This is a genomic window from Agrobacterium sp. 16-2014-1-2a, from assembly GCF_053522705.1.
Map to the genome: position 1 here is coordinate 115,343 of NZ_JBNWBX010000010.1, position 103,176 is coordinate 218,518.

The following is a 103,176-nucleotide window of genomic DNA, read 5'->3' on the forward strand; positions in this document are numbered from 1 at the left end:
CCGGAGCTGCCGATAATCGAAACCACATCGCCTTTATTGGCCGTGAGTGAAATGCCCTTCAGAACTTCAAGCGTTCCGAAGTTCTTATGGATATCTTCTGCCACCAGGGTGGGCTGCGTACCGTCCATTCGCGTTCCCTTGTTCTATCATTCCCTATCCCTTGCGATGCAGCGAAAAACCGTGCCGTTAGCACGGCCGAGAATGGCGCAGCCGGCACCTGTCCGGCTTTCATTCTCAAAGGTGAAACACGTGTTCACGTGGCCACCGCGGTACATTCTTCGAGAGTAGGACCCAGTTTTCTATTGTTACTAAAAGCTTGCCTTCCATATCGCAAGGGCAGTAATAGGCATGCGCCCATGTGTATTTGTTATGGAGAAAGCAATGATTCAATCGCGTCAGTTAGAAGCGTTCCGGGCAGTCATGCTGACAGGAGGTATGACGTCAGCAGCGAATCTGGTGAGGATCACGCAGCCCGCGATCAGCCGGCTGATCAGGGATCTCGAAGAGGAAATTGGGATCAGCCTCTTCGAAAGAACGGGCAACCGGTTACGTCCTACGCGGGAGGCCGGTATTCTGTTCAAGGAAGTGTCGCGACATTTCAACGGGATTCAGCACATCGACAAAGTCGCGGCTGAACTGAAGAAGTCTCACATGGGGTCTCTAAGGGTCGCCTGTTATACGGCGCCGGCTCTGAGTTTTATGTCCGGCGTCATCCAGACGTTCATCGCCGATCGGCCCGACGTGTCGGTCTACCTCGACACGGTTCCCTCCCAGACGGTCCTCGAATTGGTCTCGCTCCAGCACTACGATCTCGGAATATCGATATTGGCTGGCGACTATCCTGGTCTCACCATTGAACCTGTCCCTTCGTTTCGTGCCGTCTGCCTGCTGCCGCCGGGGCATCGTCTCGAAGACAAGGAAACTGTTCATGCGACGGACCTTGAAGGAGAGTCATTGATTTGCCTCTCTCCGGTGAGCCTTCTACGGATGCAGACAGACGCCGCACTGGACAGCTGCGGCGTCCACTGTAACCGCAGGATAGAAAGTAGTCTGGCACTGAATCTCTGCGATCTGGTAAGCAGGGGAATGGGGGTTGGCATTGTCGACCCCTTCACTGCCGACTACTACAGTGCAAATCAGGTTATTCAGCGCTCCTTTGATCCGGTTGTCCCCTACCATTTTGCTATAGTTCTTCCGACTGACAGCCCGCCGCCGCGCTTGGTTAGCGAATTCCGGGCAGCGTTGCTCGATGCTTTGAAAGCCTTACCCTATGAAACCATTTGATCGTCAGGTTCGCCGCAAGTTGTCAAAGAAATCGGGTTCAGCCCGGTGTCGTGGCCGGAAAGGCTGGCGATGATCGCGATGGCCGTGGATGGTATCGCTTTCCCGAAAGCAACGAAATTGTTTGGACTTGGCACATCTCTGGCTCCCGGGGTGTGATGCGATCGGTTGGGCACTTTTGTCACGGTGTTATTTCCCCGAACGCGGCAGGGTCGTTGAGACTGGGCACGCGTCTCATCGATATGTTCCGGGGAAAACAATGTCCTGATCGACAAGGACATTGAATTTGTAACCAGGCCGGATCTCGATCGTCGGCTGTACGTCCATGTTTCTCTCGATGGTCCGGTCAGCGACACGACCGAAGGTTTCGGCAAAGTTCCGACGCGCCGCATCGGAGGCCGTATCCTGCGTCGCCAGTGTCGAACTCTGCGGAACCGCCATGTCAATCCCCGTGCCGATCACGGCAATGAGGATGGCCGAACCAAACGTCTGGAGCCACTTCCGATCCACCTTATCGCGGAAACCGCTGTAGCCCTGCGCGTCCGTCCCGGACATGCCGCCGATCTGCAGCGTCGAGCCATTCGGGAAGATGATGTCGGTCCAGACGACCAGCACCCGGCTCTGGCCGAACGACACTTTGCTGTCGTAACGGCCGAACAGTTTCGTACCCTGCGGGATCAGGAGGCGGTGTCCCGTCGCTGAATCGTAGACGTTCTGGCTCACCTGGGCGGTGATGCGCCCGGGAAGGTCGGAATTGATCCCGGTGATCAATGTCGCGGGAATGACTGAGCCGCGCTTGAGTTCGTAGAGCGACTGTTGGGGGACGACACGGTTCGGCAGGTAGCCAAGTTCCTTGAGGTCGGCATTGAAGAAATCCTCCTTCGACTTCTGGCCGTTCGGATCAACATTTTGCCCGCCGAGACCGGCACGAAGAGCGGCCGCGTAGAGGTCGGGCGCTCCGGGTGTCACCGCAGTGGAAACCCCGTTCGTTGTCGCTGCTGCCGTGTCGTTTGTGTCCGCTCCTCGCCCAGCGAACTTGCCGCGGTCGACCGCGATCGGCGAATCATAGGCGGCGTCATTGGCCTGCAGCCGGGCCATTCTCTGGCGCTGCCGCTCACGAAGATATTGCTCTTCCTGCTCGCGCTGCAAGCGGGCGCGCCAGACCTGTTCCGATTCCAGTTGCGGTTCCGGCCGCGCGTCTTCCCGTTGACCGGGCTGCGGCGTGAATGGATTGACGGAGCGCTTCTCTTCCTGCGTCTCGACCGGCGTCGGCTGCAGCGTCGTCACCTGCTGCGGTTCGCCGATGATGCCGTCCGAGACCCCACGTTTGATCTGGTCGGCGAAGGTTGACGCCGGATTGCCGGAGCTTGTGTCCGGTCCGGTGTCGCGGAAATATAGCCCTCTCGATGTCAGACCGTAGAAGATGACACCAAGGAAGGCGACGACCAGCACGACCACGACGATGATCGGCAGACGGTTAATCCGGCGCATGCCAGAGCCTGTCTCGTCGTTGGCAGTGCCGCCGAGCTTGAGCGATTGAACCATGACCGCCCTCCCCTAACCGCGCTTCATGACTGAGAGTGCGCTCGCCGGCTGCGCACCCGTCGTTGTGACGGTGTAGGCGCGGCCAAGCTCGACGCTGTTCGTAGAAAGGCGGGCCAGGAGCTGCCCCTCGAACGGAATGACGACATAGGCGAGCGGCACGGTGCGCGCAGCACCATCCGTCTTCTGGTCGGTCACCACCGCATAACCCCAGCCCTTCAGGGCTGCCTCGAGCGCCTGCCCGAAAGGCGAGCTGTCCTGCTTTAGCGAGACAGTCGTGGTCCCGGGGCCGATCTGCTCGGCGAGCCTGCTCACCATATCGCCGGCGATCGCGCTCGCCGCCTGGCCTGAGATCTCGGCAGGGGCATTGCTGGAGGTCAATTCTTCCGTTCCGCGCGACTGGCATCCGGAAAGGAGAAGGGCGAGGGCGCAGGCGGCGGCAGGGCCGCGGAGGGTGTGCAAGGCGCGCGCGAGAAAGGGGAAGCTTCGCATCACCGCCCTCCCCGCCGGATCGTCACCTTCTCCTGTCTCCAGCCGACGCCGGAGACCAGGACCGCGCGGTCGACGTGGTAGTCGACCACCATCATGTCGCCCTTCATCCGATAGTTGACGATGCGGTTCTGACCACCGGAGACGACAAACAGCACGGGCGCATCCTGGCCGGAGATCGTGCGCGGGAACTGGACGTAAGTCTTCTCCCCGTCCGAATAGACGCGCGTCGGCCGCCACCCTGCATTGCCCGATACAGAATAGGCAAAATTCAGTTGCTCGGCGGGAACGCCGGCGCCGGGAATGGTGCTGGCTTCCATCCGCGCGTTGATGTCAGCGAGCTTGATGGACACGTCTTCCGGATATTCGAAGCCAACACGTGCCATGTATTGTGTCTGGTGCGACTTGAGCTGGATATGGTAGGTGCGACGCGAGGTGGTCACCACCATCGAGGTGACAAGGTTGGACTCCGATGGCTTGACGATCAGGTGGATCGCCTGCCCTCCTGCCGCTCCCGATGTTGCGGGCTCAACCTTCCACCTAACGGTGTCGCCGACGAGTACGTCGCGAACGACCTCGCCGCCCTGGAGCTCGATGTCGCAGACCTGCAAAGGTGAGCAGACGACGGAGGGCTGCACTTCGCCATAGAGGAAGATCACCTTCCCGTCCGGTCCTTTCGTGACAAGCCCGCGTGAGTCGCGCCACTGGGTGGAAATCCCCATCCCCTTCGCTTCATTGGCGGTGACGCCATCAGCTGCGAGCGCGCGGGAGGAAAGAGAAGTCGGCAACGGCACGATTGCGGCAACGATCGCGGCGGCAGCCAGCCTGGCCGGAAAACGTCTCAGTCGAATGTTCATGTTCGGGGCCATGCCTTTCAAAGCTGCGCGGTCCAGTCGAGATCCCTAAGATAGAGTCCGATCGGGTTAAGCCGGATGACGCCCTCGTCCTGCGGCGGTGTAAGCGTCACGGTGGCGATCCCGCGGAACCGGCGCGTGGCGGTCTCCTTGCCGCGGCGATCGCGCTCGAACTCGGTCCAGTCGATCTGGTAGGACTGGTTCGACAGCGCGACAATGTTGTTGACCTCGACGGCGACGGTGGCGTTCTTCGCCTTCTCGAAGGGTGAGGAGGAGCGGAACCAGGCATTGATTTTTTCTGTCGCAGGGTCCGAGGTCCGAAGCAGCGCATAGGTGCGGTCGATATATTGTTTCTGCACGACAGCATCCGGCGACACCGACCGGAAGTTCGAAACAAAACTGCCAAGCGTGGCGCGCACCACACGCGGATCGGCATACTCGATCTGCTGCGGGAAACCGGCGCTTGAGGCCGTGCCGAGCTTGTCGACCTCGACGATATAGGGCACCAGCTTGACCTGAGTGCTCTGGTAGAGAGCGTAGCTGAAGCCGACCACCGCCATGGTCATCCCGGTGACGCCGACCAGACGCCAGGCCGCGGCGGCCTTCACATAGGAGCCGTAGCGCTCGTTCCATTCCGTTCTCGCTGCGATATAGGGATTGTCGGGCGGGGTGCGTCCGGCCATGCGCGGTCAGCCTCTTACTTGTTTTCGTTGACGGGTGGAGGCGGAGGAGGCGCCGAGGGCCTGCCGGATTGCCGGGTCTGATCAAGCTTGGCATTGGCGAGGCCGAGCAGAGAGCCGGCATAGGCGCCGGGCGAAGCGATCGCCTTTTCTCGTGCCGCAGAGCTTGCCGCCCATCCGGCGTTGCCGATGCCGGACGCCATGCCGCGAAGGGCTGCTCCCGCCATCGACGATCCCCCTGCCCTCGCCGAGCTCGCTGATTCTGCCCCCTTCATCGCGGCGCCCGCGCCAAGGAAGGCGCCACCGGCGGCGAAGGCGGCCGTCTGACCACCATGGCGGATCGCCTCCATGCCGCCTGAGACCGATGCGCCCTGCACGACGCCCTGGATGATCGGCGGCACATACATAGCGATGATGAAAACCACAACGGAGATGCCGGCGATGCCGATCGTGGTGATGAACTGGTCGGAGGTCGCCGTCGGCGCCTCGGCCAGCCCTATCAGAATGTCGGATCCGATCTTCGCGATCATCACCAACGCCATCAGCTTCATGCCGACCGAGAAGGCATAGACAAGGTAACGGACCGCGAAATCCTTGGTATAGGAGCTGCCACCCAAGCCGAGCATGATCATGCCGGCGAGGAGGCCCACATACATCTCGACCATGACGGCGACAAAGATCGCGGCGACGAGGCTGAAAGCGACGACGACAACGATCATCGCGAAGACCGCGGCGATCGCCAGTGCGTTGTCCTCCCACAGCCCGAACTTCGCCTGTTCCGACATTTTGGAGGCTACGCGGATACCCGCATCGAAGATGTTGGCCGGCGACGCGGAGCCCCCGCCGGCGCCGATCTGGAACAGGCTGTCCACCACCGCCTTCGCGAGCGCCGGGCCGCGATCGAGGATGAAGGCGAAGAGACCGATGAACATGATCCGACGCACGAGCTCGGCGAACCACGCGTCGAGGCTTGCCGCATTGATAGCCAGCCACACGGCAGCAATACCGATCTCGATCCCCGCGAGGATCCAGAACAGGGACCGTGCCGCGTTCATGATCGTCGTCTCCCAGCCCTTGGCGGCGGTGACGACCTGGTTCTCCAACGTGGTGAGCACGGAACCTTGCTGTGCGAGCGTCGGCGCTGTCGCAAGAGCCAGGATCGCGATGACGATGAAAGCGGTTTCGAGCTTGCGGGACGGGCGGACGACTACCATCGCGGCTTCATTTCCTGCCCGCCGCGCACGTCGCGATCCGGGTCGCCGCCGAGGAAGCGCTCCCGGTGGTCGCGCTGCGCTGCGCCAGAACCGGACGTCCCGGCCGGTGTTTCAGTCGCAGCATCCGGTTGGACCACCACCCAGACGATCATGCCGGCTCCGAAGGCGACCAGACCCGCGACTGCGAGGACGATGAGGATGCGCGGGCTCACCAGCGCGGCTCCATCGTCTGGCCGCCGCGAATGTCATTGGTCGGCGCGTTGAAGAATTTTTCGCGTCGGGCCTGGGCGAGGTCTTGTCTCGCCTGTTCCGACTGAAACCATGTTCCCATCATCGTGGTCTGCTGCGACACCAACCCACGCAGCTTCTGCATCTGTGCCACCTGCTGGGTGGCGATTTGGTGCCCCACCTGCAGGGCCTTCATCTGGCCGTCGGCGCTCTCCGACATCGAGCGCAGCGAGGACATGGTGGATTCCTCGCTAGAAAACTGCTCGGCCGTGAGGTTAGCCGCCTTCAGTGTGCCCGCGATGGTGTCGCGATTGGTGTCGGACCAGTTCTGATAGGTCGTTGAGAAGCTCTGGCCGCCCGGCAGGTTGCTCTTCATGTCGGCAAAACTCTGGAAGCGCTGCTTCACGACGTCGTCGATGTTGCCCATCGAAAAGGCGACGCCCTGCCCCTGCGCGACGATGTTCTGGAGCTTGTTGAGGTCGTTCTCGACCTGGCCCCAGATATGGGCCGGCAGTTGCGCGGTGTTCTGCAGCAGATTCTTGTAGATGTTGATCTGGTTCTGAATCTGCTCGGCAAGCTGGCTGATCTGGGTAATCTGATTGTTCACCTGCTCGGCGGACTTGCCGACGAGACTAATGAGCTCCGCATTGTTGGCGAGTTGGGTCCATTCGGTGGCCTGTCCGGTAACGCCGCCGGCATATGCGGTAAACGGCAGAGCGACCGGGACGATGATGGCCGTGATCATGGCGGCGCGCGCCGCTTCAAGCGGCCTGGAAAAGTGTTTCGGCATGGGCGATCCCCCTTTGCTGGAGCCAGTGCTTGGGCCAATCCGCCCCGTGTTGGAAGTGAAGGGCGCGGATGCGCTTCAGGTCCTCCTTGCCGGACGCACCGACGAAGGAAAGCGCTACGGGACCGAGCGACATATCGAACAGCCGGCGGCCCTCCGGCGAGGCGACGTAATATTCGCGTTTCGGCAGTGCGGTGGCGACGATCTCGATCTGTCGCTCATTGAAACCGATGCGCTCATAGAACTCGCGCGTCCCTGGCTCGCGTGCCGCGCCGTTGGGCAGACATATCTTGGTCGGGCAGGATTCCTTCAGCACGTCGATGATACCGGAGCGCTCGGCGTCGGAGATCGACTGCGTGGCGAGCACGACTGCGCAGTTGGCCTTGCGCAGAACCTTCAGCCATTCACGTATCTTGTCGCGGAACGTCGGATGACCGAGCATCAGCCAGGCCTCATCGAGAATAATGAGGCTGGGCGCCCCCGTCAGCCGCTTCTCGACCCGCCGGAACATATAGAGCAGGACCGGGACGAGATTGCGCTCACCCATATTCATCAGCTCCTCGACCTCGAAGCACTGGAAAGCGCCGAGCGCCAGTCCGTCCTGTTCGGCATCAAGCAACTGGCCCATCGGTCCATCGACCGTGTAGTGGTGCAGCGCATCCTTGATCTCGCGCATCTGCACACCGGAGACGAAGTCCGAGAGCGAGCGGCCGCGCGATTCCGCCATCAGGCCCAACTGCCTGGAAATGGCGTTGCGATAGTCAGGCGTAACCGTGACGCCCTGCAGGGCGACGAGCGTCTCGATCCACTCCGCCGCCCAGGCGCGGTCGCCGTCCGACGCGAGTTCGGCGAGCGGGCAGAAGGCCAGTCGCGGCGAAGCCCCCTCCCCTTCTCCGGACGCGTCCCCGCCGATTTCGTAGTGATCGCCGCCGATGGCGAGTGTCAGCGGCAACATCGACCGCCCCTTGTCGAAAGCGAATATCTGCGCATCCGCATAGCGCCGAAACTGCGCGGCGATCAGCGACAGCAAAGTCGATTTGCCCGAGCCGGTCGGGCCGAAGACCAGCGCATGCCCGACATCATCGACATGCAGGTTCAGGCGGAACGGCGTCGAGCCGCTGGCGACCTGCATGAGCGGCGGCGATCCCGGCGGATAGAACGGGCACGGTGCGATGGGGCTTCCGGACCAGACCGAGTTCAGCGGAATGAGGTCAGCGAGATTGCGCGTATTGACGAGCGGCTCGCGGATATTGGCATAGGAGACACCCGGCAGACTGCCCAGAAAGGCGTCAGTCGCGTTCAGCGTCTCGATCCGGGCGCCGAATCCTTCGGCCTGGATCAATCGACGGATCGCCTCGCACTTTTCCTGAAGCCGTTCTTGCTGTTCATCGAACAACACGATGACCGGCGTGTAATATCCATAAGCGACGAGCTGCGACGATGCCTCGGCGATTGCGTCCTCCGTCTCGGCCACCATCATCATGGCGTCCTGATCCACCGAACGGCTCTGGGTCTGGAAAAGCTGATCGAAGAACGGCCGCACCTTCTGCTGCCATTTCTTGCGGGTGCGCTCCAGCTTCTGGCGTGCCTCCTGCTCGTCGAGAAAAACGAAGCGCGACGACCACCGATAGGTGAGCGGCATCAGGTCGAGGCTGTTGAGGATCCCCGGCCAGCTCTCCGCGGCTAAGCCGTCAATGGCGACGACGCCGAGGAAGCGGTTCTCGACCGTCGGCGTCAGACCGTGCTGCAGCTCGGCCGTGACCAGCCAGTCAAGATACATCGGGATATCCGGGAGCCGGACTGGATGGTTCTCACCGGTGATGCAGAAGCGGATGAACTGGAACAGCTCGTCATAGCGGGCTATCCGGAAACCCCCGCGCTCTTCGGTTTCGCGCGTCACCATGCGGCGGATGGAGACGACATTGGCAAGGTACTGCTCAACCTCGCGGATCGAGGTCCGGAAAGACTCTAGCGCCGTGTCGGCATAGGTGGCCGAACGGCTGGCAGTGTCGGAATAGACGTAGCGCGCCAAGCCGGAGCGCCGAGGCTCGGGCGGCCGCCAGGTCAGGATCAGCGCGTGTCGGCTCTCGAAATGCCCGCTCTCCCTCTCGAAATGCGACCTGCGCTCCTTATCGATGGCGCGGGTGACGGGATCGGGAAAGTGGCAGGCGCCCTCTGCCGGATAGTCGATCGTCGGGACCCGCAAAGCCTCGACCTGGATCATCCAGCCCGAGCCCAGACGTGAGAGGATCATATTGATCTGCCGCGACACCTCGTTGCGCTCTGAGTCTGTCGAGCTTTCGCTGTCCGGGCCGGCAAAATACCAGCCGGCCGTCAGTGAGCCGTCCTTCAGAAGGATCACGCCATTGTCGACCAGGCCCGCATAAGGAACCAGATCGGCGAATGACGGTCCGGAGTGTCGGAAGAGTTTCAGTGCCACCATGTCCGCCTCTTCAGAACTTGCGCCACGGCGTCGAGGTCGTCCTGTAGATGGATCGATAGGACACGTGCCGCAGATAGACGCGGCGCATCAGCGGATCGGCCTTCGCCATCATGCGGAGAGCAGCAACCGCAACCAGCCAGATAGCCAAGCCGAACAGCGCGGCGTACCAGGTCAGCACCACGAAGATCAGGATCACGGCGGCAAGGCCGGTGAGCAGAACCAGCTCGCGGTCGGCGCCCATTAGCAGGTTCGGGCGTGATAGCGCCCGATGTATTCGAGAGCGGGCAAGATTGGAGCCGGGTTCAGCCATGAGCCCCCTCCCCTTCCGTTCGAAGCTCCGAAGACAGTTCGACATTCCAAGATCCGGCTCGCCCCTCAAACTCGCCGATCGAAGCGCCCGTCGCACCGAAGAGAGCGACGATCTGGGTCGCGCCGAGTAACACGCCGCCAACAAGGGCGACGTAACAAAGCCTCCTGGCGAAGTCGTTCAGTTCTCCCCCGAAGATCAGCATGGCACCGGCGATCGCCACCGCTGCGAGTGCGATGAATCCAGCCACCGGTCCCGTGATCGACTGTTGGATCTGTTGCAGCGGAGATTCCCACGGCAACCCACCCCCGCCCGAAGAGGCGAACGCCGGATTGACAATGCTGATCCAGGAGAAGGCGGCTAGCGCTGCAAGCGCAAGGGTGATTTGGGTCTTACGCGACATGGCTATCCTCATCGATTTGGGCGTAGTGTTCGGTCTGGTAACGGGAGTTTGCGAAACCCTCGATGTGGATGACTTCGCGGACCCGCCTCCCCTTCCCCGTTCGTTCGATCGAGACGATCAGATCGACAGCCTCGCCAATCACCTCCTGCATGGGCTGCTGGCTCGCTTCCGCGGTCAGTTGCTCGAGCCGGCGAAGAGCCGACATCGCCGTATTCGAATGGATGGTGGTGACCCCGCCCGGGTGCCCGGTGTTCCATGCCTTGAGCAGCGTAAGCGCCGCGCCGTCGCGGACCTCGCCGACGATGATGCGATCGGGTCGCAAGCGCATCGTACTCTTGAGAAGCCGAGCCATATCGATTGTGTCGCTTGTGTGGAGCGCAACGGCGTTCTCAGCCGCGCACTGGATCTCGGCGGTGTCCTCCAGAATGACGATCCTGTCGTCCGGCGCATTGGCGACGATTTCGGCAATGACTGCATTGGCGAGCGTCGTCTTTCCCGAGCCCGTGCCACCGGAAATCACGATGTTCATGCGAGACGCAATCGCGCTGCGCAGAACCGAGGCCTGCGCCTCCGTCATGATCTTGTGCTTCACATAATCGTCGAGCGGGATCAGGCGCGACGCGCGACGCCGGATCGTGAAGCTCGGTCCGGAAACGATCGGCGGCAGCAAGCCCTCGAAGCGGTGGCCGCCGATTGGCAATTCGCCGGAGATGATCGGCTGCTCGTCGTCGGCTTCGGATTGCAGTGCGTGGGCGACGCTGCCAATGATCACTTCCGCCGCGGCGGGGCTGAGGTGGCCTGCGGGGGCAACCCCATGACCCAGGCGCTCGATGAAGAGCTTGCCATCGGGGTTCAGCATGATCTCGACCACTGTCGCATCATCGAGGGCGACGCAGAGCTGGTCGCCGAGGGCGTCCTGGAGTTTGCGTACCAGACGCGAATGGGAGCGCAGCTGGGTCACGCGGCACTCCTGATCGCTGCCACGTCGATCCGGGGGATGGAATAATAGCCTGGAGGGCAAACCTGCTCGAAGCTGGCACGATCGGCCCGCAGGCTTCCCGCAATGGCGATGGTGTTGCTGATTGCGGCCGGTTGGCCGAGCCGTTGCATAGGCCAGCCCGCCCGCTTCAGGATACGCTCGAAGCGAAGATCGGTCGCCGTGACGATCTCGTTGTAGCCATTGGCCATAGACCATTCGATGATGCCGGCGAACAGGGTGAGCGTAGCGACATGCAACTGGCTTGCATCCCTCCGCGAGACAAGCGCGGTATCGACACAGAAGCGCGAGCTCTCGACCATCCCGGAATGCGCGACGAGCGAACCCGTTTCGAGGAGCTGGGGGAAAGTCTGCTCCAGCATCGTAGGGCCGAAAGCCGGAAGAAGACGGGCGCAGCCTGCGACAAGTCCACTATCGGTAATCGCCAGAAGGTAGGTTGGCTTGTAACCATCGTACTGGTCGCGCTCTTCCCCTTCTGTAATGGAGACTTCCCATTCCAGGCGGCCGCCGAACACCGTCGCGCGAAGACGGTGCATTTGTTTGAGGAAGCTTCGATTACGTTCGTATTGGTCCGGCGAGACTGTCAGTATCCGCATCATGATCTCCGCATGAACAGGTCATGCGGACAGAAATCATCTCACGGCGCGTTTGCCTACGTGCAGATTTGCACCTCAGGTGATTCTACCGAGTCGGCGTTCCAGGGCGCGAAATGCGAGCGGGTGAGGCCGGCCAGACACCATCAAGGTTGTGCGAATCTGCACTTGGTGCCACGTCGCACAGAAGAAGAGAATCGGTCTAACTCACAGATAGCATTTGAAGAATCGGCATTTAGTGTGATTTCGATTGAAACGGGCGTAACCTTTCATTAACCAAAAACGTCTTGCAACCTCACCCGCATTAGGTAATCGTCACGGATAAATGGCAATACGCGCCAATTAACCGTGACAAGAGATTACACCGTGAGCAAAGCCGCTGCCATATCCCGAAATGATCGCCCGTCGGTAGATGTCACCATTGGTGAGCATGCTGAGCAGCTCAGCTCTCAGCTTCAAGCGATGAGCGAGGCTTTGTTTCCTCCGACATCACACAAGAGCTTGCGCAAATTTACCTCGGGTGAAGCCGCACGTTTGATGAAAATATCTGACTCGACGCTTCGCAAGATGACACTGGCTGGCGAAGGGCCGCAACCTGAACTCGCCAGCAACGGGCGGCGCTTTTACACCCTCGGTCAGATAAATGAAATCCGGCAGATGCTTGCCGGCTCGACTCGAGGACGTGAAAGCATTGATTTTGTGCCTCATCGCCGAGGTTCTGAGCATTTGCAAGTCATTGCCGTAACCAACTTCAAAGGTGGCTCTGGGAAGACGACGACGTCCGCTCATCTTGCACAGTATCTGGCGTTGCAAGGTTACAGGGTTCTCGCAGTCGATCTCGATCCGCAGGCTAGTCTTTCAGCACTCCTCGGCGTTCTGCCAGAAACTGATGTCGGTGCAAACGAAACGCTCTATGCGGCTATTCGGTATGACGAGACACGTCGTCCGTTGCGAGATGTGATCCGACCGACGTATTTTGATGGTCTTCACCTTGTTCCTGGAAATCTCGAGCTTATGGAGTTCGAGCATACCACCCCGAAAGCATTGACTGACAAAGGTACGCGCGACGGATTGTTCTTCACTCGCGTGGCCCAAGCCTTTGATGAGGTCGCCGACGATTACGATGTCGTGGTCATCGACTGCCCTCCTCAGCTTGGGTTTCTGACTCTCAGCGGGTTGTGTGCTGCAACATCAATGGTAATCACCGTACATCCTCAGATGCTGGATATCGCTTCCATGAGCCAGTTTCTCCTCATGACACGCGACCTTCTGGGTGTCGTGAAAGAGGCGGGGGGCAATCTCCAGTACGATTTCATACGCTATCTCTTGACGCGCTATGAACCCCAGGACGCGCCGCAGACGAAAGTGGCGGCACTGCTGCGCAACATGTTCGAGGATCACGTCCTTACAAATCCTATGGTCAAGTCGGCAGCGGTGTCTGATGCCGGTTTAACCAAGCAGACCCTCTATGAGATAGGGCGAGAGAACCTTACGCGCTCGACATACGACCGGGCGATGGAATCTTTGGATGCCGTGAACTCCGAGATCGAGGCTTTGATCAAGACTGCGTGGGGGCGAGCATGATGATGGGTGGCGCGCTTCCCGTGGGGCTGTTGGGAGCTCCCAACCGTGATGTGTTGAATCGCCCACTGGGAAACGGGAGCTGGAAATATCGCGTTGGTTTGAGACACCGACGTATGCCCCTAGCTAGTTGGCCAGGGCTCAGTCGCCTTTTCCTGTTGGGAGCTCCCAACCAGGCGCGTGTGCAATCAAAAATCCGACGGCACGCACCCAAAACCAAGAGGCCGACATTATGAGCCGTAAAGACGCAATCGACTCCTTGTTTCTCAAGAAGCAACCTGCGACCGATAGAACAGCAGTCGACAAGTCAGCCGTTCGTGTTCGTACCGGAGCGATTTCGGCCATGGGTTCGTCATTGCAAGAGATGGCCGAGGGAGCAAAAGCTGCAGCTCGGCTGCAGGATCAACTGGCTGCGGGCGAAGCCGTCGTGTTCCTGGATCCATCCATGATCGACGGGTCGCCGATCGCGGATCGGCTGCCCGCGGACGTCGATCCGAAGTTCGAGCAGCTTGAGGCGAGCATTTCGCAGGAGGGGCAGCAGGTGCCGATTCTTGTCAGACCGCATCCTGAGGCTGCCGGTCGATATCAAATCGTATATGGAAGGCGGCGACTGCGCGCGGCAGTAAATCTGCGCAGAGAGGTTTCTGCAATTGTCCGAAATCTCACGGACCGTGAACTGGTCGTGGCCCAGGGCCGCGAAAATCTTGACCGTGCTGACCTCTCGTTCATTGAGAAGGCTCTCTTCGCCCTGCGCCTCGAAGATGCGGGTTTTGATCGGGCCACCATCATTGCCGCGCTTTCCACTGACAAGGCCGACCTCAGCCGCTACATAACGGTAGCCAGGGGCATACCGCTGAACCTTGCCACGCAAATTGGTCCAGCGTCGAAAGCGGGTCGATCGCGTTGGGTCGCACTTGCCGAGGGGCTTGGGAAGGCCAAGGCAACGGACGCAATCGAAGCGGTGCTTGAGTCAGAGCAGTTCAAGCACTCCGATAGCGATGCCCGCTTTGCCCTCATTTTTAACGCCGTTTCAAAGCCGCCCGCTAAGGCTCCAAAAAAGGTAAGGGCCTGGAGCACGCCAAAGGGGAAAAAGGCTGCGACGATCCGACAAGAAACCGGACGAACAGCTCTGGTTTTCGACGAGAGACTGGTGCCAACTTTTGGCGAATATGTCGCTGACCAGTTGGATAGTCTGTACGCCCAATTTATTGAAACAACCGGAGGAGGCAAGCTCGACCAATAGCCAGGGTTTCATCCAATTCAAAGCTTCGCTCGATTGAGATGGACTGGCTCTCACCGCAAAAGAAAAAGGCCCCCGAAACGGCGTTCCGGAAGACCTTCTCTGTAGTCTCGCAGCTAAGAGAATCGCATTTCCAGAAATCGTAGTCAAGGGTCCCGTAAGGGAAAGCGTCATTTCGACGGGCGGATTTCTATTGCCTAACAAAAGGTAAAAGGAAATGCAGACGCATATCTCAACGACGTCCTTTGGGCGGCGGCCGATGACACTCGGCCATCTTGCAAGCCAGATGGTCGCAAAAGCGGTCGCATCAGACGCTGTCGCCAACAAATGGCAGGTCTTCCAGCACATCCGTGAATCCCGGGAACTGATCGGAGCCACGGACCGCTCGCTCTCGATCCTGAACGCGCTGTTGACGTTTTACCCGGAGACCACCTTGACTGGTGGCGCCGAACTGGTCGTATGGCCTTCTAACGAGCAGCTGATGGCTCGCGCCAACGGCATGCCCGCCACGACACTGCGCCGGCATCTTGCCGTACTGGTTGATTGCGGGCTCATCATTCGCCGCGACAGTCCCAACGGCAAGCGATTCGCTCGCAAGGGAAGGGGAGGGGAGATCGAGCAGGCCTACGGCTTCGATCTGTCGCCGATCGTAGCGCGGGCCGAAGAGTTCCGAGATTTGGCCCAGGCGGTGCAAGCTGAAAAGAAGGCCTTCCGGGTCTCCAAGGAACGGCTGACTCTGCTTCGCCGCGACATCGTCAAAATGATCGAGACTGGCGTCGAAGAAGGCGTTCCCGGAGACTGGGGAAGAGTTACACAGACCTATCAGGGGATCATCGGCCGCTTGCCGCGCTCTGCACCCCGTCAGCTTGTCGAGAGTATTGGTCACGAACTTCAGGATCTCTGCACCGAGATACGTGACGTATTGGAATCATTTGCAAAAACAATGAAACTGGACGGCAATGAGTCCCATTTCGGTCGCCACAAACAGAATTCAAAACCAGACTCTAAATCTGAATCTGAATACGGCTCTGGAAAAAATGTAGAAGCGGGCGGCAGCGTTGCGGAAACCGACAAGGTGCGGAGCTTGCCGAAACGCGAGCTGCCTTTGGGGATAGTGATGGATGCCTGCCCCGAAATTCAGGAACTGGCCCAGGGAGGGACAATCCGGCATTGGCGGGACTTGCTGGCGGCGGCTGAGCTTGCCCGGCCGATGCTGGGGATTAGTCCGAGCGCCTGGCGGGAGGCCCGCGAAACCATGGGCGAGCAACACGCTGCGATCACGCTGGCGTCAATCTATCAGCGGGCCGGTCAGATCAACAACGCCGGCGGTTATCTCCGAAGCCTGACCGACCGGGCCAAGGACGGGAAGTTTTCGACTTGGCCGATGGTTATGGCGTTGCTCCGGGCGAAGCTGGACGAGCAGAAGAATGCAGCCGGCGCTGGAAAGCCGCGAACTGATGAGGAGGTCGAGGATGACAGCCGCCTCCACGTATCGGAATCGCTGCTGAAAAACCTGCGAAAGCCGAGATCATGGTGATCCCCTCGCTATTCAGCCGCCGCGATGTCGACCTCGGTGATCAACCCGGAACGTCGGGCGCGATCGATCAGGTTCTTGACGGACGAGGGCGACCATTTGGATCCACCGCGCGGCGTACGTTCGTGCAATCTTTCAAGCTGGACAGCGATCTCACGAAGCTTGAGGTCCGGGTTCGAAGAATGAATGCCAGCCACAAGCGTCATCAGGCGGTCTTCGGGAAGACGGGGCAGAGATTTTTTCAGCAGCGCCGGATCCGCCATGCGTTCAGACACCATCCACTTCACAGCTCGGCGAAGACGTTCTGGCGTCCATTCGAGGCCGCGCTGCTTGAGCACTCGTGCGATGTCGTCCCATGTGTGATCCGGCCGCATGCGCCGAACGGTCGGAAGCCATTGGTTCGCCGAGGCCTGGATGCGATCGCCATATGCCGCTTTCTGGGCCGCGGTCATCCTGGCCAACACCTCGGGGCGTTTTTCCCGGATGCCGGGGTTGCCGGAAAGCTTTCCCTTGGACTTGGCTGCCCGGATACCCGCCTTCGTTCGTTCGGAAATGAGCGCGCGTTCGAGCTGCGCCACGGCGCCGAGAACCTGAAGGGAAAACATTCCCTGCGGCGTCGACGTGTCGATGGGATCGCGCAACGACCGGAAATGCGCGCCCTTCACCGTCAGATCCTCGATAACCTCAAGCAGATGGCTGACCGAGCGCGCCAAACGATCAAGCCGTACCACAACAAGCGTGTCGCCGGCGACGATCTCGCGAACGAGTTTGGAAAGGGCAGGCCGGGCACGGGAGGCGCCGGATCCGTGTTCTTGGACGATCATATCGCACCCCGCCGATCGCAAATCGATTTCCTGGGCTTCCGTCGCTTGCTCGTCCGTAGACACGCGTGCATAGCCGATCAGCCGGCCCTGTGGTCGACGGGAAGCCTTATTCTTGGTGTTAGCAGCCATTTGCAGTGCCTGAGGAGTGTTAAAGAGCATTTTTCCAAACGTAGAGGATAAGGATAAACGATCGTTTGTAAACGTCTCTTGGTCCTTTGGAGTCAAAGTAAACACGTCGCAAGTGGCTGGAAAACAGTGGTTTTCATCGATGTCACGTCCATCGGCGCTAATCCTGTACAGTTCGAACGCCTTGGCAGCTCTAAATAGTACGCGCGCGAGAAAAAGTATCTGCTATGATTGAAGTGTATGCTATTATAGCTTCAAGATGGTCTAAATAGATACGTTAAAACAATGAGATATGAAATTGGCGATTTGCCTTTGACAGTGCTGCTTCCGGCTATCGCAAGGGCAGAAGATCAAATCGCGCGTCTGGACGAAATTGTTCGTCGCAGCCCCGTCAGGCAGGGCTTTACCGAAAGGTCTCACTTCACCGAGGCGGCCGCAAGCATGTGGATCGCAGGCGAGCTTGTCCACATCGAGGATCTCGTTCTCCACGACGCAAATCGGGATGTGCGTACCCCGACCCACGAAATCACCATCGCACATTCGATCCTGAGAGCGCGGCGGCGCATCGAAAAAGCTGACCCTGACTGGGCGACGAGCAGGGCTGGGATCGTAAACCTGGTGGGGCGGTCAGAGGGCTCTGCGGAACGAGAGTCGGTAGGGAAGGGGAGATCGCCCTTGCCCGCCGAACTGACGCTGAACGAAGAGGACAACTGTTTCGCCGCGGAGATGGCCGAAATCGATGCAGTTCTTGATCGGTCGACCCGCGCACTCGAAGCGGTGGTAACGGTGGAGGGCAGCAAGGCGGATCCTCTGATGGTCGGTGAGCTCGTTGTCCGGGATCCGGGATGGGACGAGGAAGGGCGCCTTTCGGCTTGGAGAGCGGTTCTGGCTCAGGCTGACGCCTTGCCGACTACCTTGGCGGCCGCAGTGATATGGGACGCATGGGAAAGCATGGAGCCATTGCAGCGGCAGCATTGGCTTGGTACCCAACTCGTGAATTCATATTTCCGGGTGCGCGGAAAGGTGTCCTCGCACCTGTTTGGCATCTGCTCCGGTCTTAAAGCTGTGCCGCGGGAACGGCGGCGATCACACAATCGCGTATCACGAGTGCTTGCCGGGCTGGATGCAATGGCGAGCAGCGCTGAACTGGCCATGAAGGAAGTCATTCGGCTGGGACAGGCGAGGGAGCACCTCGAGCGAAAACTGAAGGGAAAGCGCTCGTCCAGCAGTTTGCCGCGCGTTGTGGACTTGCTGATGACGCGACCGATCGTGTCCTCGTCGATGATAGTCAAGGAATTGAAGGTTAGCCATCGTGCGGCGCTCGATCTCGTCGCCGAACTCGGCGTTCGGGAAGTGACGGGGAGAGGAAGCTTCCGTGCATGGGGTGTGATTTGATGTGAAGGCGGCAAACATGGTCGGTGCGAGAATTGAACGAATTGAGGCGGTCGCGTCCTCGCGCGTTTAGATGTTTCTGGTCATAGAATTCCTTTTGTTTCGCGGCTCATTCGTGGCGACGCATGTCGCAAACGACACGCATTCGCCGCCGTAAAAATCCGCAGGAGAGGGCGGCAACGTTCATTTGAACTCAGTTAAATAGATCGTCTTGATGCCGTCCGGCGTTAGGCCAGTACGACGCAATTCAGCCTCACAGCGCTCTTGAAGAGCCTCCCTGTCTCCGGGTTGCCCAATTAGATAGACATAGAGATTGCGGACCGCTCCGACGAGCTTTGTCACTTCCTCCAATTTGAGGGCGTACGTTCCCTGGGTGCTTGCTTTCCGATCGGCGATGGGCTCCGGAAGCGCCGAAACCCGCAAAGACTGCCTTCCGGGATAGCATCGCCTGAACCATTGCTCGGCTTCTAGGAGTTGAGCATGGTCGTTCTTGTAGAGCGGGTTGTCCTTCTCCTTGTCGCTTTTGGCTTCTATGACGAAATCGAACAAACCGCTCGTTCGCCACAAAACATCAGGCCCTGTTTTGTGCACTGCTTCCGGCCGCTCGGCGTCAAAACCAAGATATGCTCCAAGGTTCTTTAACGCTTCCTCATATTGGAAAGGGGAGGCGTCGGGCACTAAAGCCGAGACCGCTTCGTTATAAGCAGGAATGAGCGATCCACGACGTTGATATTCGAGGATTCGGCTAACAATCGCCATGGATTGTGGACCAGCCATTGGTCGCGGAATGTAGGCCGGTCGGATGCGAGGTGGGATATGGTTGTTGTTGGTTGCGAAAGCTGACGTCTGAAGTCGCTGACCTTTGTGATCATCATTCATATGGAAAGCGATGCGAGCTGCCAACGAGGAAAGCCATGCCCTTCTCTGACCATCCTGGGCAAGGTCTGGTGAGGAAATCAGGTGTTCGAGTTCTTGAATGGCGCTTTCATACTGTCCCACTCTTTCCAGCCGGAAAGCCCTGCGCTCAGCACCGGCGACCTTCAGCGACAGTTCGTCGATCCCCGGGGGCCGGGTGGCGGCTGCCAACTCTGACGCATGGTAGGCAACCCAATCCGGATCCCTGTTCAAACACTTGAGCATCGTTTCGCCAATTTCCTGATAGCTGGCGACAGCCTCACTCACTTCCTGTCCCACGTTGAGTTGTACCCGGCTGCTCGCGGTCAGATGCTCAAGGTTCTTCTTGCGTCCGATCCATGCAACCAAATCGCTTCCCGTCAGGACGACCACGCAGAAATCGCCGCCCCCCCTAGAGCCGCGCCCTAGGCCCTGCTCGATCCGCTGGGCCAACAACGAGTTGACCGCGGAATCTGCAAGAACACTCGTCCGAAACATATCGTAGTCGGTCGTACCCTGTGGCAGGCCATCCATAATCAGCAGGCGGCAAGACTGACCAGCCAAATCAATGCCGTCGTACCGGTTAGCAAGAACGATCGGACCCTTGAACGATCCGGCCTGCATATCTTTTATACGGTGGCTAACCGCTTCACTTGTCTCTGGATATTCCGCAGTATCCAACCATCCTTTGGCAACGGTCCCGGACGGCGCCAAAATCGCGACGCCGGCGTAACCGGCAATCCATTTCGCGATCTGTTTAACCATCGGTGTGATAGCGACATTGCCGAGCGGCATCAGCTCGGGCACCAAGATCATGCGCTCGCCTACACCCGCGAGCGATGAAGACTGAATCGGTCTGCCAACTGCAGCAGGGGAGGCACCGAATGTGCGAACAATCTCGCTGTCGTCCGAAATCGTAGCAGACATGTAGATCCGGCGTTTAGCGTCATCGAACGTCGGAAGAAGATCAACCGGCGGAAAGGTGGGGGTGATCGTCACCGATTTGCGGCTGAAGAGGCAGTGGCACATGGCCAGATTGTCACGTAGGAGAGGCCATATGTAGGGATCGACGCCCTCGACATGCTGTGAAAGAAATTCCCGAACTTCGGGGACCTTGGACAGCCAAGCCCAGCTGGGGACCTCGATCACGCCGAAGTCCTTCCCCCTCGTGATGTCAGCAAAGGCGCCGCCTCGTCCGACCTCGTCGAACGCGCCCCTGAAACGATCCGCCATCTCCTGATAGACCTCGAGGTGGTCTTTCGATGTGATCGTCAGGCTGAATGCTTTACGAACAGAGGAAAGCGCGACGTGCGCGTCGTCTAAGATGATGCCTCCGACTTTCACTGCCGGTTTGGCGGAACCTCGAACACCAAATTTGCTGCGACCACTGAAAAGGCTCTCGTAGGCCCCCACGAGAACGGCGTTACCATCAAGAAACTCGGAGGCTAAAGGCTGCCCCCTCGTGTAGGGCACCGCGCGGATTCCATATTCAGTCGCTTTGGCAATAACCTGTTCGACGAGCTGGGTAGTTGGTGCGAGATAAAGAACGGGTTCACCGAGTTCATTCATGGTTGATTGTGCCATGAGAAGCGCAACCAGGGTCTTTCCTCCCCCCGTATGCAGTTTTACAACGACATCCTTGTCGTTTCTCCGGGATGGATACCAAGCATCGAGAGCTTCGGCTTGGCTAACATAAAGGTCATTGATCCCGACGGCTTTCGGCAGGGAATGAAAGATATCTCGTGGGGCGACGGGCTTCGGCTTTGCCTTGTCCTCGCGAAGCTTTTTGAAATCGACCACCTCTTGCCCCCCATTTTACCGACAGTTCTGCTTTAACAGATGTATGCCCAAGAGAGAGGCATTGAAAATACCTACTACTTAGAAAGACGTGTTGCAGGTTATTTTTTCGGCGGGCGTTACTGACGCCTAACGATATGGCAGGAGCAGGATGACAAACCATGTTTTCTGCATCCACTAATTCACAGACGTCCAAGGTTGAAAGTCAGAAATCAATTCTGTCCTCTCGCATTTCACCACCAAGGCCAAATAAATACATGGAGCCATAAAATGACAACAGATCGCTCCGCGGCGCACCGTCGATTCGTTGTGTTAGCGCCTCGGCCACCACGCCGACGTGCTTTACGAGTGCGTCCAGATGTTGCTTTGTTGGTTGGTTCCTATCTCCAAGCGCTGCCTTCAGCGCATACAGCCGTTCAAGCGGCGCTGGATGGGTCTCGGATACCGAAAACCGAGGTATGTCGAGAAATCGGGAGCCCAAAAGTTCAATTAAGTGGAGGAAGAGAAATATGTGATAGGCGCCGTTGGAAAGGCGGAGTTTTGCATCTTTATCCGACCCGATGGCTGTAATCGCGTGGAGGTCAGCACTGAATTCTAGATCGTGGTTATAGGTTTTTAGATCCTCCAGATTTTCGGTCGAAGATGCTTCTTCCATATGACCTAGAAGCAAATGACTAAACTCATGCCCGAATGTGAATTCGAGCATGTCGTCTACATCGCGCTTGATAGCAGCGTCCACACTCGCTGGAAGTTTAGCTCGCGGATCGATGTCAAAGTCCTGGGCTTCTGACCCTATCATCGTCCGCAGGGCGATTAAGGCTGCATCAATCCGGTCGCCCATCGGAAATTCATAGTGTGCGCCATGAAAACATACAGTCATGAAATAGAGGAAGTAGCGCAACGCTTCGGAGACGATGATCACCTCGCCTACCAGGGATTTTAAGCAAGCCGCGTTCACTTCCAGGGTTGGGACGTAGCCATATGGGATTGAGCGAGCGGATTTTCGTAAGGCCTTCGGCAGTCGCTCAAGATAGCGTCTCGGAGCCAAATTGACGGTTTCGTAATAGGACGTCAGAGTCCAAGGGCGACCGTTCTGCTGGAATGCACGCTTCCGGTGGGCAAGCACCCTCGTAACTCGAGGAGAATCGGCAACGGAGTTAGCCCGAATTCGCAGCAAGTAGTCATGCGCGCTTCTCAACGACCTCAGCCGGAGAATCTCATTCTTAGAGCAGAAGGGCGCATAAACCAGTTCTTCGTTGCTGAGATCTGGATCGCGTGGTTCGATCCCTGTGACGTAGAACTCGCCACGTTCATCGCCGATGATGAAACCATTCGCGGCGCGGCGCGCTCCGGGAAATTCCTTCAGCCATTTCCGTATTTCGTGCTCTTCCATTGCGAAACGACAACCCTCGTGCCAAGTAGAAAAATACGCAAACTAAAAAGTCCGATAGTAATACGCGAATAAGCCTAACTGCCCGTCTGTAAATCAGGTCGATAAAAAGAGGGTAAGTTTGCCATCAAATCTCTAAGGGCCTCAGTGCTGGCCGCTCCCGAATCTGAGGGCAACAATCTGGACAAATCGGACAATCCGCATTATCTTGGCTGTAGTCAAGAAGGAAGACGAAGATGGTTGCTGTCACCCGTAAAACGCAGATGGGCGCAAAGCTAGAAGTCAATCCAGCTGCGGTAGCCGATGTTCTCAAGGTTCTGGCCCGACACAATCCAGGCCTTTCAAAGCCGGCTCTTGCAGCGACTGGCAGGGTCATGGCCGTGGTCTCTGCGGTAGCAGCGCGCCTTTCTGTCGAGCAACAGCGTCGGATTGCCGACGACGAAACGGAACTCGCCCATATTGTGGAAGCCGCCGTCGCCGAACTGGCTGCGAAGCCAGGTCATGTGCTCGCGGAGGTATCGGTCGAAAAACCTGTGGAGGTCAGCCGAGGTGGTGGTCTGGGGCAATCGGTAGACATTGAGGAAGGGCGCCGCAGGCTCGACGAATTTGCGACGCCAACCCGCATCGAAGACTGGGCCGGTCCGGTCGCCGGTCCGGGCGATATCGAGAAGAAGTTCGGCACGAAGCGATCGACCCTGCACGACTGGCACAAGCGCGGAGCTGTCGTCGGTCTGCTCAGGGGCGAGCGAAAGCATGTCTTTCCCCTGGCTCAGTTTGTGGATGGTCGGCCGGTCGAGGGCATGCCTCAGGTCACCAAAATCATCCGCAATCCGCGTGTAGCGTGGCAATGGTTGATCCAGCCGAAGCCAAGCATAGGCGGAACGCCGCTCGACAATCTCAAGATGGGCAATCTGGACGAGGTTCTGGATGCAGCTGAGCGCGATTTTGGTTGAGCTGAATCGTGAAACTTGATCCCCAAACGGTTCGGGAGCTCGCGCTTGCCTTTCTCCCGCAATCTTATGTCCGCATTATACCTGTAGCCCACATGTCGACCCCGCTTGGCATGGGTTTCGGCCAATCGCGATTCTCGAGCCCCAACCAGATGTTCCGACTGCTTTATGCCGCATATGATCTCGCGACCGCGATTGCGGAGACGATTGTGCGCGACCGCTTCGAGGGGACCCAGGAGCGAGTGCTGGATGAGAGCGAAATCGAGGACTGGTCGGTCACTGAGGTGACGGCCACGGATGCTCTCATTCTTCTCGACCTGCGCACGACCGGCCTCCTGAGGTTGGGCGTCAGCACGGACGCAGCCCGGGGCAAGGAACATCAGGAAGGGCAGAGACTGAGCGAGTCGATCTTTCGATCCTATGCTGTCGATGGATTGCTCTATTCCTCACGCCTCACGGCGGCAGATTGCGTGGCGGTCTACGATCGAGCTGTCGGTGAGAAACTTGTCGCCTCTCCGGCGGTCGAGTTGGTTCGTCAAGCCGACCTGATACCCGCCCTGCGGTCTATCGGGGTGTCGATCCGGGCTGGGCGTTAGGCATGCCCGTTACAGTCACTTCCGCAAACTTCTCGGGGCGATTTACGGCGTTGAATGGCACGAAAACGTTGCCAGCGACACATGCCGACATCATCCGCTCGTTGCTGACCGTCGGCTATCCCAGCCGTCGAGCCGCTGTCCGTACCGTTGGCCCCTGGCGGGAGAAAATGCTGGTCGCGATGGCGACGGGCTATCTGGATGCCTCCTTGAACACGACGGCCTATTTTCGGAGTTTGGAGCAGTCGGAGAAGGTGGGGGTTTCGTTCCTTTTCGGCGAGGCATTCACGCACTGGTATGCTCAGAGTCAGATGAGCGTCCAGTATCTCGTGCATGTCGCCGGTCTTGCCTCCTGCCGATGGGGATCCCCATCGGCTCCGGTCGTGCCGAAGGCTGGCGCAGCGCCTCCTCCTCCAAAATCGCGTCCCGACTTTATCGGCATCAAGCGAAGGGAACGCCACGTGTTCGAGAGTAAGGGTCGCATCCGAGCGCCAGCCGCAAGCACCGTTGCGAAGGCACTGGGGCAGGTTTCGGCGCTTCACACGGTCAACGGACGGGCGCCGACCACGCGCTGTGCAAGCTTCTTCATGTTCAAGGCCGGTGGTGCAGAGGGCAGAGTGCTGGATCCGCCGGCAAAGGGTGACGGCATCACCGTGACGTTTGATCTCTTCGAAGCGATTACACGAGCCTACTCCTTTATCCTCGATCAGCCGGTACTTGATCTATCCGATCAGGTTGGTGCGGGTTATGTCGGCCGCGAGATCGATGATGGTGTGTTCTTGGGTATCGACAAGGAAATCCTTGCCTTGGTACAAGAGCGGCCCCCGACTGAAGCAACGCGTCGCAGGCGTGTCGCCCAGGTCTTCTCTGCCCTTGAAGATCGGTCGCAGAACTATGCGGGTCGGCAGGATAGAAGTGTTTCGTCCGGCCTTGACGGGGTCCTGCTTCTTGACCGCCGTTCGCCGCGCGCCCTTCGACGCTTCCGGACGCAGGGTTAAATGGCCGACTTTATGTCGGGGTGTTGGTTTCACCTCCTGACCAGCAATTTCATGTGATTTACGACAACCCTATAATTCCATCAGAGATGCTCGCTCCATGACGACCCTTCTCGGCCTCACCTATATCTCAAATGAAAAAGTGCCGCTCGCGGACCTGGACGACTATGTAACCGTCCACGTGCCGAGTGCTGGGTTTGATCAGCACCTCGGAAATCATTCACCATGGTTTTGGTCGATCGATAGGAGAGGCGGCGGCGTGGATTTCAAGCAAGGGAAATATGACTATTGGGTGCGCCGGGTCGGTTCCAACCAACCAATAGGTTTTCCGGTGCTGACATCGACCTCAAAAGAGGAGGGCTGGATCTCAGTCATGGACGGCCGACATCGCATAATGGCAATTGTCGATAGCGGTCGGCAGGCCTTTGCAGCGAGACTTCCCAGACCAATGCTGGGAACGGCGCAAATGATAATTCCAGGCCTCGAAATCTTTGATCTGTAGACTACAGACGGCGCCGAGGCGCCCCCTGTCAGACTCCTCCGTCGACGACCATCGAAGTCGGGAAGCCACCATGAGGCTTCGCAATGAACGCTAGGCGCGCTTTGCGGAGTGGCCACGTCTTATCTCGCCACCAGTAAAACTCCAGATGCGATCTGCCCTGCGCGCGGATTTCCGACTCGATATCGCGGCTCTCACGTGAACCCGGGACAGCAAGAAAAGTTCCCGTCACGATGCAACGGGTGCTGCCCCTTACAGTGGCCTCGGTGTCGAAGACGGCGTCGCTGATGCAAACGCCCATGAAATCCCTGCTGCGCTGGCCTTTAGGGGTCTCAATGATGAGATCACCAGACGTGCGGTCAAAGTAGATTTTCACTCGGCTGCCGATCTCAGGTGGCTGACGAGAGACGTGCGGTATATCCATTTTCTACTCCTCTGGAGACTGCGTTGGCACCTGTGGGACGGTCGCAAACACACCCGGGGAGCTGTCTTGCACCGCCGGTAGGTCGAAACGCGGATCAGTGAGATCGAGCGCGCCAGACCGCATCAGAGGCTTCTCGAGCCGATCGAATATCCATTTATCTGCCTGTGACGTGAGCGCCATATGCGGTTTTCTCATGATGGCGCGCCGCGGATTGAGATTGCCGCCACTGCCGGCGTTCAGATTGCGTTGAGTTGGCGCAAAAGAATCCGGACCAAGTTCGATCATCATATCGACCATGGACACGTCTGCCGAAAGAGGTCCGTTAATGACACATTGGCCCGAGCGATGCCTGAAACCACTCCCTAAGTGCGACGATGTCAGCTCTTGTTTCTAACCCAATAGCGCAGGCAAAGTGATAGGCATCTCCGGCAAGCTCCCCGGAAAAAGGCGCTATCAGCAAGCCCGCAGCAAGCGCATCCGCTACCAGAACCCGGCTGGCTATGACCACGCCTTGTCCCGCGATAGCCGCCTGGACGGCTAGCATGCTATCGGGAAAGCGGGGTCCGACACTGGTGTCGACGTCGGCCACACCGGCCTGCGCGCACCAGCGCAACCAGTCTGGTTCCGGCGAGGGCCGGTTTCGTCCGTCGATATGAATCAGTATAGCGCGCCGCAGATCATCAGGGTGGGACAGACCGAGCCGTGCGCTACAAACGGGTGTCATCACGTCACGGCAAAGGTAGGTACTGACCACGCCGGGGAAGGGACCACGCCCGTAACGTATTGCAGTCTCGACACCACCCGCCCGCAAGTCCTCGACGGAGTTCGACGTATGCAGCCGGAGATCGATCATCGGAACAGCCTGGCGGAGCGTGTCCATCCGCGGCACCAGCCAGTGGCTGAGAAAAGCAGTGGTGGATGAGAGGGTGACTGTCGTCGGGGTCGTATCTGCCAGCAGTCGCGTGACTGCTCTTTCGATTTCGCCGAAACCAGAGGCCGTCGCCTCGTACAGGGTCTTGCCCTGCGGCGTTAACGTCACCGCTCTCGGCGACCGGTCCAGGACGCGCAGGCCCATATGGGCTTCGAGTTGCTTGATCTGATGGCTGATGGCCGTCGGCGTCACCGAGAGTTCTTCAGCCGCCGCCTTGAAACTCGCCCGCCGTGCAGCGGCTTCGAAAGCGCGAAGGGCGGACAATGGCGGCAAGCGAGAGCGACTCATGCTGAATCCAGTTCACCTTGAAGCTGAGTAATTTGACTTTTTCTATTTGTATAAGCGGCTGTACAGTGCTGATCGTCAAACCCTATCAAAATAAACTCATTCAAGGCAGCAGGGAAAATGGTCGAACTGGTCGCAGGTCTCATTGATGTCTTCGCAGACGCGCCATTGACCGGCAATCCGCTCGCGGTGGTGCAGGACGCCGACGACCTTACCGATGATGTGATGCGGCGGATCGCCGGTGAATTCAATCAGGCCGAGACCACCTTCATACTTCGGAGCGCACGTGCCGATTGGAAACTGCGGTCGTTCACCGCAAGCGGTGCGGAAGTGTTCGGTGCGGGCCACAACGCACTCGGTGCGTGGCTCTGGCTAGGAGAACATGGGAATCTCGGTTCGCTGACGACCGCCCGGACCTTTCAGCAGGAGATCGGTCAGGATGTTCTGCCGATCGAGCTCGAATTGATCGGCGGTCGCGTCCACGGCCGCATGCGCCAGGCGCCGCTGCGCTTGTCGGACCCGCTCAGTGATGTCGCGCCTCTCGCCGACGCCCTTGGCCTCGGTCTGGGCGACATTCTGTCAGAACCGCCGCCACGTCCCGCTGACACCGGCGCGGCTCATCTGATGGTGCGCGTTCGCAATGCCGGCACGGTTGACGAGGCGCGACCCGATGCCGGCAAGCTCCTCGCCGTTCTGAGAAAGACGGCGGCGGAAGGCTGCTATGTCTATGCGTTCGATGCCGAAGCACCGAACACTGCCTACGCCCGGTTCTTCAATCCAACCGTTGGCCTGTGGGAAGATTCTGCGACCGGAACCGCCGCTGGCCCTCTGGCGGCGTATCTTGCAGCCACGGGAAACCTCAGGAACAACGAATTGGTGATCGAACAAGGTACCAAGATGGGCCGCCGCAGCATTCTGCATATCCGGCTGAAGCCCGAACCGGAACTCTCCGGGACAGGCATTGTCGTGTTGAGAGGCGTGATCCGGCTTTAATGCTTGCACCCGGTCCTAGCGCCCGTACCGATCCTTCAAACTCCAGCAAGCCGGCGCTGTGACGTCTCCTGGTTCTGGGGCGACGACTTTATCGTGCTGCCGCCCTTTATGCGAGCCAACGGCGCTCTCTTCCTCGAACACGTGATGCCAATTCTTTAGGATCGCGGCATTTTCCATAACGACTGTACCGGCGGCGCCGACGCGAGACTTTTGCCCTGCCGCTCCCCAAAGCCAGTACGTGATGGCCCGCAGCAAAAAATCTGCATTTGAACAACTTAGAAAACTCACTTTGCTTCCTCGTGCCCATAAAAGAGAACAACATTTCATGACTTTATACATAGATTTTATAGACTGGCAGGCTCAGGCTCGTTTTAAGTCCATACCGTAAGGCACGCGGAAAACGAGGTTCACCCTACAATTGCGACGAGGAGGTTGGATGACAGCCAACGGTCTGTCCATTCTGGTGCGTTCAATTCGAGAGACGCCCTTCTCCTCGGCTCTCATTTCCTGGACGCCAAACGCAACGTCGTGGCAGCCGGGAGGGCGGAGGGATCGTGAGTAAGCAAGCTGTCTCTACCACCATTGGTCATTCAGTTCCGTCGTATCGCCCGTTCGCGCTCCTCTCCGCGTTCGCCGTTCGAGTGGGGCCGCTTGTGGTGCTCGTCACCGTTTGGCAGGTGGCATGTGATTTTGGAGCCGTGCGACCCGTGTTGCTGCCGGCCCCATCAACCATCGTTCGCACCATATGGAACATGACATTGAGTGGGGAGCTTGCCGAGCATGTGGCGGTAAGCAGCGCCCGTGTGCTCCAAGGATTCGGCATCGCCGCTGTGCTCGCCCTCGCGCTTGGCATCGTTATGGGGCTCATCGGGCCGTTGAACCGGCTGGCTGATCTAATGGTGCAGGTGTTAAAACCCATCCCGCCTATTGCCTGGATCCCGCTGTCCATCCTGTGGTTCGGTATTGGGGAGGAGGCCAAAATTTTCATCATCGTCCTCGGCGCCTTTTTTCCCATTTTAGTAAGCACTCTTGACGCTGTCCATCAGACTGATGTCCGCTATGTGGAACTAGCTCGGGTGCTGGAAGTGCCACGGCTCAACTTCATCCGTCAGGTGATGATCCCCGGCGCCCTGCCGCAGATCATGTCGGGGCTCAGGCTCGGCATCACCATGTCTTGGATGTGTGTTGTGGCAGCCGAGCTGATCGCAGCATCGAGTGGCATCGGATTCCTCATCATGGACGGCCGCGTAATGTCGAATGCCAGCGTTGTGCTTGCGGGAATGATTACCCTCGGCGTCCTTGGCAAGCTGACCGACGATGCCTTACGCTTCGCTGAGCGACGTCTGGTGCGCTGGCGCGCCGGCTTCAGCGGGTTATGAGGGGTGATATGACCGCTGCCGCATTCCCTACAACACCCCCCGCCGCTACCGATCATACGCTGCTGGTCCAGGGCGTCTCCAAAAGCTTCAGTCGGCCTGACGGGTCGGAAGTGCGTGCTCTGGACCATGTGGATCTCGTTGTACGGGACGGCAGCGTCACCTGCATCATCGGTGCAAGCGGCTGCGGCAAGAGTACCCTGTTGCGCATCGTCGCTGGCTTGGAACCACAGTTCGGCGGGACGGTGCTGCTGGGCGGTCGGCCGCTGAAGGGACCGGGCCTCGACCGAGGCATCGTGTTCCAGGACCACCGCCTCGTTCCCTGGATGACGGTGGAGGCGAACATCGCCTTCAGTCTCCACCGTTTGCCCAAGGCGGAGCAGCGGCGAGTCGTGACTGAGAAGTTGAAGCTGGTGGGCCTTGAAGGATTTGGGCGGTCCTATCCGCACCAACTGTCCGGTGGTATGGCGCAGCGCGTCGCCATCGCGCGCGCGCTTGCGCACCAGCCGGAGTTGCTGCTGCTGGACGAGCCCTTCGGTGCGCTCGATGCGCTGACCCGCCTCCAGATGCAGGACGAGGTGCTGCGCATCCGCCATACTGACAATCTGACCACCGTGCTCATCACACATGACATCGAGGAGGCCATCTATCTCGCAGACGAGATCGTGGTGTTCTCTGATCGTCCCGGCCGTGTACGTGCGCGGTTTACCGTGGAGCTGCCCCATCCGCGCGACCGCGGCGATCCCGCCTTCGCCCGTCTGCGCCATGAGTTGCATGCCCAGTTTTTCCACCACCGCAATTAGCTCATTTTGAAAGAAAGTCGTCCAAGATGCTAAAAAACATTGCCAAAACTGCCACTGCCTTGGTCGCCGCCGCACTTCTCTGGTCCGGTTCCGCTGCAGCGGAGACCGTAAACATTGGATTCATGCCGTTCGTGCCTTATTCCGCCATCCTGCTGGCCAAACAAAAAGGTTGGGTAGATGAGGAGTTTACCAAGGCCGGCTTGAAGGACGTGGAGGTAAAGTGGCACCAGTTCGCGGGCGGTCCGCCGGTGAACGAGGCCTTCGCCTCGGGCGCTCTCGACATTGCCGCGCTGGGCGACACGCCCTCCCTCATCGCCTTCGCCAATGGCATCGATACTCGCTTTGTAGGCCTCGCCTGCAAGGGGGCCAAGGCTGAGGCGCTGGTAGTGCTCAAGGACAGTTCGGTGAAGACAGTGAAAGACTTGAAGGGCAAGAAGGTCGCCACCCTGCGCGGCGGCAATGTACATGAGCTGCTGGTGCTGGTGCTGGCCGAGGCCGGCCTGAAGATTTCCGACGTGGAGTTTCTCAATCTTGGCCTGCAGGACATGGGCATCGCCCTTACCAAGGGCGACGTCGATGCCGTCCTGGTGTGGGAACCGCTACTTACCAAATTGGACAGCGAGGGTGTCTCGCGTACCCTGCGAGACGGCGCCGGCCTGAAGAGTAACCTCAACCCGATAGTCGCCTTAGGCAGCTTCGCCGCCAAGCATCCGGATGTGCTGAAGGCATATTTGCAGGCGGTAAAGCGCGGGGCCGAGGCATTGCGCTCTGATCCGGCCGGTTCAGCCCAGGTCCTCGCGCCGGTAGTGGGCCTGACGCCAAAGCAGACTGAGCTCGCCTTCTCCCGTTTCGAGTGGAAACCGACCGTAACCGAGGCGGATCAGGCAGAGCTGGCGGATTCCGTGAAGTTCCTCCTGGACAACCACTTCATCAGGCAAACCTTCGAAGTATCCAACTTCGCGGATCAGGCCTTTTTCAATTTCTAACGCGAGGCAGAGGATGCCCGAGAAAATCAGGTCAAATGCGTTTCTTATGAATACCACCGGTCACCTCGTTCCGAGGCTTTGGCGGCATCCGGAGGATCAGACCCGGAACTATTGCGATCTTGATTTTTCGACCAAAAACGCACGTTCACGCGACTTGGGTCTGGTCAGCAATACGAACACGCGTTCAGCGAAATGAGAAGGGTATGTTGATGGGCGTTCGCCAAGTATTCGGTCTTGGGCTGATGATATCAGACCCAATCACTACGGCAGATCTTGTTACGGTCGCCCGAACGGCTGAAAAGGCTGGGTTCACGACACTGACTATCGGGGGCAGGGAAACCATCCTGGATCCAACAACAATCCTGGCCGCGCTGGCGGCCAGGACCGAGCAGATCGGGCTGGTTGCGGCGGTGAACGTCGATACGGCTCTGCCTTATGATTTTGCACGCCGTCTGGCGTCTCTTGATCACCTCTCGAGTGGACGGGCAGGCTGGAAGCCATATTCGACTGCCGATGAGCCTGACGAAGCCCGGATCGCGGAGTTCGTGCATGCCGTCAGCCACCTCCTGGATAGCTGGGATGACGATGCCGCCGTTTACGACAAGGAGAGTGGAATTTATGTCGACATCAGCAAGGTTCATCGGCTCGATCACATCGGGGAATATTATAGGGTAGCTGGCCCGCTCGATATACCACGCGCCCCTCAAGGTCGACCGGTCCTGGTTCGAGAGGTCCTCGCTGCCGATCTTGCCGAAGGCGCATGGCCCACGGCGGACATCATTGAAATCGTTCCGGTCCCCGGTCAGAGCACGAACAAGCCCCTCGCACCTCGTGCCGAGGGAAATACCACCCTCCTAAGTATCGTTGCAGACACTGGCGATCTCGCGTCGATGCATGCACTGCTCAACGATGGGGACGTTGATGGAGCGACTGTCCGTGTAGCGCCACGGATCGATGCCGTCGCGCGGGCGGCGAGAGATATTGGGTTATGGTCAAAGCCGCGCGGAAGCAATTTGCGTGACACGCTTGGGTTATCCCGTCCGGAAAGCCTGTTTGCCCTTAGAAGAAATGGAGTTTCCGCATGACCAGCCGTCCTCTCGCTCTTCTGGTCAATCCCCTGCTGTGCGGCCACCACGAGGCAGCCTGGCGGACGGAACGCGCACAGCCCGAGCGGATTCACAGTCTCGATTACTTCCAGCAACTCGCCCGGACTGCCGAACGTGGACGATTCGACGCCGTGTTCATGGCCGACTTTTTCATCTTCAATCCTGCGGTCATGTACAGCCCGCGTTGGGAAGTCGAACCCGTCACGCTCTTGTCTGCGGTCGCTCAAGCAACCGAGAATCTCGGTTTCATCGCCACGGGCTCGGCGATCTTCTCCGATCCGGTTGAGGTCGCCCGGGTCTTTTCGACCTTCGACCATGCCACTGGAGGCCGCGCTGCCTGGAACATCGTGACCTCGGGCGAGCCGGCGGCCGGTGCCAACTACGGCCTCGATAAGCCGATCCCCCATGCCGAGCGCTATGAATTGGGCGCGCGCAACACAGAACAGGTGCTCGCATACTGGGACGGCGCACCGGTCCCCGACGATGTTGCACCGATTGCCCGTCCGGTCCAGGGCCGCCCGGTTCTGGTGCAGGCCGGGTCTTCCGCCACGGGGCGAGATTTCGCGGCCCGTTTCGCCGAACTGGTGTTTAGCGCCCAATGGAATTTCGAAGCTGGCAGGGACTTCAGAAATGACCTTAGGCGCCGCGCCGTGACGCATGGCCGAAACCCCGATGATGTGCGTCTTATCCTGGGCCTCAGCTTTGTCATCGGCTCCACCGAGGCAGAGGCCCGCAGCAAGAAGAAGGCGCTTGACGACTTGATCCTGCCCCACGCCTCACATGGCTGGTTACAGAGTTTCGGTATCGACCTGACCGCGTTCGATTTCGACGAGCCCCTGCCGCGGACACTCGGGAACATCGATCTGTATGAGGGCATCAAGAGCCGCTTTTCGGTCATTTCATCCCTGGTTGACAGCACATCGCCACTAACCATCCGGCAACTGGCCAGCGCCTTGGCCGGAAGCCGCGGCCATCATCTTGTTATCGGCACGCCGGAACAAATCGCTGATGCGGCAGAAACCTGGTTTGTGGGAGGGGCGACGGACGGATTTATGGTGATGCCCCATGAATTGCCTGCGGAATTCGAGTTGTTTGTGGACGAGGTCATCCCGATCCTGCGTCGTCGAGGCCTCGTGGATCGCGATTATCGTGGACATACGCTTCGCGAGAACCTTGGGCTGCCCATCAGCCCGCCCGCGCCGTCATGGGCATTCCAGACATGAATATCGAACAGGGTTCCACCGGACAGCGGCGGCACAATTCCGAGCATGTTCGGGATACGCACGTCTTTAAAGACCTGTCAGTCGATTACGGACTTGCAAGCGGCGTGCAGGGCTCGCGTTCGCATCCCATGATGGTGGGCCTGTCATGACATATCCTTCGCAAATCCCCAACATCTCGACGCTGTTTGACCTTTCCGGTCGGAGGGCCGTCATCACGGGCGGCGCTCGGGGGATCGGGCGCGCTATCGCTGACGGCTTCTTAGAAGTGGGAGCTGATGTCGTCTGCATCGACCGTGGATGGGAAAGCTCTGACCTCCCGGCCGATAACCGGCAGATTGTCACGGCCGATCTTAGCGACCGTAGCGACCTGAAGCGCGGATTCGATGAAGCTGTGGAGCGACTGGGGGGCCAGATCGATGTCCTTGTCAACAACGCAGGCATCTGGGACGACACGCCGTCGCTCGATATGGAGCTTGAGATGTGGGACAGGATCATCGAGGTCAATCTGACTGCGGCCTTCGCGCTGAGCAGGCATGCAGCCAGGCTGATGCTTCCCCGAGGCCGCGGACGAATAATAAACATTGGCTCCATCCGCAGTCTGAGGGGAGGCCACAATGCGGCTGCCTATGCAGCCAGCAAGGGAGGGATCGCCTTGCTCACTCAGACCTTGTCGAATGAATGGGCACCTTCAGGACTAAGGGTCAATGCCATAGCGCCCGGCGCTATGGTCACCGCCCTGACTGAAAAGCTGCGCCACGATCCTGAAGTGGTCACCCGCTTCATCGAGCGCATCCCTGCCAGAAGATGGGGATCGCCCGCCGATGTGGCGGGCCTGGCGATCTTCCTGGCCAGCGACGCCTCCGATTATGTCACTGGTGCAATCATCCCCTGCGACGGGGGGTTCCTTGCCGGTTAATCGAGCGAAACACGTTTTTCTGGAAAAGCAGAGACCGGACCAAAGGAAAACAGGAACTGATGAAGTGGTCTCAATCCACGCAGCGCTGGCTCGTTCGAGGCGAAACGGTTCAACAGGAACGCCGGTAAAGTTTCATTCTCAACACGTGGGAAGAAAATCTTGAAGCAAGTAGAAGCTGATGAATTCGATTTCATCGTCGTCGGAGGAGGATCCGCTGGCGCTGCCGTCGCTGCAAGATTGGCTGAGCGTGCGGACTTGCGGGTTCTGCTCCTGGAAGCTGGTCGACAGCAGTCCGGCATCCGGTTCCGGCTGCCGATATTGACTCCGTTCGCGCTTGCGAAAGAGGATGCAGTCTGGAACTTCACGACATTGCCTGAACCCGGCCTCAATGGCAGGGAACTTGTCTGGCCGCGCGGCAGGGGACTTGGGGGTTCCTCTCTCATCAATGGCATGCTCTGGGTACGGGGAGACCCGGTGGAGTATGACCTCTGGGCTGCCTCAGGCTGTACCGGCTGGTCTTATGGCGATCTGCTGGATTTCTTCAAGCGCAGCGAAACATACATTCCCGGTGATCCGGCGAGCAGAGGGCAGCGCGGGGCTGTGACGGTTACCAGGCACCGTCCAGCAGATCCTCTCTCTGATGCCTTCCTGAAGGCTTGCGGTAACATGCAGGTATCACAGCAGGATGATTACAATGCGGGTATTTCGGAAGGCGCAGGCTATCTCCAGTTCAACCAGCGCCGGGGATTGCGTCATGGCACAGACCGTGCCTATCTCTCGCCCGCCAGCAGGTGTGCTAACCTGACCATTCGCGAAGGCGCTGTTGCAAACCGCATCCTCTTCGAAGGGAAGAGAGCGATCGGGGTGGAGTATCGCGCGGCTGATGGCCTGAGATGTGCCATCGCACGGCGGGAGGTCGTTCTATCCTGCGGCACCGTCCAATCCCCGAAGCTGCTTGAGCTTTCGGGTATAGGGGACGGTGAGGTGCTTGGCCGGGCAGGTATCGTGCCACTGGTGCACCTCCCGGGCGTCGGAGAAAATCTGCGCGATCACCTTAATGTGCGCGTCGGATTTCGTACCCGTTTCCGCGGCACCCTGAATGATGTCCAACACAGCTACGTCTGGAAGGTACGCGCCATGCTTTGCTGGCTTGCGCGAGGCGGCGGTCCCCTATCTACCATAGGGGCGACAGCCCATGCATTTGTGAGAACCCGGTCGGACCTCGAACGGGCGGACGTGAAAATCCAGATGCTGCATTTCAGTGCACCCCACAATACCGGAAATATCAGCGGACGTCTGGATGAGTTTCCCGGCTTCAGCATCTCGACGTTCGTCCTGAGGCCGAATTCGACGGGTTCCAGCCACATCCGGTCGGGCGCCGCCGCGGAGCCGCCGGCGATCGTTGCGAACTACCTTTCACACGAGGAGGATCTCCGCTCGATGCTCGGTGCCTTTCGATTCATCAACAGAATTGCCTCGGATTCGGTCTTTGATGATCTTATGGTCTCACGGGACAACGACCTCGCGGGTCTGCAGAGCGATCAGGACATCCTGGAATGGGCAAAAACAACCGGTCTGACGTCCTACCATCCCATCGGAACGTGCAAGATGGGTACGGATTCCGCAAGCGTCGTCGATCCGAGACTGAGAGTGATCGGTGTTGACGGACTGAGAGTCGTTGATGCGTCCGTCATGCCGACAATGCCATCCTCCAACACGCACGGACCCACCGTCATGATTGGGGAGAAGGGGGCGGCAATGATCCTGGAGGATAGTTTGTCGTGATAGTCGTTCGACATTGACAGGTTCAGCGTCTGTGGGTGCCGCCCAAATTCAGAAGGAGAATATTTTGATCCGAGACCTGGACCTGGTTCGCAATGACTTTTCTGTTTGATTAGGGATGATTGGTAACGTTCTGCCTAATTTCCTGCAATGCGTGTTAGCCATGCATCCAGGAGGCGTGCGATCGTCTCGGGTTGCTCTTCTTGTACGAAATGGATCCCAGCGCCTGCTGCTTCTATTTCCAAATTACGGATGGTAACCTGACTCCACTTCAATATGGCATCGGTGAGTAGAAAACCAGGTTTGAATGTCAGCAGTAGCTTGGGAGTATCGCTCGTATTGAGCCAGTTTACCGCCTGTTCCAGGAATGCCACAGTGCTTGCTGGCTCGCCATCCACAGGAAGATTGCGTGGTCCTGCGAGTATCGCCTTGCGCGAGTGCGGCGTCGGAAACGGCGTTTGGTATTGCCTTAGGTCCTCCGGCGCCAAAGGGGTAAGGAAAAACCAGGGGAAAAGCTCAGTCAGGAAGCGGTTTTCCTGCTGAACGAAGATTTCACCTTCGCCCGGTTGGCGCAGCTTCGCCCGGCGGGTGACGAATTCCGGTGACAGATCCACCGAATCAATGTTCCGTAACACTGGCTCGAAAAAGGCCACGGCTCGGACGCGGTCTGGATTCCGGCTGGCCCAGTTTAGTCCAAACGCTGCGCCATAATCCTGCAGAACCAGCGTCACATTCCTTAGGTCGAGGGCGTCGAACCAAGCGTCAACGTAACGCTGCTGATTCTCCAATGTGTATTCGATATCAGGCTTGCTAGATTGGCCGTACCCGATCAGATCGACGGCCAATAGCCGACCGTGTCCATGGAGACGGCGGAATATGTGGCGCCACAGATAGGAACTCGTGGGATTGCCGTGGAGAAAGACGATTGGCGCACCTGAACCATGTTCAACCGTGTGGATTTGCAGGCCGAATGCCGGCACATCATACGCTTTCGCGCCGTCACCAAAGGCGGAATGTGGTGATTTCTCAGTCATGTGACGGTGTTCCTTCAAGCCGAAACGAAGAACTGAGGGTCGGGAAGCACGTTCAATGCTATGGTCAAACGATTGCCGTAGGAGAAGAAAGCAGAGACTTCCAGCACCTCCAGAATCGCGGGTTCGCTGAAGCCAATTGCTCGGAGCCGGGCGAAGTCGTCACTGCCCACACTATGGGGCGTAGTGGCCAGCTTCTGCGCCAAATCGGCCAGCGCTCGCTCGCGTGGTGCCAACGTCACATCATTATGGTTTCGAGCAATCCGGTCCGCCAACACACGATCTCCAAGGGCGGCTGCCAACGCCGGGCGGTGGTTGAACACGCAATAGCTGCAGCCTGTCGCTACAGACGTCACGACTGCGATCAACTCACGCTCGGATGCGCTGAGATGGCTGTTGCTCTGGTCGAACAGGTGCTCATAGAAGGCCATAATACGCAGAGCGGTACCCGGATTGGCAGACAGCGCCGTCAGGAAATTCGGGACAAAACCGAACTTCTTTCGAATCCTCATATGGATGTCGCGCAATTTCTGGGGCAGTTCGTCCTCTGTCGGAACGCGAAGACGCGAAATGGGCTCTTCCAACTGCCCGGTCGATACGGGAGATGAAGTGACGGAATGGGGCGCTGTTGCCTGGCTCATAATGGAAAGTCTCCCGATTGTGGGGTTGAAGTCGAGATCGCTGTTAAAATCCCTTTGCGGCGACTACGTCCCCGATCGCCACGATGCGTCGAGTAGCAATGAGTCCGCCACGCCAACGAATCTTGCAAAGATCGCCATGTCATTCGGCGGCTTGCGCTGCCGGAGGAAAGACGCCGAGATGGATCTGGCCAATGAGGTCGTGGGTCGCGTCGCTGTTCGGCGGATGGAAGGGGCCGGAACGGACGTCGCGCGTCAGCCGCTCCAGTTCGTTTCGACGGAGCAACGAGCTAGCGCCGGCAACCTTGCTGGCGCGATCAACGATCCGGAGTGCCCCATCGACAGCGTGCTGTTTGGCGCCAAGCAATTTGGTTGGCCAGAGTAGCCCGTGATCCACGCCCTCGGTCCATTCCGCCGCTACGCGGCTGAGAAAAGCCCAAATACTATCGAGTTCTATAGAAGCCTTGGCGATTTCGACCTGTGTTTGCGGATGATGGGCATAGGTCCGACCGGAGAGTGCCGGAGAAACGCGGGATTTAGCCGTTTCCACCGCGATGTCGAACGCGCGATTGGCAATGCCGTAGTACACAGCACCGATCGGAAGAACAGCCGAAGCAATGATGCCGTCAACAAAAGGATCGTTCGGCGGGCCGGCTGGAAGCACGCGCGTTACATAAGGTTTTGCCGCGATCACTCCCTCCAGGATTGTATCATCACTCCGCGTCGCGCGCACGCCATGCGAATCCCAGGTTTCTCGTGTGTGGTGCCCGGGATCCTGCCGGCGAATAAAAGCATGGACAATTTTTGGTGTGGCTGGATCGCTTGCATCGAGTGCATGGATTCCGAGCCAGTCCCAGACGGGTGAAAGAGAGGTAAAAATCTTCCGTCCGTGAAAGCGGTAGCCACCGTCGGCGAGTGGTTCGGCCACCACGTTGGAGCCTGCGAGGCCAAGATCGTTGCCTGGCTCGCCATGGCCGGCTGCAAAGATCCGACCCGCTGCCGCCTCTTCGAGGATCCAGTCGGTTGAGTGATCGCCACGGCGCCAGAGATAAGCAGCAGTACCGATCCAATAGAGGTGCATGTTGATTGCCAGTGCCGTGGCGGGTGCATGATAAGAAAGCCGCGCCTGTTCGGCCAGTACCTGTGACAGGGTCAGCCCCCGGCCCCCGAATTCCACCGGCAGTGCTGCCTGTAGGTACCCGACTGCTTTGAGATCGGCGAGATCCTCAAAAAAGAAGCGGTTTTCCCGGTCATAATCCGCAGCGCGACTTTGAAAAGTGTGAAGCAAGACTTCATCAAGGAGATGTTGGCCTGCCTCCAATTTTGTATCAAGGGAATAAGTGCCCATACTGATCCTTTAGTCCTCCTTGAGTCTTAAACGGACTATTGGAAAATCGGTTATTATGAGAAGAATTTATCATCCGGAAGGATCCCCAAAGATATAGTGACCCTGTTGGTGTGATTGAACCAGGAAGCTGTTTCAACAGCCTCCAATAATTCTTCATCGGAAAGCTCAAGATCCCTGAGCTTCTCGAAGTCGGCTTGCGAGATAGTTTTGGGGCTTAGAGTCACCTTGACCGCCAAATCAGCTAAAGCCCGCTGTCGCTTTGACAAGTCGGCGAGATGGTAGTCGAGCGCGACCCGACGAGCAAAACCCGGATCATTGAGCAGGTCGCCAAAGGCGCGCGTGTGATGAATCTCGCAAACGCCACATCCGTTCGTCGCTGAGACAACCACGGCGATTAACTCGCGATCCTGTAGCGGCAACCGCCTGCCCGTCGCCGCGAACAGATGCTCGAAATGACCGGTGAAGCGGCGAGCTGTGTCAGGATTGAGCGAAAGCGCCCGAACCCAGTTCTCATGGTGGTGACGATCAACTAAAGCCTGAATATCTTCAGGCAGTTCGGATTCGTCCGGAATGCGCAAACGGGAAATCCGCTGGCTCCGAGCCAGCCCGTCGATCGTTGTCATGCCATTCTCCGTCGATATTGAGGGGGCGACTGAATAAACGGAAGTCAGTTCTCTATTAATATTGTCTATTAAAAATATAGACGAACTAGACGAATCTAATTTCGCACGCGTGGGGAGAAAAACTTTCTCATCGCCGTTGCTTGGGGCACTGTGTCGTCATTTCACGATGTCTTGAAGGCTGACGCGGTCGATCGTCGTGAGCACGGCAATCACAATAACAACGCCCTTGACGATTTCCTGGGTGAACGTGCTGACGCCAGAAACGTTCAGGCCGTTGCTCAGGATAGTGATAAGCGCGACCCCGAGCAGGGTGCGCTGTGCGCCGCCGACCCCGCCTGTAAGTGCCGTGCCGCCAACGACGATTGCAGCGACTGTGTCGAGAAGATACCCGTCCCCGATTGAGGGGGTAGCGGAACCCAAACGCGACAACAGAAAGAACCCACCGATCGCAGCGAGTGTGCTTGAAAGCACAAACGCATAGGTCTTGTAGCGGTTGATAGCGATGCCGCTCAGTTTCGCGACACGCTCGCCAGCCCCTATCGCGACGATGTACCGGCCGAACCGGGTATGGGACGTTGTCAGGCTCAGCACGAGCCAAAGCAGCAGCGAAAGGAGAAGGACGTTGGGCACCCGCGGGATTATCTGCCCGTTGGCGAGCATCGAAAAGTCGTCGTCGTTGACGAACAGGGCAGTGCCATCAAGCACGTGCAGCATGATGCCCGTAAAGATGGAACTGGACGCAAGAGTTGCAATGAACGACGGCAGCCGCAGGACTGTCGAAAGAACGGAATTGAGCAGGCCGGCAGCGATGCCGAAACCGAGCACGGCGAGGAGGGCCGTTGTGTAACCCGTGCCAAATTTCTGCAGGAGAACGGCGCTGATCGCGGAGGCGAGCGCTGCGACAGCAGCAACGGAGAGGTCGATGCTGCCCATTAGCACGATGAAGGTCGCGCCGAGCGAGATCAAGAGCAGTGGCCCGGCCTGGGCTCCCATGACCGTCAGGTTGAGCGGCGACAAGAATGCGGGCTGCTGGAAAGCGAAGTAGCCAATAAGAATGAGAAGCGCCGATGCTGGCAGCCAGGTCGCCCGGTGTTCGCGCGAAACGATGGCCGTTGCAACACGCGCCTTCCAGGTTTCTATTTTGCCGGTTGCCTGCGGAACTTCAATTTCACTAATCTGCTTCGGGATCATAGGAATCTCTTCAAGGCGCAACAATCGGCGTCTTCTCGTTCGAGGCGGGACCAATCATATCGGCGACAAGGGCGTGCTCGGTCGTGAGCGTTTGGCGGTTGTCGATATCGCTGACGATCCGACCATCTCGCATGATCAGTATCCGGTCGCTGAGCGAGATCAGCTCCGGGAGATCATCTGTAACGTAAAGGATCGAGGTGCCATGAGCGGTAAGATCTCGCAAAAGCGCGTAGATTTCACGCTTGGCTCCCACATCCACGCCAGCGGTTGGATTCTCTATCAGAAGCAGCACCGGCTCGCGATGGATCCAGCGCGCCAATGATACCTTCTGCTGATTGCCACCGCTCAGTGTACGCAGGGGTTGACCTGAAACGGCCTTGATCCGCAGGGACACGATCATCTGTCTGGCGACATTTTGCTCACGAGCAGAACGCCAGATGCCGAATGCGTTGGAAAAACCGCGAGCGCCGGCATGACCGCTCGGCAGAGAAATGTTCGATGCGACATCCGCGGTCACGACTACCGCTTCGTTCGACCGATCACCGGGAATGAATGCGATGCCCCTTTGTTTCCGCTGGGCGATAGATCCTGCAAGCGGCATGCCCCCAAGCTCGACCGTGCCGTCCCGATGGGAGGTTACGCCCGCCAGAACGCGCAGAAGTTGCCCCTTGCCCGATCCCAGAAGACCGCCGATACCGACGATCTCGCCCTTTCCGACGTTGAAGGAAATGTCGGTGAGGTGCGTTAAGCGTTGCCCTGCCGACGGTCGGCTGGAACGTGAAAGCCCCTTGACGACAAGAAAGGGCTCTTCATTGAGCGTCGACCTCTTGCCCGGCGTCGTGCTTTCGAAAGCCCGGCCGACCATCAACCGGTGCAATCCGGCCTCATCGAACTGAGAAATCGGCCCTTCTCCGACGATCGCACCATCCTTCAGGACGATCAGCCGATCGCAGACGTCGAAAACTTCCTGCAGGCGATGCGAAACGAAGGCCACGCCCGCGCCTTGCCTGCGAAGCCTGCCCATGCTTTCCAGAAGCCGGACCACCTCGGCACGGCTAAGCCCGGTTGTCGGCTCGTCGAAGAGTACGAAACCGGAGGGCAACCCCAGCACTTTCGGTAACAGAATTGCCCGACAGACCTCCAGCGATTGCCGGGTGGCGAAGTCGTAGTTCAGCATCAGGTGCTTGACGTCGACCGCGATACCCATGGAACGCACGAGGTCGCGGGCAATATCAATCATCTTCGCCTTATTCAGCACCCCAAAGCGCGTGAAACGCTTTTCATGGCCGAGGAAAAGGCTCTCATAGACAGGCAGGGCCCCGATCAGCGCGGGATCCTGAAAGATCCGCCAGATCCCGCGCTGATTGGCCTCGTAATAATTTTCCAGGGCGACCGGCGTGCCGCCGATCGCTACGGTTCCTCTGGATGGTTTCAATGTACCGGAAAGCACGTTAAGAAGCGTCGACTTGCCAGCTCCATTTTCCCCAACGATACCGACAACCTCTCCCGACCGGATCGCGAGGTTTATATCGCGAAGGGCGGGCGAAGGACCAAAGGAATGGGTGAGGCTCTCGACGCTCAGAATGGACATTCTCAGGCCTTGATGCCCTTGAAGCTGAAGTCGTCCAGCTTGAGTTTGTAGGCGCTCTCGTAGCGCTTCGTGACAGCGTCGAACTCGCCCGTTTCGATAGACTTGGCATAGTCTGCCTGAGGTCGGTAATCTGCAGGCTTCTCGATGCCGGTGGCAGTGAAGTAGTCGTCGTACCTGATCGGGGCGAGCGGCGCCTGAGGGTCCCATTTGTCGCCGCTGATGACATGCGACAGCAGCTTCGGATCGAAGGGCAGGTTCGGATTGTCCACGTAGCGCGCCAGAACACCATCAACATTGTCTTTGGTGACGAGAAGCCCATTGAACCCCACGAACCTTTCCGGGGCGGACGCCTCATAGCCGTTCAGAGCATCGAAGAGCCGGGCGACAGCCTGGACACCGTAATAGGCCGGAGACTGGAACGCGGTGGCCGCGACTTTTCCGGCCTTGATTGCCCTGAAGATATCGGTTGCGCCATCCGCTCCAACCGTGAGCACTTCCTCACCGGCCTCGATCTTGAGACCGCGCAGCGCTGCCAGAACCCCGGTCAGCGATCCATCATTCTGGGCGATAATGCCGTTGGGCACGCCGTGGCGGGCGATGAGGTCCTCGGTCGCTTTCTGCCCTTCCTCGGCGCTCCAATTGCCTGGCAGACTTCCGGCGATCGTTACACCGGGAAATTCGGCAAGCGCACGCTTCACGGCCGCCGTGCGCAGATTGTCGTAGGATGAACCCTTCGAACCGGTGATATGCAGGAATTTGGCGTCCGGCCCGAACTTCTTCACCGCCAGGCCAATGGTGTATTTGACGGCTTCATACATATTACCGCCGCGATTTCCGTCCTCACGCGCAACGATTGCCTGCGCAAAGCCGGTTCCGGCGTCAATCGGAGATGTCCAGGGAATGTTGTTGCCGACATTGACCACATAGCCGCCGCCCTCTTGCGCTGTCCGGGCAATCCGCTTCAGACTGCTCCCGTCGGCGCTGACGATGAGGAAGAGTTTTGCACCTGCCGCAGCGGCGGACTGCGCCTGCGTAACGGCCGTGCCATCGTTGAGGTTGAACGTCGTCGAACTATAGGGAAGGCCGAGAACAGCTGCGGCCCGCTTTGCCGCATCGTTGATGATGGTGTTCCATTCATTGCTCAGCAGCAAAAGCTGATGCAGCGGAGCGGATTTAAAACTCTGAGCGCGTGCTTCCCAGCTGGGCAGAAATCCACTTCCCGCCACGGCAAGACCCGCCCCTGCCTGGAGCAGACGGCGGCGAGAAAGCGAGCTTGATAAGGGTGAAGAAGTTACTTTAGATGAAGTCATTTGAAGGATCCTTTCATAGGGTGAATTGGCTTATGCGGTTTGAGGTAGAGGCAATTGGGCAGTTCTACTGGGGTAGTTGCCTTGGCGTTTTCACAGCCGCGGCCGCCGCCAGTTGAAGTCCTGGCGAGCTCCTTATTCATAAAATCCGTCCGTGGATTTGATCAGGCTCGCAAACTGCTCCCGGTCGTGACCGAAGAGGACTTTGAGAGAACGGGATTCGGCGTATTTCCTGATATAGCTGACCGTCCGATCGTAACCGATCGTATCGTGGAGAACGCCGGCTCGGCGGGCCGGAGGACCATAATTTGTGGCGGTGTAACAAGCGTCTGAAACGAGCAGAAACCCGGGCCGCTTCTCAAGCTCCACGGCAATACCCAACATCCCGGCAGCATGGCCGCTTCCGAAGTTGAGCAGGGTCACTCCAGGCGCGAGTTCTCTTTCTCTCTCATCGCGACTGACAAGATCCCAGTTTCGTGGGGCCGCAAACCACGCCTCGATATCCTTGACGATGTAAGGCGACGAATGATCCCCCGTCGCGAAATACCGGACTGCGGTTGCGAATTCATCTTCATGTGCAATCAGCCTCGACTTTCCGAAATACTCGACGCAACCGGCGTGATCATTGTGAAGATGCGACAGGACCACCGTCGAAATATCGTCCGGTGAAAGGCCGAGCTGCCTCAGCCGTTCCGGCAGATTGCATTCCGACGCCCCGATATAGGGCGCGTTCAGTTGCGATTGCGCGGGCCACCGGCCATTCGTTCCCATGCATTCCGGGTGACATCCTGTGTCGTAGAGGACCGTGGCATCGGTGCATTGGATGAGGTAGGCGGAGACCGGAATGTCGATCAGACGACTACTCACCGTCGGCTTCTGCGGCGTGACAAAAGTGGAGTTGGCGATGATGAAGTTTTCGTCGACACGAATTTCACCCAGGTCGAGAACGAACAGCTTATTTCCCATAAGATCTCCTAATTAAGTCACGCGATCTGGTTCAGCGCCGGCTGAGGTGAGGTTGACCAGCCTCGACGCGAAACATCCGCTAGGCCTTTCCAATGCCGGTGGTCCAAAGATCCGGCGGCAGGCTGCGGTTAACCGCGAAATCACCGATCTGACGCTCCTTGTAGATGACCGGATTGTGGGAGGAGATGGCGCGGGCGTTTCGCCAATAGCGATCCAGCCCCAACTCGTTGCTGAGCGCAGACGCTCCCAGTCCGTCGAAGAGGACGGTCGTCGCATCGAGGATGAGTTGGTGGACGACGACCTGTGCCTGGTAAATCTGCACCTCGAGTTTGCCGATCTCCGTTCTTTCCCTGCAGCCTTTAGCAACAGCGCGGTGATAGGCGTCGGCGGCTGAAAGTACGATCGAGTTTGCCCCGTGCGCATTGGCAAACACCTTACCGACGAGCTGGAGCACCTGCGGATCGTCGCTCGCGGTGCTGGCAGCCGCGTGGGAATATGTCCGTTTGCGTGACCGCACATAGTCCGCAACGGCAGTGGACGCCCCCCGCCCGATTCCGACAAGCGTTGCCAGATGGGCCAATTGAGCGAAGGCCGTCAGGAACGGCCACCGCGATGCCGATGGCGCAATATCGTCATCGTGCAGAAGGACCTGATCGAATACGGCGGTCCCACTGGCGGTCAGTCTCTGTCCGAAACCGTTCCAGTCATCGACAATGGACGTTCCTGGCGCCGTCGTTTTTATAAGCGCTATGATCAGCTCGTCAGCATTGTTCAAGCCGCTGACAGTCATCCATTCCGAGAACAGAGCGCCGGTCGTATAGAATTTCTGGCCGTTGAGACGATGGCCCTCATTGGTTTTTATGATGGAAGTCGAAAATTTGCCAAGCGTGGCATTTCCAACCTCCGTCGCTGCAGCGGAGATGATCTCCCCGGATCCGATGATGTCGATGCAACGCCTCGTCCAGGCGTTGGATGGTTCGTCGAGAAGCTGTCCGAGCAATCCGAAATGGGCGCGGAAGATCTGCGCGACATTCGAGTCTGCCTCTGCAAGCTCGACGAGCAATGCAAGGAGTTCCAGCGGTGTCGCTCCCAAACCGCCTTTATCTTTGGGGAGAAGCAGCGCACCGAATTTGAGCGCTTTCAGCCTTGCGACTTCATCGCGCGGGAGTGTGCGTGTCGCATCTCTTTGGCGCGAGCCTTCGGCGATTTCGGCGAACACCGGCCGGAAAATTGCCACGAGTGTGCGGAATGCGGGTGTGTCGATTGTCGGCCAGGTATGAGGATGATGGGTCAAGGGCGTTCACTTACAATTTGGAAATAATGACGGTGTTGTCGCGCTACGTGGCAGGCGGCGCCTGTGGAGCCCGCCTGCCGGATAAAGCTCAGCTTCCCAGCCACGCAGCGGCGAAGTCGACCGAATGCCCGGACGAATCCTCGGTGTGGTTGTGCAGCGTCTTGCGATAGAGCGTCAGGTTCTGGAACTGAACGAGGTTTACCGCCGGCAGATCGCGGTGAAGGATGTGTTGGAACCTGACGAAGTATTCTTTGCGCTTCGCCGGATCGATTTCGATCGATCCTTTCTCGAAGATCTCATCGACCTCGGCATTGCTGTAGCCGGAGTGATTGGACCACGGCACGCCCTTCTTGATGTTCTTCGACCAGTAGCCGCGCTGGATGCCGTCCGTCGGATCATAACCGTTGGCAAGATGCTGGAGGTCGATATCGAAGGCCGCGTCGGTATAGACGCTCTTGATGTAGGTCGCGTAGTCGTAGCTCTGGATCGCCACGTCGACGCCGATGTCGCCGAAGGCGGATCGGAGGAATTCTGCGCCGACACGGGTTGGCCCGTAGACAGGATTGTAGGTAAGGCGCAGCGCGAACCGTTTCCCATCACCACCACGCTTGTGGCCGGCCTCATCAAGAAGCGCTTCCGCCTTGGCCTTGTCGAAGGCATAGAAGCCGATACTTGGATCGTGATATTCTGCCATCGACGGTGCAATCGCGGTCGGGGACGGCACAGCATATCCCTTCCAGACGAGACGGATGTAGTCGTCGATATTGATGGCGTGAGCGAAAGCCTGGCGAACACGCAGATCGCTGAGAATCGGATGATCCAGACGGAAAAACAACTGGTTCAGACTGCCTTCAAGCTCGTAACCGCGAGTCTCGACGCCGAAGCGCGGATCGTCGCCAAGGCGCTTGATCTCGTCGAGCGGCACGGGTGTGTGATAGCCTACATCGACGTCTCCCGCCTCGAAAGCCGCCCCGCGGGCGCTGACATCAACGATAAACCGTGTCACCACAGCATCGAGCAGGGGCAGATCCTTGATCCAGTAATCGGGATTGCGTTCGAGCAGGATATGGCTGCCGCGTTCCCACTCCTTGAACACGTAGGGGCCCGTGCCTATCGGTTTTGCGTTATAGGGGTTCGCCCGAATATCCGTCTCTTCGTAGAGGTGTTTCGGGATGATGGGCGAAGCGATGCCGGAAAGGGCCGGCAACAGGAATGGAACCGGTGTCTTGAACTGGGCGACGACCGTCAGTGGATCGGGCGTGTCGATCTTTTCGAGCGATGCAAACGTCACACGCCGGCGCGGATGGGTTTCCTTCAACGTCAGCAGCGAGAATGCAACGTCCGCGGAGGTGAACGGTTGACCGTCATGCCACTTGATGCCCGGGCGCAGGTGAAAAGTGTAGGTCTTTCCATCCGCGCTGATATCCCAGCTCTCCGCAAGATGTGGTTTGAAGGTCCGGTCGAAACTGACCTTCAACAACCCTTCGATGACACGGGAACCGACGCCGGCGTTGCCGGTGTTCTGGAACAATTCGATGAGCATGGCGGGTTCGCTGGCGGCGACGATGCGGGCGGTACCGCCACGCACCGGCGTAGTTTGAGCGAACGAAATACCGGGTATGGCGGTACCCAATGCGCCGATTCCGAGGGCGGCGTTGAACGTCCGGCGCGACAGTTTGATCATGAAATTCTCCTGGCTCGTGAAGTTTCGGGTTCTGTTGTTTTAGGGAGTCCGTTGCCGTTACGAAGCTGCTGCGATCAGCTTCCTCGTGTATTCATGGGAGGGATTGCTCCATAGATTTTGGTGGTTGCCGCGCTCGATGATGTGTCCATCCTTCATGACCATGATCCTGTCCGAGATGTATTTCACGACAGCCAGATCGTGGGAGATGAAGAGATAGGAAAGACCGGCTTCCTCCTTGAGATCGGCAAGCAAGTTGAGAATTTGCGCCTGAACGGACACGTCGAGTGCCGATACCGGTTCGTCGCAGATGACGAGCGAGGGCCGCACGATCAGGGCTCTGGCAATCGCGATCCGTTGACGCTGCCCACCGGAGAATTCATGGGGAAAGCGCTCCACCGCCGAACGTGGCAGGCGGACCTGGTCGAGAGCTTCGCTTATGCGCGATTGCCTGTCGGCGGAATTGCGATACTTGTGTGCATGCAGCACGCTATCGAGAATATCTCCAACGGTCCGGCGCGGGTTTAGGGAAGAATAAGGATCCTGGAAGATCATCTGCACGCGCCCGCGGAAGGCGCGCAGGTCGGCTCCACCTGCGTGGGTGATGTCCTGACCTTCGAACAGGATCTGTCCGCCGGCAACGGGTATCAGACGGCTGAGCGCCTTTGAAAGCGAAGACTTGCCGCTACCGGATTCTCCGACCAGCCCGAGCGTTTCGCCGCGCAGGAGTTCGAAGGTCACACGATCGACGGCAGGCGGTGTCTTGCTAGCGGGGTCATAGCGAACCGTGAGATCCTCGACTTCCAGAAGCGCATCTGCCGTTGCATTGGTGCGCGGTTCCGCTGCAACCGGCGGGCTACGGATCTCGAAGCTGGTTGTGCCGTTGCTGTTCCTGTGGGTCCGGATCTCGTTCAGCCGCTCCGATGAAGCGTGGCGCCCATCGCCGAGACGGATCGATGCGCCGATCAGCCCTTTCGTGTAGGGATGCTGGCTCTCCTGAAACAGATGCTCTGCCTTGAGCTCTTCCATCCTTTTGCCGTTGTGCATGACGACCACGCGGTCGGTCCAGCGCGACACCAGTGTCAGATCGTGGGAGATGAGAAGCAGGCCCATGGACAGATCGCGCCGAAGACGATCGATCAATTCGAGGATCTGGCTCTGGATCGTCGAGTCGAGAGCCGTGGTCGGTTCGTCTGCGATCAGCAGGAGCGGCGTGAGCGCGATCGCCTGGGCGATCATGGCACGCTGTCTCTGGCCCCCGGACAGTTCGTGTGGATAGGACGCGATACGACGGTGTGGTTCCGGCATTGACACCAGATCGAGTAATTCCAGAACCCGCGAACGTGCAGCCTTCCGGGACAGCCGTTCATGGGCGTGCAGTACCTCGGCGATCTGGTCTCCGACCGTATAGACCGGATTGAGAGCGCTCATCGGCTCCTGGAAGATCATGCCGATCCGGGGTCCGAGAATGGGCCGCCATGCCTTGGGTGGGAGGCGGAAGAGATCCAGGCCATCGAAGGTCACCTCGCCGCTGCTGGACGCTTCGTCCGGCAGGAGGTTGGACAGCGCAAGGGCAGTCGTGCTTTTCCCGCAACCGGATTCGCCGACCAGAGCGACAGCCTCGCCGGCGGCGATGTCGAAGGAAAGGTTCTCGACGGCAACCGCTTCACCGCTCCGGCTGTGATATCGGACTGAGAGGTCGCGGACACCAAGCAAAGGTATCGCCATCATTCCACTGCTTTCCGCGAGCGGACTTTGCGCCTGATCCGCGGGTTGAGCGCGTCGTTGAGGCCATCCCCGATGAGGTTGAGCGCCAGCACGGTGAGGACGATGCACCCACCGGGCATGAGCGTGAGGTACCAGTGGCTGCGGATCACCTCGCGGCTGGCGCCGATCATTGATCCCCAGGTGACGGTATTCGGATCGCTAAGCCCCATGAAGGACAGCGCAGATTCCATCAGGATCGCCGAGGCAACCATGATCGATGAGACCACGATGAGCGAGGGCAGGGCGTTGGGCAGGATTTCCTGCAGAATGATCCGTGGCGCCGAAATGCCAGACGCCCTGGCAGCCATGACGAAATCCTTCTCCCGGATCGAGCGGAACTCGGCGCGGGTGAGACGCGCGATCATCGCCCAGGACACAAGTGCGATGCCGACGATGACCGTACCGATTGTCGGTGTCGCGAAGGCGACGAGAACGACCAGCAGGACGAAGCTAGGAATGGTCTGGAATATCTCGATGAACCGGACGATGAGATCGTCGATCCAGCCGCCGCAATAGCCGGCGATGGCTCCAATAAGTCCACCGAACACCAGACCGAGAATTGTTGCGGAAATCCCCACCAGCAGCGAGACACGGGCGCCATGTACCAGTCCCGCCCAGACGCTTCGACCGAGTGAATCCGTGCCGAGTAGAAAGTCCGGATTTTCTCCGGGCCAAAGACGCTCAGGGCCGACAATCGACTGCGGATCGCCCGGAGCCAGCCACGGGGCCAACAGCGCCAGGAGCATTATAATGCTGAGTGTCATGAGACCGGCTGTCGCGCCCGGGTTCGAGAGAAAGTCGCGCAGGACCGAGCGCGCAATGACAGGATTGCCGATGTTGCTCCAGGGGGCTTCACCGGCTGCCATGCGTGCGGTTGAGGATTCGATATCGAAGCCGCTCATCAGCGCACCTCGATTCTGGGATCGAGGGCAGCCTGGATGATGTCGACGATAGCGTTGACGCAAATCACCAGGACAGACGAGACCAGCATGATGCCGAGCAACAGCGTATATTCACGCGCCATGACGGCATCAAAGGCAAGCCGACCCATGCCTGGCCAACTGAAGACCGTTTCGATGACGATGGCGCCGCCAAGAATGCCGGCCACGTGGATACCGGCCACCGTGGTGATCGGGATGAGCGCGTTGCGCAGCACGTGGCGAAGGACAACCTGTCGTGGCGCCAGACCCTTCGCCTTTGCGGTGCGGACATGATCCTGCCCGATGACCTCAAGGATAGAAGATCGGGTGAGACGTGCGTAGATCGCCATGTAATAGAGCGCCAGTGACGTCGCGGGGAGCAATGCATAAGAGGCGCGGTCGATAAGCCAGCCAAAGCCCCCCGAGGAAGCGCCGATGGTTTTCATGCCGCCAGCCGGTAGCCAGCCGAGCTTCACCGAGAAGACGATGATGAAGATCAATCCGATCCAGAATGTCGGGACTGAGTAGAACAGCAGCGATGCCACCGAAAGAATGCGATCGGCCGCGCGCGTTGCGTTCAGTGCCATGATCGTGCCAGCTGCGATCCCCACCAGCAGGGCGATGACGATCGCAAGAACCATGAGCGTCAGGGTACCCGGCAGACGCTCCATGATGAGATCGGCGACGGGGACACCGTAGCGGGGAGATATGCCGAGACTGAAATGCGCCAGACTTGTATAGTAGTTCGCAAGCTGATCGAGCAGCGGCAGATCGAGCCCGAAAGCCCGGCGAATGTCGGCCACCGTTTCCTGCGTGGCGGCACCGGATTCGGCCGCCATGTAATCGGCGGCATCCCCAGGCGCGAGCTGCAGCACGAAGAAACCGAGCGTGACGATGACGAACATCGTCGGGACCGCCTGAATGAGGTTGCGTAGCAGACTGCGGCCAACCCGCGTAAGCCTCTTCATGGAGCTGCCTCCCAAGGTCCGGAGACGGGTGAGGGAGCGACGCGGTCGACCGCGATGGACGGCCCGAGGCTCGCAAGCCGCTCGTAGTCCGCGCGAGCATGGATAAAGAGTGAGCGAGCGACTGCCGCGATCAGGCGGGGCAGTGCGATCGCGGCGCTGCCGATATCGCCAGCATGGATGCCGTGACTGATGATCGCCGCGAAGGTATAGACATGGATACGCTTAAGCCATGGCGCCGAACCAGGCTCTATCTCCTGCAATTCAAAACCTTTCCCAAGATAGGGATGCGAAGACCAGCCGCTTTCCCTCTCCGCCGCCGCAACGCGGTCTTGCCAGAGGAGAATGTGGGGAGCCGCGGCGGTCAGTTCCGGCCGGGCATAAACGTTTTGCCTATAGCCGGTCGCGGCAATGACCGTGTCCAGCATTATATCGCCCGTCGTCGTTCTCGCTACGATATCGTCGCCAAGAGCTACAATCTGTTCTGCCGCAACGTTGAAATGGAGATAGTGGTTCGGATGCTGGCAGGCCCGGGCGATGGCCGCATCCGGCGCGGAGCTGCGTCGCCGGCGCTCCAAAATCAAACGCCATCGCATTGCATCATCGAATTCCGGAAAGAACAGCTTGTCAGCCGAGGGTCTGGCGGCAGCCTGATCGTTGGCCTCTACGAGATCGCCGTGTCGGACGAATTGATGCACACTCGCTGCACCATGTTCCAGCGCGACAGCCGCTGCGTCGAACGCGGATGCGGCCGCTCCGACCACACCCACGCTCAAGCCGCGAAGGCTAGCGAAATTAATGAGGTCGTTCGTGTGGACAAGGCGGTCGGGAGGAAGAGTGTGGGAAAGAACCGACGGTATATAGGGTTCGCCCAAGCCGTCCAGGCCAGTTGCCAGTACGATCGTCTGTGTTGACAGATCTATCACGCCCTTGTCCTGCAGTTCAAAGCGCAGATTGAGCGGTGCGTTTTCGGCGTCCGAACGCGGATCGATCGAAATCAGGCGATGCTGCCATCGCACGTCGATCCCCGCCGTTTCGCGATACCAGTTGAGATAGTCGAGCCAGACGGTGCGGGGTATTTCCGCCATTGCGGCAAATGCGGCGTCACCATGAAGCGCAACGTACCAGTGCTCGAATGTCAGTTCAGGGATGCCCTGTTCGAGACCGGTAAATCCCTTGCCCGCGCGAAGCGTGTGCATCCTGGCTATGGTATTCCAGACGCCCGCTGTTTCCGGCGTGGCGGCATCGAAAACCTGCACCCGTCGGATGCCGGCACGGCGCAGTCCAAACGCAATGGCAACACCACTCTGACCACCGCCGATGACGGCAACGTCCATATCTGTGGCGACCGGAGCAACCCAATCCAGAGTGACCGGTTCGAGCTGCGCGATTGCGCGACGCGTCTGTTCACTGAGCTGGTTGAGACGCTCTTGCGACACCGTTCTCCCGCTTGATCGGCCCGACGCGATTTTTTGTTGAACTGTCATCTCATCACCCCTAGAGCCGCAAACCGGCTGCCCGCATCAGCGGGAGAACGGTTCGTCCGAAATGGGTGAGGTCGGGCAGGTAGTCGAAGAAGGAGATGTGGAAACCGTCCACTCCTTCGGCATGCAAAGCGGCAAGCTGTTCGACGATCCGTTGAGGCGAGCCGACGAGCCGGACATTCCCCCCGACAGCGATCGCATCGACCGAGTTTACATCGTTGCTCTTCGCCCACGCCTGCGCGTCGCTGACCAGCCGTTTGTCGAAATCCTTCGTGTCAGCAATGTTATGCAGCCCGCCGACATTCCTCTGCTCGACGGCGGCAACAATCGCGCCATAGTATTCCTGAGCTTCCTGATCCGTGTCGCGACAGACGATGATTGGATTGAGGATGACGCGGATTGTGCGCCCGTTTCGAGCCGCAGCTGCCTTGACGGTGGCGGTATGGGCGCCGAGCGACGCCCGCGCTGCCTCGAAACTGCCCCCGCCGGGGCTAGTGACAAAGACGATATCCGATTGCCGCGCAGCGAAGTCTATGCCGGCGGGCGAGCCTGTCGCGCTGATCAGAAGGGGTCGGCCGAAACGCGGCTTCGGCGTGATGAAGCCCTCTTTGATCCGCCATGGCGATTTACCGGAAAAGGTGACGGGCTCGTCCGAGCGCCACAATGCCTTCAGCGCATTGACGAATTCGTCGGCGAGCCTGTACCGCTGATCGTGCTCGATCTGCGAGCCGCCGAACATCTCGTGTTCAATCCGGCGATGACCGGTCACGACATTGAGGCCCCAGCGGCCATTTGTGATGTGATCGAGGGTGGCGCCGGCGCGCGCCAGATGAAGCGGGTGCCAAGGTCCATACAGGATATGCACGGTCGATGCGAGCAGGATATTCTTCGTCTCTGTCGCCAGCGCAGCCATGGTGACGAAGGGGTCGAGAGAGGTGCCGTTCAGTACTTCGCCGAACCCGCCTTTCGGAAGCCATTGCGACAGTCCAAAGACGATGTCGAAGCCGAGTTCGTCAGCGATTCGTACGAGGTTGCGGTTGTAGCCGAAATCCCATGACGTCGTGCGTGGCAGATGCGACGCACTCCAGCCACCGGCATTGAGTGGCAGAAAGAGGCCGAGCATCGTCGGCTGCCGGAAGATGCGCGCGACTGGGCTTTCGTCAAAATCAGCGGGTGACGGGACCGGATCGTTCTGCGTTAGTTCCGTGGATGTGAGCGTGTGGTGAGGGTCGCGCGTCATTCACCGAGCCCCAGGTTTCCGCGCAATGTGCTGTGCCGATATTCCGACCGGAAGATGCCACGTCGCTGCAGGATGGGGATGACGCTTTCCGTAAACGAACTGAAGCCATCGGGAAAATGCGTGGCGCTGACATTGAAGCCGTCAGCCGCACCGCTGCGGAACCACAACTCAATCTCATCGGCGACCTTCTCTGGCGTCCCGGCAATAAAGCGGTTGCGTCCCTGCGAACTGAGCAGGATTTCCCGCAGCGTCGCGCCGGGCCGCCGCTCGATCATCTGCCAGGTGGATTCCGAAATCCCGGTTGAAACCGCAGGTGTGAAGTCAGCCTGAGCGCGGGTCGGAGCCGGTTTGTCGAGGTCCTCGCCACCAAGAGGGACACCAAGACGAATCCCGAACCAGCGCGCATCGGCGGCGAGGTCGCGAAGCGCGTCGAGTCGTTCAACTTTTCTGAGCGCCTCTTCTTCGGTTGAGCCAACGACCGGATAGATTCCAGGCATGAACAGCGTCCGGTCGGGATCGCGCCCCGCCTTGCGCACCGCATCCTTCGTCCTTCTGTAACCCGCCTGGGCCGCCTCGAGGTTGGTCTGGAGGCTATAGATCAGGTCGGCGTGCCTTGCGCCGAAGCTAAGGCCGACCTCGGAGGATCCGGCTTGTACCAGGATGGGCTTTCCTTGCGGGCTGGTCGGCACCTGCAAGGGCCCACGGACTTTAAAATGCATTCCAACATGGTTGAGATGGCTGACCTTCTTCCAGTCGACGAACGTGCCGCCAGCCTGGTCGAGTAATAGCGCACCGTCTCCCCAGCTTGCCCAGAGAGCCTTTGCAACGCTCACGAACTCCTCCGCACGGTCGTAACGCTCGTCATGCGTCGGCAGGTCCATGCCGAAATTCCAGCCTGCTTCCGGAAGATAGCTTGTCACAATATTCCAGGCAGCACGGCCACCGCTGATATGATCGAGCGAAGAGAGCTTGCGGGCGAGTTCGTAGGGCTCGGAAAATGTCGTGGAAACAGTGGCGATCAGTCCCACGGATTCAGTTCTCGCCGCTATCGCCGAAAGTGCCAGCAATGGATCGAGTGCGTGCCACGGTTCGACTGGCGGCTCCATCGGAAGGCTTTGGAAGTCCGATAGAAAAACAGCGTCGAAACCTGCCTTCTCCGCGATCTGCGCGACCTCGATGTGAGCGTTCACATCGAGAAACTGCGCGGGGTTGTCGATGAGGCGCCATCGCGCTGGGTGCAAGCCGAGGCCAAGATTGTAATTTGCGGTGAAATGAAGTTCTCGTTGCATATCGTTCTTTGCTTCAGGAATAAGGAGGTGCCGCGCCCATGACAGACGGTTTCAAATTGCGGGCGGCGGGCCTATTTAGGAAGCAAAAGTCTACTAATTCTATAGACGTTGGTGCATATTCCTGTCGATTATATGTTTGTTTTCGATTTCACTATTCGAGAGGTTCGAAGAATGCGGGGCACCGACTTTGGCAATCTGCGTGCTTTTATGATGATCGTGGATTCCGGCAGTTTCGTTCGGGCCGCAGCAGCCCTGAAAATCGCGCCTTCCACTCTCAGCTACACAATCCAGGTTCTGGAAGGGCGGCTTGGGACGAAACTGCTGCAGCGTACGACGAGAACGGTCAGATTGACCGAAGCTGGAAGTCGATTGGCCCGGCGCCTCGGGCCAATGATGTCCGAATTCGACACCTTGATGGAGGACCTGACGGAGCCTCGGGAAAAGCCCTCCGGGACGCTGAAGCTTTGCGTCCCGCGTATGCCGATGCGGCTTTATATGGAACCGCTTCTTAATGGCTTCGAAGCCGCTTACACGGACATTACCATCGATCTCACGATTGGAGATGTGCTCGTCGACATCGCGGTGTCCGGGTTTGATGCTGCGGTCATCCCTAACCGGAGCATCCAGGACGATCTGGTCTCTATTCGGTTAGGACCGGAATTAAAGCGCATTGTCTACGCCTCACCAAGATATCTCGCCCGTTTCGGGGCGCCCTCTGAACCGGGAGACCTCGTTCATCATAATTGCATCAACTTTCGAGGCCCCCACACCGGAGCAATCTACCCCTGGGAGTTTCAGCGCGGTCAAGAACGCTTCGAGGTTGCTGTCAGCGGTTCGCTCATCGTGTCGGATTCGACCTACACACTTTCAGCCGCTCTCAGCGGCAAGGGCATAGGCTATGGCATAGAGCCAATTTCGAAGCCTTTTCTGGACGACGGCAGTCTGATTTCACTCCTGGAAGGCTGGGTCGCCCCCCATCCGGGGTTCATGCTGTGTTATCCAAAGAACCGGAATATCTCCGCCGCACTCAAGGCATTGCTTTCGTATGTAAGAAAGCAGAGCCGTGCCGGCAGTAGACTGAACGACGACCGTGTGAATGGTCGCCTTGGATCTACTCATATTGTTCGAACATGAAGCGCGCTCTTGAATGTCAGAAAAATATAGCCTAATTTCTGACGCATGAAACCCCTCGCGACATCAGTTCCAGACCTAATTATGAAGCGTGCCCGTGCCGGCGGGCGCGGCAGTGTCTTCACGCCCAGTGATTTCCTGGACGTGGCCGCGCGCGCGGCCGTCGACCAAGCGCTTTCTCGGTTGGCCAGGAATGGAAAGCTTCGGCGCCTGACGCGAGGCCTGTACGACTTCCCAAAGGTTCATCCGCAACTTGGGGCCCTTTCGCCTAGGCCTGACGATGTGGCGAAAGCGTTGGCGCGGGAGACCGGATCTCAGGTGCAGATCGCCGGTGCGCGCGCGGCGAATGCCCTTGGCCTGTCAACACAGGTCCCCGCACATAGCATCTATCTGACTGATGGCCCGTCGCGCCGTGTTGTGCTCGATAAGCGCGTCGTTGATCTGCGCCACGCTTCGCCCAAGCACCTTATTGCTCCGGACAGTGCTGCCGGCACAGTTGTTCAGGCCCTTCGTCACGTCGGGGCGGTGCGTGCCGCCGACGTTGCGCAGATCGCCTCGCGTCGACTGTCGGCCAGCGACAAGAAGACGCTAGCATCCAATGCGGTCCGGGCTCCCGCTTGGATGCGTTCGACGCTGGTCTCGATCGCTAACGCAATGCCGAGTGAGATAGATGGATAACCATGCGAATGTATCCATCAAGCTGATAGGAAAGAATTTGCTCTCGTTGCAGTCTCAAATGTTGGGAACTGTTGCTCCGTTCAAATTGCTTTTCGCTATGGCGATCATTAAACTGGATTTTAACCAGTTCTTTGGGAGAGGCGTCTATCTCTCGAAAGTGCCAAAAAGTCACCGCGAGAGGGACACGATGACGCAAATGTGGACCATTCAATCAGAAGGAGCTCGATCTATGAACCGAGCTCAGTCGTCATGACCACGGCGCAGCAGTTGATCTCGCTGCTGAAGAGCCACGTCGAAGGCGACGACGAGCAGTTCCTGACGATTGCATTGCAGGCTGCAGCAAGTGAGGCCCGCAGGGGTCATGGAAAGGTGGCTGTGCAACTCCGCGAGCTTGTCGATGCAGCGCGCGCCAACAAGGATCGTACCTCCGGGCGCAAGAAAGCCCCTGTTCCTATTGCGCAGCCACGCGGTGATCTCGCGAACCTGGTTGCGGTGCGCTACACTGACGTTCGGTTGTCGAGCATGATCCTTCCTGCGGAGCTCGAAGCTCGTTTGAAACGAGTCATTCTCGAGCAGCGACAACAGCATAAGCTTCGCAGCCATGGGCTGGCCCCACGGCGCAAACTGTTGCTCATCGGTCCCCCCGGATCCGGAAAGACAATGACCGCGGCTGCGCTCGCCGGTGAACTCCATACGCCGTTGTTCACCGTGCAGCTCGATGGCTTGATGACGAAGTTCATGGGGGAGACCGCCTCAAAGTTGCGGCTGGTGTTCTCGGCGATGGCTGAAACCAAAGGCGTCTACTTCTTCGACGAGTTCGATGCGATCGGCGCGAAGCGCGCGGAACGCAATGACGTGGGCGAGATCCGGCGTGTCCTCAATTCGTTCCTTCAATTCCTCGAGGAGGATGAGAGTGACGGTCTGGTGGTGGCGGCGACTAATCACCCGGAATTGCTCGATCCAGCGCTCTTTCGGCGGTTCGATGACGTCATCGAGTATGCATTGCCGAGCGTTGAAGTCGCGACCGGCATTTTGCAAGCGCGCCTTTCCAGCTTCGACACCCGGGATATCAACTGGACAAAAGCGGTTACAGATGCTGCCGGTTTGAGCCAGGCCGAGATTGCTCGCGCTGCGGCCGACGCCGCGAAACTCGTCGTCCTGTCCGACCGGGACCGCATCACCCAGAACGATCTGTCCCTCGCGATAGCCGAACGCAAAGGAGCGGCGTCGCAATAATCGATGGCAGAAGAACCACCGCGTCCACTCCCACACGTTTATTTGCCCGGTCACGGGAACATCCAGGACTACACCGCCAGAGGCGGAGGTGGCGGCACAACCGTGCCGGTGCGCGATAGGGCTCAGCATGCTGTAAAGCTGACAGAAGCCCTTACCCGGGCAGTGGCAGACGCGGAAGCGCAATTGAGAGCCCGCGAGCCCGACCTTGCGGGTGGAACGCCAGGTTTCTATCTTGAGTTCGAACTCCCTTCATCCCAGAGCGAGATCGTCGATAAGCTCGAAAACCGCCAGGGCAGGTTTCCGATCGAACTTGTTAGCGTTCGCCCGATAGGGGAGGGAGGGAACGCGATTGCCGCCACCGTCTTCGTCCCCGAGCGCCAGCGCGACTATTACCTCAAGAAGGTGGCCGAATATCGCGACCAGGACCGGATCCAACGGGTCGAGGTGGACGGTGAGATCGTCGAAAGAAACAACGGACCCAAGAATGAAGTGCTCGTGGCCTCACTTGAGACCGCGCGTCTTGCGGTGGCCAGATCCCTCTATACGGATGACGAGGCGTTCTTTCCGGTGCCCGGTACGGCCATCTGGTGGGAGGTCTGGCTGCGTCTCGGGACCAGAGATACCTTTGCGACGGCGGCTGAGCGACTGGAGCTTCCGGTGCGTGAACATGCCCTTCAGTTTCCGGAGCGCGAGGTGTTGATCGTCCACGCGAGCGCCGAAACCCTCGGGCGGATCATTGCGCACACCGACACGATCGCAGAGCTACGAACCGCCCGCGATACACCGGCCTTCTTTATGGAGATGGACGGCGCCGAGCAACGCGCCTGGGCTGCGGAGACGGCGGGCCGCATTGTGGCCCCCGATGGTGACCGTCCCGCCGTCTGCCTTCTCGATTCAGGCTCTACCCGACGTCACCCTTTGATCCTCCCGGCGCTCGCAGCAGTGGATCAGCAGGCATTCGATCCCGGCTGGAACGTCGAAGACACCAGTAATCAGGGGCACGGCGGACATGGCACCCAGCTTTCCGGCGTCGCCCTATACGGTGACCTGACCGATGTTCTCGCCGGAGCCGGGCAGATCATCCTGACGCACCGACTGGAGTCGGTAAAGATTCTGCCCGACCATGGCGCGAATGACCCCGATCTCTTCGGCGCCATCACCGCCCAATCAATCGCCCGTGCCGAGATCGTTGCGCCGAACCGGCCTCGCGCGATCTGCCTTGCCCTGACCAGTGACGGCGATCACTGGCGCGGCCGTCCGTCGTCATGGTCTGCGGCTCTCGACGCACTTGCCTATGGCGCCGACAATGCGCCGCGCCTGATTGCGGTTTCCGCCGGCAATATTCGTGAGGATATCCATCAGAACGATTATCTCGTCCGCAACGATATCATGCCGATCGAAAGCCCTGCTCAGGCGTGGAATGTGCTGACGGTCGGAGCATTTACCGAGAAGACGACAATCACCGACCCTGTCTTCAACGGGTGGGGTGTCATGGCCCAGGTCGGCGATCTTATGCCACGTAGCCGCACCTCCGTCACTTGGAACTACGATTGGCCCCTCAAACCCGATGTCGTCTTCGAGGGTGGCAATCTGGGCGTAGATCCGGCGACGCTCATTGGTGATCACCTTGACGATCTCGCGCTGCTGACGACCTATCGGACGCCTGAGAACCGGGCGTTCACGACGACCGGCGAGACCAGTGCAGCAACTGCGCTCGCGGCAAGGATGGGCGCGCAGATCCTGGGGCAGCGTCCTGATCTGTGGTCCGAGACGGTCAGGGCGCTGATCGTCCATTCGGCGGAATGGACACCGACGATGAAAGCCCATCTTGGCGGGATCAACAAGAATGCCTTGATGCGGCGTTACGGTTTCGGGGTTCCATCACTGGTGCGCGCCCTTGGAAGTCTCGATAACGATGTCACCATGGTCATTGAGAACGAGATGCAACCATTCAAGACCGTGGGCAGCAGGATCGAGACCAAGGACATGGTCCTGCACGCGCTTCCCTGGCCGACGGAGGAGCTCGAGGCTCTTGGAGAAACCCAGGTCCAGTTGCGGATCACGCTCAGCTATTTCATTGAGCCCAATCCTGGGGAGCGTGGCCAAACACGCCGTCACAGCTACGCTTCGCATGGATTGCGGTTTGCGTTGAAACCGGGCGACGAGCGCCCCGATGTCTTCTTGCGTCGCATCAATGCCGCGGCCGGGGCAAGGCCGCCGGCAAGGGCGGCGGGAGACACAGGCTGGACGCTTGGTCCCGTTCTTCGCAATCGAGGATCGCTGCATGGGGATATCTGGGAGGGAAACGCCGTCGAGCTCTCCCAGCGTGACGCTATCGCCATCTATCCGACTGGCGGATGGTGGCGGGAGAATACGGGTCAGAGAAGGGGTGATACAGCAGTTCGTTATGCACTTGTCGCAACGTTGCGAACTGCGGCTGATGTCGATCTCTACACCCCGATCAGCACCCCCATCCTTCCAGAGGTGGCGCCCGAAATTCTGATTGAGACTTAAACCCTCCCGCGTGGGGCATTGGACCGTGTACGTGCCAGACGAGGGGGCCTCCCAGTCAGTCATCCGACTCGGCAGCTCATATTGGCGGGTTCCCGCCCCACCGCCTTGAAGGAGGGATGTGTGGCTTTCCCCAACAGATCAGGACACGCGTGCGACAATTTCGACGTCATCGTGGTAGGCAGCTATTCGCGAAAACTGTTGCCTACGAGGAAACTGTTTCCGCAAACCTCAGACAATTAGACCCCTGAGGCTTTCTTTCGATACCAAGCATTATTCCATTATTTCTATATTGACGGTAGATTTTATATAAATAGTCTTTCTGAGAATGATTATCTCAGGAAGGCGTACGGATGCATCTCGCTCTTTATCTCGAGGCCGGCACACATCTCGGCGGTTGGCGGCTCCCGGAGTCGGCCACCTCAGGCGGCGTCGACTGGGCGCTCTACAAGACCGTCGCCCGCCGCGCAGAAGCCGCGAAGCTGGACATGCTTTTCGTCGCCGACAAGCTTTCGATCGACGACAACTATGGCCAGCACTTTGCCGACACTGTGAAGTATCGTCTCGTCACCAGGCCCGAGCCGTTGACCACACTGGCGGCGCTCGGAGCCGTCACCGATCATATCGGCATAGGCGGCACGATCTCATCATCATATGCCTCGCCTTATGCCGCCGCCCGTATGTTGGCGAACATCGACCATATCAGCGGCGGTCGCGCCGCCTGGAACCTCGTCACCTCCGTCAGCGATGGCGAGGCGCGCAATTTCGGCCGGGAGCAACATTTCGGACACGAGGAGCGCTACCTCCGCGCCATCGAATTTGCGGACGTCATGGGCAAGCTATGGGATAGCTGGGAAGCCGATGCGCTCGTCCTCGACAAGAAGTCCGGCGTCTTCGCGGATCCCACCAAATTCCATTACATTGACCATGAAGGCGACTTCTTCAAAATCCGCGGCCCTATCAACGTACCCCGCCCACCGCAGGGTCGTCCGGTCCTCATTCAGGCTGGCGTTTCGGACCGGTTCCAGGGGATCGCGGCGCAGAATGCCGAGGTGATCTTCGTCGTCCATGCTGAACTGGAGCGCGCACGAAGCTTCTACAAGAACTTCAAGGAAAAGGTAGTCGAAGGCGGCCGCTCGGAGAACGCCGTAAAGGTCCTCCCCGGCATCGTCCCCGTGGTCGGCCGCACCCGTAAGGAAGCACTGGACAAGGAACGAGAGCTCAAGGAACTCATTCTGCCCGAGGCAGGTCTCAGCTTCATGTCGGCGAGCATGAACTTCGACCTCGCCCAGTTCCCCCAGAATGCACCCTTCCCCGATATCACCGACAAGATCACCGGCAGCGTCGGCCGCTTCCAGTACGTCATCAAGCGCGCCATTGAACAGAAAATGACAGTTGCCGAGGTCGGAAAATGGTATGCGGAAAGCCTGTCATTCTTCGCGCCCGTCGGTACGCCGGAGGAAGTCGCCAGTCAGTTGGCCCATTGGTACTCCCAGCGTGCGTGTGACGGCTTCGTCATCCTGCCTCCCTACATCCGTCGCGACGAGGACCTCTTCCTCGAAGGCGTCGTCCCGGTTCTCCAGGAGCGCGGACTTTTCCGTCGGGAGTATCCGGGAACCACCCTGCGCGAGACCCTGGGTCTCGAACGGCCAGCCAATCAATTCGAAACACGCGAGACAACCGAGAAGCGGCGCGCTGCGCTCTGACCTCGCATCAAGGAGTATTGTGATGAAGACCAAGTCAATCATTCGCCTCGCACTGTCAGTGGCGATCTCCGTCGCCGCGACTGTCGCCTCCGCCCAGGAGGTTCTTCGCGTTGGCGACCAGCGCGGCAACGCGCGCGCTGTCATGGACGCTTCCGGCGTGCTTAAGGACGTCCCCTATCAAGTCGAGTGGAGCGAATTCGCCAACGCCGCCCCTCTGCTCGAAGCTCTCGCTGCCGGAGCTCTTGACGCTGGTTCGGTCGGCGACGCGCCACTGACCTTTGCCGCTGCGCGTGGTGTCAAGGCAAAGGCCATCTTCGCCACAAAGTACGAAGGAAACGCCATCATCGTAAAGAACGACGCACCTTATCAGGGCATCAAGGATCTCGTCGGCAAGAAGGTCGCTTTCGTGAAGGGTTCGGCGGGCCACGCCCTTATCCTTCAGTCGCTCAAAGAGGCTGGTCTCAAGGAAGACGCCATCACGCCGGTCTTCCTGCCGCCTGCGGAGGCGACGCTCGCCTTGACGAACGGATCGGTCGATGCCGTCTCGCTCTGGGAACCCTACATCTCCTTCACGACGCTCAAGTCCGGGGCTCGCATCATCGTCGATGGCAAGAACTACCCCAGCCTTTCCTATTTCATCGCCTCCGAGGCTGCTATCGAAGGCAAGCGCGATATCCTCAAGGACTTCGTCGCCCGCAGCGCCAAGGCTCGCGCCTGGGGGCTCGAGCATCCGCGGGAATACTCGAAGATTATCGCCCAGCTCGTCAAAATTCCCGATGACGTGGCGCTCGGCAAGCAGACCCGCGAAAGGCACGCTCCCCAGCTGATCAACGCAGACGTCGAGAAGCTCCAGCAAAGCACGATCGATCTCTATTATGGAGCCGGGATCATCGACAAGAAGCTGAACGCCAGCGACCTGTTGGACGACTCCTTCTCTCCCAAGCAGACGGACTGACGAACGCAGAGGCTGACGATGATGACGACCAGCGCGAAGACTCCAATCACAGCAGGACGGTATCTGGCCCAGGCATTTGCTCCGTGGGCGTTTCCTGTAATCGTCGTCATTCTCTGGCAGATCGCCTCATCGGGAGGACTGCTCTCCCAAGGCATTCTACCCTCGCCGCTCGCCGTCCTGGAGGCCGCCTGGTCTCTGGCGGCAAGCGGCGAGCTTGTGCAGCATATGGCAGCCAGTTTTTGGCGAGCGGCCGTCGGCTTCGGTATAGGTGCGGCTCTGGGGCTGTTCTTCGGTTTTGTGAACGGCCTTTGGCGAACCGGGGAAACGCTCTTCGACAGCTCGCTTCAGATGCTCCGCAACATTCCATCGCTCGCCATGGTGCCGCTCGTCATCATGTGGTTCGGAATCGGCGAGGAAGCCAAGATTTTCCTCGTAGCGTTCGCCACCATGTTTCCGATCTACCTCAACACCTTCCACGGCATCAAATCAGTCGATCAGGGTCTGATCGAGATGGGGCGGAACTACGGACTGACACGAACCGGTCTTCTACGTGACATCATACTGCCTGGAGCCATGTCGTCTATTCTCGTTGGTGTGCGGTACGCGCTCGGGGTGGCCTGGATCGTGCTGATCGTCGCCGAGACGATCGCAGCGAGTTCGGGTATCGGCCTTCTCGCTACGAACGCGCGCGAATTCCTTCAGGCCGATGTCGTGGTGCTCTCGATCATCCTGTACGCGCTTCTCGGCAAGCTGACAGACTGGCTGGCGCGGCTCGCGGAGAACCGTTGGCTACGCTGGCATCCATCCTATCAGAAGTAAGAGAGGTCTCTGGTGACTTTAGTCTCCTTGAAATCGACGCGGCCGAACGTGGCAAAAGAGGTTTCGTTAAGCAACACCTCCGCGGGCGGAGCCGCGCTGGACATCCTCGGCCTGTGGAAGGGCTTTGACGGGACGGAGGTTCTCAAGGGCCTTTCGCTCAACGTACCCGCCGGTCAGTTTCTTTCGATTGTCGGCCGCTCGGGCTGTGGGAAGTCCACTCTACTGCGGCTGATCGCGGACCTCGAAACTATCGATGGCGGGACAATCCAGATCGACGGAAATCCCCTGTCCGAAATCTCCGGTGAGGTGCGGATGATGTTCCAGGACGCGCGCCTCTTGCCCTGGAGAACCGTTCTCCAAAACATCGGGATCGGCCTGCCCAATCCATGGCAGAACCGCGCACGCAAGGCGCTTGCCGAGGTTGGTCTTTCCGAACACGCTGACAAATGGCCGTCCCAATTATCAGGTGGACAGAGGCAGCGCGTTGCCCTTGCCCGTGCCCTTATACACCGGCCGCGTCTCCTGCTGCTTGACGAACCGCTCGGCGCACTGGATGCACTGACGAGACTTGAAATGCAGAACCTCATCGAAAGCATCCGTGCGCGCCACGGATTCACTGTCCTTCTCGTCACACACGACGTCGAGGAGGCCATTGCTCTTGGCGATCGCGTCATCTTGATGGAGAAAGGCGAGATCGTTCTCGAGCTGGATATCGAGCTTGCGCATCCTCGTGTGCGCAGTTCGCAGGCGTTCACGTCAATTGAGGAGAAGGTTCTTTCCAGGGTACTGAACTCCAGAAATGCACCAAGCGGAGACGATTGCAAATGAACCTCGACGACATCGAAGCTTTCATCGCCGTGGTCGGAGCCAGGTCGCTCAGCCAAGCGGCGGCTATTCTTTCGTTGACCCAGTCGGCGATCTCGAAGCGCATCCAGAACCTCGAGAAGGACCTCGGTGTTACCCTGCTCGACAGAAGCGTCAAGCCACCCGTTCCAACCACCGTAGGTCTCGGCGTCCACGAGCAGTGCCTCAATATCCTCAAGGAAGTCGACAAGCTCCGCTTGACGTTGAGTGCCCGCTCGAACCTGACGGGTGGTGCGCGCTTGGGACTGACCCAGGCGGTCTGCGATGTGATTCTTGCCGACATAGTCCATCTGCAACGGGAGCGATGGCCGGAACTGTCTATACGTGCCACCACAGGCTGGGCGAACCAGATTGTTGAAAAGCTCGTCGACGGCCAGATCGATGCTGCGATCGTATTGATGCCCACACGGAAAATCTTTCCGCACAAAGTGACCGCCGTTTCGCTGGCGCAGGTCGAGATGGCGATCGTGGGGCCGCTCGGATCGGGCGGAGACCGTGCCCAACGCCTTGGCACCCTTCACAAATCCGGGTGGATTCTGAACCCCGACGGATGCGGTTTCCGGGCGGAACTGCAGCGGGCGCATGCGGCGCTCAATCTTCCGTTCAAAGTCAATCTCGACACCTTTGCTCGAGAGACGCAGTTGGAGATGGTTGCCGCAGGTCTCGGACTTGGACTCGTTCCCGTGCCCCTTCTGGAGATGAGCCCCCACCGTACCAAACTGGAGATCATCACGGTCAGCGACTTTTCGTTGCGCGCAGAACTCTGGCTCTGTCACGCGCCGACTCTCGGTGCTCTCGAACCACCCATCAGCGCTTTTGGAGCGAGAGCCGCAACGCTGTTTCAGGGGGCGGCAGCTCCGAGCAGGCTGGTCGACTTTGAAGCTGCCAACCAGACCATCACCTCGTGAATAGCTCACGAGATCGATAGCAGGAGAAAATATGTCAGCCCCGACAACGAAGCACAGCCTCAGGTACGACGAAGTGCGGCAGCATCTTCTGGCCCGCTCGGAAATCCTTCTCGCCGACGTCCGCGAAGAAGATCCTTTCGCGCAAGGGCATCCCCTCTGGGCAGCCAACTTTCCCATTGCCCGGCTTGAACTGGATGCATGGCGCAGGATCCCACAACGCGATACGCTGATCGTTCTGTATGGTCACGATGGCATACGAGACCTCGCTCCCATCGCCGTCGAGAAACTGAAATCGCTCGGCTACACGAATGTCCATATCCTCGAAGGGGGATTGGAAGCGTGGAAGGCCGACGGCGGCGAACTGTTCATTGACGTCAACGTGCCGAGCAAGTCATTCGGTGAACTGGTCGAAGCGAAAAGGCACACGCCGCTCTGGGACGCGACCAAGGTAAAGGCGCTTCTAGATGAAGGAGCCAACGCGGTCGTTTTCGATGCACGCCGTTTTGACGAATATCAAACGATGAGCATTCCAAAGGGTATCAACGTTCCCGGTGGTGAACTCGTCCTGCGCGCACGGGACCTTGCTCCCGATCCCGAGACCCTTGTGATCGTCAACTGTGCTGGCCGCACACGCAGCATCATCGGAACGCAGTCTCTCATCAATGCCGGGATACCGAACAAGGTCGTCGGTCTTCGCAACGGAACAATTGGATGGACTTTGGCAGGTCAGACACTGGAACATGGAGCGAGCAGGAGCTTCGCTGACGTCGAAGCCAGGGACCGCTCGGAGGCGCAAAAATCCGCTGCAGCCGTCGCCGCGCGCGCGGGTGTTCGGAGCATTGCTCTGTCGGACATCGGCAGCCTTCAAACCCCGGACCGAACGACTTATCTGATCGACGTCCGCACCGAACCAGAATACCTCGAAGGCCACCTGCCGGGCTTCATGCACGTGCCAGGCGGACAGCTTGTACAGGAGACTGATCACTACGCGCCTGTCCGTGGTGCGCGTATCGTACTAAGCGACGACGAGACAACGCGTGCCAATATGGCAGCGTCGTGGCTCGCGCAGATGGGTTGGGAAGTCTATGTCGTAGAACAGGCTCCGAGTGATGCCATCAGCGAACAAGGATCCTTCAAGAGCATATCGCCCGAAGTCGAGCCGACCCCGACGATCTGCGTCCGCGATCTTTCTTCCGCGATCTCCAATCCGAATTCCGATATCGTCGTGCTCGATTTCACGACCAGCGCGAACTACCTAAAGGGGCACATCCCGGGTGCGTGGTTCGCGCTACGCTCCCAGCTCCCGGAAGCGATCAAGCGCGCGCCTCCCGCAAAAACCTACGTCGTCACATGCGGCACAAGCGCGCTCGCCATTTATGCCGCCGTCGACCTTAAGAAACTGGTCGATGTTCCAGTCCTCGTTTTTGAGGGCGGCAACGCTGCCTGGAAGGCTGCCGGTCGAATCCTGGAAACCGATGAGTCCCACCTCGCATCACCCCGCATCGATCGCTATCGTCGGCCCTACGAAGGCACGGACGCCCCCGTGGAGGCTATGCAGGCCTATCTCGACTGGGAATACGGACTGGTCGCGCAGCTCGATCGCGACGGCACGCACTTCTTCAACGTCATCTGAGCAGGACCGCACCATGAGCGACGACCATCACCACGACCACCATCACTCGGACCATTGGAAGCACAACGGGATCCGTGTCATCAAGGGCGACCAGCTCGATTCCAACACGGCCCAGACGCCTGGCATGTTCCGGCAGGCAGCCGTCAATCATGCCCGCGTCGGCGCACAGAAAATCTGGGCAGGCACCGTCGCAATCGAGCCGAACGCCAAGACCGGGGTCCACCACCACGGTGCGCTCGAAAGCGTTATTTTCGTGATCCGTGGCAAGGCCCGTATGCGCTGGGGGGATCATTTGGAATATGTCGCGGAGGCGGGACCAGGCGACTTCATCTTCGTGCCGCCTTACGTACCGCACCAGGAAATCAATGCCGATCCTGACAACGTGCTCGAGTGCGTCCTGGTGCGATCGGACAACGAGGCAGTCGTCGTCAACATCACGGATGTCGATCCTGTAGAGAAGCCGGAAGAGGTTTATTGGGTTGATCCAATACACCGCCATCCGGATTGACAGAGAGAAACCGGCCCACCATGGGCTGCTCGCATGCCGGACCTCGTCCAGCGACGCTTCGGTGTTGACGGCCGTGAACAAGTCGACAGGGAAGGTTTCCTTGGCCGTAAACCGGCCGGCGATGATCAAAAGCGGACCGCCGATTGCTCCATCGGGCAGTCCGCCCCCATGTTGGACTGCGGCGCGTTGACTCTCCGTTCAATTTTTCCAGATGCGTCGCGATCATTCTAACTCTACGAGACTCCGGCTGCGGGCGACGGTTGGTGTCAGAAATTCGTTTGATTTTGTTGGATACCGTCCATCCGGCAAACCGACTCGGCGAACTGCTGCCGTGGAACTAGGGGCTCAATTATCGCGCCGCGGCCGACGTCCGGCGGGCGGAGCGAAGCATTGCCGTCGTCGCCTCGACGCCTTGATATAACGCAACCCGATCTTCAGCCAGACCTGATACAAGCCAGGAAGAACATAGCCATAGAGGGCATAGTTATGATTGACCATATGGGCATCAGCCCCCCGGACATCGAAAGCGCACGGCAATTTTACGATGCTGCACTCAAGCCGCTCGGCATTACGACCGTGATGGAAGTGAAGCCCGGACAGACCGGCGGCTATCACGGCATAGGCTATGGAACTGGTCGAAAGCCTTTCTTCTGGCTGTCCAGCGACAGCCGCCATGCCGTCCCGGATGGTCCGCGCGGGACGGGCATCCACATCGCGTTCGAAGCCGAAAGTAGAGCAACGGTCGATGCCTTTTACGCGGCGGTGATGGCGCAAGGCGGCCGTGACAATGGTGCGCCCGGCATCAGGCCCCACTATCATCCAGCCTATTATGCGGCGTTCGTGATCGATCCGGACGGGGTCAACGTCGAGGCCGTGTGTCAGAAGTCGGAGTGAGGTCACGACCGGATCGAAGTCGGTACCGATCCGGTCATGCTGGTCATCCACCAGGCCAATCCAATCGGCGGAATACAGAAGATATTGGCGCTCAGTCACAACGCTACGTCCGACGTGTGAGAACCGGACGGATACGTACTGCCAGACAGCCTTTCGCGGGTGCGTTTGAGAGTCGTGGCGGCGGGTGTAAAATTTCGCTTCAGCCGCTCTTGTGCTTGCGAGGGCACCCCGTCTGCTTCAGCGATGGGTCGGCCCAGCTAAAGCAGCAGTTTGTGCTCTAGTGGGTCGCCCGATTTCGAGACGATCGAAGATCCGTATGGTTCGCGCGACGAAATGATCAACGCATCATCTGGCAAAGGCCGTGCCAGATCTTTGGCTTCGTCCCATGGCGCCTGCATCCACACCTCGGTCTCCTCTTCGGTCAGGAGAAGAACAGGCATCGCCTTCTCATGGATAGGCTTCACGAGATTGTTGGGATCAGTGGTCAAAAACCCATAGAGGTCGTCGGTCGTCGGCCCATCCTTCACCTTGCGGACGCTCTGCCATTGCGGGACATGGATGCCGGCGAAGAACATCAGCGACTTTTCCTCGTCCCGTGCAAACCAGGCGTTCGGCACGTTCCCCCCGGATTGCTGGCTGGCGGGATCGGGTTCGGCGAAGCTGGTGACCGGGACGAGGCATCGGTGCTCAACACCAAACCATCGTTTCCAGTGTGGGAAGGTGAGCTTGCGGACGTTGGTCGTGCCGCGGTCCGCCTCCATGCGGATGAGCTCTTCAAGATCGGCGGGCTTCCCTTTGGCTTTCAGTTTTTCGGCCTTGGCTTTGGCGGCCTTTTCCAAGGTGAACCGCGGCGAGGGAAGACCCCATCGCGCATGTGCCAATTGTTTCCTCCCATCAGCGGTGTTGCGGACAATCGGTCCCATCTGATCGGGGTTCATTTGATAGGCTGGCATGAGGTTGATGAGGCTCTCGGCGTCCTGAGCCCATTTTGAAACCCAGTCCTTGTCCTCCATCCGATAGAGATTACACATGCGACCCCCTCCGCTCGACCAAATACGGCTACTCTAGCGCATGTCGCTTGTTTCGCTAGTCGAGCTGGTAAACGTCGGCATTGTCTTGCCGTTCCCGCAGGCCCTTGTACGACGGATGACGGAGTTTCCCGTCCGATGTCCAGGCGCGAAACTCGATCTCGGCGATCAGGGTAGGCTGGACCCAGACAATGTCGGCAGTTCCGGAATGGGGCAGGGGCGGCTGCTTTCGCTTCCATCGCAGCGTGTCCAGTATCTTCCGCAACCGGATGATCTCGGCTCCCTTGAAGCCCGTGCCGACGCTTCCGACGTGGACGAGATCGCCATCGCGGTAGGCGGCGAGCGCTAACGAGCCGAAGCCGGCTGGGTACGATGCGGACCTCTCATAGCCGACGATGAAGAAAGCCTCGCTCTGGATGCATTTGACTTTTACCCAATCCCCGGTCCGGCCCGAACGATAGGGCTGATCGAGGCGCTTGCCGACGATGCCTTCCAGGCCGAGGCGGCAGACATGCTCAAGCAGGACAGCTGGCTCGGCATCGAATGTTTCTGATATCCGAATGGCGCTGGCTTCATTCGTTGGGCCGTTTATCGTGTCCTCGAGAAGGTGTCGGCGCGAACGGTATTCAACACCGCGCAGATCGTGCCCATCCAGATAAACAAGATCGAAAGCGTAAAGAACGGCGTGGGAGGCGCGCCTGCCAGCTTGTTTGCCGAATGCACCCAGCGATTGCTGCAGCAGCCCGAAATCCGGCCGCCCCTCATCGTCGAGCACGACGGCTTCCCCATCGATAATCATCGTCGCCGGCCCCAGCGCTCGGGCGGCCTGCTCTATGGCCGGAAACCGATGTGTCCAGTCGTGGCCGCCGCGAGTAAGGATCCGGATCCGCTGGGGCTCGATATGGACCGCAAGGCGATAGCCATCCCATTTCAGCTCCCAACTCCATTCGTTTCCGGTGGGAGGCTTAGCCTTCAATAGGGCCAGCGCCGGCTCGACGCGATCAGGTATGGGATCGAAGAGGAGCTGTGGTTGAGCTGGATTACGCTTCCTGCGCGGCTTTGAGCGGATCGGCGGCTCGGTGTCGCGAAGGAGGGGTTTTGATCTCGGAGGCCTCGTCATCCGGCCAGTTCATCAGAAAAACCTTAATAATACTGTGACTATCCCTATATTGTCCCCGCTATTCACCGATCAGGAGATAAGACTGCAGAAGCCAGCGAAATTTCTTGGTCGCAGCTATTCACCTGATTCTCATGAAGAATCTCGAACTTCTAATGTTCGGAACAATACTCGTACGTTTTTGCCGCCTTGACTCCTTTCTCATATGGGAACAAAAACAGAACATTGACATTTGCACGACATGAAGTCGCCCTGCCAACACGACCTTGAAGGGAGCCGTGAACAATGACTGCTGCCCGCGAAAGGGTAATCTGCGATCTGCGGGAGCGTATTGCATTGCTCGAAACCAGCACGGCGAAAAAAGCCGGTTGGTTGCCATTTGGCGTGCCGGAGATGGATGGGGTTCTGCCTGGCGGCGGCCTTGCTCATGGCGCGCTTCACGAATTTGCCGGTGGTGGATCGGGCACCGTCGATGGTGCGGCCGCTGCTCTTTTTGCAGCCGGCATAGCGGCACGGACGAAGGGGCCGATCGTGTGGTGTCTGACGCGACCAGATCTGTTTTTCCCCGCGCTTGCGCAGGTCGGACTGCATCACGACCGGATAATCTTCGTCGAGTCCGACAAGGAGGAAGACGTGCTCGCCAATATGGAGGAGGGGCTGTCCTTTGGTGGGCTCGGCGCCGTCGTCGGTGAACTCGTTCGCCTGCCGATGGTCAGCTCGCGCCGCCTGCAGCTGGCGGCCGAGCGCACGGGGACAATGGCATTGGCTGTGCGTCGTTGGAGGCGGCAGACAGAGGCCAATGATTTCGGGCAGCCGACGGCGTCGACCACGCGGTGGCGGGTGAGCGTGATGCCATCGGAGGATTTGCCAGTGCCGGGTGTGGGGAGGGCCCAATGGTTGCTGGAATTGATGCGCGTGAAAGCGGGTGAATGTGCTGAGTTTCTCGTGAGGGCGTGCGATGACAAGGGTTGTCTCGATCTATCTTCCGGATCTGCCGACGGATCGCATTCGTCGCGCCGATCCATCCATTCCGCCTGAACAGGCGATCGCGGTGATCGCCAGGAGCGGCTCGAAACGCTGGGTATCGGCGGCCGACGCAGCCGCCAGACAAGCCGGCGTTCATGTCGGCATGCCGGCTGCGAAAGCACAGGCGCTGTTTCGCGGCCTGATGCTGGTCGATGCGGATCCTGCTATGGATGCCGCAGCGCTCGAACGCATCACCCTCTGGGCGCTGACGCTTTATTCCCCGATCGTCGCGGTCGATGGGATCGATGGGATCGTCATGGACACAGAGGGTGCCGATCACTTGCAGGGCGGAGAGCTGCCGATGGTGACGAAGATCGCCAATCAGTTCCTAGCAAGGAAACTCACTCCCCGGGTCGCGATCGCCGACACCTGGGGTGCAGCACACGCCTGCGCCCGTGCCATCAGCCGCGAAACGGTCATAGTGCCTTCAGGTGAGACCGTCCGCGCCGTCGAGAAGCTGCCGATATCGTTGCTGCGCCTTCCCGGGAAAGTCATCAGCGATCTGCGCACGCTTGGCTTCCAGACCGTCGGCGAATTGGCCAACACGCCGCGCGCGCCGCTGACCCTTCGTTTCGGCCCCGAGATTGGCCGGCGGCTGGACCAGATGTTTGGCCGCGCCTGCGAACCGATCGATCCGATCCGCACCGCCGAGCTGATCGAGGTGAGCCGCGCCTTCGCCGAACCGATCGGTGCTGCCGAAACCATCAACAAATATGTCGGCCGGCTGGTCGTGCAACTGATCGAGGAGCTGCAAAGGCGCGGCCTTGGTGTCCGGCGCGCCGACCTGATCGTCGACAAGGTCGATGGCACACGGCAGGCGATCCGCGCTGGCACCGTGAAGCCGGTGCGCGACGTCGCCTGGCTGACGAAGCTGTTTCGCGACCGGACGGAGAAGATCGAGCCGGGCTTCGGGATCGAAAAGCTCACTCTGGTCGCGGTGATGGCTGAGCCCCTGGAGGAGCGCCAGAAATCCTCCTCGCTGGTCGAGGAGGAAGTGAAGGACGTGACGCCGCTGATCGATATCTACGGCAACCGCGGGCAGCGCGTCTATCGGGTGGCACCGGTTGCCTCCGACGTTCCAGAGCGCTCCGTCCAGCGCATCAGTCCTGCTGCCGATCCGGTCGAGGTTACCTGGGTCAGCCATTGGCGCCGGCCGGTCCGGCTGCTGGCCCGTCCGGAGCTGATCGAGGCAATCGCCTTGCTACCGGACCGCCCGCCGGTTTCGATCACCTGGCGCGGCAAGCGGCGGAAGGTCAAGCGGGCCGACGGGCCCGAGCGGATCTTTGGCGAGTGGTGGCAGCGCGACGCGGAGATGGAGGCGGTGCGGGACTATTTCGTCATCGAAGACGAGGCCGGCGAGCGCCTCTGGGTGTTTCGCTCCGGTGATGGCATCGATCCTGAAACCGGAAGTCACCGCTGGTTCGTGCACGGGATCTTCGCATGAGCTATGCCGAGCTGCAGGTCACGACCCATTTTTCGTTCTTGCGCGGTGCAAGCTCGGCGCAGGAACTGTTCGAGACCGCGAAGGCTCTCGGCATCGAAGTCCTCGGCGTTGTCGATCGCAATTCGCTTGCCGGAATCGTCCGGGCGCTTGAAGCATCGCGCGCCACCGGCTTACGCCTCGTTGTCGGTTGCCGGCTTGATCTGGCCGACGGCATGTCGGTGCTGGTCTACCCGACCGACCGGGCTGCCTATTCCCGGCTGACCCGCCTCATCACGCTCGGCAAGTCGCGCGGCGGCAAGAACAACTGTATCCTGCACTGGGACGACGTCGTCGCATACAATGACGGCATGATCGGCATTCTTGTGCCGGACCTACCGGATGACACCTGCGGGATCCAGCTGCGCAAGATGGCCGAGGTGTTTGGTGATCGCGCCTATGTGTCGCTTTGTCTGCGCCGTCGGCAGAACGACCAGTTGCGCCTGCATGAGATTTCCAATCTTGCGGCGCGGTTCAAGGTGCGGCCGGTCGTCACCAATGATGTCCTCTTCCATGAGCCGGGCCGCCGGCAGTTGCAGGACATTGTCACCTGCATCCGAACCCGCACGACGATCGACGAAGTCGGCTTCGAACGCGAGCGCCACGCCGATCGCTACCTGAAGCCGCCCGAAGAAATGCAGCGGTTGTTTCCGCGATACCGGCAAGCCCTCGCGCGAACCATGGAGATCGTCCGTCGCTGCACGTTCTCGCTCGAGGAACTCACCTACCAATATCCGGAGGAGGCGATCGTGCCGGGCAAGGATGCTCAGGCCTCACTGGAACATTATGTCTGGCAATGCGTGCCCGACCGCTATCCGGAGGGACTACCGCCCGACGTGTTGAAGGTCGTGCGGCACGAGCTCGATCTCATCCGTACCATGAAATACGCCCCGTATTTTCTGACCGTCTTTTCGATCGTGCGTTATGCTCGGTCTCAAGGCATTCTCTGCCAGGGGAGGGGCTCCGCCGCCAACAGTGCCGTCTGCTACATCCTCGGCATTACCAGCATCGATCCCTCGACCAACGACCTTCTGTTCGAGCGTTTTGTATCCCAGGAGCGCGACGAGCCGCCGGACATCGATGTCGATTTCGAGCACGAGCGGCGCGAGGAGGTGATCCAGTGGATCTATCGAACCTATACCAGAGAAAAGGCAGCGCTCTGCGCCACCGTGACGCGCTACCGGGCGCGCGGCGCGATCCGCGATGTCGGCAAGGCGCTCGGCCTGCCGGAGGACGTGATCAAGGCGCTGTCATCCGGCATGTGGTCCTGGTCGGAAGAGGTCTGCGATCGCAATGTCCGCGAGCTCAATCTCAATCCAGACGACCGGCGTCTTGTGCTGACTTTGAAGCTCGCACAGCAACTGATGGGCGCCCCGCGCCATCTCGGCCAACACCCCGGCGGTTTTGTCCTCACTCATGATCGGCTCGACGATCTCGTGCCGATCGAACCGGCGACGATGAAGGACCGCCAGATCATCGAGTGGGACAAGGACGACGTCGAAGCCCTCAAATTCATGAAGGTGGACATCCTGGCGCTTGGAATGCTGACCTGCATGGCCAAGGCCTTCGATCTGATCCGCGAGCACAAGGACCGCGATCTTAATCTCTCGAAAATCGAGCAGGAGGATTCTGCGACCTATGCGATGATCCGCAAGGCCGATACGCTCGGCACGTTCCAGATAGAAAGCCGCGCGCAGATGGCGATGCTGCCGCGGTTGAAACCCCGGACCTTCTACGACCTTGTGGTACAAGTCGCAATTGTCCGGCCCGGTCCGATCCAGGGGGACATGGTGCATCCCTATCTGCGCCGGCGAGAAGGCAAGGAGGCAGTCGAATATCCGACGCCGGAGCTGGAAGCGGTGCTCGGCAAGACGCTCGGCGTGCCGCTGTTTCAGGAGTCGGCGATGCGCGTCGCGATGGTCTGCGCCGGCTTTACCGGTGGCGAAGCCGACCAGCTGCGCAAGTCGATGGCGACTTTCAAGTTCACCGGCGGCGTCTCGCAGTTCAAGGACAAACTCGTCTCCGGCATGGTGAGGAACGGCTACGCGCCGGAATTCGCCGAAAAGACCTTCTCCCAGCTCGAAGGCTTTGGCTCCTATGGTTTTCCGGAGAGCCACGCGGCTTCGTTCGCGCTGATCGCCTATGCCTCGAGCTACATCAAATGCCATTATCCGGAAGCCTTTTGCGCGGCGCTCATCAATTCGCAGCCGATGGGTTTTTACGCGCCGGCGCAGATTGTCGGCGACGCGAGAGCCCACGGCGTCGAGGTGCGGCCGGTTTGCATCAACCGGTCGCGGTGGGACTGTACGCTGGAGCGGATCGGCAATTCCGATCGGCATGCTGTCCGGCTCGGTTTCCGGCAGGTGAAAGGACTGGCGGTCGCTGATGCGGCGCGCGTCGTCGCGGCACGCATGAACAATGCCTTTGTCTCGGTCGACGACATGTGGCGTCGAACCGGCGTGCCATCGGAGGCGCTTGTCCAGCTTGCCAAGGCCGATGCCTTTCTGCCGTCCCTGAAGCTTGCGCGCCGCGACGCGCTGTGGGCGATCAAGGCGCTGCGCGACCAACCCTTGCCACTATTTGCGGCCGCCGCCGAGCGGGAGATGGCTGCGATCGCCGAGCAGCAGGAGCCGGAGGTGGCACTTCGGCAGATGACGGACGGGCATAACGTCATCGAGGATTACAGCCATACCGGACTGACATTGCGGCAGCATCCAATCGCCTTCCTGCGCAAGGATTTATCAGTGCGCAACATCATCACCTGTGCCGAGGCGATGAATTCGCGGGACGGGCGTTGGGTTTATACCGCCGGACTTGTCCTGGTGCGGCAAAAGCCCGGATCGGCCAATGGCGTGATGTTCATCACCATTGAGGACGAGACCGGGCCGGCCAATCTCGTTGTCTGGCCGACGCTGTTTGAAAAACGCCGGCGGGTCGTGCTCGGATCCTCGATGATGGCCATCAATGGTCGGATCCAGCGGGAAGGGGAGGTCGTGCATCTTGTCGCCCAGCAGCTGTTCGACCTGTCAGGCGATCTGACCGGTCTGGCTGATCGCGATGAAGAGTTCAAGCTGCCGGCCGGCAGGGGTGATGAGTTCGCCCACGGATCGCCGGGAAGTTCGGATACGCGGGACAAGTCGAAGCCTGTTGTAGCCCCGCGCGACATTTTCACGCCCGATCTTCACATTGATACGCTGAAAATCAAAAGCCGGAACTTCCATTGATTTTCCCCATCCTGAGGCGCGGTGGCGCCCAGGGAGTTGTCAGTCCGCTCGCAGCAATTTTAAAGCAAAATAAAGCTTGAGCGCAATTTCCAGAACAAAATCGCTGTCTGCGCCCGAGGTTAAGTTTAGAGCATCAGATTATTATACAGGAGAGGCCAGTGGAAGCTTGGTATCGACAAGAAGACCCAGATTTCGGGACCGAGAATTCACGCAGAGCATAAAACAGAGAACCTCATGATACGCGCTTTCAAATCGTCGTCGAACTCAACCGAAATTATCAACCTCGACAGGGATGCCATCCGAGAAAACCATCGGAATGGTCGACAAACCAATATTATGTTCGACACCAATATCCTGATTGCAATCGAAAGCGCCTATAAGACTGGCCAGCGACACCAGGAACTTAAGAATGCTGGTGTTCTGGAACTGGCGAGACTCATCGAGAAAACCTCCAGGTATGGCGTATTCATCTCGCCTGCAGCGGCTTACCAAGAACTGCCCCCAGCGCGTCGAGGCGACGTTGAAGCAGCGTTCGACAGGTTTCTTGCAGACTATCTGCCAAATTTCCGTGAGGACCCAAACTCGATAAAGGTTCCGTATGCTGGTGCAAAGATGGACCCTGAGCATTTTAGCGCGCTGTCGCTGGAGCGTCAGAAGGCAATCTCGTGCTCATATGCTTCGCTGCTCGCTATGAACGTCATACATCGATTAGAGGCGTTGAATGGCCTGGAAAAATTCGCCCTCTACATCGATTATTGCGCCGAGGTACTGGATCTCATCAGTCTCAAGGAACTGACGATCGCTCGATATGTCTTCGCCCCCGAAAATGGCTTAACTGACCAACTCAGGACGCGGAAAGTAGCTATCACAAACAACTTCGTGAAACTGAAAAAGGGTGGCGGCAAAGGCTTGACACCCGTCAAAGTACTGGAGCGCATCGCTTTGAATGGAGCCAACGACCTGAAGCTGATTGCTGCTGCAGATATCGTGAACAATTCGCGCGAGCAGTTCAACTTCGGGATCATCGAGCATGATGTCTGGATCGCAACGAGCGACGATAAGCTCTACGAGTTTTGCTGCGCCTGCCCGGGCTACATGGGTCGGGAACGTGGCGGTCCCTTGGCTAGATATGTCGAGACACATACTGACGTAAAGGGAACCCGCTACTGGCGGGATTCCATCGAAATACAGCAGCGCAGACTTGAGGAGCGCTATTTCACAGTAGATCGCGAAAAGGAAATGGACTCAATTGTGCAGTCAGCCTTTGATATCGAGGCTGACCTGCTGAACGGTAAAGCTGACGATTATTTCAGACTAAGGTCATGGCGATCTGCGCGAGTGATGCATGACTAATACGGGTCCTCGCCCCGGGCCTCTAGACGCAAGCGTTCGAACCCATGCTTTCGCTCCTGCCCCTTTAGCTGTTGAGGCAGTACGGCAATGTCCTCGCTTTTCATCACGCGTTCCAATTTCTTCCTCTGTCCTGGGACCAAGAACACCAGTGCGTGCGATGGCCCTGTTACCAACACCCCAACGCGCGCACGCTGTTCTCACCAGCTCAATCTTACCGCGCCTCTGAATTGATACCAAAACCGGCCTCTGAGGAGAGCAGATCTCGGCGAGATCCGCATTCGCTATAAGGTTTGCTCCCGCATGATCATTGTCGGTTGAACGAGGTCCATAGGAGACGTCCCACCGCTCTTGATGGATGGCTTCCTGGTCCGGCCCCGGATCTCCGACGATCAACCCGCTGCGGGGTCGGCTAGCAAGCTGCCGCCGCTCGGCTACGCCCTCGCGGTGATCGCGACCGGTTCCGGACACTGACGGGAGCCATCGAGCGGGAATGGCCCGCTCCAAAGATGGAGCCTTCAGATGAACACCGATCTTTCCCTTGCGCAGAACCATGCCTTCCAGCTTTCCCGCACCCTGATGGTTCCGGTCACGCTCTTTAGGTCCGGTAACGAGTTCGGCGTTCTGCCGAGCGACGAACTCGACGACGAAGACGATCTGGAGATCGTGCATGAATACGTTCCGGGCGGGTCTCATTGAGACCCTTCTCGCCTTTTTGGTGCCGCTTGCGAGCCGCAGGCGGCAAGGGAAGCTGCGCCGCTGCTGGCACCCCGGCGGCGGCGCAAGGTGCAGATTGTCATCTTGCCAGCCGCGCCCTTGCCTCCTTTGCTCTTCGCGGCGTCCGGAGCAGGCCCCGCAAGGTGTGGGGAAAAGAAACAGAAGGAAAGGCGGGCGCAAGGGTGCGTCGGGAAGAAAAATGGAAAAGAACGAACTGGAAAAACTGCGGGACCGCGTGCAATGCGCCGCGGTGCTGGAGCAGGCAGGGTTTGCCATCGACCTGAAGGAGAGCACCCGCAGGGCGGTCAAATTCCGCGGCGGCGGGGCCATAATCATCGTGATTCACGAGGGCAGGGGCTGGTTCGATCCGCTGTCCGATGCCAAGGGTGACGTGTTCGGTCTTGTCGAGCATCTCGACCGAGTGCCCTTTGTCGAAGCCCTCGACCATGTCGCATCGCTGGTCGACTTCGTCCCGAAGGAGCCGGTCTGGACCCACGCTGCGCGCGAGATCGATCTGCCGGCCGGAGTTTCAGAACGATGGACGAAGCGCCGCAAGCCGTGGCCGGGTTCGATGACCTGGCGCTATCTCTGCGAAGAACGCTGCGTTCCTGAAGCAACCATCCGCGCAGCGATCCGGCATGATCTCGTGCGCGAAGGTCCGCGCGGCAGTATGTGGGCCGCGCACCGTGACAGCGAGGGCGCCGTCACCGGCTGGGAGGAACGCGGGCCGGAATGGCGCGGCTTTTCGACCGGAGGCGCGAAAGTGTTGTTCAGGTTCGGCGCGATCCTTGCGCCGCGCGTTTGCGTGACGGAAGCTGCGATCGACGCCATGAGCCTTGCCGCGCTGGAGAGTAATCGTCGCGATAGCCTCTATGTCAGTACCGGCGGCGGCTGGGCTCCCGCCACCGATGCGGCGATCCGTTTGTTGGCGGCGCGGACGGGTATGTCGGTGGTCGCCGCCACTGACAATAACGCGCAGGGCGATATCTACGCTGATCGGTTGGAAGCAATTACCCGGGACGCTGACTGCGGCTTTGAGCGCCTTCGTCCCCACCACGAAGACTGGAACGAGGACCTTTGCGCTCAGCTGCGCGCGAATTCGAGGAGAGGCGCGATGTCGTGATTATCCGCGGCCTGCAGTGCCGCGACGTACCGCGTGCGCAGATCTCCCACGTCGCCCAGGCTCCCGCTACCCCAGCTGAAGGGCTCGGCGCCCAGTTTTTCCACGAGCAGATCGGCGGCCAGCCGCGCGTGACGTCCGTTGCCGTTCGGAAACGGATGGATGGCGACCAGGCGATGGTGGAAACGTATTGCGATCTCGTCCGGCGCGAATGTCTCATGCTCGACCCAATACCGAACGTCATCGAGCAGCGCCGTGAGTTCGACCGGAATTCGGTAGGCCTGGATGCCGATATTGCGCTCCGTCGTTCGGAAGCTGCCTGCCCATTGCCAGACCTCGCCGAACATGCGTCGGTGCAATGTACGCATGAAGTCTTCGGTCAGCATCCTGCCGACCGGCATGCGCCGTCGTCCGCGAGCCCAGGCTGCGCCCTCGACGATGTTTTCCTGTTCTGCCTCGTTGAGATCCTGCCTGTGGGTGATCCAGCTTTGAAGCAGGCCCTCGCGCTCCTGCGGCTCGAGAGGTGTTGCGTCCTCTGGTTCCTGGAAAAGGTCAGTCATTTTTCTGACCAGAGATCGCGCTCGGAAAGCTGGTCGCGAATATAGGTCTGGACGCGGGCCTCGAGATCGCCATCGTCCGTTCCCTGTGCCTCCAGACGCATCGTATGCGCGACCCGCTGGAGTTCGCGCATTGCGATCTTGCGCGCTCGCTCATCGACGGTGGCCTCGAGCGACGTATTCGGGACCAATGCGTAGACCAGCGTGCAGTCGAGCGCCTCTGCCGCACGCCGCAAGGTGTTGAGCTGGATCGTTCCGGATGCCTCCGACTTCTCGATCGCTTCGACGGTCTGGGGCCGGATTCCCATCCGCGAGCCGAGCTGCGACCCCGTCATGCCAAGCGCGTCGCGCAACGCCCGGACCCATCCTTTCGGAGGTGCCCTGAAGCCTTCCGCCGGCTGCAGTCCGCAAAGACGCTCGTCAAGCCTCTTGCGTGCTCGTTTCCTTGCATCGTCCTTCATCGTTTATCTTTCCTCCGCCGCTCGTCATCAGACAACAGGCTGATTGCTGCGCTCAATCTATCAGGTTACAACCTGATAATCAATTCCGTTTGATCAGCCCAAAGTATGATAGGACAAGCGATTGAACCAGCCTGTAAGCTGATTTCATCTGAATGAAATAGCAAGGAGGGGAAGGAAGGAGGGGAAGGGGAAGGGGAAGGGGAAGGGGAACGCCGGTTGCCGCATGCCCGCCAGCCGCGTCAAGGGTAAAGCTTCGCCCGCTGCGCGGCCCTTGACCCGTCCGGACGGAGAGGCGGCGCCAAGGAGGGGTCAGGAAGGGCTGAAGAGGATGGCGACATCGCGAGGATGAGCCGCGTGTCTTTCCCGACGAGGCTGAAAGGAGCCCGCCCATGACTGTCTCTCCGATCCGAAAAGTCCTTGAAGGCATTGCCGATCGCCGGCAGATGTTCCGCATGTTCGACCGCCACGCGCAACGCCCGAACCGTTGGGAGGGTGACGACAGCGCACTTTATCGAGGCGAATGGTTCGAAGTTGCCCAGGCGCAACACGATTACATGTTCGAGATCCTGCCACCGCTGTTCATGCGGGGCGACATGTTCGCCATGCGCGAGTTCCTTACCGACAGCATCACCAGCATCTTTTTCACGCTGAAGATCGACGACCGGATGCGGTATTTCCATGCCTATTGCGACCTCGCTGGCAAGGGTTCGCCCGAACGGATGCGCGATGCGATCATCGAGCGCGAAACCCGGCCCGTTCGGGCAATGACGCGCGAGGAACGCCTGGACCACATCTGGTCGAGCACCCATGATGACTATCGCGGCTATGCCGGCGAGCGCTGGCCGGAACACGACCACGGCAAGCGGACCGTGCTGTTCTACGGCGGACGCCAGGGCACCGTCCTGAAGCTGCTCGACGACCTCACGGATGCGCAGATCGCATCGAAGCTGCCGGTGCACCTGCGCTACCTCCCTGACGCGATCGCGGCGTAACGGGAGGCGGCGATGTTCACCTTTTCCGTGACGGACATCCACGTCGTCATGATGCGCGGACGCCTAGACGCGCACCTCAATGGCGGCTTCCGCAATCCCCACTACGGCATGTTTCCGGGCCGCGATGAGAAGCCCGGTCTTTGGCTGGTCGGCGACGAGAGCGTGTACCTCATGTCCAACGGCAAGCTCGCAGAGGGGCAACGTCCGTTTGTCGTCTATGCCGAAGAGTGCGATCCGAAGTCGAACCCCGACTACTGGCACTACAAGCGCCAGCATTTCGGCGGCGATGACGGGATCGAGTTTCTCGACGGTGCCATGCTCGTGAAGCTAATCGCTGCCAGCCCCGCCTGCACGCATCTGAGGATCGCCTTCCACGGGGATTCGATGCAACTCACCGTGATCGCGCGAGACTAGCGATCCGCAGACGCTCGCCGTCCCGCGGCCGTCCAGCCCACCCAGTTCTCTTCATCCCCGCACGTCGTCAGCCGACTGGAACCTTCCAGGGGGGTGGCGACGCGCGCCTTCACCCAAGGAGATTCCAGCATGTCACATGACGATCCCTTCACCATCGATCTTTTCGGCAACACCGGGCTTTCGTCGGGCCTTGGCCTTGGCGTGACGGCCTTCGCCAGCAACTTCGAGCCCGACGATGATCCCGATCCTACAACTCCAGCGCCGGCCTTGCCGATCGCCGCGGTCGTGCGGCCGTCGTCCCCGGCGGGCCGTGCCCGTGGTCTGAACTTCCATCTCGCCGATGACCGTGGTCTCGCCCGCAGCTGGAAGGACCGTGCGCGCGACAATATTGCCGCGATCCGGCTCGCGGCCGAGATCGAGGCGGACGAACGTCCTGCGACGCGCGAGGAACAGGAGATGCTGATCCGCTTCACCGGCTTCGGCGCGTCCGATCTTGCCAACGGCGTCTTCCGCCGTCCCGGCGAGCTCGAATTCCGCAAGGGCTGGGACGACATCGGTTCCGATCTCGAGGATGCGGTCGGCGAGACCGACTATGCCTCGCTTGCCCGCTGCACCCAGTATGCCCATTTCACCCCGGAGTTCATCGTCCGGGCGATCTGGTCTGGCCTTCAGCGTCTCGGATGGCGCGGCGGCCGGGTGCTGGAGCCGGGGATCGGCACGGGCCTGTTTCCGGCGCTGATGCCGGAAGCGCTTCGTGATCTGTCGCACGTCACCGGCGTCGAGCTCGATCCCGTAACGGCACGCATCGTACGGCTTTTGCAGCCGCGAGCGCGGATCCTCACCGGAGATTTTGCGCGCACGGAGTTGCCGGCGAGCTTTGACCTTGCCATCGGCAATCCGCCTTTCTCGGACCGGACCGTCCGTTCCGACCGCGCCTATCGCTCGCTCGGGCTGCGATTGCACGACTATTTCATTGCCCGGTCGATCGACCTGTTGAAGCCCGGGGCTTTCGCAGCCTTTGTTACCAGCTCCGGCACGATGGACAAGGCGGATTCCTCGGCGCGCGAGCATATTGCCAAGACGGCGGACCTGATTGCCGCCATCCGCCTGCCGGAAGGCAGCTTCCGGGCCGACGCGGGAACCGACGTCGTCGTGGACATCCTCTTCTTCCGTAAACGCAAGGTCGCCGAGCCCGAGGGCGATCTTTCTTGGCTCGACACGGACGAAATCCGGCCCGCCACGGAGGATGAGGGCGCCATACGTGTCAACAGGTGGTTCGCCCAGCATCCGGAATTCGTGCTCGGTACCCACGCGTTGACCGCCGGTCCTTTCGGCGAGACCTATACATGCCTTCCGCGTGACAGCGAGGATCTCGCCGCGGCGCTGTCGGCCGCCGTCCATCTTCTTCCGGAAGGCCGCTATGACGGCGAGCCCACCGCGATCGATCTCGATCTTGAGGGCGCGACCGAAGATATTCCTGCCGATCTTCCGTCCGGCCAGCATGTCCGCGAAGGCAGCTTCTTCTTCCACAACGCCCGAGGCCTCATGCAGGTGATCGATGGCCAGCCGGTCACTATTACGGTCCGAAAGGGCCGCAGCGCGGACGGTATCCCGGAGAAGCACGTCCGGATCATCAGGAAGCTGATCCCGGTCCGTGACGCGGTACGTCAGGTGCTGAAGGCCCAGGAGCTGGACCAACCCTGGAAGGATCTGCAGGTCAAGCTGCGCATTGCCTGGTCGAGCTTCGTGCGCGACTTCGGCCCGATCAACCACACCACGGTCTCGATCAACGAGGATCCGGAGACAGGCGAGACGCGCGAGAGCCATCGCCGGCCTAATCTCCAGCCGTTCGCAGACGATCCCGATTGCTGGCTGGTCGCCTCGATCGAGGACTATGACCTCGAAAACGATACGGCAAGGCCCGGGCCGATCTTCACCGACCGTGTCATCTCGCCGCCCGCGCCGCCGGTGATCACCAGTGCGGCGGATGCGCTCGCCGTGGTGCTCAACGAACGTGGGCACGTCGATCTCGACCATATCGCGGAACTTCTGCACCGTAATCCCGAAGACGTCGTCACTGAGCTTGGCAGCGCGATCTTCCGCGACCCCGCCGACGGGTCCTGGCAGATGGCCGACGCCTATCTGTCCGGTCATGTCCGCGAGAAGCTCAAGGTCGCGGAAGCTGCGGCCGCGCTCGAGCCCGCCTATGAGCGCAACGTCTCGGCGCTCACTGCCGTCCAGCCGGTCGATCTGCGCCCGTCGGACATCACCGCGCGCCTCGGCGCTCCGTGGATACCGGCTGGAGATGTCGTCGCCTTCGTCAAGGAGACGATGGGAACCGATATCCGGATCCATCACATGCCCGAACTGGCGTCATGGACCGTCGAGGCCCGCCAGCTTTCCTACCTCGCCGCCGGAACATCCGAATGGGGAACGGACCGCCGCCATGCCGGCGAACTGCTGTCCGATGCCCTGAACAGCCGGGTGCCGCAGATCTTCGATACGATCAGGGACGGCGACAGCGAAAAGCGGGTTCTCAACGTCGTCGATACCGAAGCGGCCAAGGAAAAGCTTCACAAGATCAAGCAGGCCTTCCAGCGCTGGATATGGTCCGATCCCGATCGCACCGACCGGCTGGCACGCGTCTATAACGACCGCTTCAACAACATCGCGCCGCGAAAGTTCAACGGCGATCATCTCAAACTTCCAGGCGCCTCAGGCGCCTTTGTTCTCTACGGGCATCAGAAACGCGGGATCTGGAGGATCATCTCGGCCGGCTCGACCTATCTCGCCCATGCCGTCGGCGCCGGCAAGACCATGACGATGGCAGCAAGCATCATGGAGCAGCGGCGTCTCGGCCTGGTCGCCAAGGCGATGCAGGTCGTGCCGGGGCATTGCCTTGCGCAGGCCGCGCGCGAGTTCCTGGCGCTCTATCCCACGGCTCGCATCCTCGTTGCGGACGAGACAAATTTTTCGAAGGACAAGCGCGCCCGGTTCCTGTCGCGCGCGGCGACGGCAACCTGGGATGCGATCATCATCACGCATTCCGCCTTCAGGTTCATCGGTGTGCCGGCGGTGTTTGAACAACAGATGATCCACGACGAACTGGAGCTCTACGAAACCCTACTCCTAAAGGTCGAGGATGAGGACCGCGTCTCTCGCAAGCGCCTCGAGCGCCTGAAGGAAGGGCTGCAGGAGCGGCTCGAAGCGCTTTCCACCCGCAAGGACGATCTCCTCACCATCGCCGAGATCGGCGTCGACCAGATCATCGTCGACGAGGCGCAGGAGTTCAGAAAGCTCAGCTTCGCAACCAATATGTCGACGTTGAAGGGCGTCGATCCGAACGGCTCGCAGCGGGCCTGGGATCTCTATGTGAAATCCCGTTTCATCGAGACGATCAATCCCGGCCGGGCGCTTGTCCTCGCTTCGGGCACGCCGATCACAAATACGCTCGGCGAAATGTTCTCTGTCCAGCGGTTGATGGGCCACCCGGCGCTGATGGAGCGCGGCCTGCACGAGTTCGACGCCTGGGCGTCAACCTTCGGCGACACCACCACCGAGCTGGAGCTTCAGCCTTCCGGCAAGTACAAGCCGGTCTCCCGCTTCGCGAGCTTCGTCAACGTGCCAGAACTGATCGCGATGTTCCGCAGCTTCGCGGATGTCGTGATGCCGGCGGACTTGCGCGAGTATGTAAAGGTGCCGGCGGTCTCGACCGGCAGGCGCCAGATCGTCACGTCGAAGCCAACACAGGCGTTCAAGCACTACCAGATGGTGCTGGCCGAGCGCATCAAGGCGATCGAGGAGCGCGACCGGCCGCCCGAACCCGGCGACGACATCCTGCTTTCCGTCATCACCGATGGCCGGCATGCGGCGATCGACCTGCGCCTCGTGGATGCCGACAATGACAATGAGGCGGACAACAAGCTCAACAGTCTCATCTCGAATGCCTTCAATATCTGGAAGGCGACCGAGGGCAGCACCTATCTCCGCCATGATGGCAAGCCGTTCGAACTGCCAGGTGCTGCGCAGATGATCTTTTCCGATCTGGGCACCATCAGCGTCGAGAAGACCAGAGGCTTTTCCGCCTATCGCTGGATTCGTGACGAACTGATCCGCTTAGGCGTGCCGGCATCGGAGATCGCCTTCATGCAGGACTTCAAGAAATCGGAGGCGAAGCAGCGGCTGTTTGGCGACGTCCGGGCAGGCAGGGTCCGGTTCCTGATCGGCTCGTCGGAGACGATGGGGACCGGCGTCAATGCGCAACTGCGGCTAAAGGCACTCCATCATCTCGACGTGCCCTGGCTCCCTTCCCAGATCGAGCAGCGCGAGGGCCGCATCGTGCGCCAGGGTAACCAGCATGACGAGGTCGATATCTTCGCCTACGCCACCGAAGGCAGCCTCGATGCCACGATGTGGCAGAATAATGAGCGCAAGGCCCGGTTCATCGCGGCGGCCCTTTCCGGTGATACCTCCATCCGGCGTCTCGAAGATCTCGGCGAGGGGCAGGCGAACCAGTTCGCCATGGCCAAGGCGATCGCCTCGGGCGACCAGCGCCTGATGCAGAAGGCGGGGTTGGAGGCCGACATCGCGCGGCTGGAACGCCTGCGCGCGGCACACATTGACGACCAGCACGCCGTTCGCCGCCAGCTTCGCGACGCCGAACGCGATATCGAGTATGCCACGCGGCGGATCGCAGAGGTTGGCCAGGATATCGAGCGTCTGCTTTCGACCGCTGGCGCCGCCTTCTCGATGACGGTCATGGGCAAGGTCTATGCCGAGCGCAAGGAGGCCGGTCGTGCCTTGATGAAGGAGATCCTGACCCAGGTACAACTCCAGCAGGACGACGAGACGGTGATCGCGTCGATCGGCGGCTTCGATTTGGAATATCGCGGCGAACGCTTCGGCCATGACAATTATCGCTACACCACCATGCTGATGCGCACCGGCGCGGATTTCGAGATCGATCTGCCCGTGACGGTCACGCCGCTCGGTGCCGTCTCCCGCCTCGAGCACGCGCTTGATGATTTCGAGGGTGAACGCGAGCGCAATCGCCAGCGCCTTGCTGACGCCCGCCGCAGGCTCGCGTCATACCAGACGCGCGACGATGGCGGCGACTTTGCCTTCGCCGGCGAGCTGGCCGAGAAACGCTTGCAGCTTGCGGAGGTGGAGGCTTCACTGGCCGCGGATGTTGAGGGCGCGGCACCGCCAATGGCGGCGTAAAATTTTAACAGTGAGACAAAATCGCCGGCGTTGAATTTTCATGGGAGTTTCTATCGCGCAAGTGAAAGTCTCGCGACAGTCCGACCTTGATCGCCCTATGCGTTTTCCTCGTTTCTTTGAAGTCGCTCTCCCCAATCCCGCATCGCTATCAGGACGGGAGCAAGGGAAATGCCCGACGCGGTGAGTTCATATTCCACCTTCGGCGGCACCTCCGGGTAAACAATCCGGTTGATGACCCCATCCGCTTCCAGCTCGCGCAATTGTAAGGTCATCATGCGGGGGGTAGCGGCCGGTACGAGGCGACAAAGCGCATTGAAGCGCAGCTTTCCTTCCAGGAGGTGAAACAGGATAACCGGCTTCCAGATGCCGCCGATGACCGACAGGGTTGCCTCGACCGCGCACCCCGTCTTGTCGGCGCGGCGGCGTGTGCGCTTAATGGGGATACTATCATTCATGATACTACATGCGTAATTTGTGTGTACTTCATAGATATGACTTGTATCCCTATGGTGGATCTCTCAAAAGGAGATATCTCACATGCACCGATACATTCTGACCGGAAACGAAACCCGCCGTCTCAAGCTCACGCAAGGCGACGTGCGCCAGCCCGAAAAAGGCGAGGTTGCCGTAGACGTGCGATCTGCTTCGCTGAACTACCGGGACCTGGTTATTGCCAGGAACTTCAAGGACGTTGTTCCGCTCTCGGACGGCGCGGGCGTCGTAGCAGCTGTTGGCGAAGGCGTGGAAGACTGGAAGGTCGGCGATCGCGTCGTAATCGGCTTCATGCCCGGATGGGTGGAAGGCCCGATCACCCCCGCGAAGAAGGCCACAAGTCTCGGCGGCCAGACGATGGACGGCGTGCTGACGGAACGTATCGTTGTTCCATCGAACAGTATCGTGCGCATTCCCGATGCCATGACGTTCGAGGAGGCCGCGACCTTACCATGCGCCGGGGTGACCGCATTTTCGGCCCTGTTCGAGCGTCGGCCCTTGCAGCCAGGTGAAACGGTCCTCCTGCTCGGAACTGGTGGCGTTTCGATCTTCGCCCTTCAACTCGCAAAACTGGCGGGCGCCCGTGTCATCATCACCTCCAGTTCCGACGAAAAGCTTGAGCGTGCCCGCGCGCTCGGGGCGGATGAAATGATCAACTATCGCCGCACAACGGCCTGGGAGGACGAAGTGCTGCGTCTGACGGACGGTGTCGGTGCTGACCTGGCGGTGGATGTGGCAGGCCCCGCGACGCTCAGTCAAACGCTCAAGGCCACCCGGTTCGATGGGCGTATTTCACTCATGGGCGTGCTGACCGGCTTTGACGGTCATATCGATACAGGGGCGATTCTGGAAAAGAGGATCACGCTGCAAGGGATCTATGTCGGTCCGGTCGCGACACTCGCCGCCTTGGTGAGAACCGGCATCAAGCCGCAAGTCGATCAGGTCTTCCCGTTCGCCGAAGCCGAAGCTGCCTATAATGCACTTCGTGATGCAGGACACTTCGGCAAACTGGTCGTGAACATCGCGTAAAAACACCAGCACCCGCAGAAGGCTCAAAGCGCCTACCGCATATCTCAGGTCGATTTTCTGTATCCGGTCTTCGCAAATCGCGACCGATTATTTTGAATTTATATAATCGCTCTCCTGAAATGAGAAAATAGGGAAAGGGGGAAGCTTGCTCGCAGATCGGGCAGGCCGCTGACGCTTGCGCTCAACCGCGCCACTCGCGATCCCGGCCCGTCGCCCTGCGCAGGGCTGTCAGCCCTGCTTGACCAGCCGGGCAGGGATGCTCAGCCGCAGTTGCACCGGCCCGTCCGCTCCGCGGTCTGGGAAGTGTCTTCGGAAAGAACTGAAGACGAAAAAGGGGCTGGCAAGGCGCCGGCTCAGCAATCCCCGAAGGAGCCAATCTCATGCAAATCCTTAAACTCGACCCCCGCGGGCTGAAGGACAATCCCGACGATGCGCGCCGCTCGAAATCGTCCCCACAAGCCGATGCACTGCTGCTGGCTACGGTGAAGGCTGTCGGCATTATCCAACCTCCAGTGGTCTCACCCGAAACCGATGGCGGCAACGGCTATATCATCCAAGCAGGCCATCGCCGTGTCCGGCAGGCCATCGCCGCTGGCCTTGAGGAAATCGAGGTGATCGTCCGCGAGGCTGCCAACGACAATGGCGCCATGCGCTCAATGGTCGAAAATATCGCGAGAGAGCCTCTTGGCGCCGTCGACCAATGGCGTGGCATCGAACGTCTCGTCGCTCTCGGCTGGACCGAGGAAGCGATCGGTATCGCGCTCGCCCTGCCGGTCCGGCAAATCAGGAAGCTTCGGCTTCTGGCCAACGTGCTGCCGGCCATGCTCGACCATATGGCGCTCGGCGATATCCCCAACGAGCAGCAGCTGCGCACCATCGCGGCCGCTTCGCTCGACGAGCAGAGGGAGGTGTGGAAGGCGAACAAGGCCAAGAAGACCGAGCGGGCGGACTGGTACAACATCTCCCGGTCTCTTTCAAAGACGCGCATGTTTGCCAAGGATGCGAGCTTCGGCGACGATCTTGCCAGCGCCTACGGAATCGAATGGGTCGAGGATCTGTTTGCACCAGCTGACCAGGACAGCCGATACACCACTAACGTGGAAGCGTTTCTCGGCGCCCAGCAGGAATGGATGACGACGACGCTTCCGAAGCAGGGGTCGATCGTCGAGGTCAACAACTGGGGCCAGCCGGAGCTGCCCAAAAAGGCGGAACGCGTCTACGGCAAGCCTTCGAAATCCGACCACGTCGCCATGTATCTCGACCGTGACGGCAAGGTGCAGTCGGTCGCCTTCCGCATGCCCGAGGACAAGAAGAAGGGCAAAGGCGGCGCGGCGACCGCGGGCGGTCTAGCCGAAGCCGATGATGCAATCGTCGACACGCCAAAGCCGCGCCCGGATGTGACCCAGAAGGGGCAGGACATGATCGGCGACTTCCGCACCGACGCCCTGCATGAGGCGCTTGGACGCGCCCCGATCGAGGACGACATGCTGATGGCCCTGCTCGTGCTTGCATTCGCCGGCCTGAACGTCCGCGTGGATTCCGGCGCGACCGATACCGTGTTCGGGTCGAAGCGCTTCAAGCGCCACGCCGCCCGGCTGATCGGCGAAGACGGCAGGCTCGCCTTCGACGTGGAGACACTGCGCGTGGCCGCGCGTTCGATGCTGATCGATGTGCTGTCGTGCCGGCGGGGTATGTCCAACAGCGGGGTGATCTCCAGGATCGCAGGTCACGCGATCGGCGCCGACAACTTCCTGCCGAACATGGGCGCGGAGGACTTTCTGCTGTGCCTGTCTCGCCAGGCGATGGAAGCAGCGGCGAAGGAGGCGAACGTGCTTGCGCGCCAGAAGGTGCGGGAGACTCGTGCGGCTCTCGTTGATCATTTCAGGCAAGAGCGCTTCGTTCACACGACCGCACTCTTCGCGCCCGATCCGCAGGACATCGTGGATCTCATCAAGAGTGGCGAGGTTCTCGATGCCGACGACAGCGCGGAAGAAGCAGACGTCGATGAGTCCGACCTTGATAGAGAAGAGGGCCTCGCCACCCCCGAAGACGAGGCCGACCTTCCAGACAGCGCCGACGATGCTCCCGAAGCCGTCGATCCTGACGAAGAGCAGGATGCTTACGGGATCGCCGCGGAGTAGCCGCGTCCCTCCTTCTCCTTCCGAATGATTGTGCGCCGCCGGTGATTTCCACTGGCGGCGGCTTCGTTTCCAACTCTAAAGATCAAGGAGATCAACATGTCCGCACATCTCGCATTCCTGGCGCCGATCGGCACCGTTCTGGCGTGGTCCAACGGCCAGCCGCGCCCGCCGGAGCGCCATCGCAAAAAGCTCTCCGCGTGGAAGACCAACAACAGCAGAGGCCGGCTGATACGCAAGCAGGACGAGCGCGGCGCCGGCAACATCAGCCTGCCGCCCAGCTTCACGCTCCACGAAGGCGACTATGGCAGCGGCGGTGTTATTGCGATCCGCGTCCACCGCACATTTTCGCTGGAAACCAGCCTGATGTTCACCATCGTCGAACGTCCGGCGGTCGGCAGTTACCGTGTCTTCGACCGCCCTGGCGACAGCGCCGAGCTCGTCCATCTCGCGGCGAGCCGGCAGGCTGCCGAGGAATGGCTGACCACCCATGGCTATCCGTTCGCCGTTCTCGAGGACGTCACGGCGGATGAGATCGCCGCCGATGTTGTGGAAGGGAGGGCTGCCGCATGATCGATCTTCCCAACACGAACATGCCCGACTGCACCCCCGGATTTCCGGGGGTTTTCTTTGGTCTGTCCTGCGAAGGGTTCCCCGTCGCCCGCGTCGGCGATCACGCCTTTGCCATGCTGCCAGGTCAGGCCGGGCGGCATTATCTGGCCACCGGCTGGAAGATTGGACGTCCGCTTCCCGAGTGGCGACGGGGAGACTTCTACGGTCATTGCGGCGAACTCGCCGATGAGGCGGCTTTTAGTGCACACGTCCTCGAACAGGCCGAACATCAGCGCGAAATACAGGCGCTCGGACGTCGGAATACCGCCCCCCATGTGCATACGCCATGGGGTTCGGCCCAGCACTCGACAACCTATGCCGAGGGGATCGAATTCCACTCCACTGCAAGCCACGGCGGCTTCAGGCTCTCGGCCGACCGAAACCGCGCGGTCCATCCGCTGCTCCGGGCGGACGACGGGTTCTACGAGGAGGATTGCGCTTGGGCTGCCGTGGCGCACACCTTCCCTGAACTGTTCACCAGCTTCGAGAAGCGTTGCGCCAGCGAGACGCTAAAGGATTGGGAGCCCGATGCGTGGGAGGCGATTTTTGCGACTGTGCTTGCTCACGGCGAATCTCATGTGAAGGATCGCCGCGCGTTCGAGCTCGAGCACGCCAGCGACTGGATCGTGATCTCGGCACTTCGATCGGATCATCATCCAGGCATGACCGAGGTAATCGCCACGCGCGCAGGCAGGCGCGATCATGGCGGCGAGGAACGGCGATTTCTCGTGCCGTCACCCGAATACGAAGCGGGCCGTTTCGGCTTCATCATCGATGAAGCGCGCCACGCAGCCTACGACGGTCCATCAAGCTTTGCCTCATGGACGAGGAGGACGGCGGCATGAACCGGTCCATCGATCGACAGGCGGAATTGCGGCGCATGGAAGAAGCGTGCCGGCAGACGCGGCATCAGCTCGACATGATCGACCGCCAGATCATTCGCAGGATGACCGCGCTGATCCCATCGCTTGGACGGCGCAAATACGGATATCGCCGCGTCAGGCCTCCTGAACCCGAAGCCTTCCTCACCCGCTACCGCTCCAATCTTGCGGCGATCACCGCGCAGCGCCAGCCAGAGATCGATGCTCTGGCGCGCAAGCTTATGCGGCAGCAGTCCGCGATTGCGGCATTGCAGGAGACGATACCATGAAGCGCCATGAACCGCTTCCGTCCCTCACGGATCAGGAGGTAAAGGCGCTTCAGCATTACGCAGCGAGGCACGGCCGATCATGGAAGCGCATCCTCAACACCGTCTGGATGGGCGAAGCGCGCTGCGATGACGGCCAGATCCTTCGCAAGCTGCGCAACACGCACGGCCCGACCTGGCTGGACCGCTATCGGCTGCCGAAACCTTGAGCAATCGGCACAGCCCTGATCAACGCTTGCGCACGAACTCGGTGCGCAGGACCAGGCCTTTGATTGCATCATGCCGGCAGTCAATCTCTTCCGGATCGTCTGTCAGCCGGATCGAGCGGATGACCGTGCCCTGCTTCAAGGTCTGGCCGGCGCCTTTGACCTTCAGGTCCTTGAGCAGCACGACGGAGTCGCCATCGGCCAGCACGTTGCCGGAGGCGTCGCGCACTTCTGCGGCTTTTGCTTTTTCGGCGGAAATCTCGGATGCCGGACGCCATTCTCCGGTTGCTTCGTCATAGACATAATCGTCGCCGCTATGATCGCTCATCTGCGGTGTTCCTTTCGCGAATACTGTTGGTCGGTCGTAACGCCAGATGCGCGTCTATCGGGGAAAGGCGGGGCAAGCAAATCAGAGTGATCTGACAGGCACATCGGGCATATCGGCGATCCATTCTGGCGACGTGGAGCACCAGTGACGTCAGCATGGAAAGACCAGCTTGCAGGTGCGGGCCTGGCGCGCATTTTGCATGACCTCCTTTCCGGCTTCGGCATCCGGGATCAGCCCCTTGGCCGTTCTGTCCTTCGGTTTCGTGGCGGTCTGAACCAGCGCCCGTCCGGTTCAAGGCCGCTGTCGCGCCGCGGGACGGCCGGTCATGCCGCTCTCGACAAAACAGGAACGCGGGCTTCGCAGAACCGTGGGTTCCGCTTGCCCGCCCACCTGCTTCGCTCGATCAGGCCTGCCCGGACCCTGAACCGCCCGGCTTGCGCCGGTTCTTTTCGACCGCACCGAAGGACAGAACGGCCAAGGGGCCGATCGCTTCGGGCAAACCGAAAAGGAAACCATCATGGCAAAGCCCGCAACCTCTTCACGTCAAGCTTCTCGCCCTGCCGCCCGTGTCGTGCAGCTCCGCAAGGGCGCCACGATCGAAATGGTCCGCCTAACATGCCCCGATGAAGCGCAGGCGCTCCGGATCGCCGAAAGCTTCGGAACGGCCATCCTCGACAGCGACGGCATCCGCGACATGCACGAGCGCCTTATCGTCGAAACCGCGACTGGCCTCTCCGAGGGCCTCGGCGAACGGGCGATGCAGATCCATCTCCAGCGCATCGTCGGCGCCTATGTCGGATCGGCCCATGGCGCTGGCCAGTTCTACAGCAAGGCCGTCACCGAAGCACGCGATGCGACCGCCAAGGGTGCGTCGGACGCTCGCGACGAGGATATCGATGGCCCGGTCGGTTACGACAGCGCCGCCCAGCGCAAGCGCGAGTTCGCAGCCGACATGGGTATTCAGGCCCACGCGCTCCGCCTGGCAGCTGAAGGCGCCGTCGCAGCCTACGAACAGATTGTCGGCGAAGCGTGGAAGCCTTTCGATCGGCCGGTCGACAATCCCGGCCAGACGCTCGACCGCAAGGCGGCCGCAGCGCAGATGGACGCTCTTGGCTGAGACGTCTCCGGCGGAGCATCCAGCTCCGCCTTCGTCGGGACGAGGCCGTCTCACTCCGAGGCGGCCATTTTTTGTGTCGCCGTTGGAGTAAAGCTCAATGGGGAAACAGAGGAAAGACGAAGAGACGCGGGGCGACATCGCTGCCCCGTCCCGTTCGTCGGTCCTGCAGGATCCGGCGGCAAGCCGCAACGGCTGCGCCGTCCTCCACTGGCGTTCCGGCCGTTCCGGTGCGCCTTCCCCCTGATCGCTCCTGCTTTCGGCCCTCCGCGACGGGGCCGCGATGGGCGCGGCCTCCTGAAACGGAGGTTTGGAAATGAGCAGGAAAACAGCAAACACGCGGACCGATATCTATGCACGCATCACCGACAGGATCGTCGCCGATCTGGAAAAGGGCGTGCGCCCATGGGTGCAGCCGTGGAGTGCGGCCAATCTATCGGGCCGGGTGAGCCGGCCGCTTCGTCACAACGGACAAGCTTACACCGGCCTCAATGTTCTGCTTCTGTGGTCGGAGAGCGTCGCCAGTGGTTTCATGTCGTCAACATGGATGACGCTGCGCCAGGCAAACGAACTCGGCGCTCACGTGCGCAAGGGCGAGAGCGGCGCGACCGTCGTCTATGCCAGCCGCTTCACCAAAACCGAGACGGACGCGGGCGGCGGAGAGGTCGAGCGCAATATTCCCTTCCTGAAGGCCTATACAGTTTTCAATTGCGATCAAATCGATGGCCTTGCAGATCATTATTACAGTCGCCCCGAACCGATCGCGAAACCGCTCGAGCGTATCGAGCATGCCGATCGCTTCTTCGATAACACGGGCGCTGTCGTCCGTTACGGCGGCGACAAGGCCTATTATTCTCCTGCCTCCGACCACATCCAGCTGCCGCGGCCCGAACAGTTCCGGGACATGGCCTCTTTCGTTGCGACGAGAGCGCACGAAACCTTGCATTGGGCGGGCGGTCCCGCCCGACTGAACAGGGACCTGAGCCGCTACCACAAGGATCGCCGTGAGAGGGCGTTCGAAGAGATGCTGGTGGAGCTTGGGGCAGCGATGATCTGCGCCGATCTGGGTATCGTGCCAGAGTTGGAGCCTCGGCCGGATCATGCCGCCTATATCCAGAGTTGGGCCGAAATCCTCGGATCCGACAAGCGGGCGATCTTCAATGCGGCGGCGCATGCGCAGCGCGCTGTCGCCTATCTGCACGACCTTCAGCCGCAGGCAGCTTCCGGAAAGGAGGCGGCCTGATGCTCCAGGTGTCGAACTTTACCGGGGATGGCGCGTCCTCCCCGATCCGGCTGCGGGCGCTTTCGCTCGGCGCCGGCGTCCAGTCCACCACCATGGCGTTGATGGCAGCGCATGGTGAGATCGGGCCGATGCCCGATTGCGCGATCTTCGCCGATACTGGTTGGGAGCCAAAAGCCGTCTACGATCATCTTGAATGGTTGATGTCGCCGAATGTCGTTCCGTTCCCGATCCATGTCGTCTCGGCCGGCAATATTCGCGACAATCTCATGGACGCCGCTGCCGGCAAACGGTGGGCTTCGATTCCGGCTTTTGCAAAAACCGTGACGCCAGCCGGGAGCGCACGACCGGTTCTCGATGAGGACGACGACGGCGAACTCGTCCAGATCGGTTCCCGCGCGACATCGCGCGAGACCGTATCGATCGGCATGATGCGCAGGGCCTGCACTGCGGATTACAAGATCGTGCCGATCCGGAGGAAGGTCCGGGAATTGTTGGGCCTCACGCGCAAGCGATCACCTGATCATCCCGTCGCGGAGCAGTGGATTGGCATTTCGACAGACGAGGCCAGCCGGATCAAACCCTCGTTCGAGGACTGGCAGATCAATCGTTGGCCGTTGATCGAACAACGCATGAGCAGGCGCGATTGCCTGGCCTGGTTGCGCCGTCATGATTATCCGACGCCCCCGAAATCGGCCTGCATCGGATGCCCGTTTCACGATAACGGACGCTGGCGCCACATGCGTGATCATGATCCGGAAGCCTGGGCAGACGCGGTGAAAGTCGATCGAGCGCTGCGGACCGGCATTCGACGCATCCGTGGCGAAGTTTATCTTCATCGCTCATGTGTTCCTCTTGACGAAGCCGACCTGTCGACGGCCGCCGATCATGGCCAACTCGATCTCTGGCCCATCGAATGCGAAGGCATGTGTGGCGTCTAGGGCAGCCTTCCGGCGCTGCGGTAACGGCTGACCGCTCCATTTGGAGCGGAAGAGGCACCGCCATATGGTGGAACTCTGCCGTGAAAGACGCCGGCCCAGTCAGTTTCTGAAGTGGGGGACACGTTCCATGCCGACCAGCCGTTGCGGTGTGGGGCGCTGAGGGCAAGGGGGATCGCAGCATAGCGGAGGCCCTTGCCGGTTGGGAGGAGACACCATCCAGTCGAAGATGGCTCTGATGTCGAACGGTCGGTAATGCAGACGCACCCATCGGCGATGGCGTCGAAGGGAACGGCAGGTCCGCAGCCGTGACGTGGTGTGAGCATGGTCCCGAAAACGATTGTGCCAGCGGCGTGCTGGTGGTGAGTTCAACGATTGGTCTCGCGGCATGTCGTGGTCGATCCGGTTCGGACAGGCCACACCCACGCAGACCTCGATGAATCTGTTGTGACCGAAGGACGCCTTCGTCTCGATCGCCTTGGCCGCAACGGCCATACGCAACTTTCTTCCCCTGCGAACAGGTTCGCATTCCTCGCGGGCCAAGAAAGCCGCTCCCGGCCGTCCTCCACTTCGTTCCGGCCGCCAGCGGTGCGGCGTCGATCGCCGTCGGTCTTAACACCGTCATCGAGGACGCGATGGGCGCGGCCCGAGCAAACCGGAAAAGGAACACGACAATGGCAGTCATCGGCGAATTCACCACCAACGGCAACAACTCCATCATCGGCAACGTGCGCACGCTCACCGTCAGCATGAAGGCCCGCCTGAACCCCATCGAGCGCGTCTCGCGCGACGCTCCGGACTTCCGCATCACCGCCGGCAACGGCGTCGAGGTCGGCGCGGGTTGGAACAAGGTCTCCAACGACGGCGAGCCCTTCATCTCCGTCAAGCTCGACGACCCGAGCTTCAATGCCCCGATCACCGCAGCCCTTTGGCCGGGCGAGAAGGAAGGCGAATACGCCCTCATCTGGAACCGCCCGAAGCGGGAGGCCTGAGCACCCAGAGGAGCTCCGCTCGACAAGGCGGGGCTCTTTTTCGTCTTTTTCTCACATGGTGAAGCCGGAGGTGGGCATCGAGCCCATTTCATCACTCGGTCGCGATGGATTTCACAGCTGAAGCGACGACGGCGAGAGCATTCTCATCAAGGCCGATCACACCATCCTGTTTTTCGCCGATCAGCTTGGGCGTCGCACCGCTATTGTCCCAAATCCAGGCTCTGTCAGCTCGTTCGAGAAACCACGGAAGTTGATCGAGCGATCTTGCGTAACGGGCACGCACTTTATCAGCCGGAACGTCGTGTCCACCCTTCGCAACGCGAAGTTTGATACGTTCGATCGACCGCTCCGGGCTGTCCAAAACGGTGTAGAAAAGCCAGATGGCAAATCCCACGGCTTCAGCCGCCTCAACCAGACGGCGGTACTTATCCGTCGATAAAACGGTCTCTACCCCGATCGTCTTATGAACGGATATCGATGACTGAATCCAGGCCTCAATGCGCTGAACAGCAACCAAGTTGGCTTCCGGAAGTGGTTTGTTTTCTACCTCACTGATCCGGCCGGCGAGAAGATCGGGGTTGACGATCCATACGGAGCGCCCTTCCAACTCGAGATCCGCATTTGCGTAGACGCTGCTCTTACCGGATCCGTTCGGGCCAGCAACAATCAGAAAGACGGGCTGCTCAAGCTTTTTCAGGCGCACGATCGACAACGCCAGTCACGGCCTTATTATCACGGCGGGCCTTGGCGACATTCCTGCTGAAGACATAGGTAAGATCTTGCCCGAAAGTTTGGCTTTTTGCGTCGATCGTCCGCACAGTGACGAACTGCCCGCTGCTCGAATCCCGAACCCGTTTCTCCGTAACCGCTTTGCCACGCACTCCGGACTTAGGGCCATTAAGCTTTTTGACGACGACTTTTGCCATGTCTGCTCCAATTTTTCACCTTAATATAGCAAGCATCATAGAGCACGAAAAGACCAGTCCTCCTAATGCGTACTCTCGATTCATCCGGTGTCGCCGAGCAGGTTGCGAACAGGATCGCTGTTCGGTAGCCGACCGCTTGGGAGGCGAGAGACGAGACTGCAGAAGCATCGCGCAAACGCTGCCTGAGCACGTTCTACGTTCGCGGCTTGGCCAAGTTCCCCCGTGTGAACGATGCTGCCGCGGGCGTGGTAGAGTTCAATGATACTTTGCTGATAGGAGGAAACGCGGGGAACGCCTTTCATGCAAATTCCAGCCCGGCGCTTGATGCGTTCCGCCACGCCTGGCTGATAGTGGTCGGTGAGCAACGTTTCGAACGCCACCGCAAGAGCGACAATCGCCTCCGACTCGTTGGCATGTGAACCGAATGACTGTCGGAACCAGTCGAGCGCGGTGACGATGCGCTTGTAGAACCTCGCCTCCATCTTTGAGCCGGCCGTGAGATGGACGTGCCGGAAATATCCCTGCTCGACAGTCTTGAGCGCAGCCACGATTTGTCTTTCGAAACGCTTCATCGTGTTCGTCTCCATCGCCTCTGTCGAGACTACGGCGGCGACATCCGACAGTCTCGCGAGATCCAGCGCCGACACGTTCATGGGGACGCGCCGGGTGGCAATCTTTCCAGAGCGTCGACCTTCCCCGATCAGATAGTGGCGGATGTCGAGTGTTTCCCAGTTGTTGACGTGAGCGGACGAGCTGAATTTGTCGATCGAGCCGTCCCGCTCGACCGACAGCGCGTGAAGCATCAGTAGCGCGGACGCAGCCGACCGGATCTTGAGAGTGTAGACAAACTGGTTTTCATACATGTCTCCCGTGTGCGATGTCAGCTTGACGAGCAGCAACGGGTTAGTTTTAAGCCATTGCGCAGCATGCGAGAAATGTTCGATGTCGCCTCGCTCTATACGTTGCCGTATGCCCAACCCGCGTGCCATTTCGATCAGGCGGTCATGTGCCCGCGCGACTGAATTGGTCTGGGCGCTGACGGCAAACCCGGCCGCACGAAACAGGATGTGGCTTTTCAGTCCCGAATTCCTCCAGGGCAGCATCTCCATCTTCATGCCGAAGCTGGTTAGCGGATAAAGGACGAACCCGGGACGCTCGACTCCGGCCGAAGCGAGATCACTCAGCATTTTTCCGGGAACGCCACCCCCACCTTGCTTAGCGCATGCGAGAACATGCTCATCCAAGAGAGACGTACCGACATAAATTTCCTTTGACCACAGCGATCGGGCGATAGCCGCGCGAATATTTACGATATGGTGTTCGATTGCGCCCCGTTCACTGTCGCTGAGTTTCTTCTCATCCGTAACCAGATGATCGATCGAGTTGAACAGATTGAGCTGATTGTGTTTGCTGGCAAGGAAGGCGTCGGACTGGTTGACCGACTTTGACTGCGGAGTGACGACCGTGGCGATTGAGGGATGGCGCAACTGCTCACCATGATGGAGTTTGGACAGAGAAGGTTAATCGAAGCGGCAAAAATCGCCGAATTTTACGAGTAGCTGATGAGCTGCGTCCGGCTTTTCTGCCAGGCCTCGTTGAGATCCAAACGATGCCGTTCAATCCAGGCTACAATCTCCTCCTCGTACGGGCCGGCGCTACCTTCAAGTCGCCGGAGGGTGTCGAGGTTGAAAGCCACGTTGATTCCTCCGCCACGAACGACAACGTTTGCCGGCATCGCGAGATCAGCACAGGTTACGACAGCACTTGCACGGTCATACCCGTGTCGCGACGCGACAACCTCGCGCAATTCCTCCAAGGCCGCTTTCCCTGCCGAATAAATTCCCACGTTCTCAAGCTCGTGGCGGCCGTGAAGTTCGAAGTCATACGGGATGTAGCCGTCCTCCGTCCGGTATAATACTTCTTCAAATTCCTTAGGATCGATGGGCCGGAACGAGAGATACCAGGTCTCTTCTTTCGTCGCTGTCATCAACATCACTCTTTCCAGCTCCGAAGCGTTCAGACCCGCCACGGACTCGACGCAGGAAAGGCCCATGAACTTCGCGAACCTCGGACCGTCGTTTTTCCGGGACCAGGCAGAATAGTTGAAAAGCTTGCGGTCCCGCGTCGGAATTTTGACCTTAATTCTGATGCGCGTCTTATCGGCCGTCCACACACGCCCCTGGCGAAGCTTCGTTTGCTCGACTTTTTCAACATAAGAACGGTGCACTGGATCGAGTTGTTCTCCCGTCGTCAGTCCGTGCCCCTCGTGCCTTTCATCGGTCGTCAGCCATACGACGTCGCGCAATGGCTCTTCGGACCGCCTGGTGACGTGACCCTGGTTGAGCTGAGATGCCAAAATTCCCTCGGCAAGGGAAACAGAAGTATGATGAAAAAGGATCATTGTTATTCCGGGAGACAAATGACTGGAAGTTGCAAACTGCTATAGACCATCGAAATGCGAATGTTTACCCCTGATGGATTGATGTCGCTTAGGTCTGCCGGAAACTATGTGAGTGAAGGGAAGCGCAGCAGATGGCTGAAATTCCGATCCGATTTTTGCCGTATCCGTCGTACTTCTTCGCAGCGTCGCCGCTGGACCCGAGGTACTGCTTTTACGCCGGAATCGCACGCTGATCGGCGAGTGGTGCCAGATTGCCGGTGGAATTGAAGAGGGGGAGAAAGCATGGGAAGCAGCGCTGCGCGAAGTTCGTGAAGAAACCGGCCTGACTTGTGGTCAGCTCTATTCGGCAGACATATGTGAGCAGTTCTATGAGGCGGATCGCGACGCAATCAGCATGCTGCCGGTCTTCGTTGGTTTCGTGGATGCTGGGGCAACTGTTGTCATCAATCACGAACATAGCGAATTTCGATGGGTGCCGTTCGAAACGGCCTTGGGGATGGTGCCTTTTGCGGGTCAACGCCATGTGCTGAAGCATGTGCAGGCCGAGTTCGTACAGCGACAGCCGGTTCGACACCTCCTTATCTATTCGACGCGTGGAGCAATGCGATGTTCATGACGTCGAGTCAGAGCCGTCTCGGCATCGCTCGACTGTCGAACGACAGGTAGTTCAGACGCACCCATCGGCGATGGCGTCGAAGGAACGGCAGGTCCGCAGCCGTGACGTGGTGTGAGCAGGGTGCCGAAAACGATTGTGCCAGCGGCGTGCTGGTAGTGAGTTCAACGATTGGTTTCTCGGCATGTCGTGCGCAATCCGGTTCTGGCTGGCCACACCCACGCAGACCTCGATGGATCTGGTGTGACCGAAGGACGCCTTCGTCTCGATCGCCTTGGCCGCAACGGCCATACGCGACTTTCTTCCCCTGCAAACAGGTTTGCATTCCTCGCGGGCCAAGAAAGCCGCTCCCGGCCGTCCTCCACTTCGTTCCGGCCGCCAGCGGTGCGACGTCGATCGCCGTCGGTCTTAACACCGTCATCGAGGACGCGATGGGCGCGGCCCGAGCAAACCGGAAAAGGAGCACGACAATGGCAGTCATCGGCGAATTCAACACCAACGGCAACAACTCCATCATCGGCAACGTGCGCACGCTCACAGTCAGCATGAAGGCCCGCCTGAACCCCATCGAGCGCGTCTCGCGCGACGCTCCGGACTTCCGCATCACCGCCGGCAACGGCGTCGAGGTCGGCGCGGGTTGGAACAAGGTCTCCAACGA

Annotated in this window: 95 protein-coding genes and 1 pseudogene (1 of these 96 running past the window's edge); 51 read left to right on the forward strand and 45 right to left on the reverse strand. The window is 59.6% G+C overall.

Annotation, left to right across the window (positions count from 1 at the left end):
- Positions 1-128, reverse strand: partial view of a nopaline ABC transporter ATP-binding protein NocP gene (nocP, locus tag ACQZ45_RS23420; protein WP_012654959.1) — the 5' portion only. The gene continues 646 nt to the left of window position 1, outside the view; 128 of the gene's 774 nt are visible here — the first part of the coding sequence; it begins with the start codon at positions 126-128; its stop codon lies beyond the left edge, outside the window.
- 253 nt (positions 129-381) lie between these two features.
- Between nocP and ACQZ45_RS23425 the strand changes: the two genes are divergently transcribed.
- Entirely contained in the window at positions 382-1,284 is a 903-nt protein-coding gene (locus ACQZ45_RS23425; protein ID WP_041723969.1) for a LysR family transcriptional regulator, read from the forward strand.
- 231 nt (positions 1,285-1,515) lie between these two features.
- Here the strand turns inward: ACQZ45_RS23425 and trbI are convergent, their stop codons facing one another.
- The 12 genes from trbI to traI are packed head-to-tail and all read right to left on the reverse strand — an operon-like array spanning position 1,516 to position 11,821.
- Positions 1,516-2,826: an IncP-type conjugal transfer protein TrbI gene (gene trbI, locus ACQZ45_RS23430; protein WP_012654961.1), complete on the reverse strand. Its 1,311-nt coding sequence runs from the start codon at positions 2,824-2,826 to the stop codon at positions 1,516-1,518.
- 12 nt (positions 2,827-2,838) lie between these two features.
- A complete protein-coding gene (trbH, locus tag ACQZ45_RS23435) occupies positions 2,839-3,315 on the reverse strand; it encodes a conjugal transfer protein TrbH (RefSeq protein WP_012654962.1) in 477 nt (158 codons plus the stop codon).
- A complete protein-coding gene (gene trbG, locus ACQZ45_RS23440) occupies positions 3,315-4,169 on the reverse strand; it encodes a P-type conjugative transfer protein TrbG (protein ID WP_041724026.1) in 855 nt (284 codons plus the stop codon). The genes trbH and trbG overlap by 1 nt, the downstream gene beginning before the upstream one ends.
- 17 nt (positions 4,170-4,186) lie before the next feature.
- Complete coding sequence (locus tag ACQZ45_RS23445; protein ID WP_012654964.1) at positions 4,187-4,849, reverse strand: conjugal transfer protein TrbF; 663 nt, start codon at positions 4,847-4,849, stop codon at positions 4,187-4,189.
- A gap of 14 nt (positions 4,850-4,863) precedes the next feature.
- Positions 4,864-6,060: a P-type conjugative transfer protein TrbL gene (gene trbL, locus ACQZ45_RS23450; protein ID WP_012654965.1), complete on the reverse strand. Its 1,197-nt coding sequence runs from the start codon at positions 6,058-6,060 to the stop codon at positions 4,864-4,866.
- Positions 6,054-6,272: an entry exclusion protein TrbK gene (gene trbK, locus ACQZ45_RS23455; protein ID WP_012654966.1), complete on the reverse strand. Its 219-nt coding sequence runs from the start codon at positions 6,270-6,272 to the stop codon at positions 6,054-6,056. Before trbK ends, trbL begins: the two co-directional genes overlap by 7 nt.
- Entirely contained in the window at positions 6,269-7,078 is an 810-nt protein-coding gene (gene trbJ, locus ACQZ45_RS23460) for a P-type conjugative transfer protein TrbJ (protein WP_012654967.1), read from the reverse strand. Before trbJ ends, trbK begins: the two co-directional genes overlap by 4 nt.
- Positions 7,050-9,518, reverse strand: coding sequence for a conjugal transfer protein TrbE (locus tag ACQZ45_RS23465; protein ID WP_012654968.1), 2,469 nt, complete (start codon positions 9,516-9,518; stop codon positions 7,050-7,052). The genes trbJ and ACQZ45_RS23465 overlap by 29 nt, the downstream gene beginning before the upstream one ends.
- Before the next feature lie 10 nt (positions 9,519-9,528).
- Entirely contained in the window at positions 9,529-9,828 is a 300-nt protein-coding gene (locus ACQZ45_RS23470) for a conjugal transfer protein TrbD (protein WP_012654969.1), read from the reverse strand.
- Positions 9,821-10,228 carry a conjugal transfer pilin TrbC gene (gene trbC, locus ACQZ45_RS23475; protein WP_012654970.1) on the reverse strand — a complete coding sequence of 136 codons (408 nt, stop codon included), beginning with the start codon at positions 10,226-10,228 and terminating at the stop codon, positions 9,821-9,823. The genes ACQZ45_RS23470 and trbC overlap by 8 nt, the downstream gene beginning before the upstream one ends.
- The gene (gene trbB, locus ACQZ45_RS23480) at positions 10,218-11,189 is read right to left on the reverse strand and encodes a P-type conjugative transfer ATPase TrbB (RefSeq protein ID WP_012654971.1); all 972 of its coding nucleotides are present in this window, start codon (positions 11,187-11,189) and stop codon (positions 10,218-10,220) included. Before trbB ends, trbC begins: the two co-directional genes overlap by 11 nt.
- On the reverse strand, positions 11,186-11,821 hold the full coding sequence (gene traI / locus ACQZ45_RS23485) for an acyl-homoserine-lactone synthase (protein WP_041723972.1): 636 nt from the start codon (positions 11,819-11,821) through the stop codon (positions 11,186-11,188). The genes trbB and traI overlap by 4 nt, the downstream gene beginning before the upstream one ends.
- A gap of 363 nt (positions 11,822-12,184) precedes the next feature.
- On the opposite strand from traI, the gene repA reads away from it, so the two are divergent.
- From repA to repC, 3 genes are all read left to right on the forward strand, one after another.
- Positions 12,185-13,402 carry a plasmid partitioning protein RepA gene (repA, locus tag ACQZ45_RS23490; RefSeq protein WP_041724029.1) on the forward strand — a complete coding sequence of 406 codons (1,218 nt, stop codon included), beginning with the start codon at positions 12,185-12,187 and terminating at the stop codon, positions 13,400-13,402.
- 229 nt (positions 13,403-13,631) lie between these two features.
- Positions 13,632-14,642 (forward strand): plasmid partitioning protein RepB, encoded by a 1,011-nt coding sequence (repB, locus tag ACQZ45_RS23495; RefSeq protein ID WP_012654974.1) that lies wholly within the window; start codon positions 13,632-13,634, stop codon positions 14,640-14,642.
- 214 nt (positions 14,643-14,856) lie between these two features.
- Positions 14,857-16,176, forward strand: coding sequence for a plasmid replication protein RepC (gene repC, locus ACQZ45_RS23500; RefSeq protein ID WP_012654975.1), 1,320 nt, complete (start codon positions 14,857-14,859; stop codon positions 16,174-16,176).
- An 8-nt stretch (positions 16,177-16,184) separates the two neighbouring features.
- Here repC and ACQZ45_RS23505 read toward each other — a convergent pair whose 3' ends face one another.
- On the reverse strand, positions 16,185-17,126 hold the full coding sequence (locus ACQZ45_RS23505; RefSeq protein WP_045231688.1) for a recombinase family protein: 942 nt from the start codon (positions 17,124-17,126) through the stop codon (positions 16,185-16,187).
- A gap of 282 nt (positions 17,127-17,408) precedes the next feature.
- Between ACQZ45_RS23505 and ACQZ45_RS23510 the strand changes: the two genes are divergently transcribed.
- Complete coding sequence (locus ACQZ45_RS23510) at positions 17,409-18,518, forward strand: RHE_PE00001 family protein (RefSeq protein ID WP_045231687.1); 1,110 nt, start codon at positions 17,409-17,411, stop codon at positions 18,516-18,518.
- A gap of 180 nt (positions 18,519-18,698) precedes the next feature.
- Here ACQZ45_RS23510 and ACQZ45_RS23515 read toward each other — a convergent pair whose 3' ends face one another.
- Entirely contained in the window at positions 18,699-21,209 is a 2,511-nt protein-coding gene (locus ACQZ45_RS23515; RefSeq protein WP_045023411.1) for a DEAD/DEAH box helicase, read from the reverse strand.
- Between the two features lie 202 nt (positions 21,210-21,411).
- The gene (locus ACQZ45_RS23520) at positions 21,412-22,599 is read right to left on the reverse strand and encodes a hypothetical protein (RefSeq protein WP_045023413.1); all 1,188 of its coding nucleotides are present in this window, start codon (positions 22,597-22,599) and stop codon (positions 21,412-21,414) included.
- Between the two features lie 233 nt (positions 22,600-22,832).
- Here ACQZ45_RS23520 and ACQZ45_RS23525 point away from each other — a divergent pair, with 233 nt between their 5' ends.
- From ACQZ45_RS23525 to ACQZ45_RS23540, 4 genes are all read left to right on the forward strand, one after another.
- A complete protein-coding gene (locus ACQZ45_RS23525) occupies positions 22,833-23,549 on the forward strand; it encodes an antitoxin Xre/MbcA/ParS-like domain-containing protein (protein WP_045023415.1) in 717 nt (238 codons plus the stop codon).
- Between the two features lie 92 nt (positions 23,550-23,641).
- Positions 23,642-24,142, forward strand: a complete 501-nt coding sequence (locus ACQZ45_RS23530; RefSeq protein ID WP_234903667.1) for an RES family NAD+ phosphorylase — start codon at positions 23,642-23,644, stop codon at positions 24,140-24,142.
- 2 nt (positions 24,143-24,144) lie between these two features.
- Positions 24,145-25,137: a hypothetical protein gene (locus ACQZ45_RS23535; RefSeq protein WP_045231686.1), complete on the forward strand. Its 993-nt coding sequence runs from the start codon at positions 24,145-24,147 to the stop codon at positions 25,135-25,137.
- 97 nt (positions 25,138-25,234) lie between these two features.
- Positions 25,235-25,636, forward strand: a complete 402-nt coding sequence (locus ACQZ45_RS23540; RefSeq protein ID WP_012654983.1) for a hypothetical protein — start codon at positions 25,235-25,237, stop codon at positions 25,634-25,636.
- A 28-nt stretch (positions 25,637-25,664) separates the two neighbouring features.
- On the opposite strand, the gene ACQZ45_RS23545 is transcribed toward ACQZ45_RS23540, so the two are convergent.
- From ACQZ45_RS23545 to ACQZ45_RS23555, 3 genes are read right to left on the reverse strand one after another with little or no spacing between them, the layout of a single operon-like run.
- The gene (locus ACQZ45_RS23545; protein ID WP_045231685.1) at positions 25,665-26,057 is read right to left on the reverse strand and encodes a hypothetical protein; all 393 of its coding nucleotides are present in this window, start codon (positions 26,055-26,057) and stop codon (positions 25,665-25,667) included.
- A gap of 3 nt (positions 26,058-26,060) precedes the next feature.
- Entirely contained in the window at positions 26,061-26,354 is a 294-nt protein-coding gene (locus tag ACQZ45_RS23550) for a hypothetical protein (protein ID WP_045231684.1), read from the reverse strand.
- Positions 26,355-26,379: 25 nt separating this feature from the next.
- Entirely contained in the window at positions 26,380-27,276 is an 897-nt protein-coding gene (locus ACQZ45_RS23555) for a LysR substrate-binding domain-containing protein (protein WP_045023424.1), read from the reverse strand.
- 117 nt (positions 27,277-27,393) lie between these two features.
- Between ACQZ45_RS23555 and ACQZ45_RS23560 the strand changes: the two genes are divergently transcribed.
- From ACQZ45_RS23560 to ACQZ45_RS23600, 9 genes are all read left to right on the forward strand, one after another.
- Positions 27,394-28,266 carry a PhzF family phenazine biosynthesis protein gene (locus ACQZ45_RS23560; RefSeq protein ID WP_045231683.1) on the forward strand — a complete coding sequence of 291 codons (873 nt, stop codon included), beginning with the start codon at positions 27,394-27,396 and terminating at the stop codon, positions 28,264-28,266.
- A 554-nt stretch (positions 28,267-28,820) separates the two neighbouring features.
- Complete coding sequence (locus ACQZ45_RS23565; protein WP_233278968.1) at positions 28,821-29,645, forward strand: ABC transporter permease; 825 nt, start codon at positions 28,821-28,823, stop codon at positions 29,643-29,645.
- Positions 29,642-30,445 (forward strand): ABC transporter ATP-binding protein, encoded by an 804-nt coding sequence (locus ACQZ45_RS23570; RefSeq protein WP_080803206.1) that lies wholly within the window; start codon positions 29,642-29,644, stop codon positions 30,443-30,445. Before ACQZ45_RS23565 ends, ACQZ45_RS23570 begins: the two co-directional genes overlap by 4 nt.
- 26 nt (positions 30,446-30,471) lie before the next feature.
- Positions 30,472-31,431, forward strand: coding sequence for an aliphatic sulfonate ABC transporter substrate-binding protein (locus tag ACQZ45_RS23575; protein WP_045231682.1), 960 nt, complete (start codon positions 30,472-30,474; stop codon positions 31,429-31,431).
- A gap of 203 nt (positions 31,432-31,634) precedes the next feature.
- Positions 31,635-32,516 carry an LLM class flavin-dependent oxidoreductase gene (locus tag ACQZ45_RS23580; protein WP_045231680.1) on the forward strand — a complete coding sequence of 294 codons (882 nt, stop codon included), beginning with the start codon at positions 31,635-31,637 and terminating at the stop codon, positions 32,514-32,516.
- A complete protein-coding gene (locus tag ACQZ45_RS23585; RefSeq protein WP_045231679.1) occupies positions 32,513-33,760 on the forward strand; it encodes an LLM class flavin-dependent oxidoreductase in 1,248 nt (415 codons plus the stop codon). The genes ACQZ45_RS23580 and ACQZ45_RS23585 overlap by 4 nt, the downstream gene beginning before the upstream one ends.
- Positions 33,757-33,909: a hypothetical protein gene (locus ACQZ45_RS23590; protein WP_154965369.1), complete on the forward strand. Its 153-nt coding sequence runs from the start codon at positions 33,757-33,759 to the stop codon at positions 33,907-33,909. The genes ACQZ45_RS23585 and ACQZ45_RS23590 overlap by 4 nt, the downstream gene beginning before the upstream one ends.
- Complete coding sequence (locus tag ACQZ45_RS23595) at positions 33,906-34,676, forward strand: SDR family NAD(P)-dependent oxidoreductase (RefSeq protein ID WP_012654998.1); 771 nt, start codon at positions 33,906-33,908, stop codon at positions 34,674-34,676. Before ACQZ45_RS23590 ends, ACQZ45_RS23595 begins: the two co-directional genes overlap by 4 nt.
- 159 nt (positions 34,677-34,835) lie before the next feature.
- Positions 34,836-36,461 carry a GMC family oxidoreductase gene (locus tag ACQZ45_RS23600; RefSeq protein ID WP_010974855.1) on the forward strand — a complete coding sequence of 542 codons (1,626 nt, stop codon included), beginning with the start codon at positions 34,836-34,838 and terminating at the stop codon, positions 36,459-36,461.
- Positions 36,462-36,595: 134 nt separating this feature from the next.
- On the opposite strand, the gene ACQZ45_RS23605 is transcribed toward ACQZ45_RS23600, so the two are convergent.
- The 16 genes from ACQZ45_RS23605 to ACQZ45_RS23680 all read right to left on the reverse strand — a co-directional run bounded on the left by ACQZ45_RS23605 (position 36,596) and on the right by ACQZ45_RS23680 (position 55,793).
- Complete coding sequence (locus ACQZ45_RS23605; RefSeq protein WP_049783284.1) at positions 36,596-37,492, reverse strand: haloalkane dehalogenase; 897 nt, start codon at positions 37,490-37,492, stop codon at positions 36,596-36,598.
- Positions 37,493-37,506: 14 nt separating this feature from the next.
- On the reverse strand, positions 37,507-38,130 hold the full coding sequence (locus ACQZ45_RS23610) for a peroxidase-related enzyme (RefSeq protein ID WP_052816127.1): 624 nt from the start codon (positions 38,128-38,130) through the stop codon (positions 37,507-37,509).
- A gap of 139 nt (positions 38,131-38,269) precedes the next feature.
- Positions 38,270-39,475, reverse strand: coding sequence for an acyl-CoA dehydrogenase family protein (locus ACQZ45_RS23615; protein WP_010974857.1), 1,206 nt, complete (start codon positions 39,473-39,475; stop codon positions 38,270-38,272).
- A 53-nt stretch (positions 39,476-39,528) separates the two neighbouring features.
- A complete protein-coding gene (locus ACQZ45_RS23620; protein ID WP_010974858.1) occupies positions 39,529-40,098 on the reverse strand; it encodes a peroxidase-related enzyme in 570 nt (189 codons plus the stop codon).
- Between the two features lie 156 nt (positions 40,099-40,254).
- Entirely contained in the window at positions 40,255-41,289 is a 1,035-nt protein-coding gene (locus tag ACQZ45_RS23625; RefSeq protein ID WP_010974859.1) for an ABC transporter permease, read from the reverse strand.
- Between the two features lie 10 nt (positions 41,290-41,299).
- The gene (locus ACQZ45_RS23630) at positions 41,300-42,880 is read right to left on the reverse strand and encodes a sugar ABC transporter ATP-binding protein (protein WP_233278969.1); all 1,581 of its coding nucleotides are present in this window, start codon (positions 42,878-42,880) and stop codon (positions 41,300-41,302) included.
- A gap of 2 nt (positions 42,881-42,882) precedes the next feature.
- Positions 42,883-44,190, reverse strand: coding sequence for a sugar ABC transporter substrate-binding protein (locus ACQZ45_RS23635; protein WP_045023428.1), 1,308 nt, complete (start codon positions 44,188-44,190; stop codon positions 42,883-42,885).
- A gap of 132 nt (positions 44,191-44,322) precedes the next feature.
- Positions 44,323-45,153 (reverse strand): quorum-quenching N-acyl homoserine lactonase AiiB, encoded by an 831-nt coding sequence (aiiB, locus tag ACQZ45_RS23640; protein ID WP_045023430.1) that lies wholly within the window; start codon positions 45,151-45,153, stop codon positions 44,323-44,325.
- Between the two features lie 79 nt (positions 45,154-45,232).
- On the reverse strand, positions 45,233-46,447 hold the full coding sequence (locus ACQZ45_RS23645) for an acyl-CoA dehydrogenase family protein (RefSeq protein ID WP_010974863.1): 1,215 nt from the start codon (positions 46,445-46,447) through the stop codon (positions 45,233-45,235).
- 88 nt (positions 46,448-46,535) lie between these two features.
- Positions 46,536-48,131 (reverse strand): ABC transporter substrate-binding protein, encoded by a 1,596-nt coding sequence (locus tag ACQZ45_RS23650; RefSeq protein ID WP_010974864.1) that lies wholly within the window; start codon positions 48,129-48,131, stop codon positions 46,536-46,538.
- A 57-nt stretch (positions 48,132-48,188) separates the two neighbouring features.
- Positions 48,189-49,859 carry a dipeptide ABC transporter ATP-binding protein gene (locus tag ACQZ45_RS23655; RefSeq protein WP_045023436.1) on the reverse strand — a complete coding sequence of 557 codons (1,671 nt, stop codon included), beginning with the start codon at positions 49,857-49,859 and terminating at the stop codon, positions 48,189-48,191.
- Positions 49,856-50,761, reverse strand: coding sequence for an ABC transporter permease (locus ACQZ45_RS23660; protein WP_233278971.1), 906 nt, complete (start codon positions 50,759-50,761; stop codon positions 49,856-49,858). Before ACQZ45_RS23660 ends, ACQZ45_RS23655 begins: the two co-directional genes overlap by 4 nt.
- 35 nt (positions 50,762-50,796) lie before the next feature.
- Positions 50,797-51,783, reverse strand: coding sequence for an ABC transporter permease (locus ACQZ45_RS23665; RefSeq protein ID WP_045023439.1), 987 nt, complete (start codon positions 51,781-51,783; stop codon positions 50,797-50,799).
- Positions 51,780-53,267 (reverse strand): SidA/IucD/PvdA family monooxygenase, encoded by a 1,488-nt coding sequence (locus tag ACQZ45_RS23670; protein ID WP_012655011.1) that lies wholly within the window; start codon positions 53,265-53,267, stop codon positions 51,780-51,782. Before ACQZ45_RS23670 ends, ACQZ45_RS23665 begins: the two co-directional genes overlap by 4 nt.
- Before the next feature lie 10 nt (positions 53,268-53,277).
- The gene (locus tag ACQZ45_RS23675; protein WP_010974865.1) at positions 53,278-54,504 is read right to left on the reverse strand and encodes an LLM class flavin-dependent oxidoreductase; all 1,227 of its coding nucleotides are present in this window, start codon (positions 54,502-54,504) and stop codon (positions 53,278-53,280) included.
- The gene (locus ACQZ45_RS23680; RefSeq protein WP_010974866.1) at positions 54,501-55,793 is read right to left on the reverse strand and encodes an NtaA/DmoA family FMN-dependent monooxygenase; all 1,293 of its coding nucleotides are present in this window, start codon (positions 55,791-55,793) and stop codon (positions 54,501-54,503) included. The genes ACQZ45_RS23675 and ACQZ45_RS23680 overlap by 4 nt, the downstream gene beginning before the upstream one ends.
- A 171-nt stretch (positions 55,794-55,964) precedes the next feature.
- Here ACQZ45_RS23680 and ACQZ45_RS23685 point away from each other — a divergent pair, with 171 nt between their 5' ends.
- The 12 genes from ACQZ45_RS23685 to ACQZ45_RS23740 all read left to right on the forward strand — a co-directional run bounded on the left by ACQZ45_RS23685 (position 55,965) and on the right by ACQZ45_RS23740 (position 69,636).
- Positions 55,965-56,927 carry a LysR family transcriptional regulator gene (locus ACQZ45_RS23685; protein ID WP_010974803.1) on the forward strand — a complete coding sequence of 321 codons (963 nt, stop codon included), beginning with the start codon at positions 55,965-55,967 and terminating at the stop codon, positions 56,925-56,927.
- 81 nt (positions 56,928-57,008) lie between these two features.
- Positions 57,009-57,602 carry a DUF6088 family protein gene (locus ACQZ45_RS23690; RefSeq protein ID WP_045231754.1) on the forward strand — a complete coding sequence of 198 codons (594 nt, stop codon included), beginning with the start codon at positions 57,009-57,011 and terminating at the stop codon, positions 57,600-57,602.
- 249 nt (positions 57,603-57,851) lie between these two features.
- On the forward strand, positions 57,852-58,838 hold the full coding sequence (locus ACQZ45_RS23695; protein ID WP_045231753.1) for an AAA family ATPase: 987 nt from the start codon (positions 57,852-57,854) through the stop codon (positions 58,836-58,838).
- 3 nt (positions 58,839-58,841) lie between these two features.
- Positions 58,842-61,352 carry a S8 family peptidase gene (locus ACQZ45_RS23700; protein ID WP_045231752.1) on the forward strand — a complete coding sequence of 837 codons (2,511 nt, stop codon included), beginning with the start codon at positions 58,842-58,844 and terminating at the stop codon, positions 61,350-61,352.
- Positions 61,353-61,702: 350 nt separating this feature from the next.
- A complete protein-coding gene (locus tag ACQZ45_RS23705) occupies positions 61,703-63,055 on the forward strand; it encodes an LLM class flavin-dependent oxidoreductase (protein ID WP_045231751.1) in 1,353 nt (450 codons plus the stop codon).
- A gap of 22 nt (positions 63,056-63,077) precedes the next feature.
- Entirely contained in the window at positions 63,078-64,010 is a 933-nt protein-coding gene (locus ACQZ45_RS23710) for an aliphatic sulfonate ABC transporter substrate-binding protein (RefSeq protein WP_045231750.1), read from the forward strand.
- An 18-nt stretch (positions 64,011-64,028) separates the two neighbouring features.
- Positions 64,029-64,829 carry an aliphatic sulfonate ABC transporter permease SsuC gene (ssuC, locus tag ACQZ45_RS23715; protein ID WP_045231749.1) on the forward strand — a complete coding sequence of 267 codons (801 nt, stop codon included), beginning with the start codon at positions 64,029-64,031 and terminating at the stop codon, positions 64,827-64,829.
- 48 nt (positions 64,830-64,877) lie between these two features.
- Positions 64,878-65,657, forward strand: coding sequence for an ABC transporter ATP-binding protein (locus ACQZ45_RS23720; RefSeq protein WP_045231765.1), 780 nt, complete (start codon positions 64,878-64,880; stop codon positions 65,655-65,657).
- The gene (locus ACQZ45_RS23725; RefSeq protein ID WP_045231748.1) at positions 65,654-66,601 is read left to right on the forward strand and encodes a LysR family transcriptional regulator; all 948 of its coding nucleotides are present in this window, start codon (positions 65,654-65,656) and stop codon (positions 66,599-66,601) included. The genes ACQZ45_RS23720 and ACQZ45_RS23725 overlap by 4 nt, the downstream gene beginning before the upstream one ends.
- A gap of 31 nt (positions 66,602-66,632) precedes the next feature.
- Positions 66,633-68,234 (forward strand): rhodanese-related sulfurtransferase, encoded by a 1,602-nt coding sequence (locus tag ACQZ45_RS23730; RefSeq protein WP_045231747.1) that lies wholly within the window; start codon positions 66,633-66,635, stop codon positions 68,232-68,234.
- Between the two features lie 13 nt (positions 68,235-68,247).
- Positions 68,248-68,742: a cupin domain-containing protein gene (locus ACQZ45_RS23735; RefSeq protein ID WP_012654853.1), complete on the forward strand. Its 495-nt coding sequence runs from the start codon at positions 68,248-68,250 to the stop codon at positions 68,740-68,742.
- Positions 68,743-69,228: 486 nt separating this feature from the next.
- Positions 69,229-69,636 carry a VOC family protein gene (locus ACQZ45_RS23740; protein ID WP_045231745.1) on the forward strand — a complete coding sequence of 136 codons (408 nt, stop codon included), beginning with the start codon at positions 69,229-69,231 and terminating at the stop codon, positions 69,634-69,636.
- A 257-nt stretch (positions 69,637-69,893) separates the two neighbouring features.
- Here the strand turns inward: ACQZ45_RS23740 and ACQZ45_RS23745 are convergent, their stop codons facing one another.
- Together ACQZ45_RS23745 and ligD are read right to left on the reverse strand one after the other, a co-directional pair.
- On the reverse strand, positions 69,894-70,667 hold the full coding sequence (locus ACQZ45_RS23745; protein ID WP_045231744.1) for an SOS response-associated peptidase family protein: 774 nt from the start codon (positions 70,665-70,667) through the stop codon (positions 69,894-69,896).
- A gap of 55 nt (positions 70,668-70,722) precedes the next feature.
- Entirely contained in the window at positions 70,723-71,784 is a 1,062-nt protein-coding gene (gene ligD, locus ACQZ45_RS23750) for a non-homologous end-joining DNA ligase (RefSeq protein WP_045231743.1), read from the reverse strand.
- A gap of 282 nt (positions 71,785-72,066) precedes the next feature.
- Between ligD and ACQZ45_RS23755 the strand changes: the two genes are divergently transcribed.
- From ACQZ45_RS23755 to ACQZ45_RS23780, 6 genes are all read left to right on the forward strand, one after another.
- Positions 72,067-72,819 (forward strand): ImuA family protein, encoded by a 753-nt coding sequence (locus ACQZ45_RS23755; RefSeq protein ID WP_045231742.1) that lies wholly within the window; start codon positions 72,067-72,069, stop codon positions 72,817-72,819.
- Positions 72,740-74,251, forward strand: coding sequence for a Y-family DNA polymerase (locus ACQZ45_RS23760; RefSeq protein WP_045231741.1), 1,512 nt, complete (start codon positions 72,740-72,742; stop codon positions 74,249-74,251). Before ACQZ45_RS23755 ends, ACQZ45_RS23760 begins: the two co-directional genes overlap by 80 nt.
- A complete protein-coding gene (locus tag ACQZ45_RS23765; RefSeq protein WP_012654873.1) occupies positions 74,248-77,511 on the forward strand; it encodes an error-prone DNA polymerase in 3,264 nt (1,087 codons plus the stop codon). The genes ACQZ45_RS23760 and ACQZ45_RS23765 overlap by 4 nt, the downstream gene beginning before the upstream one ends.
- Before the next feature lie 234 nt (positions 77,512-77,745).
- Positions 77,746-78,864, forward strand: a complete 1,119-nt coding sequence (locus tag ACQZ45_RS23770; RefSeq protein WP_045231740.1) for a hypothetical protein — start codon at positions 77,746-77,748, stop codon at positions 78,862-78,864.
- A 519-nt stretch (positions 78,865-79,383) separates the two neighbouring features.
- Positions 79,384-79,560, forward strand: a complete 177-nt coding sequence (locus ACQZ45_RS23775; protein ID WP_045024681.1) for a hypothetical protein — start codon at positions 79,384-79,386, stop codon at positions 79,558-79,560.
- A gap of 217 nt (positions 79,561-79,777) precedes the next feature.
- On the forward strand, positions 79,778-80,701 hold the full coding sequence (locus tag ACQZ45_RS23780; protein ID WP_045231739.1) for a DUF3991 and toprim domain-containing protein: 924 nt from the start codon (positions 79,778-79,780) through the stop codon (positions 80,699-80,701).
- Here ACQZ45_RS23780 and ACQZ45_RS23785 read toward each other — a convergent pair.
- Positions 80,662-81,258, reverse strand: coding sequence for a mobile mystery protein B (locus ACQZ45_RS23785; RefSeq protein WP_045231738.1), 597 nt, complete (start codon positions 81,256-81,258; stop codon positions 80,662-80,664). The two genes, ACQZ45_RS23780 and ACQZ45_RS23785, sit on opposite strands and share 40 nt — an antisense overlap.
- Positions 81,255-81,716 carry a mobile mystery protein A gene (locus ACQZ45_RS23790; protein ID WP_045231737.1) on the reverse strand — a complete coding sequence of 154 codons (462 nt, stop codon included), beginning with the start codon at positions 81,714-81,716 and terminating at the stop codon, positions 81,255-81,257. Before ACQZ45_RS23790 ends, ACQZ45_RS23785 begins: the two co-directional genes overlap by 4 nt.
- A 389-nt stretch (positions 81,717-82,105) precedes the next feature.
- Here ACQZ45_RS23790 and ACQZ45_RS23795 point away from each other — a divergent pair, with 389 nt between their 5' ends.
- The 3 genes from ACQZ45_RS23795 to ACQZ45_RS23805 all read left to right on the forward strand — a co-directional run bounded on the left by ACQZ45_RS23795 (position 82,106) and on the right by ACQZ45_RS23805 (position 88,342).
- Positions 82,106-82,708 carry a DUF1419 domain-containing protein gene (locus ACQZ45_RS23795; RefSeq protein ID WP_045231736.1) on the forward strand — a complete coding sequence of 201 codons (603 nt, stop codon included), beginning with the start codon at positions 82,106-82,108 and terminating at the stop codon, positions 82,706-82,708.
- Between the two features lie 12 nt (positions 82,709-82,720).
- Positions 82,721-83,122, forward strand: coding sequence for a DUF3085 domain-containing protein (locus ACQZ45_RS23800; RefSeq protein WP_045024671.1), 402 nt, complete (start codon positions 82,721-82,723; stop codon positions 83,120-83,122).
- A 129-nt stretch (positions 83,123-83,251) separates the two neighbouring features.
- Positions 83,252-88,342, forward strand: coding sequence for an Eco57I restriction-modification methylase domain-containing protein (locus ACQZ45_RS23805; protein ID WP_045231735.1), 5,091 nt, complete (start codon positions 83,252-83,254; stop codon positions 88,340-88,342).
- 95 nt (positions 88,343-88,437) lie between these two features.
- Here the strand turns inward: ACQZ45_RS23805 and ACQZ45_RS23810 are convergent, their stop codons facing one another.
- Positions 88,438-88,797, reverse strand: a complete 360-nt coding sequence (locus tag ACQZ45_RS23810; RefSeq protein WP_045231734.1) for a winged helix-turn-helix transcriptional regulator — start codon at positions 88,795-88,797, stop codon at positions 88,438-88,440.
- Positions 88,798-88,879: 82 nt separating this feature from the next.
- Between ACQZ45_RS23810 and ACQZ45_RS23815 the strand changes: the two genes are divergently transcribed.
- The 6 genes from ACQZ45_RS23815 to ACQZ45_RS23840 all read left to right on the forward strand — a co-directional run bounded on the left by ACQZ45_RS23815 (position 88,880) and on the right by ACQZ45_RS23840 (position 93,969).
- A complete protein-coding gene (locus ACQZ45_RS23815) occupies positions 88,880-89,863 on the forward strand; it encodes a zinc-dependent alcohol dehydrogenase family protein (protein ID WP_045231733.1) in 984 nt (327 codons plus the stop codon).
- Positions 89,864-90,243: 380 nt separating this feature from the next.
- Entirely contained in the window at positions 90,244-92,004 is a 1,761-nt protein-coding gene (locus tag ACQZ45_RS23820) for a ParB N-terminal domain-containing protein (protein WP_045231732.1), read from the forward strand.
- A 96-nt stretch (positions 92,005-92,100) separates the two neighbouring features.
- A complete protein-coding gene (locus ACQZ45_RS23825) occupies positions 92,101-92,574 on the forward strand; it encodes a hypothetical protein (protein ID WP_045231731.1) in 474 nt (157 codons plus the stop codon).
- Positions 92,571-93,458 carry a DUF7007 domain-containing protein gene (locus tag ACQZ45_RS23830; RefSeq protein WP_045231730.1) on the forward strand — a complete coding sequence of 296 codons (888 nt, stop codon included), beginning with the start codon at positions 92,571-92,573 and terminating at the stop codon, positions 93,456-93,458. The genes ACQZ45_RS23825 and ACQZ45_RS23830 overlap by 4 nt, the downstream gene beginning before the upstream one ends.
- Positions 93,455-93,763: a hypothetical protein gene (locus tag ACQZ45_RS23835; protein WP_045231764.1), complete on the forward strand. Its 309-nt coding sequence runs from the start codon at positions 93,455-93,457 to the stop codon at positions 93,761-93,763. The genes ACQZ45_RS23830 and ACQZ45_RS23835 overlap by 4 nt, the downstream gene beginning before the upstream one ends.
- A complete protein-coding gene (locus ACQZ45_RS23840; protein WP_045231729.1) occupies positions 93,760-93,969 on the forward strand; it encodes a hypothetical protein in 210 nt (69 codons plus the stop codon). The genes ACQZ45_RS23835 and ACQZ45_RS23840 overlap by 4 nt, the downstream gene beginning before the upstream one ends.
- A gap of 19 nt (positions 93,970-93,988) precedes the next feature.
- Here the strand turns inward: ACQZ45_RS23840 and ACQZ45_RS23845 are convergent, their stop codons facing one another.
- Complete coding sequence (locus tag ACQZ45_RS23845; protein ID WP_045024867.1) at positions 93,989-94,294, reverse strand: alkylphosphonate utilization protein; 306 nt, start codon at positions 94,292-94,294, stop codon at positions 93,989-93,991.
- Between the two features lie 517 nt (positions 94,295-94,811).
- Between ACQZ45_RS23845 and ACQZ45_RS23850 the strand changes: the two genes are divergently transcribed.
- The 4 genes from ACQZ45_RS23850 to ACQZ45_RS23865 all read left to right on the forward strand — a co-directional run bounded on the left by ACQZ45_RS23850 (position 94,812) and on the right by ACQZ45_RS23865 (position 98,578).
- Entirely contained in the window at positions 94,812-95,411 is a 600-nt protein-coding gene (locus ACQZ45_RS23850; RefSeq protein WP_045231728.1) for a hypothetical protein, read from the forward strand.
- 313 nt (positions 95,412-95,724) lie between these two features.
- Entirely contained in the window at positions 95,725-96,651 is a 927-nt protein-coding gene (locus ACQZ45_RS23855) for an ArdC family protein (RefSeq protein WP_045231727.1), read from the forward strand.
- The gene (locus tag ACQZ45_RS23860) at positions 96,651-97,589 is read left to right on the forward strand and encodes a hypothetical protein (protein WP_045231726.1); all 939 of its coding nucleotides are present in this window, start codon (positions 96,651-96,653) and stop codon (positions 97,587-97,589) included. The genes ACQZ45_RS23855 and ACQZ45_RS23860 overlap by 1 nt, the downstream gene beginning before the upstream one ends.
- A 671-nt stretch (positions 97,590-98,260) precedes the next feature.
- Entirely contained in the window at positions 98,261-98,578 is a 318-nt protein-coding gene (locus ACQZ45_RS23865; RefSeq protein WP_041699416.1) for a DUF736 domain-containing protein, read from the forward strand.
- Positions 98,579-98,669: 91 nt separating this feature from the next.
- Here the strand turns inward: ACQZ45_RS23865 and ACQZ45_RS23870 are convergent, their stop codons facing one another.
- From ACQZ45_RS23870 to ACQZ45_RS23885, 4 genes are all read right to left on the reverse strand, one after another.
- Positions 98,670-99,281, reverse strand: coding sequence for a zeta toxin family protein (locus tag ACQZ45_RS23870; RefSeq protein ID WP_162936981.1), 612 nt, complete (start codon positions 99,279-99,281; stop codon positions 98,670-98,672).
- Positions 99,262-99,504, reverse strand: coding sequence for a hypothetical protein (locus tag ACQZ45_RS23875; protein WP_003524955.1), 243 nt, complete (start codon positions 99,502-99,504; stop codon positions 99,262-99,264). Before ACQZ45_RS23875 ends, ACQZ45_RS23870 begins: the two co-directional genes overlap by 20 nt.
- Before the next feature lie 80 nt (positions 99,505-99,584).
- Entirely contained in the window at positions 99,585-100,991 is a 1,407-nt protein-coding gene (locus tag ACQZ45_RS23880) for a HEPN domain-containing protein (RefSeq protein WP_010974890.1), read from the reverse strand.
- A gap of 62 nt (positions 100,992-101,053) precedes the next feature.
- Complete coding sequence (locus tag ACQZ45_RS23885; protein WP_045231725.1) at positions 101,054-101,905, reverse strand: DUF4160 domain-containing protein; 852 nt, start codon at positions 101,903-101,905, stop codon at positions 101,054-101,056.
- 131 nt (positions 101,906-102,036) lie between these two features.
- Here ACQZ45_RS23885 and ACQZ45_RS23890 point away from each other — a divergent pair.
- Both ACQZ45_RS23890 and ACQZ45_RS23895 read left to right on the forward strand, forming a co-directional pair.
- Positions 102,037-102,521: pseudogene (locus tag ACQZ45_RS23890) on the forward strand (NUDIX hydrolase).
- Positions 102,522-102,988: 467 nt separating this feature from the next.
- The coding region (locus ACQZ45_RS23895; RefSeq protein WP_448731738.1) for a DUF736 family protein at positions 102,989-103,176 on the forward strand (188 nt) is incomplete at its 3' end.

Excerpts from the sequence above, each read along its gene's own strand:
- ACQZ45_RS23425 (WP_041723969.1), top strand. The coding sequence starts at position 382 with ATGATTCAATCGCGTCAGTTAGAAGCGTTCCGGGCAGTCATGCTGACA.
- trbI (WP_012654961.1), bottom strand. The coding sequence starts at position 2,826 with ATGGTTCAATCGCTCAAGCTCGGCGGCACTGCCAACGACGAGACAGGC.
- trbH (WP_012654962.1), bottom strand. The coding sequence starts at position 3,315 with ATGCGAAGCTTCCCCTTTCTCGCGCGCGCCTTGCACACCCTCCGCGGC.
- trbG (WP_041724026.1), bottom strand. The coding sequence starts at position 4,169 with ATGAACATTCGACTGAGACGTTTTCCGGCCAGGCTGGCTGCCGCCGCG.
- ACQZ45_RS23445 (WP_012654964.1), bottom strand. The coding sequence starts at position 4,849 with ATGGCCGGACGCACCCCGCCCGACAATCCCTATATCGCAGCGAGAACG.
- trbL (WP_012654965.1), bottom strand. The coding sequence starts at position 6,060 with ATGGTAGTCGTCCGCCCGTCCCGCAAGCTCGAAACCGCTTTCATCGTC.
- trbJ (WP_012654967.1), bottom strand. The coding sequence starts at position 7,078 with ATGCCGAAACACTTTTCCAGGCCGCTTGAAGCGGCGCGCGCCGCCATG.
- ACQZ45_RS23465 (WP_012654968.1), bottom strand. The coding sequence starts at position 9,518 with ATGGTGGCACTGAAACTCTTCCGACACTCCGGACCGTCATTCGCCGAT.
- ACQZ45_RS23470 (WP_012654969.1), bottom strand. The coding sequence starts at position 9,828 with ATGGCTGAACCCGGCTCCAATCTTGCCCGCTCTCGAATACATCGGGCG.
- trbC (WP_012654970.1), bottom strand. The coding sequence starts at position 10,228 with ATGTCGCGTAAGACCCAAATCACCCTTGCGCTTGCAGCGCTAGCCGCC.
- traI (WP_041723972.1), bottom strand. The coding sequence starts at position 11,821 with ATGCGGATACTGACAGTCTCGCCGGACCAATACGAACGTAATCGAAGC.
- repB (WP_012654974.1), top strand. The coding sequence starts at position 13,632 with ATGAGCCGTAAAGACGCAATCGACTCCTTGTTTCTCAAGAAGCAACCT.
- repC (WP_012654975.1), top strand. The coding sequence starts at position 14,857 with ATGCAGACGCATATCTCAACGACGTCCTTTGGGCGGCGGCCGATGACA.
- ACQZ45_RS23505 (WP_045231688.1), bottom strand. The coding sequence starts at position 17,126 with ATGGCTGCTAACACCAAGAATAAGGCTTCCCGTCGACCACAGGGCCGG.
- ACQZ45_RS23510 (WP_045231687.1), top strand. The coding sequence starts at position 17,409 with ATGAGATATGAAATTGGCGATTTGCCTTTGACAGTGCTGCTTCCGGCT.
- ACQZ45_RS23520 (WP_045023413.1), bottom strand. The coding sequence starts at position 22,599 with ATGGAAGAGCACGAAATACGGAAATGGCTGAAGGAATTTCCCGGAGCG.
- ACQZ45_RS23525 (WP_045023415.1), top strand. The coding sequence starts at position 22,833 with ATGGTTGCTGTCACCCGTAAAACGCAGATGGGCGCAAAGCTAGAAGTC.
- ACQZ45_RS23530 (WP_234903667.1), top strand. The coding sequence starts at position 23,642 with ATGTCGACCCCGCTTGGCATGGGTTTCGGCCAATCGCGATTCTCGAGC.
- ACQZ45_RS23535 (WP_045231686.1), top strand. The coding sequence starts at position 24,145 with ATGCCCGTTACAGTCACTTCCGCAAACTTCTCGGGGCGATTTACGGCG.
- ACQZ45_RS23540 (WP_012654983.1), top strand. The coding sequence starts at position 25,235 with ATGACGACCCTTCTCGGCCTCACCTATATCTCAAATGAAAAAGTGCCG.
- ACQZ45_RS23545 (WP_045231685.1), bottom strand. The coding sequence starts at position 26,057 with ATGGATATACCGCACGTCTCTCGTCAGCCACCTGAGATCGGCAGCCGA.
- ACQZ45_RS23550 (WP_045231684.1), bottom strand. The coding sequence starts at position 26,354 with ATGGTCGATATGATGATCGAACTTGGTCCGGATTCTTTTGCGCCAACT.
- ACQZ45_RS23555 (WP_045023424.1), bottom strand. The coding sequence starts at position 27,276 with ATGAGTCGCTCTCGCTTGCCGCCATTGTCCGCCCTTCGCGCTTTCGAA.
- ACQZ45_RS23560 (WP_045231683.1), top strand. The coding sequence starts at position 27,394 with ATGGTCGAACTGGTCGCAGGTCTCATTGATGTCTTCGCAGACGCGCCA.
- ACQZ45_RS23570 (WP_080803206.1), top strand. The coding sequence starts at position 29,642 with ATGAGGGGTGATATGACCGCTGCCGCATTCCCTACAACACCCCCCGCC.
- ACQZ45_RS23575 (WP_045231682.1), top strand. The coding sequence starts at position 30,472 with ATGCTAAAAAACATTGCCAAAACTGCCACTGCCTTGGTCGCCGCCGCA.
- ACQZ45_RS23580 (WP_045231680.1), top strand. The coding sequence starts at position 31,635 with ATGTTGATGGGCGTTCGCCAAGTATTCGGTCTTGGGCTGATGATATCA.
- ACQZ45_RS23585 (WP_045231679.1), top strand. The coding sequence starts at position 32,513 with ATGACCAGCCGTCCTCTCGCTCTTCTGGTCAATCCCCTGCTGTGCGGC.
- ACQZ45_RS23590 (WP_154965369.1), top strand. The coding sequence starts at position 33,757 with ATGAATATCGAACAGGGTTCCACCGGACAGCGGCGGCACAATTCCGAG.
- ACQZ45_RS23595 (WP_012654998.1), top strand. The coding sequence starts at position 33,906 with ATGACATATCCTTCGCAAATCCCCAACATCTCGACGCTGTTTGACCTT.
- ACQZ45_RS23605 (WP_049783284.1), bottom strand. The coding sequence starts at position 37,492 with ATGACTGAGAAATCACCACATTCCGCCTTTGGTGACGGCGCGAAAGCG.
- ACQZ45_RS23610 (WP_052816127.1), bottom strand. The coding sequence starts at position 38,130 with ATGAGCCAGGCAACAGCGCCCCATTCCGTCACTTCATCTCCCGTATCG.
- ACQZ45_RS23615 (WP_010974857.1), bottom strand. The coding sequence starts at position 39,475 with ATGGGCACTTATTCCCTTGATACAAAATTGGAGGCAGGCCAACATCTC.
- ACQZ45_RS23620 (WP_010974858.1), bottom strand. The coding sequence starts at position 40,098 with ATGACAACGATCGACGGGCTGGCTCGGAGCCAGCGGATTTCCCGTTTG.
- ACQZ45_RS23625 (WP_010974859.1), bottom strand. The coding sequence starts at position 41,289 with ATGATCCCGAAGCAGATTAGTGAAATTGAAGTTCCGCAGGCAACCGGC.
- ACQZ45_RS23630 (WP_233278969.1), bottom strand. The coding sequence starts at position 42,880 with ATGTCCATTCTGAGCGTCGAGAGCCTCACCCATTCCTTTGGTCCTTCG.
- ACQZ45_RS23635 (WP_045023428.1), bottom strand. The coding sequence starts at position 44,190 with ATGACTTCATCTAAAGTAACTTCTTCACCCTTATCAAGCTCGCTTTCT.
- aiiB (WP_045023430.1), bottom strand. The coding sequence starts at position 45,153 with ATGGGAAATAAGCTGTTCGTTCTCGACCTGGGTGAAATTCGTGTCGAC.
- ACQZ45_RS23650 (WP_010974864.1), bottom strand. The coding sequence starts at position 48,131 with ATGATCAAACTGTCGCGCCGGACGTTCAACGCCGCCCTCGGAATCGGC.
- ACQZ45_RS23655 (WP_045023436.1), bottom strand. The coding sequence starts at position 49,859 with ATGATGGCGATACCTTTGCTTGGTGTCCGCGACCTCTCAGTCCGATAT.
- ACQZ45_RS23660 (WP_233278971.1), bottom strand. The coding sequence starts at position 50,761 with ATGGCAGCCGGTGAAGCCCCCTGGAGCAACATCGGCAATCCTGTCATT.
- ACQZ45_RS23665 (WP_045023439.1), bottom strand. The coding sequence starts at position 51,783 with ATGAAGAGGCTTACGCGGGTTGGCCGCAGTCTGCTACGCAACCTCATT.
- ACQZ45_RS23670 (WP_012655011.1), bottom strand. The coding sequence starts at position 53,267 with ATGACAGTTCAACAAAAAATCGCGTCGGGCCGATCAAGCGGGAGAACG.
- ACQZ45_RS23675 (WP_010974865.1), bottom strand. The coding sequence starts at position 54,504 with ATGACGCGCGACCCTCACCACACGCTCACATCCACGGAACTAACGCAG.
- ACQZ45_RS23680 (WP_010974866.1), bottom strand. The coding sequence starts at position 55,793 with ATGCAACGAGAACTTCATTTCACCGCAAATTACAATCTTGGCCTCGGC.
- ACQZ45_RS23685 (WP_010974803.1), top strand. The coding sequence starts at position 55,965 with ATGCGGGGCACCGACTTTGGCAATCTGCGTGCTTTTATGATGATCGTG.
- ACQZ45_RS23690 (WP_045231754.1), top strand. The coding sequence starts at position 57,009 with ATGAAGCGTGCCCGTGCCGGCGGGCGCGGCAGTGTCTTCACGCCCAGT.
- ACQZ45_RS23695 (WP_045231753.1), top strand. The coding sequence starts at position 57,852 with ATGACCACGGCGCAGCAGTTGATCTCGCTGCTGAAGAGCCACGTCGAA.
- ACQZ45_RS23700 (WP_045231752.1), top strand. The coding sequence starts at position 58,842 with ATGGCAGAAGAACCACCGCGTCCACTCCCACACGTTTATTTGCCCGGT.
- ACQZ45_RS23705 (WP_045231751.1), top strand. The coding sequence starts at position 61,703 with ATGCATCTCGCTCTTTATCTCGAGGCCGGCACACATCTCGGCGGTTGG.
- ACQZ45_RS23710 (WP_045231750.1), top strand. The coding sequence starts at position 63,078 with ATGAAGACCAAGTCAATCATTCGCCTCGCACTGTCAGTGGCGATCTCC.
- ssuC (WP_045231749.1), top strand. The coding sequence starts at position 64,029 with ATGATGACGACCAGCGCGAAGACTCCAATCACAGCAGGACGGTATCTG.
- ACQZ45_RS23725 (WP_045231748.1), top strand. The coding sequence starts at position 65,654 with ATGAACCTCGACGACATCGAAGCTTTCATCGCCGTGGTCGGAGCCAGG.
- ACQZ45_RS23730 (WP_045231747.1), top strand. The coding sequence starts at position 66,633 with ATGTCAGCCCCGACAACGAAGCACAGCCTCAGGTACGACGAAGTGCGG.
- ACQZ45_RS23735 (WP_012654853.1), top strand. The coding sequence starts at position 68,248 with ATGAGCGACGACCATCACCACGACCACCATCACTCGGACCATTGGAAG.
- ACQZ45_RS23740 (WP_045231745.1), top strand. The coding sequence starts at position 69,229 with ATGATTGACCATATGGGCATCAGCCCCCCGGACATCGAAAGCGCACGG.
- ACQZ45_RS23745 (WP_045231744.1), bottom strand. The coding sequence starts at position 70,667 with ATGTGTAATCTCTATCGGATGGAGGACAAGGACTGGGTTTCAAAATGG.
- ligD (WP_045231743.1), bottom strand. The coding sequence starts at position 71,784 with ATGACGAGGCCTCCGAGATCAAAACCCCTCCTTCGCGACACCGAGCCG.
- ACQZ45_RS23755 (WP_045231742.1), top strand. The coding sequence starts at position 72,067 with ATGACTGCTGCCCGCGAAAGGGTAATCTGCGATCTGCGGGAGCGTATT.
- ACQZ45_RS23760 (WP_045231741.1), top strand. The coding sequence starts at position 72,740 with ATGACAAGGGTTGTCTCGATCTATCTTCCGGATCTGCCGACGGATCGC.
- ACQZ45_RS23765 (WP_012654873.1), top strand. The coding sequence starts at position 74,248 with ATGAGCTATGCCGAGCTGCAGGTCACGACCCATTTTTCGTTCTTGCGC.
- ACQZ45_RS23770 (WP_045231740.1), top strand. The coding sequence starts at position 77,746 with ATGATACGCGCTTTCAAATCGTCGTCGAACTCAACCGAAATTATCAAC.
- ACQZ45_RS23775 (WP_045024681.1), top strand. The coding sequence starts at position 79,384 with ATGAACACCGATCTTTCCCTTGCGCAGAACCATGCCTTCCAGCTTTCC.
- ACQZ45_RS23780 (WP_045231739.1), top strand. The coding sequence starts at position 79,778 with ATGGAAAAGAACGAACTGGAAAAACTGCGGGACCGCGTGCAATGCGCC.
- ACQZ45_RS23785 (WP_045231738.1), bottom strand. The coding sequence starts at position 81,258 with ATGACTGACCTTTTCCAGGAACCAGAGGACGCAACACCTCTCGAGCCG.
- ACQZ45_RS23790 (WP_045231737.1), bottom strand. The coding sequence starts at position 81,716 with ATGAAGGACGATGCAAGGAAACGAGCACGCAAGAGGCTTGACGAGCGT.
- ACQZ45_RS23795 (WP_045231736.1), top strand. The coding sequence starts at position 82,106 with ATGACTGTCTCTCCGATCCGAAAAGTCCTTGAAGGCATTGCCGATCGC.
- ACQZ45_RS23800 (WP_045024671.1), top strand. The coding sequence starts at position 82,721 with ATGTTCACCTTTTCCGTGACGGACATCCACGTCGTCATGATGCGCGGA.
- ACQZ45_RS23805 (WP_045231735.1), top strand. The coding sequence starts at position 83,252 with ATGTCACATGACGATCCCTTCACCATCGATCTTTTCGGCAACACCGGG.
- ACQZ45_RS23810 (WP_045231734.1), bottom strand. The coding sequence starts at position 88,797 with ATGAATGATAGTATCCCCATTAAGCGCACACGCCGCCGCGCCGACAAG.
- ACQZ45_RS23815 (WP_045231733.1), top strand. The coding sequence starts at position 88,880 with ATGCACCGATACATTCTGACCGGAAACGAAACCCGCCGTCTCAAGCTC.
- ACQZ45_RS23820 (WP_045231732.1), top strand. The coding sequence starts at position 90,244 with ATGCAAATCCTTAAACTCGACCCCCGCGGGCTGAAGGACAATCCCGAC.
- ACQZ45_RS23825 (WP_045231731.1), top strand. The coding sequence starts at position 92,101 with ATGTCCGCACATCTCGCATTCCTGGCGCCGATCGGCACCGTTCTGGCG.
- ACQZ45_RS23830 (WP_045231730.1), top strand. The coding sequence starts at position 92,571 with ATGATCGATCTTCCCAACACGAACATGCCCGACTGCACCCCCGGATTT.
- ACQZ45_RS23835 (WP_045231764.1), top strand. The coding sequence starts at position 93,455 with ATGAACCGGTCCATCGATCGACAGGCGGAATTGCGGCGCATGGAAGAA.
- ACQZ45_RS23840 (WP_045231729.1), top strand. The coding sequence starts at position 93,760 with ATGAAGCGCCATGAACCGCTTCCGTCCCTCACGGATCAGGAGGTAAAG.
- ACQZ45_RS23845 (WP_045024867.1), bottom strand. The coding sequence starts at position 94,294 with ATGAGCGATCATAGCGGCGACGATTATGTCTATGACGAAGCAACCGGA.
- ACQZ45_RS23850 (WP_045231728.1), top strand. The coding sequence starts at position 94,812 with ATGGCAAAGCCCGCAACCTCTTCACGTCAAGCTTCTCGCCCTGCCGCC.
- ACQZ45_RS23855 (WP_045231727.1), top strand. The coding sequence starts at position 95,725 with ATGAGCAGGAAAACAGCAAACACGCGGACCGATATCTATGCACGCATC.
- ACQZ45_RS23860 (WP_045231726.1), top strand. The coding sequence starts at position 96,651 with ATGCTCCAGGTGTCGAACTTTACCGGGGATGGCGCGTCCTCCCCGATC.
- ACQZ45_RS23865 (WP_041699416.1), top strand. The coding sequence starts at position 98,261 with ATGGCAGTCATCGGCGAATTCACCACCAACGGCAACAACTCCATCATC.
- ACQZ45_RS23875 (WP_003524955.1), bottom strand. The coding sequence starts at position 99,504 with ATGGCAAAAGTCGTCGTCAAAAAGCTTAATGGCCCTAAGTCCGGAGTG.
- ACQZ45_RS23885 (WP_045231725.1), bottom strand. The coding sequence starts at position 101,905 with ATGATCCTTTTTCATCATACTTCTGTTTCCCTTGCCGAGGGAATTTTG.